Origin of the sequence: Rhodococcus artemisiae, assembly GCF_036327795.1 — a bacterium.
In the GTDB taxonomy this organism is placed as follows: Bacteria; Actinomycetota; Actinomycetes; order Mycobacteriales; family Mycobacteriaceae; genus Rhodococcus; species Rhodococcus artemisiae.
This window is the reverse complement of record NZ_JAUTXY010000010.1, coordinates 171,499-280,005: the sequence shown is the minus strand read 5'-3', so window position 1 is coordinate 280,005 and position 108,507 is coordinate 171,499. Positions and strand designations below refer to the sequence as shown.

Annotated in this window: 97 protein-coding genes, 1 tRNA gene and 1 pseudogene (1 of these 99 only partly in view); 32 read left to right on the top strand and 67 right to left on the bottom strand. The window is 66.1% G+C overall.

The genetic code is table 11. From position 1 onward, the window contains the following. Positions 1–380: 380 nt before the first annotated feature. From tyrS to infC, 19 genes are all read right to left on the bottom strand, one after another. Positions 381–1,658: a tyrosine--tRNA ligase gene (tyrS, locus tag Q7514_RS21350; protein WP_330135241.1), complete on the bottom strand. Its 1,278-nt coding sequence runs from the start codon at positions 1,656–1,658 to the stop codon at positions 381–383. A 22-nt stretch (positions 1,659–1,680) separates the two neighbouring features. After that, positions 1,681–2,298, bottom strand: a complete 618-nt coding sequence (locus tag Q7514_RS21345) for a DNA-3-methyladenine glycosylase (protein ID WP_330135240.1) — start codon at positions 2,296–2,298, stop codon at positions 1,681–1,683. After that, the gene (locus Q7514_RS21340; protein ID WP_330135239.1) at positions 2,283–2,504 is read right to left on the bottom strand and encodes a Trm112 family protein; all 222 of its coding nucleotides are present in this window, start codon (positions 2,502–2,504) and stop codon (positions 2,283–2,285) included. Before Q7514_RS21340 ends, Q7514_RS21345 begins: the two co-directional genes overlap by 16 nt. A gap of 39 nt (positions 2,505–2,543) precedes the next feature. Continuing rightward, the gene (locus tag Q7514_RS21335; protein WP_330135238.1) at positions 2,544–5,531 is read right to left on the bottom strand and encodes an alpha/beta fold hydrolase; all 2,988 of its coding nucleotides are present in this window, start codon (positions 5,529–5,531) and stop codon (positions 2,544–2,546) included. Positions 5,532–5,665: 134 nt separating this feature from the next. Beyond that, on the bottom strand, positions 5,666–7,090 hold the full coding sequence (gene argH, locus Q7514_RS21330) for an argininosuccinate lyase (RefSeq protein WP_330135237.1): 1,425 nt from the start codon (positions 7,088–7,090) through the stop codon (positions 5,666–5,668). Positions 7,091–7,093: 3 nt separating this feature from the next. Then, a complete protein-coding gene (locus Q7514_RS21325) occupies positions 7,094–8,293 on the bottom strand; it encodes an argininosuccinate synthase (RefSeq protein ID WP_054717188.1) in 1,200 nt (399 codons plus the stop codon). A 48-nt stretch (positions 8,294–8,341) separates the two neighbouring features. Continuing rightward, on the bottom strand, positions 8,342–8,851 hold the full coding sequence (locus Q7514_RS21320; protein WP_330135236.1) for an arginine repressor: 510 nt from the start codon (positions 8,849–8,851) through the stop codon (positions 8,342–8,344). A gap of 2 nt (positions 8,852–8,853) precedes the next feature. Further along, complete coding sequence (gene argF / locus Q7514_RS21315) at positions 8,854–9,783, bottom strand: ornithine carbamoyltransferase (protein ID WP_330135235.1); 930 nt, start codon at positions 9,781–9,783, stop codon at positions 8,854–8,856. Positions 9,784–9,785: 2 nt separating this feature from the next. Beyond that, positions 9,786–10,976, bottom strand: coding sequence for an acetylornithine transaminase (locus Q7514_RS21310; protein WP_330135234.1), 1,191 nt, complete (start codon positions 10,974–10,976; stop codon positions 9,786–9,788). Then, on the bottom strand, positions 10,973–11,884 hold the full coding sequence (argB, locus tag Q7514_RS21305; protein ID WP_330135233.1) for an acetylglutamate kinase: 912 nt from the start codon (positions 11,882–11,884) through the stop codon (positions 10,973–10,975). Before argB ends, Q7514_RS21310 begins: the two co-directional genes overlap by 4 nt. A gap of 40 nt (positions 11,885–11,924) precedes the next feature. After that, positions 11,925–13,181 carry a bifunctional glutamate N-acetyltransferase/amino-acid acetyltransferase ArgJ gene (argJ, locus tag Q7514_RS21300; RefSeq protein ID WP_330135232.1) on the bottom strand — a complete coding sequence of 419 codons (1,257 nt, stop codon included), beginning with the start codon at positions 13,179–13,181 and terminating at the stop codon, positions 11,925–11,927. Continuing rightward, complete coding sequence (gene argC, locus Q7514_RS21295; RefSeq protein ID WP_330135231.1) at positions 13,178–14,251, bottom strand: N-acetyl-gamma-glutamyl-phosphate reductase; 1,074 nt, start codon at positions 14,249–14,251, stop codon at positions 13,178–13,180. Before argC ends, argJ begins: the two co-directional genes overlap by 4 nt. A 55-nt stretch (positions 14,252–14,306) precedes the next feature. Beyond that, a complete protein-coding gene (locus Q7514_RS21290) occupies positions 14,307–14,723 on the bottom strand; it encodes a hypothetical protein (protein WP_330135230.1) in 417 nt (138 codons plus the stop codon). A 40-nt stretch (positions 14,724–14,763) separates the two neighbouring features. Next, on the bottom strand, positions 14,764–17,250 hold the full coding sequence (gene pheT, locus Q7514_RS21285) for a phenylalanine--tRNA ligase subunit beta (protein WP_330135229.1): 2,487 nt from the start codon (positions 17,248–17,250) through the stop codon (positions 14,764–14,766). 109 nt (positions 17,251–17,359) lie between these two features. Next, on the bottom strand, positions 17,360–18,430 hold the full coding sequence (gene pheS / locus Q7514_RS21280; RefSeq protein WP_330135228.1) for a phenylalanine--tRNA ligase subunit alpha: 1,071 nt from the start codon (positions 18,428–18,430) through the stop codon (positions 17,360–17,362). 81 nt (positions 18,431–18,511) lie between these two features. Continuing rightward, the gene (locus Q7514_RS21275) at positions 18,512–19,324 is read right to left on the bottom strand and encodes a TrmH family RNA methyltransferase (RefSeq protein WP_330135227.1); all 813 of its coding nucleotides are present in this window, start codon (positions 19,322–19,324) and stop codon (positions 18,512–18,514) included. A gap of 38 nt (positions 19,325–19,362) precedes the next feature. Next, positions 19,363–19,743, bottom strand: a complete 381-nt coding sequence (gene rplT / locus Q7514_RS21270) for a 50S ribosomal protein L20 (RefSeq protein WP_132474587.1) — start codon at positions 19,741–19,743, stop codon at positions 19,363–19,365. Positions 19,744–19,806: 63 nt separating this feature from the next. Next, positions 19,807–20,001, bottom strand: coding sequence for a 50S ribosomal protein L35 (gene rpmI / locus Q7514_RS21265; RefSeq protein WP_054807968.1), 195 nt, complete (start codon positions 19,999–20,001; stop codon positions 19,807–19,809). Positions 20,002–20,072: 71 nt separating this feature from the next. Beyond that, positions 20,073–20,771: a translation initiation factor IF-3 gene (infC, locus tag Q7514_RS21260; protein ID WP_330135226.1), complete on the bottom strand. Its 699-nt coding sequence runs from the start codon at positions 20,769–20,771 to the stop codon at positions 20,073–20,075. Between the two features lie 350 nt (positions 20,772–21,121). Between infC and Q7514_RS21255 the strand changes: the two genes are divergently transcribed. Beyond that, a complete protein-coding gene (locus Q7514_RS21255; protein WP_330135225.1) occupies positions 21,122–21,478 on the top strand; it encodes a DUF1844 domain-containing protein in 357 nt (118 codons plus the stop codon). Between the two features lie 27 nt (positions 21,479–21,505). On the opposite strand, the gene uvrA is transcribed toward Q7514_RS21255, so the two are convergent. Then, positions 21,506–24,439: an excinuclease ABC subunit UvrA gene (gene uvrA, locus Q7514_RS21250; protein WP_330135224.1), complete on the bottom strand. Its 2,934-nt coding sequence runs from the start codon at positions 24,437–24,439 to the stop codon at positions 21,506–21,508. Positions 24,440–24,565: 126 nt separating this feature from the next. Between uvrA and Q7514_RS21245 the strand changes: the two genes are divergently transcribed. From Q7514_RS21245 to Q7514_RS21215, 7 genes are all read left to right on the top strand, one after another. Beyond that, positions 24,566–25,255, top strand: a complete 690-nt coding sequence (locus Q7514_RS21245; protein ID WP_330135223.1) for an MBL fold metallo-hydrolase — start codon at positions 24,566–24,568, stop codon at positions 25,253–25,255. 101 nt (positions 25,256–25,356) lie between these two features. Next, positions 25,357–25,491: a hypothetical protein gene (locus tag Q7514_RS21240; protein WP_330135222.1), complete on the top strand. Its 135-nt coding sequence runs from the start codon at positions 25,357–25,359 to the stop codon at positions 25,489–25,491. 46 nt (positions 25,492–25,537) lie between these two features. Next, positions 25,538–26,713 (top strand): N(5)-(carboxyethyl)ornithine synthase, encoded by a 1,176-nt coding sequence (locus Q7514_RS21235; protein WP_330135221.1) that lies wholly within the window; start codon positions 25,538–25,540, stop codon positions 26,711–26,713. 78 nt (positions 26,714–26,791) lie between these two features. Further along, the gene (locus tag Q7514_RS21230; protein ID WP_330135220.1) at positions 26,792–27,208 is read left to right on the top strand and encodes a TIGR03667 family PPOX class F420-dependent oxidoreductase; all 417 of its coding nucleotides are present in this window, start codon (positions 26,792–26,794) and stop codon (positions 27,206–27,208) included. 168 nt (positions 27,209–27,376) lie between these two features. Next, positions 27,377–28,390 carry a DoxX family membrane protein gene (locus Q7514_RS21225; protein ID WP_330135219.1) on the top strand — a complete coding sequence of 338 codons (1,014 nt, stop codon included), beginning with the start codon at positions 27,377–27,379 and terminating at the stop codon, positions 28,388–28,390. 133 nt (positions 28,391–28,523) lie between these two features. Next, positions 28,524–30,947, top strand: coding sequence for a HelD family protein (locus Q7514_RS21220; protein ID WP_408016147.1), 2,424 nt, complete (start codon positions 28,524–28,526; stop codon positions 30,945–30,947). Beyond that, on the top strand, positions 30,941–31,375 hold the full coding sequence (locus Q7514_RS21215; protein ID WP_330135218.1) for a DUF732 domain-containing protein: 435 nt from the start codon (positions 30,941–30,943) through the stop codon (positions 31,373–31,375). The genes Q7514_RS21220 and Q7514_RS21215 overlap by 7 nt, the downstream gene beginning before the upstream one ends. Position 31,376: 1 nt before the next feature. Here the strand turns inward: Q7514_RS21215 and Q7514_RS21210 are convergent, their stop codons facing one another. The 3 genes from Q7514_RS21210 to uvrB form a co-directional block, all read right to left on the bottom strand. Next, positions 31,377–31,829 carry a universal stress protein gene (locus tag Q7514_RS21210; RefSeq protein WP_054715656.1) on the bottom strand — a complete coding sequence of 151 codons (453 nt, stop codon included), beginning with the start codon at positions 31,827–31,829 and terminating at the stop codon, positions 31,377–31,379. 158 nt (positions 31,830–31,987) lie between these two features. Next, a complete protein-coding gene (locus tag Q7514_RS21205; protein ID WP_330135217.1) occupies positions 31,988–32,860 on the bottom strand; it encodes an SCO6745 family protein in 873 nt (290 codons plus the stop codon). Between the two features lie 89 nt (positions 32,861–32,949). Further along, positions 32,950–35,109, bottom strand: coding sequence for an excinuclease ABC subunit UvrB (gene uvrB / locus Q7514_RS21200; protein WP_330135216.1), 2,160 nt, complete (start codon positions 35,107–35,109; stop codon positions 32,950–32,952). Positions 35,110–35,202: 93 nt separating this feature from the next. On the opposite strand from uvrB, the gene Q7514_RS21195 reads away from it, so the two are divergent. Next, positions 35,203–35,712 carry a DUF402 domain-containing protein gene (locus Q7514_RS21195; RefSeq protein WP_330135215.1) on the top strand — a complete coding sequence of 170 codons (510 nt, stop codon included), beginning with the start codon at positions 35,203–35,205 and terminating at the stop codon, positions 35,710–35,712. 493 nt (positions 35,713–36,205) lie between these two features. Further along, entirely contained in the window at positions 36,206–37,912 is a 1,707-nt protein-coding gene (locus Q7514_RS21190) for a sodium:solute symporter family protein (protein ID WP_330135214.1), read from the top strand. Positions 37,913–37,920: 8 nt separating this feature from the next. Here Q7514_RS21190 and Q7514_RS21185 read toward each other — a convergent pair whose 3' ends face one another. After that, positions 37,921–39,120: an IS110 family RNA-guided transposase gene (locus tag Q7514_RS21185; RefSeq protein ID WP_330135213.1), complete on the bottom strand. Its 1,200-nt coding sequence runs from the start codon at positions 39,118–39,120 to the stop codon at positions 37,921–37,923. Between the two features lie 236 nt (positions 39,121–39,356). On the opposite strand from Q7514_RS21185, the gene Q7514_RS21180 reads away from it, so the two are divergent. Further along, entirely contained in the window at positions 39,357–39,488 is a 132-nt protein-coding gene (locus Q7514_RS21180; protein ID WP_330135212.1) for a putative transporter small subunit, read from the top strand. 85 nt (positions 39,489–39,573) lie between these two features. Here Q7514_RS21180 and Q7514_RS21175 read toward each other — a convergent pair whose 3' ends face one another. The 3 genes from Q7514_RS21175 to coaE form a co-directional block, all read right to left on the bottom strand. Continuing rightward, entirely contained in the window at positions 39,574–40,254 is a 681-nt protein-coding gene (locus tag Q7514_RS21175; protein WP_330135211.1) for an FMN reductase, read from the bottom strand. Continuing rightward, positions 40,251–41,390: an LLM class flavin-dependent oxidoreductase gene (locus Q7514_RS21170; RefSeq protein ID WP_330135210.1), complete on the bottom strand. Its 1,140-nt coding sequence runs from the start codon at positions 41,388–41,390 to the stop codon at positions 40,251–40,253. The genes Q7514_RS21175 and Q7514_RS21170 overlap by 4 nt, the downstream gene beginning before the upstream one ends. A 126-nt stretch (positions 41,391–41,516) precedes the next feature. Then, the gene (gene coaE, locus Q7514_RS21165; protein WP_330135209.1) at positions 41,517–42,734 is read right to left on the bottom strand and encodes a dephospho-CoA kinase; all 1,218 of its coding nucleotides are present in this window, start codon (positions 42,732–42,734) and stop codon (positions 41,517–41,519) included. A 214-nt stretch (positions 42,735–42,948) separates the two neighbouring features. Here coaE and Q7514_RS21160 point away from each other — a divergent pair, with 214 nt between their 5' ends. Beyond that, complete coding sequence (locus Q7514_RS21160; RefSeq protein ID WP_330135208.1) at positions 42,949–43,161, top strand: hypothetical protein; 213 nt, start codon at positions 42,949–42,951, stop codon at positions 43,159–43,161. Positions 43,162–43,352: 191 nt separating this feature from the next. Here the strand turns inward: Q7514_RS21160 and rpsA are convergent, their stop codons facing one another. From rpsA to Q7514_RS21145, 3 genes are all read right to left on the bottom strand, one after another. Beyond that, positions 43,353–44,819, bottom strand: coding sequence for a 30S ribosomal protein S1 (gene rpsA / locus Q7514_RS21155; RefSeq protein WP_330135207.1), 1,467 nt, complete (start codon positions 44,817–44,819; stop codon positions 43,353–43,355). Positions 44,820–45,001: 182 nt separating this feature from the next. Next, on the bottom strand, positions 45,002–45,673 hold the full coding sequence (locus Q7514_RS21150) for a DUF305 domain-containing protein (RefSeq protein WP_330135206.1): 672 nt from the start codon (positions 45,671–45,673) through the stop codon (positions 45,002–45,004). Beyond that, positions 45,670–47,229, bottom strand: coding sequence for an LVIVD repeat-containing protein (locus Q7514_RS21145; RefSeq protein ID WP_330135205.1), 1,560 nt, complete (start codon positions 47,227–47,229; stop codon positions 45,670–45,672). The genes Q7514_RS21150 and Q7514_RS21145 overlap by 4 nt, the downstream gene beginning before the upstream one ends. A 136-nt stretch (positions 47,230–47,365) precedes the next feature. On the opposite strand from Q7514_RS21145, the gene Q7514_RS21140 reads away from it, so the two are divergent. Further along, a complete protein-coding gene (locus Q7514_RS21140) occupies positions 47,366–48,241 on the top strand; it encodes a class I SAM-dependent methyltransferase (protein ID WP_330135204.1) in 876 nt (291 codons plus the stop codon). A gap of 6 nt (positions 48,242–48,247) precedes the next feature. Here Q7514_RS21140 and Q7514_RS21135 read toward each other — a convergent pair whose 3' ends face one another. The 4 genes from Q7514_RS21135 to Q7514_RS21120 all read right to left on the bottom strand — a co-directional run bounded on the left by Q7514_RS21135 (position 48,248) and on the right by Q7514_RS21120 (position 52,137). Next, positions 48,248–49,000, bottom strand: coding sequence for an amino acid ABC transporter ATP-binding protein (locus Q7514_RS21135; protein ID WP_330135269.1), 753 nt, complete (start codon positions 48,998–49,000; stop codon positions 48,248–48,250). Positions 49,001–49,038: 38 nt separating this feature from the next. Then, positions 49,039–50,016, bottom strand: coding sequence for an amino acid ABC transporter permease (locus tag Q7514_RS21130; protein ID WP_330135203.1), 978 nt, complete (start codon positions 50,014–50,016; stop codon positions 49,039–49,041). A 12-nt stretch (positions 50,017–50,028) separates the two neighbouring features. Beyond that, complete coding sequence (locus Q7514_RS21125) at positions 50,029–50,862, bottom strand: ABC transporter substrate-binding protein (protein ID WP_330135202.1); 834 nt, start codon at positions 50,860–50,862, stop codon at positions 50,029–50,031. A 183-nt stretch (positions 50,863–51,045) separates the two neighbouring features. Then, entirely contained in the window at positions 51,046–52,137 is a 1,092-nt protein-coding gene (locus tag Q7514_RS21120) for an isocitrate/isopropylmalate dehydrogenase family protein (RefSeq protein ID WP_408016146.1), read from the bottom strand. Between the two features lie 19 nt (positions 52,138–52,156). Here Q7514_RS21120 and Q7514_RS21115 point away from each other — a divergent pair, with 19 nt between their 5' ends. The 3 genes from Q7514_RS21115 to trxA all read left to right on the top strand — a co-directional run bounded on the left by Q7514_RS21115 (position 52,157) and on the right by trxA (position 54,446). Continuing rightward, on the top strand, positions 52,157–52,696 hold the full coding sequence (locus Q7514_RS21115) for a 2'-5' RNA ligase family protein (RefSeq protein ID WP_330135201.1): 540 nt from the start codon (positions 52,157–52,159) through the stop codon (positions 52,694–52,696). A 244-nt stretch (positions 52,697–52,940) separates the two neighbouring features. Further along, positions 52,941–53,963, top strand: a complete 1,023-nt coding sequence (locus tag Q7514_RS21110; RefSeq protein WP_330135200.1) for a GlxA family transcriptional regulator — start codon at positions 52,941–52,943, stop codon at positions 53,961–53,963. Positions 53,964–54,074: 111 nt separating this feature from the next. Next, positions 54,075–54,446 carry a thioredoxin gene (gene trxA / locus Q7514_RS21105; protein WP_330135199.1) on the top strand — a complete coding sequence of 124 codons (372 nt, stop codon included), beginning with the start codon at positions 54,075–54,077 and terminating at the stop codon, positions 54,444–54,446. An 87-nt stretch (positions 54,447–54,533) separates the two neighbouring features. Here trxA and polA read toward each other — a convergent pair whose 3' ends face one another. Further along, positions 54,534–57,254 (bottom strand): DNA polymerase I, encoded by a 2,721-nt coding sequence (gene polA / locus Q7514_RS21100; protein ID WP_408016145.1) that lies wholly within the window; start codon positions 57,252–57,254, stop codon positions 54,534–54,536. A gap of 217 nt (positions 57,255–57,471) precedes the next feature. Here polA and Q7514_RS21095 point away from each other — a divergent pair, with 217 nt between their 5' ends. From Q7514_RS21095 to Q7514_RS21080, 4 genes are read left to right on the top strand one after another with little or no spacing between them, the layout of a single operon-like run. Further along, positions 57,472–58,860, top strand: coding sequence for an ABC transporter permease subunit (locus tag Q7514_RS21095; protein ID WP_408016144.1), 1,389 nt, complete (start codon positions 57,472–57,474; stop codon positions 58,858–58,860). 3 nt (positions 58,861–58,863) lie between these two features. Then, on the top strand, positions 58,864–59,853 hold the full coding sequence (locus Q7514_RS21090; RefSeq protein ID WP_330135198.1) for a branched-chain amino acid ABC transporter permease: 990 nt from the start codon (positions 58,864–58,866) through the stop codon (positions 59,851–59,853). Further along, positions 59,846–60,952: an ABC transporter ATP-binding protein gene (locus tag Q7514_RS21085; RefSeq protein WP_330135197.1), complete on the top strand. Its 1,107-nt coding sequence runs from the start codon at positions 59,846–59,848 to the stop codon at positions 60,950–60,952. The genes Q7514_RS21090 and Q7514_RS21085 overlap by 8 nt, the downstream gene beginning before the upstream one ends. Beyond that, complete coding sequence (locus tag Q7514_RS21080; RefSeq protein ID WP_330135196.1) at positions 60,949–61,752, top strand: ABC transporter ATP-binding protein; 804 nt, start codon at positions 60,949–60,951, stop codon at positions 61,750–61,752. Before Q7514_RS21085 ends, Q7514_RS21080 begins: the two co-directional genes overlap by 4 nt. A 103-nt stretch (positions 61,753–61,855) precedes the next feature. Here Q7514_RS21080 and Q7514_RS21075 read toward each other — a convergent pair whose 3' ends face one another. Further along, on the bottom strand, positions 61,856–63,181 hold the full coding sequence (locus Q7514_RS21075; protein WP_330135195.1) for an ABC transporter substrate-binding protein: 1,326 nt from the start codon (positions 63,179–63,181) through the stop codon (positions 61,856–61,858). A 155-nt stretch (positions 63,182–63,336) separates the two neighbouring features. Then, the gene (locus tag Q7514_RS21070) at positions 63,337–63,951 is read right to left on the bottom strand and encodes an ANTAR domain-containing response regulator (protein ID WP_330135194.1); all 615 of its coding nucleotides are present in this window, start codon (positions 63,949–63,951) and stop codon (positions 63,337–63,339) included. Between the two features lie 111 nt (positions 63,952–64,062). Between Q7514_RS21070 and Q7514_RS21065 the strand changes: the two genes are divergently transcribed. Continuing rightward, positions 64,063–64,136 (top strand) — tRNA-Leu (locus Q7514_RS21065). Positions 64,137–64,207: 71 nt separating this feature from the next. Here the strand turns inward: Q7514_RS21065 and Q7514_RS21060 are convergent. The 3 genes from Q7514_RS21060 to Q7514_RS21050 form a co-directional block, all read right to left on the bottom strand. Then, positions 64,208–65,494 (bottom strand): hypothetical protein, encoded by a 1,287-nt coding sequence (locus Q7514_RS21060; protein WP_330135193.1) that lies wholly within the window; start codon positions 65,492–65,494, stop codon positions 64,208–64,210. A gap of 63 nt (positions 65,495–65,557) precedes the next feature. After that, complete coding sequence (locus Q7514_RS21055) at positions 65,558–66,310, bottom strand: IclR family transcriptional regulator (protein WP_330135265.1); 753 nt, start codon at positions 66,308–66,310, stop codon at positions 65,558–65,560. Next, positions 66,310–67,872, bottom strand: a complete 1,563-nt coding sequence (locus tag Q7514_RS21050; protein ID WP_330135192.1) for an APC family permease — start codon at positions 67,870–67,872, stop codon at positions 66,310–66,312. Before Q7514_RS21050 ends, Q7514_RS21055 begins: the two co-directional genes overlap by 1 nt. A gap of 365 nt (positions 67,873–68,237) precedes the next feature. On the opposite strand from Q7514_RS21050, the gene Q7514_RS21045 reads away from it, so the two are divergent. From Q7514_RS21045 to Q7514_RS21010, 8 genes are all read left to right on the top strand, one after another. Further along, the gene (locus Q7514_RS21045) at positions 68,238–68,813 is read left to right on the top strand and encodes a MauE/DoxX family redox-associated membrane protein (protein ID WP_330135191.1); all 576 of its coding nucleotides are present in this window, start codon (positions 68,238–68,240) and stop codon (positions 68,811–68,813) included. Between the two features lie 43 nt (positions 68,814–68,856). Then, complete coding sequence (locus Q7514_RS21040) at positions 68,857–69,456, top strand: redoxin domain-containing protein (protein WP_330135190.1); 600 nt, start codon at positions 68,857–68,859, stop codon at positions 69,454–69,456. 104 nt (positions 69,457–69,560) lie between these two features. After that, a complete protein-coding gene (locus Q7514_RS21035; RefSeq protein ID WP_408016151.1) occupies positions 69,561–70,178 on the top strand; it encodes a methylamine dehydrogenase light chain in 618 nt (205 codons plus the stop codon). Further along, on the top strand, positions 70,175–71,479 hold the full coding sequence (locus tag Q7514_RS21030; protein ID WP_330135188.1) for a hypothetical protein: 1,305 nt from the start codon (positions 70,175–70,177) through the stop codon (positions 71,477–71,479). The genes Q7514_RS21035 and Q7514_RS21030 overlap by 4 nt, the downstream gene beginning before the upstream one ends. Next, a complete protein-coding gene (locus tag Q7514_RS21025; RefSeq protein WP_330135187.1) occupies positions 71,476–73,053 on the top strand; it encodes a multicopper oxidase family protein in 1,578 nt (525 codons plus the stop codon). The genes Q7514_RS21030 and Q7514_RS21025 overlap by 4 nt, the downstream gene beginning before the upstream one ends. A gap of 11 nt (positions 73,054–73,064) precedes the next feature. After that, on the top strand, positions 73,065–73,406 hold the full coding sequence (locus Q7514_RS21020; protein WP_330135186.1) for a cupredoxin domain-containing protein: 342 nt from the start codon (positions 73,065–73,067) through the stop codon (positions 73,404–73,406). A gap of 11 nt (positions 73,407–73,417) precedes the next feature. Then, positions 73,418–73,756, top strand: coding sequence for a plastocyanin/azurin family copper-binding protein (locus Q7514_RS21015; protein WP_330135185.1), 339 nt, complete (start codon positions 73,418–73,420; stop codon positions 73,754–73,756). 46 nt (positions 73,757–73,802) lie between these two features. Beyond that, positions 73,803–74,639: a methylamine utilization protein gene (locus tag Q7514_RS21010; RefSeq protein WP_330135184.1), complete on the top strand. Its 837-nt coding sequence runs from the start codon at positions 73,803–73,805 to the stop codon at positions 74,637–74,639. A gap of 259 nt (positions 74,640–74,898) precedes the next feature. Here the strand turns inward: Q7514_RS21010 and Q7514_RS21005 are convergent, their stop codons facing one another. After that, entirely contained in the window at positions 74,899–75,444 is a 546-nt protein-coding gene (locus Q7514_RS21005; RefSeq protein ID WP_330135183.1) for a hypothetical protein, read from the bottom strand. A 156-nt stretch (positions 75,445–75,600) separates the two neighbouring features. Here Q7514_RS21005 and Q7514_RS21000 point away from each other — a divergent pair, with 156 nt between their 5' ends. Then, entirely contained in the window at positions 75,601–76,272 is a 672-nt protein-coding gene (locus Q7514_RS21000; protein WP_330135182.1) for a hypothetical protein, read from the top strand. A 136-nt stretch (positions 76,273–76,408) separates the two neighbouring features. Here the strand turns inward: Q7514_RS21000 and nuoN are convergent, their stop codons facing one another. The 19 genes from nuoN to Q7514_RS20905 all read right to left on the bottom strand — a co-directional run bounded on the left by nuoN (position 76,409) and on the right by Q7514_RS20905 (position 101,436). Continuing rightward, positions 76,409–78,049, bottom strand: a complete 1,641-nt coding sequence (nuoN, locus tag Q7514_RS20995; RefSeq protein WP_330135181.1) for an NADH-quinone oxidoreductase subunit NuoN — start codon at positions 78,047–78,049, stop codon at positions 76,409–76,411. After that, on the bottom strand, positions 78,046–79,746 hold the full coding sequence (locus Q7514_RS20990) for an NADH-quinone oxidoreductase subunit M (RefSeq protein ID WP_330135180.1): 1,701 nt from the start codon (positions 79,744–79,746) through the stop codon (positions 78,046–78,048). The genes nuoN and Q7514_RS20990 overlap by 4 nt, the downstream gene beginning before the upstream one ends. Positions 79,747–79,762: 16 nt before the next feature. Beyond that, on the bottom strand, positions 79,763–81,655 hold the full coding sequence (nuoL, locus tag Q7514_RS20985) for an NADH-quinone oxidoreductase subunit L (protein ID WP_330135179.1): 1,893 nt from the start codon (positions 81,653–81,655) through the stop codon (positions 79,763–79,765). A 52-nt stretch (positions 81,656–81,707) separates the two neighbouring features. Then, positions 81,708–82,007 carry an NADH-quinone oxidoreductase subunit NuoK gene (nuoK, locus tag Q7514_RS20980; protein WP_054719375.1) on the bottom strand — a complete coding sequence of 100 codons (300 nt, stop codon included), beginning with the start codon at positions 82,005–82,007 and terminating at the stop codon, positions 81,708–81,710. Beyond that, positions 82,004–82,837: an NADH-quinone oxidoreductase subunit J gene (locus tag Q7514_RS20975; RefSeq protein WP_330135178.1), complete on the bottom strand. Its 834-nt coding sequence runs from the start codon at positions 82,835–82,837 to the stop codon at positions 82,004–82,006. The genes nuoK and Q7514_RS20975 overlap by 4 nt, the downstream gene beginning before the upstream one ends. After that, entirely contained in the window at positions 82,834–83,388 is a 555-nt protein-coding gene (nuoI, locus tag Q7514_RS20970) for an NADH-quinone oxidoreductase subunit NuoI (protein ID WP_330135264.1), read from the bottom strand. Before nuoI ends, Q7514_RS20975 begins: the two co-directional genes overlap by 4 nt. Beyond that, positions 83,381–84,691 (bottom strand): NADH-quinone oxidoreductase subunit NuoH, encoded by a 1,311-nt coding sequence (gene nuoH / locus Q7514_RS20965; protein ID WP_330135177.1) that lies wholly within the window; start codon positions 84,689–84,691, stop codon positions 83,381–83,383. Before nuoH ends, nuoI begins: the two co-directional genes overlap by 8 nt. After that, positions 84,688–87,138 (bottom strand): NADH-quinone oxidoreductase subunit G, encoded by a 2,451-nt coding sequence (locus Q7514_RS20960; protein ID WP_330135176.1) that lies wholly within the window; start codon positions 87,136–87,138, stop codon positions 84,688–84,690. The genes nuoH and Q7514_RS20960 overlap by 4 nt, the downstream gene beginning before the upstream one ends. Further along, a complete protein-coding gene (nuoF, locus tag Q7514_RS20955) occupies positions 87,135–89,264 on the bottom strand; it encodes an NADH-quinone oxidoreductase subunit NuoF (protein ID WP_330135175.1) in 2,130 nt (709 codons plus the stop codon). Before nuoF ends, Q7514_RS20960 begins: the two co-directional genes overlap by 4 nt. Continuing rightward, a complete protein-coding gene (gene nuoD / locus Q7514_RS20950) occupies positions 89,261–90,562 on the bottom strand; it encodes an NADH dehydrogenase (quinone) subunit D (protein WP_330135174.1) in 1,302 nt (433 codons plus the stop codon). The genes nuoF and nuoD overlap by 4 nt, the downstream gene beginning before the upstream one ends. A 14-nt stretch (positions 90,563–90,576) precedes the next feature. Beyond that, on the bottom strand, positions 90,577–91,272 hold the full coding sequence (locus tag Q7514_RS20945) for an NADH-quinone oxidoreductase subunit C (RefSeq protein WP_330135173.1): 696 nt from the start codon (positions 91,270–91,272) through the stop codon (positions 90,577–90,579). Then, positions 91,269–91,823 (bottom strand): NuoB/complex I 20 kDa subunit family protein, encoded by a 555-nt coding sequence (locus Q7514_RS20940; protein ID WP_169686654.1) that lies wholly within the window; start codon positions 91,821–91,823, stop codon positions 91,269–91,271. Before Q7514_RS20940 ends, Q7514_RS20945 begins: the two co-directional genes overlap by 4 nt. A gap of 85 nt (positions 91,824–91,908) precedes the next feature. After that, positions 91,909–92,268 (bottom strand): NADH-quinone oxidoreductase subunit A, encoded by a 360-nt coding sequence (locus tag Q7514_RS20935; protein ID WP_054720384.1) that lies wholly within the window; start codon positions 92,266–92,268, stop codon positions 91,909–91,911. A 201-nt stretch (positions 92,269–92,469) separates the two neighbouring features. Then, positions 92,470–92,895 (bottom strand): Rv3143 family two-component system response regulator, encoded by a 426-nt coding sequence (locus Q7514_RS20930; protein ID WP_330135172.1) that lies wholly within the window; start codon positions 92,893–92,895, stop codon positions 92,470–92,472. Positions 92,896–92,979: 84 nt separating this feature from the next. After that, positions 92,980–94,791, bottom strand: coding sequence for an Hsp70 family protein (locus Q7514_RS20925; protein WP_330135171.1), 1,812 nt, complete (start codon positions 94,789–94,791; stop codon positions 92,980–92,982). A 140-nt stretch (positions 94,792–94,931) separates the two neighbouring features. Then, entirely contained in the window at positions 94,932–97,298 is a 2,367-nt protein-coding gene (locus Q7514_RS20920) for an Hsp70 family protein (RefSeq protein WP_330135170.1), read from the bottom strand. Between the two features lie 115 nt (positions 97,299–97,413). After that, entirely contained in the window at positions 97,414–97,716 is a 303-nt protein-coding gene (locus Q7514_RS20915) for a hypothetical protein (protein ID WP_330135169.1), read from the bottom strand. A gap of 229 nt (positions 97,717–97,945) precedes the next feature. Beyond that, positions 97,946–99,757: an ABC transporter ATP-binding protein gene (locus tag Q7514_RS20910; RefSeq protein WP_330135168.1), complete on the bottom strand. Its 1,812-nt coding sequence runs from the start codon at positions 99,755–99,757 to the stop codon at positions 97,946–97,948. Next, on the bottom strand, positions 99,754–101,436 hold the full coding sequence (locus tag Q7514_RS20905) for an ABC transporter ATP-binding protein (RefSeq protein WP_330135263.1): 1,683 nt from the start codon (positions 101,434–101,436) through the stop codon (positions 99,754–99,756). Before Q7514_RS20905 ends, Q7514_RS20910 begins: the two co-directional genes overlap by 4 nt. Before the next feature lie 205 nt (positions 101,437–101,641). Between Q7514_RS20905 and Q7514_RS20900 the strand changes: the two genes are divergently transcribed. Then, on the top strand, positions 101,642–102,700 hold the full coding sequence (locus tag Q7514_RS20900) for an iron-siderophore ABC transporter substrate-binding protein (RefSeq protein ID WP_330135167.1): 1,059 nt from the start codon (positions 101,642–101,644) through the stop codon (positions 102,698–102,700). Positions 102,701–102,744: 44 nt separating this feature from the next. On the opposite strand, the gene Q7514_RS20895 is transcribed toward Q7514_RS20900, so the two are convergent. After that, positions 102,745–103,251: a GbsR/MarR family transcriptional regulator gene (locus Q7514_RS20895; RefSeq protein ID WP_408016143.1), complete on the bottom strand. Its 507-nt coding sequence runs from the start codon at positions 103,249–103,251 to the stop codon at positions 102,745–102,747. Positions 103,252–103,335: 84 nt separating this feature from the next. Between Q7514_RS20895 and Q7514_RS20890 the strand changes: the two genes are divergently transcribed. Beyond that, positions 103,336–103,878: a hypothetical protein gene (locus Q7514_RS20890; protein ID WP_330135165.1), complete on the top strand. Its 543-nt coding sequence runs from the start codon at positions 103,336–103,338 to the stop codon at positions 103,876–103,878. 62 nt (positions 103,879–103,940) lie between these two features. On the opposite strand, the gene Q7514_RS20885 is transcribed toward Q7514_RS20890, so the two are convergent. The 6 genes and pseudogenes from Q7514_RS20885 to Q7514_RS20860 all read right to left on the bottom strand — a co-directional run. Then, positions 103,941–104,432 carry an LGFP repeat-containing protein gene (locus Q7514_RS20885; protein ID WP_330135270.1) on the bottom strand — a complete coding sequence of 164 codons (492 nt, stop codon included), beginning with the start codon at positions 104,430–104,432 and terminating at the stop codon, positions 103,941–103,943. 266 nt (positions 104,433–104,698) lie between these two features. Beyond that, positions 104,699–105,412: pseudogene (locus Q7514_RS20880) on the bottom strand (serine/threonine-protein kinase); the annotation flags it as partial. Between the two features lie 106 nt (positions 105,413–105,518). After that, complete coding sequence (locus Q7514_RS20875; protein ID WP_330135262.1) at positions 105,519–106,307, bottom strand: 2-phosphosulfolactate phosphatase; 789 nt, start codon at positions 106,305–106,307, stop codon at positions 105,519–105,521. Positions 106,308–106,344: 37 nt separating this feature from the next. Beyond that, entirely contained in the window at positions 106,345–107,013 is a 669-nt protein-coding gene (locus Q7514_RS20870; RefSeq protein ID WP_054713532.1) for a methionine ABC transporter permease, read from the bottom strand. Next, complete coding sequence (locus tag Q7514_RS20865) at positions 107,010–108,029, bottom strand: methionine ABC transporter ATP-binding protein (protein WP_330135261.1); 1,020 nt, start codon at positions 108,027–108,029, stop codon at positions 107,010–107,012. The genes Q7514_RS20870 and Q7514_RS20865 overlap by 4 nt, the downstream gene beginning before the upstream one ends. Further along, on the bottom strand, positions 108,029–108,507 hold the 3' portion of the coding sequence (locus tag Q7514_RS20860) for a MetQ/NlpA family ABC transporter substrate-binding protein (RefSeq protein ID WP_330135164.1). The gene runs 358 nt beyond the window's last position; 479 of the gene's 837 nt are visible here — the last part of the coding sequence; the start codon falls outside the window, past its right edge; the stop codon is at positions 108,029–108,031. Before Q7514_RS20860 ends, Q7514_RS20865 begins: the two co-directional genes overlap by 1 nt.

Below are 108,507 nucleotides of genomic sequence, written 5' to 3'. Positions count from 1 at the left end.
CACCACAGACGGAAGAATGTGATGATCAGCAAAACAACCACCCACAAAAATGTGGGGGTCGCACCAAAACAATATTGGCACTGACATTCATCGGCACACTGTTGAGTTCTCAAAGAACACGCACACACCGTCGCTGTTCGAAAATACTTCCGAACCGCTCCGGGGCAACCGCTCCAACCTATCACAGACACTCTTGCAGGACAAAGCCCGCTTCGAATTCTCGCTGTGATCATCCTTGCAGACCTGAACACTACCATATACCCGACCCTTTCGGTTCGGGTTGGTGTCCCTGTCGCTCGAACGAGAACAAAGTTACGCCACCGCCAACGGAGCGTCAAATCGCCTGGTCAGACCCCTGCAGCGGTGGCGTCACCCTCGTGTCAGTCCTTCATGACGCGCACTCCGGCGAAGTTACGTTTACCGCGACGCACGACCATCCACTGGCCGTGGAGCAGATCATTCTCCGACGGCGTCCAATCCTCGCTCGAGACGCGGACATTGTTGACCGACGCACCACCCTCCTTGACTGTCCGCCGTGCCGCGCCCTTGCTCTCACACAGCTCCGTCGCGACGAGAAGGTCGACGATGGTGTTCGGATCGCCTGCCCGCACCTCCGCAACCGACGCCTCGGTCAACGCTGCAGCGAGCGTTCCTTCGTCGAGCTCCGCGAGTTCGCCGCGCCCGAACAACGCGAGGCTGGCGAGCTCGACGGCACGAGTATTCGCTTCACCGTGGACAAGGGTGGTCATCTCCGCTGCGAGACGCTTCTGTGCCTCGCGGGCGTGCGGACGTTCGGCAGTTGCGGTTTCGAGCTCCGCCAGCTCCTCTCGCGACAGGAACGTGAACCACCGCAGGTACTTGATCACGTCGGCGTCCGCCGCGTTGACGAAGTACTGGTACCACGCGTACGGGCTCGTCATCTCCGGGTCGAGCCACAGGCTTCCACCGCCGGTCGACTTCCCGAACTTCTTGCCGTCCGAGGACGTCACGAGCGGAACGGTCAGGGCATGTACCGAGGCTCCGTCTGTGCGTCGATTCAGTTCGACACCGGCGATGATGTTGCCCCACTGATCGGAGCCACCGACCTGGAGCGCACACCCGTACTTGCGGCGAAGTTCCACGTAGTCGTTGGCCTGCAGCAGCATGTAACTGAACTCGGTGTACGAGATACCGTCGCCCTCGAGTCTGCGTTTGACAGTGTCGCGCGCGAGCATGACGTTGACCGAGAAGTGCTTACCGATGTCCCGCAGGAAATCGACGACACTGAGCTGACCCGTCCAGTCGAGGTTGTTCACCACGACTGCGCCGGTGTCCGGGTCGCCGAAGTCGACGAATCGTTCGAGCTGGCCGCGAATGCGCTCTGACCAATCGGCAACAGTGTCGGCAGACTGCATGGTCCGCTCCCCCACGTCGCGCGGATCGCCGATCATGCCGGTCGCACCGCCGGCGAGCACGATCGGCCGGTGGCCTGCGCGCTGGAAACGCTCGAGCGCGAGCAGCGGAACGAGGTGACCTGCGTGCAGACTCGGCCCGGTCGGGTCGAATCCGGCATAGAGCGTGATCGGACCTGCATCGAGGTCCCGTCGGAGTGCGTCGAGATCGGTCGATTGGGCAATGAGCCCGCGCCAGGTCAGTTCGTCCAGAATTTGCTCAATCACCGTTCGATCATCCCATTACGGTTCAGGGCATCGGAGCGCGTGGGCTCCTTCGGTATACGGAGACACCGATTCCACCGGGGATCCACAACCGCCACGGCCGGTCGGCAGCGACACTGATCCCCACTCTCGGACCGGCCCCCACCTGTGATTTCGCATCGGAGAGGGTGACCGGTACCCGCGCGTCCGGCGCGAAGACGTCGAGACCGTTGTCGTCGAGAGTCAGACCCAGTGCTTCCGCAAGATTTCCGGGGCCGCGCGCGAGATTCTCCACGGGGGTCCCGGGTGTTCGCCGGGTCCGCACTGCCGATTCGCCGGTGATCACTTCGGCACCGCGCAACAGCACCGCGGAGGCTACGCCGGGGGGACCGACCGAGATATTCGCGCAGTGGTGGATGCCGTAGCTGCGATACACGTACAGGTGACCGGCCGGTCCGAACATGACCCGGTTGCGGCCGGTCGGACCACGGTACGAGTGTGCCGCCGGGTCCGGCCACGGGCCATCTTCAGGTCCGCCGTACGCCTCGACCTCGGTGATACGCAGCGTCACCTCACCGACGCTGATATGAGCAGCCAGCAAAGCGCGGGCCGCGGCAACCGGATCGAGTGCCGAGAGACGATCCGAGATCAGCTCGCGGCCCATCCGGCGACCCCGCGCGCGACGAAGTCCTCGTGCTCGGCGTCAGAGACGTCACGCGCGTCGTCGACGAGCAGAACCGGGATTCCGTTCTCGATGGGATAGGCGCGGCGCAGCCTGGGGTTGTACAGAACCGTGTCGTCGACGAGGAGAAGCGGCCCCTTGTCCTGTGGGCAGGCCAGGATGCTCAACAGTGTGGGATCGACGGCCACGGATGTCCTCTCGACGAGCTGATGGTGAACGCGCCCAGGCTACCGCGCCGCCGGACCGGTCCGGTCCGTGCCCGACTTCCACTTGGTCGCCACGGCCTTGGTGAACCGCCGGTACGTTCCCGTCGCCGGGTCTGCATACCAGGTCCGAACGCTGGGAGCAGGCAACCCTCGCGCACACAGAACCTCGGTGATCGGGCGATACGAAGGGCCGAGGGGGATCTCGGCGACCACATGTACCAGGTCCGGACGCTCACCGACCGGCAGAGCATCGAGCGCCACGGTGATCTCGGCGGCGGTCGGCGCACGATTCTCACGGAGCGTGACCGCCGCCACCGCGATGTGACGGTGACCGACGGTGACGCCGTACGACACGGCGAGGTCCACCCGGGGAAGGCTGCCGAGGACGTCGACGACCGGCTGCGCATAGACCGGACCATGTTGTGTCACGGTGACGGAACGCTTGTTGTCGAGGAGCCAGAAGTCGCCGTCGGTATCGCGGCGGAACAGATTCTCGGTGGGCACCCAGGCGTCGCCCGGTTCGAAAAGGCCGCGCATGACACCGGTGATCGCCTCGGCGGAGTGACCCCGTCGGCCGAGCAGCAGCCCGACCTCGTCAGGGTCACATTCCCGCACGAATCCACGATCGTCTTCGAGGAGTCGACCGGACACCGGATCGTAGGAAGCCAGTCGGACATCGGCGCTTCCCGGCAACGGGCGCCCCTTCGAGCCGATCTTCGCCCCAGAGACGTTCGCGAGCACGATGTCGCCCTCGGTCGAGGCGTAGAACTCGAGCACTCGGGCAGGTGCGAAGCGCTCCATGGTGCGTCGCCACAGACCGGGCGTCATGCCGGAGCCGAGGAACAGCCGGATGGGATGGATGTCGTCGGCATGCGATGAGGAGCTGTCGAGGATCGAACGCAGCATCGACCATGTATAGGTCACCACTGTCACGCCGTACCGATGAATCTCGTCGCGGAAGCGCGTGGGGTCCAGCTCCCGCGACAAGGCGATCCGCGCGCCACCCGCGAGCGCACCTCCGAGCCCGACGAGGAGTCCGGACGAATGATGTAGAGGTGCAAGGCAATACATTGTGTCGCCGCGGTCGAGCGACGCCGCGGTGGCGGTTCCGAAGGCCGACAGTGCCCACCTGTGGTTCGTGATCCGCTTCATCTCGAGCGTATCGCCACTGCCGGTGAACAACACGAATGCCAGCTCGCGGGCGAGGCCGGGATTCGGGACGTACCAGCCCGGTAACTCCACCGTCGACACGTCGACACGTTCGAGGTCGACCACCTCGGCTCCCGGAGGGAATTCGAGTTCACGAAGGTTTCCACCGCCCAGGACGAGCACAGGAAGACCGGTTGCGGTTGCGCGGTCGAGGTGCTCCGGGTCGGCGACGATCGTCTCCACAGCACCGAGCCTGATGGCTTCGGCGAGATCGGGACCCTCGGACAGCATCACCGACACGCCACCGAGCCGTGACACCGCCGCCACCGCGGCCATCGCGCTCGGGCGGGTTCCCATCAGGACACCGACGTGCATGGCAGGGCGGATGCCGCAGCCGATGAGTCCGAGGACAATGTTGTCGATCCTCGTGTCGACGACCTCGTACGTGTACACCCGGTCGTCGTAGATGAAGCAATCGCGATGCGACGCCTTGCGGGCCTGTTCCGCGAGGAGACTTCCCACGGAGACACGCGTATGCGATTGGAGCTGTCCCAACCGCGCGAGCCGCGGCAGGGCACGTACCGCCTCGCCCGACAGTTCACGGGCTCCACGCACCGCGCCGGCCGCGAGTCCGGCAAGACCCCCGACGACTTCGGTGCCGACCTCGGCGATGGTCGTCGCGGTATGGGTGATGCGATTGCCGATCGTCACACCGGTCTCACCTTCACCGTGCGGATCCGGCGTCTCCATCGGTGCCACGCCGACCGGCCGGTCCCCCTGACCGTCACGCCACTGCACCCATTCACTCACCGCGGGCCATGTCTGTTGTGCAGCAACGGATCCCACCACCAGCCCGAAGTGGCCCGCACGCAGTGAGTATTCGTACACCTCGGCACGTGGAGCAGCCTTGCGAATACCGCGCACGGCGAGTGGCTGGCCGATGTCGTCGACCTCGCCCACGAACGCGAGAACCGGGCAGGTGATCTCCGCGAGGCTGACGGCGCGGTCGTTGATCACGAACCCGCCGCTCATCATCCGGTTGTGTGCGATGAACTGTCGTAGTAGTTCGGCCACCGCCGGGCCGGACCACGCAACCCAGCCTTCGGTGTCCAGGAACCTGCGCTGAGGCTCTCGCGGCAGCAGTGCCTCACGATCGTGCAGTTGCAGGAGGAAGTCGATACGCGAGCGCACGGTCTTGACCGGATCGAGGAACTGGAAGCCCGCGCGCGCCATCCAGCCCGAGATCGCAAGGCGGTTGAACACGTGGTCTGCGAGGAAATCGGCCGATCGGACGGCAACTGCGTCAGGTATACCGAAGGGAAGCGCAGCCAGAGTGTCCACGGGGCTGCCGAACGTCACGAGGCTCGCGATGCCGCGGCTCCGTCGATATGCCGCCGCTTGGTAGCAGAACATGCCGCCCTGCGAGTAGCCCGACAGATGGACGGCACGGCCGGTGTAGTCGTGAACTCGATCGACGACCTCGTCGAGGGCGACGATGTGATCGGTGAGGGTCCGCCTCCACCCGCCCTCTTCCTGATCCGGGGACCCGAAGTCGACGACCCAGGGGTCGAGGCCCATCGAGTGCAGCAATCCGACAGCGCCCGCCTCCGGGGTGACGTCGTACACGTCGGCCGACATCATCATCGGCGGCACCAACACGATCGGGATTCCCGAGGCGGCGGTGTCGGATTCGGGGAAGTACCGCCGCAGTCGGTACATCGGAGTGCGGACGACGACCTGGAACGGGGACGGTGTCGCCCCTGATTCCAGGCCGCCGAATCGCACCACTTCGAGACCGTTCTGCGCCGTCGCGACCACACGACGCAGGGATCCGATCACAGCGTCACCGCTCAGCTCCACCTACCGCCCCCTCCATCCGGTGTTCCGGCACACCCGGTCGACGGCTCTCAGCCTGCCACACGGCGGGCAACTGTCGGTGTCGCGCCGGTGAGTGTCCCCGACAGCGCGTGTCGTGTCCCGAACTCGTCACTCTGTCAGGAACGCACCCATGAACGCAGGTCCTGCACTACCTCGCGTACTCCGTCGAGTTGCTCGACGACCCGGACCCCTGCCGTGCCACCACGCGCGTTCCGCGAGGCGACCGATCCTTGGACCGTGAGCACCTCGCGGACCCGGGACGTGAGCGCGGGATCGATCGCGACGAGTTCGTCGTCGGTCAGCTCGTCGAGCCCGACGCCGCGCCCTTCCGCGACTCGAACGCACGCCCCGGCCGCTTCGTGTGCGACACGAAACGGCACGCCCTGACGGACCATCCACTCGGCAATGTCGGTGGCGAGGGTGAATCCGGCCGGTGCGAGTTCTGCCATACGGTCGGTGTGGAACGTAAGTGTCGCGATGAGCCCGGCGATCGCGGGCAGCAACAACTCGAGCTGCGCAACCGAATCGAAGACCGGTTCCTTGTCTTCCTGCAGATCGCGGTTGTAGGCGAGCGGCTGCGCCTTGAGCGTGGCCAGCAGCCCGGTGAGGTTGCCGATCAGACGTCCGGCCTTGCCCCGGGTGAGTTCGGAGACGTCGGGGTTCTTCTTCTGCGGCATGATCGACGATCCGGTGGACCACGCATCGGCGAGCGTGACGTAACCGAATTCTGGGGTGCTCCAGAGGATCACCTCCTCTGCCATGCGCGACAGGTCGACAGCGATCTGCGCGAACACGAACGCAGCCTCGGCTGCGAAGTCGCGCGAACTGGTCGCATCGATCGAGTTGTTCGCGGCCGAGTCGAATCCGAGATCCGCTGCGATCGCATCCGGGTCGAGTCCGAGCGAGGACCCTGCGAGTGCGCCCGAGCCGTACGGCGACACGGCCGCACGCTTGTCGAAGTCGCGCAGGCGGTCGACGTCGCGCAACAGCGGATGCGCGTGCGCAAGCAGGTGATGCGCGAGGAGCACGGGCTGCGCCGCCTGCAGGTGCGTCTTACCGGGCATGATGGCGTCCGGATGGGCCGCAGCCTGGCCGGCGATGGCGTCGGCGACGTCGAGTACTCCGTCGGCGATGCGCCGTGCGGCATCGCGAAGCCACATGCGAAACAGTGTGGCGACCTGGTCGTTGCGCGACCGGCCCGCCCGCAACCGTCCTCCGACCTCGGGGCCGACCCGCTCGATGAGAGCGCGTTCGAGGGCACCGTGCACATCCTCGTCGGATTCGGCCGGGGCGAACGCGCCGGACGCGACGTCCGCGGCGAGTCGTTCGAGACCGTCGAGCATCGTCGCGAGATCGGCGTCGGTCAGCAGCCCCGCACCATGGAGGATCTTCGCGTGGGCCTGCGACGCGCGTACGTCGTACGGGGCGAGCACCCAGTCGAAGTGCGTGGACTTGCTCAGAGCCGCCATGGCGGCGGCAGGTCCGGATTCGAACCTGCCGCCCCACAGAGCACCTTCGTTGGTGCCGTGAGCTTCGGTCATCGCTTACAGTCCCAGGTCCCGCTTGGCCGCAACCTTCGAGGAGAGGCCGTGGATCTGCACGAAGCCCTTGGCATTCGACTGATCGAAACTGTCGCCCTCGTCGTAGGTGGCCAGGTTGAAGTCGTACAGCGACTCGGGGCTGCGGCGGCCGTTGACCGAGATGTGCCCGCCGTGCATGACCATGCGGATGTCGCCGGTGACCCGTTCCTGGGTCTTCTCGACGAAGGCGTCGAGCGCGTACTTGAGCGGAGAGAACCACAGGCCGTCGTAGACCAGCTCACTCCAGCGCTCTTCGACGCGACGCTTGTAGCGGCCGAGCTCACGTTCCAGGGTGACGTGCTCGAGTTCCTGGTGGGCGGTGATCAGCGCGATGGCTCCGGGAGCCTCGTAGATCTCGCGGCTCTTGATGCCGACGAGGCGGTCCTCGACCATGTCGAGGCGGCCCACGCCCTGAGCGCCGGCGCGCTTGTTGAGCTGCTGGATCGCTTCGAGCACGGTGACGTGCTTGCCGTCGATGGCGACGGGGCGTCCACCCTCGAAGCTGATGATGACTTCGTCGGGCGCCTGCCAGTTGAGAGTGGGGTCCTCGGTGTAGTCGTAGACGTCCTTGGTGGGAGCGTTCCACAGGTCCTCGAGGAAGCCGGTCTCGACGGCACGTCCCCACACGTTCTGATCGATGGAGAACGGCGACTTCTTCGTCACGTTGATCGGCAGGCCGTGCTCGCCGGCGAACGCGATGGCCTTCTCGCGGGTCCAGGCGTAGTCGCGGACGGGCGCGATGACCTGCAGATCGGGGGCGAGAGCGCCGAAGCCGACCTCGAAGCGGACCTGGTCGTTGCCCTTGCCGGTGCAGCCGTGGGAGACGATGGTGCCCCCGTGCTCGCGGGCAGCCTGCACGATGTGCTTCACGATCAGCGGGCGGCTGATCGCGGAGACCAGTGGATACCGGTCCATGTAGAGGGCGTTGGCCTGCACGGTGGGCAGGCAGTATTCGGTCGCGAACTCGTCCTTGGCGTCGACGACGACGGATTCGACAGCACCGCAGTCGAGGGCGCGCTGACGCACGACCTCCATGTCCTCGCCGCCCTGGCCGAGGTCGATGGCGACGGCGACGACCTCCTTGCCGGTCTCCTTGCCGATCCAGCTGATGGCAACGGAGGTGTCCAGCCCGCCCGAGTAGGCGAGTACGACGCGATCGGCCATGGTGATTGTGCTCCTTCTTGTTTTCGACGTACGTCTATCAGTGGTAGGTCAGGCGAGTGATTCGATTTTCGTAGCCAGGTCGGCTCCCGTAGTCGGTTCCCGAGCGATCACCGCGATGGTGTCGTCTCCCGCAATCGTCCCGACCACTTCCGGTAATGATGCACGATCGAGTGCACTGGCCAGATAGTGCGCTGCCCCGGGTGGCGTCCGCAACACCGCGATGTTGCCACTCGAGTCGGTCGAGACCAGAAGCTCACCGAGGAGTTTCGACAGGCGGTCGGTGCCTCCGGTGACCCCGCGTACCGGACTTCCGTCTTCTGGGACGACATACACGCCCGCTCCCCCGTCGGCCGCCCGGAGCTTGACGGCTCCGAGCTCCTCGAGGTCGCGGGACAACGTGGCGGTCGAGACTTCGATGCCCTCATCGGCGAGCAGGGTCGCGAGCTCGGTATGACTGCGCACCGCGCAGGTTGCCAGCAGCGCGATGATGCGTGCCTGCCGGGCCGCTCGAGTCGGGGCACTCACCGCAATGTCGTCTCGGCCGTGCACGGTGCTCATCGTCAGCTCCGACTCTGTTCGAGCAGCCACACGAGCAGAGCCTTCTGCGCGTGCAGACGGTTCTCGGCCTCGTCCCACACCACCGCACGGGGGCCGTCGATGACCTCGGCGGTGATCTCCTTGCCGCGGTAGGCAGGAAGGCAGTGCAGCACGATCGAATCGGATTCGGACAAGGCGACGATCTCGTCGTTCAGCTGGAACGGCCGGAACACCGCCTCGCGGTCGAGGCCGTCGTTCTCCTGTCCCATGGACACCCACGTGTCGGTGACGAGGACGTCGGCGCCCTCTGCAGCGGCCCGGGCGTCGCCGATGATGGTGATGCTTCCGCCGGTCTGCTCGGCGCGAGCGCGGGTGGCCTCGACGACCTCGGGGTCCGGTACGAACCCGTCCGGAGTCGCGATCGTGATGTGCATGCCGGCGGTGACGCCTCCGAGCATCAGCGAATGCGCCATGTTGTTGGCACCGTCACCGAAGTACGTCATCTTCAGGCCGGCGGTGCTGCCCTTGTTCTCGCGGATGGTCTGCAGGTCTGCGAGGACCTGACAGGGGTGGAACGTGTCGGTGAGCGCGTTGACCACGGGCACCTCGGAGTGGGCCGCGAGCGTCTCGACGCGGTCCTGTCCGTACGTGCGCCAGACCACCGCTTTGGTGAAGCGGGAGAACATGCGCGCGGTGTCGTCGAGGGTTTCGCCCTTGCCGATCTGGGTGGCGCCGGCATCGACGACGATCGCGTGCCCGCCGAGTTGTGCAATACCCGCATCGAACGAGAAGCGAGTCCGCGTGGACGTCTTGTCGAACAGGACAGCGACGCTGTACGGGCCTTCGAGGGGGCGACGCGAGAGCGGGTTCTTCTTCAGCTCTGCGGCGAGTTCGAGGACTTCGTTCTGTTCCGTCGGCGTGAGGTCGTCGTCGCGGAGGAAATGCCTGACCATGCTCACCGGTCTCCTTCTCGGGATGCGGCGTCGAGAATGTCCGGAAGCGCAGTGACGAACCCGTTCGCCTGCTCCTCGGTGAGGATGAGCGGAGGTGCGAGCCGGATCACGTCGGGTGCGGCGGCGTTGACCAGGAATCCTGCGTCGCGAGCGCAGGTTTCGACGGCAGCGGCCTTCGTGTCGGTGAGCACGACGCCGAGGAGCAGGCCCGAACCGCGCACGTGTTCCACGAGTGGGTGTCCGAGTTCTTCGATTCCGGCAGAGAGGGTCTTGCCCACCGAATCGACGTGGTCGAGTAGGTTCTGCTCGTCGATGGTGCGCAGCACGGCGAGCGCGGCCGCCGCGCACACAGGATTGCCACCGAAGGTTGTGCCGTGCTTGCCGGGGGTGAGCAGGTCTGCGGCGGGCCCGGTCGCGAGGACCGCACCGATGGGCAGGCCACCGCCGAGTCCCTTGGCGAGGGTCATCACGTCGGGAACGATGCCCGCTGCCTGGTGCGCGAAGTAGGTACCTGTGCGGGCGACGCCGGTCTGCACCTCGTCGAGCACGAGCAGGGCGCCGTGTTCGGAGGTGAGGCGACGTGCGCCGGCAAGGTAACCCTCGGGTGGCACGACGACGCCGGACTCGCCCATGATCGGTTCGAGGAACACGGCGGCGGTGGTGTCGTCGATCGCAGCGGTGAGCGCGTCGAGGTCGCCGTACGGGACGAATTCGACGCCGGCAGGCATCGGTTCGAACGGTGCGCGCTTGTCCGGTTGGCCCGTGAGCGCGAGGGCGCCCATGGTGCGGCCATGGAATGCCTTCTCGGCGGCGATGATCTTGGGGCGACCGGTGAGCCGCGCGATCTTGAACGCGGCTTCGTTGGCTTCGGTGCCGGAGTTACAGAAGAACGCGCGGCCCGGGTGCCCCCAGAGTCCGAGGAGTTGCTCGGCGAGGTCGAGCACCGGCTGCGACGCATATAGGTTCGACACATGACCGAGCTGGTTGAGCTGCCCGGTTACTGCCTCGATGATGGCCGGATGGCGGTGACCGAGGCTGTTGACCGCGATTCCGCCGAGCAGATCGAGATACTGCTTGCCGTCGGCGTCGGTGAGAACGGCACCGTCACCGGCGACCAGTGCAACCTTGGGTACGCCGTAGTTGTTCATCAATGAGCCTGACCAGCGCTGCTGGAGCTCGGACGTGCCGGTCATGCGGCGCCTTCCTTGTCGGGGGCAGGCACCACCATGGTGCCGATGCCTTCTTCGGTGAACAGTTCGAGCAGCACGGAATGCGGCTGGCGTCCGTCGATGACGTGCGCTGTGGGAACTCCGCCCTGCACGGCGCGCAGGCACGCCTCCATCTTGGGGACCATGCCGGAGTCGAGTGACGGCAGGAGAGTCCCGAGCGCGGCAGTGTCGATCGACGAGGTGAGCGAGCTGCGGTCGGGCCAGGCGGTGTAGAGACCTTCGACGTCGGTGAGGACGACGAGTTTCTCCGCGCCGAGCGCCTCGGCGAGGGCTGCGGCGGCAGTGTCGGCGTTGATGTTGTGCACGACGCCGTCGGCGTCGGGCGCGATCGTCGACACCACGGGGATGCGGCCCGCCGCGATGAGGTCGAGCACCGCGGCGGGGTCGACAGTGGTGACGTCACCGACGAGTCCGATGTCGGTGTCGCTTCCGTCGACGACGACGGTGCGACGGGTTGCGGTGAACAGTTGCGCGTCTTCACCGGAGATCCCGACCGCGAACGGCCCGTGGCTGTTGATCAGGCCGACGAGTTCGCGGCCGACCTGTCCGAACAGCACCATGCGTACGACATCCATGACCTCGGGTGTGGTCACGCGGAAGCCGCCACGGAACTCGCCTTCCATGCCGAGCCGCTTCAGCATGGCGTTGATCTGAGGGCCACCGCCGTGCACCACGACGGGGTGGATGCCGACCGTGCGCAGGAACGCCATGTCGGCGGCGAATGCAGCTTTGAGGATGTCGTCGGTCATGGCGTTGCCGCCGTACTTGACGACGACGATCTTGTCGCGGAACTTCTGCAGCCATGGCAGGGCTTCGGCGAGTACGAACGCCTTCTGGTGCGAGGTCAGGCTCGCGATGAGGTCGTCGGTCATGAGGTCTCCTGTATCGACCGGTGAGGGTGGGGCCGCCCGATCAGGACGAGTAGGCCGAGTTCTCTTCGACGTAGGCATGGGAGAGGTCCGTGGTCCGGATGGACACTTCGGCGTCGCCGACACCGAGGTCGATCTCCAATGCGATGTCGATACCGGACAGGTCCACCTCACGGGCGCCGGGTGCCCCGACACCGTCGATGCACACCGGGCGTCCGTTGAACGTCACCGAGATCTTGTCGGGGTCGAGCTCGATAGGGGCGATGCCGATCGCAGCGAGGACGCGACCCCAGTTGGGGTCGGAGCCGAACAGTGCGGTCTTGACGAGGCTGTCGCGGGCAACTGTGCGGGCACCGATCAGTGCGTGGGATTCGGAGGCGGCACCGCGCACCGTGACAGTGACGCGCTTGGTGACGCCCTCGGCGTCGGCCATCATCTGCGCTGCGAGATCGTCGCACACGGCGAGGACGGCGGCGTTGAGTTCGTCCTGGTTCGGGGTGACGCCGCTGGCGCCGGACGCGAGGAGCAGAACCGTGTCGTTGGTACTGGTGGCACCGTCGATGTCGAGCCGGTCGAACGTCATGCGGGTCGCGCCGCGTAACGCTTCGTCGAGTTGCTCGGCGGTCGCGACGGCGTCGGTGGTGAGGACGACGAGCATCGTGGCCAGGGCGGGGGCGAGCATGCCGGCTCCCTTGCCCATGCCGCCGACGTTCCACTTGTCGGCGTGGTGCAACGCGACCTGCTTGGGGACGGTGTCTGTAGTCATGATCGCGTAGGCGGCGTCGGTTCCGCCGGAGATTCCGCCGGCCAGTTCGTGGACGATCTCCTCGACACCGGCGAGGACCTTGTCCATGGGCAGGCGGTCACCGATCAGGCCGGTGGAACACACGGCGACCTCACCGGCGCCGGTGTCGGTGCCCCAGTTGCTGAGCGCGGCAGCGAGGGCCTCAGCGGTCGCGTGGGTGTCCTGGAAACCGCCGGGGCCGGTGCACGCGTTGGCGCCCCCCGAGTTGAGGACCACGGCACGCAGGGCGTTCGAAGCCAGCACCTGTTGTGACCACAGGACGGGTGCGGCCTTGACCTTGTTGGTGGTGAACACACCGGCGGCGGCGAGGTCGGGGCCTTCGTTGACGACGAGCGCGAGGTCAGGGTTGCCGCTGGCCTTGATACCGGCCCGGATCCCGGCGCCCCGGAATCCGGCGGGTGAGGTCACGCCCTGGGTGCGGATCAGCCGGCCCCCGGCGATCTCGACGGCGTCGGCGTAGACGTGCTCGGCGTGCTTGTCGGTGTTGTCGGTCACGGTGCCACTCCCACGGTGGGCAGGCCTGCGGTCTCGGCAAGACCGACGGCGAGGTTCATGGACTGGACGGCACCACCCGCAGTGCCCTTGGTGAGGTTGTCGATCGCGGCGATTGCGATCAGCAGTCCGGCGTCGGTGTCGACGGTGACGGCGATCTGCACGGCATTTGATCCGACTACGGCGCCGGTCGCAGGCAGCGCTCCCTCGGGAAGCAGATGCACGAACGGTTCGTCGGCGTAGGCCTTCTCGTAGACGGCGCGCACCTCTGCTGCCGACGCGGTGGTCGGTGCCGTGCACGTCGCCAGGATCCCGCGGGGCATCGGCGCCAGCACGGGGGTGAACGAGACGGTTACGGGTGTGCCTGCGAGCGCGGACAGGTTCTGCTTGATCTCGGGGGTGTGCCGATGTGCGCCTGCGACGCCGTAGGCGCGGGCCGAGCCCATCACTTCGGAACCGAGTAGGTCGACCCGCGGGGACTTGCCTGCGCCGGAGGTGCCGGAGACCGCGACGATCTGGACCGTGGGCTCGACGATCCCCGCTGCGACGGCCGGCGCCAGCGCGAGTGTCGCGGACGTCGGGTAGCAGCCGGGAACCGCGATGCGGGTGGCACCGGTGAGTTGCTCCCGCTTTCCGGTGAGTTCCGGTAGTCCGTACGGCCAGGTGCCGGCGTGGTCGGTGCCGTACCAGCGCTGCCAGTCGTCGGCGTCCTCGAGCCGGAAGTCCGCGCCGCAGTCGATCACGACGGTGGTGTCGGGGAGCTGTGCGGCGAGTGCAGCGGAGTGTCCGTGCGGCAGCCCGAGGAAGACCACGTCGTGACCGGCGAGGGAGTCGAGGTCGGTCGGCGCGAGCACTCGTTCCGCGAGTGGGTGCAGGTGCGGATGGAACTCGCGCAGGGTGGCGCCGGCGTTGCCGCCCGCAGTGAGCGCGCCGATGACAAGGGAGCCGTCCAGATAGGCGGGGTGTGCGAGGAGCAGGCGCAGGACCTCGCCGCCCGCGTAGCCGCTGGCGCCCGCGACCGCGACCCGGAGAGGCGACCGCGGTGTCGCTGTGAATGCCGGTGAGTTACCCATGCGGTTGATTATGCACCGTTGTGCAACTTATTTCATCACCGGGGTGGGGGCGGGCTCAGGTGTTCTTCAGTGACCGCCGGATCTCGTCGAGTTTGTCGGCCGCGGCCTTCTTCCGATCCTCGTACTTCTCGTCGAGGGTCCGACCGGTCGCACTCTCGTGGGCCAGTTCCTCCATGCCGATCGCTGTCCCCGCTCGGCGCTCGATCTTGTCGCGTACCGAGTCGAAGGTCGGCACCCCACCTTCGGTGTATCCGGTGATCTCCTCGATCGTGGGCGCCCGAGTCCCGGTCGGTGTGATGTCGGGATCGGGCGTCGGCTCCGGATCGATCGGTGGGACGTCGGGTATCGATGGGCCGGGCGGTACGTCGGGCACCGACGGCGTGTCAGGTCCGGCGGGGGTCACGTCCGGTACGGGTTCCTCCGGCTTGTCGGGATCCGGTACCCGCCCGGGAGGCGATTCATGCGTGCTCATCTTCCCAGGCTACGTCGCGCATCCACCTGCCGCTGCCGCGTCACGCCCGAAGTTCCGCTCCCACGGCGGCCGAGGCAGCAGCCACGGCGCTGTCGCGAGCAGCGCTCGCCTCGTCCTCGGTGAGGGTGCGGTCGTACGCACGGAACCGCAACGCGAATGCGAGCGACTTGCGCCCCTCGCCCACCTGGGAACCCGTGAAGACATCGAACAGACGGATGTCCTCGAGCAACTCGCCGCAACCGCTACGCAGGGCCGCTTCCACGCGTGCGGCAGGCACCTCGTCCGACACCACCACCGCGACATCCTGCAGGACCGCCGGGAACGGCGACACGACCGGGGCGGGCAGCAGCTCCACGATCGGCAACGCATCGAGGTTCAGTTCGAACGCGCATGTCCGCGCGGGCAGTCCGGCGCGTTCGACGACGGCCGGGTGGAGCTCACCGGCATGTCCGACGACGACACCGTCGACCAACAGCTCGGCGCAGCGGCCCGGGTGCCACGGCAGGTACTGCGCCGCGCGGCGCTCGAGCTGCACACCCGCGGCCCGGGCGATGGTCTCGGCTGCGGCGAACGCGTCGGCCGCTTCCCCGGCCCGGCCCGGCCCCCAGGGGCCGGCAGGTTCCCGCAGGCCCGACAGGACACCGCCGACGTGCACGGGCTGCTCGGGCAGAGACCGCTCGAGGAGGGCGATCTCATCGTCGGTGGGGCGCCGGTCGACGGGCAGCGCCGCGACCGAGGTGGTCTCGGAGCCGGGATGAACGACCTGTGCAATCGAGAAGAGCGCGACGTCACGCTGTCCGCGCGAAATGTTGCGGGAGAGTACTTCGAGCAGTCCCGGCAGCAGCGTCGTCGCCAACTCCGGTCGATCCGCCTCGAGCGGGTTGAGGACCTTGGTGGTGGTGCGGCGCGGGTCGTCGGCGTCGAGTGCCCACGTGTCGAACACGCCGGCGGGCAGGAACACCGGGGCGAGGACCTCGATGTAGCCGTCGGAGGCGAGCGCACGGCCCACCGAGCGCCGGCGACGCTGACTCGGGGTCAGTCCTCGTCCGGCCGGCGCAGCCGGGACGACCGAGGGGATCTGTTCCAGGCCCTCGAGACGGAGGACCTCCTCGACCAGATCTGCGGGCTGGCGCAGATCCGGACGCCACGACGGGGGTGTGACGACGAGCTGACCGTGCCCGTCGTCACCGACACCTACTTCGACCGCGCAGCCGATCTGTGTGAGGCGACGCGCGGCGGTGCCGTTCGCGTAAGTGACACCGGCGGTGCGGTCGGGCAGGTCGATGTCCATGTGGACCGAAACGGTCTCGGTGGGTACCGAGATGTCGGTCAGGGTCGGCTCGACGCGCCCGCCGGCGATCGATGTGAGCAGCGATGCCGCACGATCGAGCGCCGCGAGCGCAACCTCGGGATCGACGGTGCGCTCGAATCGCTTGCCGGCCTCGCTGCTGAGCTTGTGTCGGCGATTGCCGCGGAACACCGCGAGCGGATCCCAAGTGGCGGCCTCGAGGAGGATCTCGGTGGTGCCGTCGCCGACCTCGGTGGTGGCGCCGCCCATGATTCCGGCCAGGGAGATGACACCGCTGTCGTCGGTGATGACGACATCCTCGGGATCGAGGTCGCGTTCCACACCGTCGAGGGTGACGAGCTTCTCCCCCACTGTGGCGCGACGGATCACGATCTCACCCTGCAGGGTGGCGGCGTCGAACGCGTGCAGCGGCTGACCCAATTCGAGCATCACGTAGTTGGTGACGTCGACCGCCGGTGAGATCGGGCGGACCCCGGCCGTGTGCAGGCGACGCTGCATCCACCAGGGGGTGACCGCGGTCGGGTCGATACCCGTGACCTTCCGCGCCGCGAATCGCGTCGCGCCGGCCTCCGGTTCGAGGCGGATCGGGTAGCTCTCCCCGCCGTCGGACGGCAGGGACGGGACCTGCGCCGGGTCGATGAACTCGAGATCGAAACCACACGCCAGCTCGCGGGTCAGGCCGCGCAGCGAGAAGCAGTAGCCGCGGTCGGGGGTGATGTTGAGTTCGATGACGGTGTCGCCGAGCCCGAGCAGGTCGTTCGCGTCGTCGCCGGGCTCGCCGGAGCCGGGTTCGAGGATGAGGATGCCGGAATGGTCCTTGCCGATACCGAGTTCGGCGACCGAGCAGATCATGCCGTCGGAGACCTGCCCGTACGTCTTGCGCGCCGCGATGGCGAAGCCCCCGGGCAGCACTGCACCGGGCAGCGCCGCCACGATGAGGTCGCCTTCGGTGAAGTTGCGGGCACCGCACACGATGCCGCGGGGCGCGTCCTCTCCCACATCGACCTGGCAGAACCGGATGGGCTTCTTGAAGCCCTCGAGTTCGGTGATCTCCTCGACACGTCCGACGACGAGGTGGTCGACGCGCTCGAGGGTCTCGATGTCCTCGACCTCGAGTCCGACCCTCACGAAGCCCGCGTCGAGTTCCTCCGGGGTGACGTTCCACTCGGGGGTGGCGCGCTGCAGGATTTCCGCCAGCCAGGATTGCGCTACTCGCACTTGAGCTCAGCTTTCTCGTTCGATGTCGGTCTCGGGTCGGAGCGTCGGCGCCCGTCGGTCAACGGGTCAGGGCGTCAGCCCTGCACCCCGAAGGGCACGGGTCAGGGCGTCAGCCCTGCACCCCGAAGGGCAGGGTGAAGCGGATGTCGCCTTCGACGATGTCGCGCATGTCGGAGATGCCGTTGCGGAACTGCAGTGTGCGTTCGAGGCCCATGCCGAACGCGAATCCGCCGTACACGTCAGGATCGATGCCGCTCGCGCGGAGCACGTTGGGGTTGACCATGCCGCAGCCGCCCCATTCGACCCAGCCTGCGCCTCCCTTCTTGTTCGGGAACCACACGTCGACTTCGGCGGACGGTTCGGTGAACGGGAAGTAGTTCGGCCGCATCCGGGTCGTGGTCTCGGGGCCGAACAGGGCACGGGCGAACGCGTCGAGGGTGCCCTTGAGATGCGCCATGGTCAGGCCTTTGTCGACCGCGAGTCCCTCGATCTGCGAGAACACCGGGGTGTGCGTGGCATCGAGTTCGTCGGTGCGGAAGGTACGGCCGGGGCACACCACGTAGATCGGGATGTCGCGGCTGAGCATCGTGCGGACCTGCACCGGCGAGGTGTGCGTGCGCAGCACCTGTCGGGAGCCCTCGGGCGCGATATGGAAGGTGTCCTGCATCGTCCGGGCCGGGTGGTCGGGCAGGAAGTTCAGGGCATCGAAGTTGTAGTGCTCGGTTTCGACTTCCGGCCCCTCGGCGATCTCCCAGCCCATCGCGACGAACACGTCGGAGACCTGCTCGGAGATGATGGTGATGGGGTGCCGCGCGCCGAGCGCGCGGCGGGTCGCGGGGAGGGTCACGTCGATCGATTCGGCGACGAGGACGGCGGCGTCGCGCTGCGCCTGCAGTTCTTCGCGGCGCGCGTCGAAGGCGGCCTGCACTGCGGTGCGGTGTACGTTGACGCGTTTTCCGGCGTCGGCGCGTTCGGGGCCTGGTAGGGATCCGAGGGCACGCTTCGCAAGCGAGATGGGTGCCTTGTCCCCGAGGTGAGCGATCTTCGCCTGGGCGAGTTCGTCGAGGTCGCGGGCCGCGCCGAATCCTTCGAGGGCTGCCTTCTCTGCCGCAGCGAGTGCGTCCTCGGTCAGCGCTTGGGGATCGACTTCCGGCGGGGTGCCGCCCTCTTTCTTGGCCACGACCGGTGCAACTCCTTCTTCGGGCGAACGGTTCTTCGTCGGTGGGTGAAGCCGGTGCAGCGAGGCCGCACCGTAGAAATCCTAGGTTAGGCGCGTAGCGGACCGGTGCTGCACCCGGGCACTCGCGTACATGCAGATCGCGGCGGCGGTCGCCAGGTTGAGGGATTCGGCACGACCGCGGATCGGGATCCGTATCCGGTGGTCGGCACGGGCGGCCACTTCGGGGGGGAGTCCGTGGGCCTCGCTGCCGAACAGCCAGGCGGTGGGTCCGGCGAGCAGTTCGTCGGCCTCGTCGAGGTCGACCTCACCGTCGGCCGCGGTTGCGAGGATGCGGATGCCTCCGGCGGTCACGGCGTCGAGAACGCGAGTGGTGTCGCGCTCCCGCACGACGGGCAGGTGGAACACGCTGCCGGCGGATGAACGCACGCATTTCCCGTTGTGGGGGTCGACGCTGCGGCCCGCGAGGATCACCGCGTCGGCCCCGACCGCGTCGGCGACACGGATGAGGGTTCCTGCGTTGCCGGGCTCCCCCATCTCGACCGGGATTGCGAGTAGCCGTGCCCCGGAGCCGAGTGCCGAGCCGAGAGGCACGTCGAGGGTGTTGCACACCGCGACGATTCCGGGCGGGGAGACGGTGTCGGACAATCGCTCGGCGGCACGGTCGGTGACGGTGCCGACGCGGATGCCGCGGCCCTGCGCGGTGGTGACGAGGTCTCGGTAGCGCTCGGCAGCGGCTTCGGTCACGAACACGTCGTGGACGACTCCGGACTCGAGTGCCTCGGTGACCGAGTTCTCACCTTCCGCGAGGAAGCGTCCGGTTTTGCGCCGTTCGGCGGCACGGAGCAGTTTGACAGCAGAAACGACCCGTGGGGTGCGCTCGGTGAGCGGGTCCACGGGCCGTTCCGGTGCTGGATACTCGTTCAGCGTCGCGCTCAGGCAGCAGGAGCGTTGACGTCGGCCGGCAGCGCAGCCTTCGCGACGGCAACCAGGCCGGCGAATGCCTCGGCGTCGGAGACGGCGATTTCCGCGAGGTTCTTGCGGTCGACCTCGACACCTGCAGCCTTGAGGCCCTGGATGAACCGGTTGTAGGTGATGTCGTTCGCGCGGGCCGCAGCGTTGATGCGCGTGATCCACAGCTTGCGGAAGTCGCCCTTGCGTGCGCGACGGTCGCGGTAGGCGTAGGTCAGCGAGTGAAGCTGCTGTTCCTTGGCCTTGCGGTACAGACGCGAGCGCTGCCCGCGGTAGCCCTTGGAGGCCTCGAGAATCGAACGGCGCTTCTTCTGGGCGTTGACGGCCCTCTTCACGCGTGCCACTGATATGTCCTGTCAGGTTCGGGGGGCTGGTACTCGGCCCCCGGGATGGTCGGTCGGGAGGGCTCAGATGTCGAGCAGGCGCTTGATGCGCGGTGCGTCGGCGGGCGCGACGACGGCGGTGCCGTCGAGGCGGCGCGTCACGCGCGAGGACTTGTGCTCGAGCAGGTGGCGGCGACCGGCCTTCTGGCGAAGGATCTTTCCGCTACCGGACACCTTGAAACGCTTCGCGGTGCCGCTGTGGGTCTTCGACTTGGGCATGGAGTCCTCAGTTCTTGTCGTGGGTACATCGGTGCGGTGCTCGCGCAGCACCGGATGTGCTGCCGGAGCGGCTAGCTGGTCTGTGCCTCTCCCGACTGCTCCTGCTGCTCCGGCGCCGCAGGCGCGGCGGGTTCTGCAGGTGCTGCGGGGGCTGGCCGGGAAGACTTGGCCGGAGCGGCGTGCGCGGCTTCCTGAGCCTTGGCGCGGGTCTTCGCGCCCTTGTGCGGGGCCAGGACCATCGTCATGTTGCGGCCGTCCTGCTTCGCGGACGTCTCGATGAATCCCAGGTCGGCGACATCGGCGCCGAGACGCTGCAACAGACGGAATCCGAGTTCGGGCCGCGACTGCTCACGACCACGGAACATGATGGTCACTTTGACCTTCGAGCCGGCCTCGAGGAAGCGAACGACGTTCTTCTTCTTGGTCTCGTAGTCGTGGTCGTCGATCTTGGGACGGAGCTTCTGCTCCTTGATCACGGTCAGCTGCTGGTTCTTGCGCGATTCGCGCGCCTTCTGCGCGGCTTCGTACTTGAACTTGCCGTAGTCCATGATCTTGCAGACCGGCGGGCGGGCGTCGGGGGCCACCTCGACGAGGTCGAGGTCGGCTTCGATGGCCAGGCGGAGTGCATCTTCGACACGCACGATTCCGACCTGTTCACCACCCGGTCCGACGAGTCGGACCTCGGGAACACGGATGCGTTCGTTGATGCGGGTCTCAGCGCTGATGGGGCCTCCTAGGTAGAAATGCGGTGTGGTCTCTGCTGACCGCACCGCAGCACGCGGGGCCCGGCGATTCCTCGACGAAAAAACCCCGCTGCGGTGCTGTTACACCTCGCGGGGTCCGTACCGACCGGTCGACGCGCCACGGCATTACCGCGACCACGTTCCACACCCTCATGGGCGTGAACTCTTCGAGCGCCGGAGCGTTCGAAGGACCGGACCACTGCGCCGTTGAACTACCCGGCCAGAGGTGGGAGGCGGACTCCACTTGCTGCCCACGTGAGTACACGAGGGCGGTCGTGAAAACCAGTTTAGCAAGAGATGCTCGTCGGCGCCGAATCGGACGTCGGAGCGCACACCCGGGAACCGAGCACCGCGCCATTGGTGGGATCCTCGAGGACATGACCGATACCCCCGACCACACCGACCAGCCCGCGGACGTCCGCGACCTCGCCGACATCCCTGCAGTCGAGGTGATCAGCCGCGCTGCGGTGATGCTGATGAGTTCCGCTGCGGAGAAGCTGGGCCTGGCCGACGACGAACCCGACGCGAGCGACCGTCTCGACCTCGACGAGGCGCGCCGAGTGATCACCGCGCTCGCCGGGCTGGTCACCGCCTCGGTGGAATACCTCGGCCCGCACGCCGGGCCGATCCGTGAGGGCCTGCAGGCGCTTCAGAAGGCATTCCGCGAAGCGTCCTCGGTGCCCGACTCACCCGGTCAGGGCCCCGGCGAAAAATACACCGGTCCTGTCTACTGACGTTCGGCGCGTGCTCGTCCCGCCTCCTCAGCCGGCGGCGGCCTTCTTCCGGGACGCACGCTTGCGGGCGGGACGAGCCGACTTCTTCTGCGGGGCCGGAGCGGACTCGGCGAGAGATTCCGCGAGGAATCGACCGGTGTAACTGCGCTCGACTGCCGCGACGTCCTCGGGAGTGCCTTCCGCAACCACGGTGCCGCCGCCCGATCCACCTTCCGGGCCCATGTCGATGATCCAGTCCGATGTCTTGATCACATCGAGATTGTGTTCGATGACGATGACCGTGTTGCCCTTGTCGACGAGCCCGTTGATGACCCCGAGCAACTTCCGGATGTCGTCGAAGTGCAGTCCGGTCGTCGGTTCGTCGAGGATGTAGGCGGTACGTCCGTTGGAACGTTTCTGCAGTTCGGCGGCGAGCTTGACGCGCTGCGCCTCGCCGCCGGACAGCGTCGTCGCGGGCTGGCCCAGGCGGACGTAACCCAGACCCACCTCGACGAGCGTCGCGAGGTAGCGGTGGATCGAGGTGACCGGCTCGAAGAACTCTGCGGCCTCTTCGATCGACATGTCGAGCACCTCGGCGATCGTTTTGCCCTTGTAATGAACCTCGAGTGTCTCCCGGTTGTACCGGGCGCCGTGGCACACCTCGCACGGCACGTACACGTCGGGCAGGAAGTTCATCTCGATCTTGAGGGTGCCGTCGCCCGAGCACGCTTCGCAGCGGCCGCCCTTGACATTGAACGAGAAACGTCCCGGCTGGTAACCGCGGACTTTGGCCTCGGTGGTCGCGGCGAAGAGGGTGCGGATCTTGTCGAACACCCCGGTGTAGGTCGCGGGGTTCGACCGCGGTGTCCGTCCGATGGGCGACTGATCGACCTGCACAAGCTTGTCGAGCTGATCGAGGCCGTTGATGCGGGTGTGCCGGCCGGGCACCTGCCGCGCGCGGTTGAGCTTGTTGGCCATCACGGTCGCGAGGATCTCGTTGACGAGCGTCGACTTGCCGGAGCCCGACACACCGGTCACGCAGGTGAGCACCCCGAGGGGGAATGCGACGTCGATTTCACGGAGGTTGTTCTCCCTGGCACCGATCACGGTGACCTGACGTTTCGGATCGACGGGTCGGCGCACGAGTGGAACCGGGATCGTCTCGCGACCCGACAGGAACGCGCCGGTGATCGATTCGGAATTGTCGAGAAGCCCTTTGTAGGTGCCGCTGTGTACGACGTGCCCGCCGTGCTCTCCGGCGCGGGGGCCGATGTCGACCACCCAGTCCGATGCACGGATGGTGTCCTCGTCGTGTTCGACGACGATCAGCGTGTTCCCGAGATCGCGCAGCCGGGTGAGGGTGTCGATCAACCGGCGGTTGTCGCGCTGGTGCAGCCCGATCGACGGCTCGTCGAGCACGTAGAGGACACCGACGAGACCGGAGCCGATCTGGGTGGCGAGACGGATACGTTGGGCTTCACCACCGGACAGGGTGGCGGCGGCGCGGGCGAGGGTGAGGTAATCCAGGCCCACGTCGAGCAGGAAGCCGAGCCGTGCCTGTACTTCCTTGAGGACCTGACCGGCGATCGCCGCTTCGCGGGGGCCGAGAGTGAGGCTGTTCAGGAAGTCGGCGCACTCGGCGATCGACAACTCGCACACCTCGGCGATCGACTTTGCGCCGCGGTCGCAGGCGGTGATCGTGACAGCCAGGATCTCGGGGCGCAGTCGGGTGCCATTGCACGTCGGGCACGGAATGTCGCGCATGTACCCGTCGTATCGTTCCTTCATCTGCTCCGACTCGGTCTGTTCCATGCGGCGATGCAGAAACGGCATGACGCCCTCGAACTCCGCGTAATAGGAGCGGACCCGACCGTAACGGTTCTTGTAGCGGACGTGCACCTGTTCGGTGCTGCCCTCGAGCACGGCCTTACGGACCTTCGCAGGCAGCTTCTTCCACGGGGTGTCGATGTCGAAGCCCATGACGTCGGCCAACCCGGTCAGCAGCCGGGTGAAGTATTCGGAGCTCTGCCCCATCGACCACGGCGCGATTGCCCCCTCGGCCAGGCTTCGGTCGGGGTCGGGTACCACCAAGTCGGTGTCGACCTCTTTGCGCACGCCGAGGCCGGCACAGTCGGGGCACGCGCCGTACGGCGAGTTGAAGGAGAACGAGCGCGGCTCGAGGTCGTCGATCGCGAGGGGGTGCGCGTTCGGGCAGGCCAGGGTTTCGGAGAACCGGCGTTCGCGATCGGGGGCATTCTCGTCGCGGTCGACGAAGTCGAGGACGACGATGCCTTCGGCGAGGCGCAGCGCGGTCTCGACGGAATCGGTGAGGCGCTGCTTGGCGGAGGGCTTCACGGCGAGGCGGTCGACCACCACCTCGATGTCGTGCTTCTCCTGCTTCTTGAGCTTCGGCGGCTCGGAGAGCGGGTACACCACCCCGTCCACTCGGACGCGGGAGTACCCCTGCACGGTGAGGTGCTCGAACAGGTCGACGAACTCGCCTTTCCTGGTCCGCACCACGGGGGCGAGGATCTGGAAGCGGAGGCCCTCGTCCATTTCGAGGACCTGGTCGACGATCTGCTGTGGTGACTGCCGTGCGATCTTCTCGCCGCAGACCGGGCAGTGCGGTGTGCCGGCGCGCGCGTACAGCAGCCGGAGATAGTCGTAGACCTCGGTGATGGTGCCGACGGTAGAGCGCGGGTTCCGGTTCGTCGATTTCTGGTCGATCGAGACCGCAGGTGACAGGCCCTCGATGAAGTCGACATCGGGCTTGTCCATCTGGCCGAGGAACTGCCGTGCGTAGGCGGACAGTGACTCGACGTAGCGGCGCTGGCCTTCTGCGAAGATCGTGTCGAACGCGAGGCTCGACTTGCCGGACCCGGAGAGGCCGGTGAACACGATCAGACTGTCGCGCGGCAAATCCAGGTCGACACCGCGCAAGTTGTGCTCGCGTGCCCCTCGTACGATCAGGCGATCCGCCACGCCAGTTCCTTCCTAGTCGACAAGGCCGCATTCGGGCCCTGGCCCATCGTAGGCGCGCCCACCGACACGTTCCGGTCTGCGACCACTCCACCTCGGACGATGCGTCACAGCGGTAACGTGCGGCACATGACGCAGCAGCCCCTCATCATCGACGACCACTACACCGGCGCGGTCTCCCCCGGCGGTCCCGCGCAGCGCCGTACGATTCCCGGCGCCACCATCGTCAAGCTCTCGGTCGGGCAGATGGACAACAACACCTACCTCGTCACCGACACGGCGACCGGGAGATCACTGTTCATCGACGCGGCCAACGAACCGGACCTGCTCGTGCCCTACCTCGCCGAGCACGCGCCGGACCTCGAGCTCATCGTCACCACGCACCAGCACTGGGACCACTGGCAGGGACTCGAGCAGGTCGCTGCCGCGACCGAGGCACCGACCGCCGCGCATCCGCTCGACGCCGAACCGTTGCCCGTGACCCCGCAACGTCTGATCGAGGAAGGCGACACCGTCCGGATCGGCGAGCTGTGCCTCGAGGTCCTGCACCTGTCCGGACACACCCCCGGTTCGATCGCGCTCGCGCTCGAGGAGGACGGCACCGGACGTCACCACGTCTTCACTGGTGACTGCCTGTTTCCCGGCGGCATCGGAAAGACCGCGGACAACGAGAAGTTCACATCGTTGCTCGACGACGTCGAGATGAAGCTCTTCGGACGATTCGGTGACGACACGGTGATCTACCCCGGCCACGGCAAGGACACCACGCTCGGAGCCGAGCGTCCACATCTCCGGGAGTGGCGCGAGCGTGGCTGGTGACGCCGAGAGGCCCCGTCTGCGAGGTGAGGCGTGAATCACGCCGAGGATGCCGTACTGTCAGGACATCAGGACCGTTCAGGTCCTCAATTGAGGGTGGCAGCATGGCCGACAAATCTCCTCGTAGTTCCATGTCCGAGAAGTCCGGCAAGTCGCTGAAGGAAAAGCGCGCGGACAAGAAGTCCCGAACAGGCACCAACGCGGACCCCGAGATCGTCGCCCACGTCAAGAAGCGCTGACGCGACCCGCCCACTGTCCCCCAATCCTGCAGGAGCACAACTACATATGCTTGATCTCGGTGTCTTGGCGCATTCCCGGAAGAGGAACGAGCGCCGTCTGCCGATCCATCCGCGTCACTTCCATCGGATCGACGACGACCTGCGCAGGCACATCTTCCTCGAGCCCGGGTACGGCGAGCCGTTCGGCGTGTCCGATTCCGAGCTGGAGCCGTTCATCGCGGGTTTCCGCTCCCGAGATCGACTGGTCGCCGAGTGCGATGTGATCGCTCTCCCCAAGCTCCAGGCGAGTGACCTCGAGGAGTTCCGCGAGGGGCACACGGTATGGGGGTGGCCACACTGTGTCCAGGACACCGAAGTGACGCAACTGGCGATCGATCGCCGCCTGACCCTCATCGCGTTCGAAGCGATGAACCACTGGCGCAGCGACGGAAGTTTCGGGCTGCACGTGTTTCACAAGAACAATGAGCTCGCCGGTTACAGCTCGGTGATACACGGCCTGCAGACGATCGGCACCACCGGCGACTACGGACGTCGGCTGCGCGCGGTGGTGATCGGGTTCGGTGCGACGGCGCGTGGCGCGATCACCGCACTGAACGCGCACGGCGTCGACGACGTCCGGGTGCTCACCAACCGCGATGTGGCCGCAGTCGGATCTCCGATCCACTCGGCGCGAATCGTCCGATTCGAGCACGACGCGACCGATCCGCATCGGAGTTACGCGCTCACCGACGACGGTAGGGTACCCGTGGCCCCGTACCTTGCAGAGAACGACATCGTCGTGAACTGTGTGTTGCAGGACACCGCCGACCCACTGATGTTCCTGGTCGAGGACGATCTGCCGGCCTTCAGGTCGGGCAGCTTGATCGTCGATGTTTCCTGTGATGCCGGCATGGGTTTCAGCTGGGCGCGACCCACGTCTTTCACCGAACCGACATTCGTGGTCGGCAATGACGTTCACTACTACGCTGTCGACCACAGTCCGTCGTATCTGTGGAATTCCGCGACCTGGGAAATCAGTGAAGCGCTACTCCCCCACATACGGACCGTCCTCTCCGGCCCGGACGCCTGGCTCGACGATCGGACCATCGCGCGTGCGATCGAGATCCGCGACGGGGTGATCCGGAATCCGAGTATCACCGCATTCCAGCACCGCTCGGCCGAGTATCCCCACGAGGTAGCCGCACACACGACGAGTTCGTCGAGTCCGGCCGGGCTGCGGTAGAGGAAACCGCATCCCGGAAGATCGGGGCCGTCGCCGGTGTTGCACCTCACTGCACTGCCTCGACGAAAGGACAGAACGATGCCCCGGACTGCGACACCGTCTATTCCCACGTCCGTCACCGACCGCCTCGACGAGGAGCGAGTGCTCTGGCTCACTACCGTCGATCAGCACGGGTCCCCCGTACCGACGCCGGTCTGGTTCCTCTGGTCCGACGACACCGTCCTGATGTTCTCCCAGCCCGGCACAGCCAAGCTGCGCAACATCGCTGGGCAACCGCGGGTGAGCTTGAACCTCAACAGCGACACCCACGGTGGCCGGGTGGCGGTCATCACCGCCAGTGCTGTAGCCGATACCGCCGTCGATGATGCCGAGTGGGCCCGCTTCGTCGCCAAGTACGACCACGACATCGAGTCCCTCGGCATGACCCCGGAACGCTTCCGCGCCGACTACGCGGTGCCGATCCGGTTCACGCCCGAGCGATTCAGGGGCTGGTAGCTGTTCACGCTCGATGCACGGACAATTCTTCGGCATATCAATCATTTCCGTCTCTTCCGAATTCATCCCGCGAACAATTGTGCGCGAGGATCTCGCATATTTCGGGTCCGATTCGGGTACACGTGACAGGGTCTGAACACACAGCGACAGCGGAGAAAGAGGCTGCACATGATCGTCCGAAGGATTGCTCGTCCGATGCTCGCGTCCATCTTCATCGCAGGGGGAATCGATGCCCTGCGAAATCCCGCGCCCAAGGCCGCCGCGGCCCAGACCGGGTTGGACCAGATGATCGGCGTCGCACCCGATTCGGTCACCGACCGGCTACCCAGCAATCCGGAGACGCTGGTGCAGATCAACGCCGCGGTCCAGGTCGGTGCCGGTGCGCTTCTTGCGATCGGCAAATGGCCGCGGATCTCGGCCCTCGCACTGGCCGGGACGGTGGTACCGACGACCGTGGCCGGCCACGACTTCTGGAACTACGACGATCCCGCCGAGCGGGCCCAGCACCGCACACAGTTCCTCAAGAATGTCGGACTGCTCGGCGGATTGCTGCTCGCATCCGTCGATACCGAAGGCAAGCCGTCCCTCGGATGGCGAGGCCGACGCGCGGCACGCCACGCGCAGGAGGCCGTGGTGGCGGCCCTGCCCGGATCGACATCGGATCACGCGACCGGCGACGCCCTGCACACCGTCTCCGAACGAGTGAAATCCCTCACCGAGGAGGCAAGCCAGCAGGGAAGCACCCTTCTCGAGAAGGCCAAGGAACGTGCACCCGAATTAGCCGAGGTCGCACGCGACCGCGGCACGGAGATCCTCGAGGTCGCCCGTGAGCGCGGACCCGAACTGGCCGCAGTCGCACGCGACCGCGGTACCGAGCTGCTCGACGCAGCCAAGGAGCACGCCCCCGAACTCACGGACACCGCAAAGGAACGCAGCACCGAACTCCTCGAACGTGCCCGGAACCGCGCCCCCGAGTACGCCGAGGTTGCGCGTCGACGCGGCTCGAAGTGGTGGGAGACCACCCTCGATCGAGGGACCGAGCTGGCGCACCTGGCCGAAGAACGGTCCTCGGAACTGAATGCGAAGGCACTCGAGAACGCGCAGCAAGCCCGGGCACGCGCGGAGAAAGCTGGGAAGAAGGCGGCGAAGGCCGAGAAGGCACTCGAGAAGAAGCTCCGGTAGGAGCCTCGGGTCCCATCGGACACCTCGGCGGACGCGCCGGATTTCTGCACATCGGCCCCGGCCGAACTAGACTCCTTGGACACTTTCCTCGACGTGCCTGCGCGTTCGAATCGTTCCAACCCGAGGAGTTCATGTGCCGGATGATGGCGCGCCCCATCCCGACCTCGAGCACGAGCAGCGCTACCTGTCGACGCTGTATACGCACCTCGACGAACTGCGTGAGTACACCAAGACGCGCTTGAAGCGGGTGCTGCTCGAAACTGGCGGCACGCCCCAGGCACGCAGCGAACGCGAATCGTTCACCCAGATGTACACCGAGGATCTCGCCAAGTACGACGCGGCCGAACACGGACTGTGCTTCGGCCGCGTCGATGTCCGTGAAGTCGATGTCCGCGACACCGAACAGAACGACGACCCGGACACCGGCAGCGGCCGCACCGAGGCCCGATACATCGGACGCATCGGCATCCTCGACGAGGACAACGACTACGAATCGCTGCTGCTCGACTGGCGCGCTCCCCTCGCCCGGCCGTTCTATCTGGCCACACCCGCAGCACCCGACGGGGTGGTCCTGCGCCGCCATATCCGGAGCCGCAACCGCACCGTGACGGCCCTCAACGACGAGTATCTCGACCTCGACACGGCACGGGAGCACGCGAACGTCGGCTCCGCAGGGGGCGTCGCCGGCGAGTCGGCACTCCTCGACGCCCTCAATGCAGCCCGCACCGGGCAGATGCACGACATCGTCGCGACGATCCAGTCGGAGCAGGACGCAATCATCCGCTCCGAGCACAAGAGCGTGCTCGTGGTACAGGGCGGCCCCGGCACCGGCAAGACCGCGGTCGCTCTGCACCGGGCCGCATATCTGCTCTACACCTATCGCAGACAACTGGCGAAGAGCGGCGTGCTCATCGTCGGACCCAACTCGACGTTCCTCGACTACATCGGCCAGGTGCTGCCGTCGCTGGGTGAAACGGGAGTGCTGCTGTCCACTGTCGGCGACCTCTACCCCGGAGTGACAGCCACTCTCGACGACGACTTCGAGGCCGGCGAGATCAAGGGGTCCCTCGACATGGTGGACATCCTGAAGAAGGCGGTGCGCGACCGCCAGGAGGTGCCGTCGAAGCCGATGCCCATCGCCTTCGACACCTACCGGCTCACACTCGATCGCAAGATGGTCACCCGTGCCCGCGGCCGCGCGCGGTCGTCGCGTCGCCCGCACAACCTGGCCCGGCCGATCTTCGTGTCCGGTGTCATCGAAGCGCTTGCCGATCAGATGGCGGAGATCATCGGCGCGGATCTCGTGAACGGCGGAAATCTCCTGAGCCGCGACGACATCGACGACATCCGCTCGGAAATGCGGGCGGATGCCGACATCGTGGCCGCGATCGACTCACTGTGGCCCACACTGTCACCGCAGCGGGTGCTCTCGGATCTGCTGGCGTCGAAAGAGCGTCTCGCAACCGCAGCCCCGAACCTCACCGACGGCCAGATCGACACTCTGCATCGACCAGGCCCGCACGCCGGTTTCAGTGCCGCGGATGCACCATTGCTCGACGAGCTCGCCGAGCTGCTGGGCATCGACGACGCGGCAGAACGCGAAGGTGCCGCCAAGCGGTGGCGCAAGCAGATCGCCGATGCCCAGGGCGCCCTGGACATCCTCACCGGTTCCGCACCGCAGGATCTGGAGGACGAACTCGATCCCGAGCTGTTGATGGCGTACGACCTGATCGATGCGTCGCAACTGGCCGAACGTCAGGACTTGAAACAGTACCGGACCACGGCCGAACGAGCTGCAGGTGACCGTACCTGGACGTACGGGCACATGATCGTCGATGAGGCGCAGGAGTTGTCGGACATGGCGTGGCGCATGCTGATGCGCCGCATCCCGAACCGGTGGATGACCTTGGTGGGCGACACTGCACAAACGGGTGACCCAGCGGGAACCTCCTCGTGGCAACGGATCCTCGAGCCGTATGTGAAGAATCGATGGCGCAAGGCCGAGCTGACGGTCAACTATCGGACGCCCGCCGAGATCATGCGGATCGCGCACGACGTGCTCGCCGAGATCGATCCCGAGCAGGTACCGCCCCGCTCGGTGCGCGACTCCGGATTCGAGCCGTGGGCGCGACAGATCGATCAGGACCAGCTCGTCGATGCGGCCCGTGAGGTCGTCGATGCCGAGGTCGGTCCAGGCCTCACCGCGGTAATCGTACCGCCGCGCCTGGCGCAGGAGTGGGCGCACCTGGCCTCGGAATCGGTGCGGGTGGCGACCGTCAAGGACGTGAAGGGACTCGAGTTCGATTCTGTGGTCCTCGTCGAACCGGAGGAGATCCGGGCGGCGTCGCCGCGCGGACTCAACGACCTGTACGTGGCGTTGACGCGCGCGACACAGCGCCTCTGCGTCATCCACACCGCACCGCTTCCGCGGGTCCTCAGGGGACTTGCGACCCCACTCGAAGCGAGCGAAGCGACGGGGAATCCAGGCCGGGCGAGCGAAGCGACGGGGAATCCAGGCAGGGCGAGCGAAGCGACGGGGAATCGGGCGCCGTGCTGACCCTCGGATGGTTGCCCGGCCGGAGGTCCGGTCGTCGCGCAGCGCGAACGTTGGTGCTGGTCGGGGCCGGTGCCGCGGCGGTGTCGTGTGCCACCGGCACCGCCACCGTGGAACAGTCGACGACCGCGGCGACGACCTCGACGACGAGTGCTCGCCCGGAGCAGAAGGCACCGTTGCTCGATTCGCACGCGATGCGATTCAAGAACGCGTTGGCCGACTCGGGGTTGGCTGCGGGGGTGCCCGACGAGACCCTGCTCGCGGTAGGCCGGGGCCTGTGCAGCCGACTGGCGGACGGTGCTCCGGAGGATGAGGTGGTCGACGTCGTTCGGCCGATCGCGGCGTACGCCACGACGGTCTCGGACACGATGATGCCGGGCGACGATGCCGCCCGGCTTTTCATCGTGGTCGCGCGCGAGGAGTTCTGCTGACTCACCGCACCGTGTGCACGATCAGCACGTCGGAGGTGGATTTGCGGGCCACGTCCGACGGCACGGACCCGAGGAGCCGGCCGGTCAGAGTGTTGAGTCCGCGATTGCCGATGACGACGAGGTCTGCCTCGACCTCGCCGATGAGGGTCAGCAGGGAATCGACGGGCGCACCCACGATGGGGCGCTCGACAATGTCCTTCGCGCCCGCCACGGTCGCTTTCTCCCGGGCGGTACGGAGGATGTCGTAGGTCGGTGCAGACCCTGTGACCTGGTATGCCTCGTCGCGGAGGACGTCGGCCGCCTGGGCGGTGTCGCGGGCATCCGCCGGGTAGTACGCGCACGCGATCACCAGTTTGGCACCGGCGTCCGAGGCGAGTGCAGCAGCTTTCTCCACTGCGCGGTACGACGACTCCGAGCCGTCGGTGCCGACGACAATGGTCCGGTAAGCGGTCATTCAGTCCTCCATCGATGATGTGTCGGCGCGGTGGCCGATCGGTGGCGACGGATCGAACAGGCGATCCCCCACACCTGATGCTGGCAAAGACACTAGCGGTCGCGGCGGTACTGATGGGACGTTTGGGGTGGACACCTCATCGACCACTACTGTGTGTGTTACCTCGCGTCACCGAAACGTGGTCCGAACATCCGGCCGGGGAGCGGTCCGCTGTCGGCAATCGTGTCGCGCCACGGCACCGCGAGGTCGAGCAGCCTCTCGACCGCCCTCTCCCCCACCGCAGCCCACGGGCCGACTGCGAGATCGTCGGTGAGATCCTCGACGAGTTCGCGCACTTCGAATCCGTCGCCCGTCAGTTCACCGGCACGGTTGATCAACCCTCCCGAGCGCAATGCCGTCTCGGTCTCATCCCATTCATCGGTGGTCCAGCCCCTGTTCGCCTTCGCGAATTCCGCACTGAACCCGATCCCGCTCGCGGTGTGCGTGACGAGCGCATCGAGCCCCGAGAGCCCGGCACCCTGCAGCGCTGCGACGTGCCCGTCCCCGCGGTATTCGCGGAGAAGGGTCAATGCGTGCCAGAAAACCAGGTGTGGCGCCTCGGGCCACGGCTGATCGGCGTATCCCGCGAAGAGTGCCCGACCGTCGACACCGGGAATCGACCGTGCGACGGTCGCAGCCAGTTCCGCGGCCTCCGTCATCTCCTGCGAAGCAATGACGTCTGCTCCGAGCCACCGACTCATCGCCGCATCGACTCCACGGACGCGCGCCTCATACACTTCTGACGGTGCGGCGATCTCCCATGCGGCAGGTAAGGCCACCTCGATCAGACGCGGCGCGAAGTTGTAGAACGTCGCGGTCGCAACGCCTGGTCCGACCTTGCCCATCGGGGCGACCCGCGACGCGACGTACTTCATTGCAGCGCCCTCGAGACCGAGTTCCCCCAGTTCCGAATGCACTTCCGGAGCGAAATACGTGAAGGAATGAAGGAGCTCGAGGGCGCGGGCGGCGCGACCGGCGGCAGCGGAATCCATATAGAGGGACAGTACGGCAACCGCACGGCGACATCATGGCGTGTGTATGCGGATATGACCCAGACCTGCGGCACCCGATCCTGGACCCACTACTGGAGCCCGGCGGCATCCATACCGCGCAGCTCCTTCTTGAGATCCGAGATCTCGTCGCGCAGGCGCGCCGCGAGTTCGAACTGCAGGTCGCGGGCGGCCTGCATCATCTGATCGGTCAACTGCTGCACGAGATCGGCGAGTTCCGCGCGGGGCATCGATTTCGGGTCGCGTCCCTCGACGACACCTGCACTACCGCCCCGACCCGATTCACCTTGTGCTCGACGCCCGCGACTTGCGTTGCGACCCGAACCGCCCACCTCGATCTTCTCCGAGTCCTCGGCCTCCTCGTAGACCTGGTCGAGGATGTCCGCGATCTTCTTGCGCAGCGGCTGCGGGTCGATACCACGCTCGACGTTGTACGCGATCTGCTTCTCACGGCGACGCTCGGTCTCCTCGATGGCTCGTGCCATCGAGTCGGTGATCTTGTCGGCGTACATGTGGACTTCGCCGGAGACGTTGCGGGCCGCACGACCGATCGTCTGGATCAGCGACCGGGTCGAGCGCAGGAATCCTTCCTTGTCGGCATCGAGAATCGCCACGAGCGACACCTCGGGGAGGTCGAGTCCCTCCCGCAGGAGGTTGATGCCGATGAGTACGTCGTACTCCCCGAGACGAAGCTGACGGAGCAGTTCGACACGGCGCAGGGTGTCGATATCGGAGTGCAGGTACCGCACACGGACCCCGAGTTCGAGAAGGTAGTCGGTGAGATCCTCGGCCATCTTCTTCGTCAGAGTGGTCACGAGAACGCGTTCGTCGCGCTCGACCCGCCCGCGGATCTCGTGTAGCAGATCGTCGATCTGGCCCTTCGTGGGTTTGACGACAACCTTCGGGTCGACAAGCCCAGTGGGCCGGATGACCTGTTCGACGAACTCGCCGCCGGCCTGCCCGAGTTCGTAGTCGCCGGGGGTCGCCGACAGATATACGGTCTGACCGATCCGGTCGGAGAACTCCTCCCAGGTCAGGGGACGGTTGTCGACGGCAGACGGCAGCCGGAAGCCGAATTCGACGAGGTTCCGCTTGCGCGACATGTCGCCCTCGTACATCGCGCCGATCTGCGGCACTGTCACGTGGGACTCGTCGATGACGAGCAGGAAGTCTTCCGGGAAGTAGTCGATGAGGGTAGCGGGCGCCGATCCGGCCCCGCGCCCGTCGATATGCCGCGAATAGTTCTCGATGCCCGAGCAGAAGCCCACCTGACGGATCATCTCGAGATCGTATTGGGTGCGCATCCGAAGCCGTTGCGCCTCGAGGAGCTTGCCACGATTCTCGAGATCGGCGAGGCGTTCCTCGAGTTCCGATTCGATCGAGTTCACGGCGCGTTCCATACGTTCGGGACCCGCCACGTAGTGCGTTGCCGGGAAGATGCGCAGCGAGTCGACCTTGCGAATCACGTCGCCGGTGAGCGGATGCAGGTAGTAGAGGGCGTCGATCTCGTCGCCGAAGAACTCGATGCGGACGGCGAGTTCCTCGTACGCAGGGATGATGTCGACGGTGTCGCCCTTCACGCGGAAGGAGCCACGTGTGAACGCCATGTCGTTGCGGGTGTACTGCACGTCGACCAACAGGCGTAGAAGGGCGTCTCGTGGCACTTCGACGCCGACCTCGAGCTGCACCGATCGGTCGAGATAGGACTGCGGCGTGCCGAGACCGTAGATGCACGAGACGGATGCGACGACCACGACGTCGCGACGGGAGAGCAGCGCAGAGGTGGCGGAGTGCCGCAGTCTCTCGACATCGTCGTTGATCGACGAGTCCTTCTCGATGTAGGTGTCGGTCTGCGCGATGTACGCCTCGGGTTGGTAATAGTCGTAGTAGGAGACGAAGTACTCGACAGCGTTGTGGGGGAGCATCTCGCGCAACTCGTTGGCAAGCTGCGCGGCGAGGGTCTTGTTGGGCGCCATCACCAGCGTGGGTCGCTGGACTCGCTCGATCAGCCACGCGGTGGTCGCGGACTTACCGGTGCCGGTGGCACCGAGCAGGACGACGTCCTTCTCCCCCGACCTCAGGCGGCGCTCCAGTTCGTCGATGGCGGCGGGCTGATCGCCCGCGGGCTCGAACTCGCTGACGACTTCGAAGCGTGCGTCGGTGCGCTCGATCTCACCGACCGGGCGGAACTCGGAATGGGCAACAACCGGATGCTCGCTTGCGAACGCCATGCGATCCAGGGTAGGCGCTGCCACCGACATCCCCCGCTCCACCGAGCCGACCGTCTCGGTACTCGCGGCACTGGATCACGGTAGCGTGCCCTCATGCCGCACCGTCTTCATCCGATCAAGGTGGAACGATTCGACGTGACCGCCCGGACCAACACGGACCCGAAAGGCACGGTGCGACCGGTCGAGCACTTCCGAGTACGCCCGTGGGGTCTGTACATGGGCCGGCCCGCAGATCATCCCCAGTTCGACTACCTCGAATCCTGGCTGCTGCCGTCCCTTCATCTGCGCGCATCGATCTTCCATTTCCGGCCGGGACACGAACGCGACCAGGACCGCTACGTCGATGTCGGGATCTTCTGGCGCGACGGCGACGTATGGCACTCTCGCGATCACTACCTCGACCTGGTGGTCTCGACGGGCCGCGGCACCCGAGTCGAGGACATCGACGAGCTGTTCGCAGCGGTGGCTGCCGGGGTGCTCGATACCGACGACGCGGAGCGGGCGGTGGCCACCGCCCTGACTGCGGTCGACGGAATCGCCTCCCATGGTCACGACCTCGACGCATGGCTCGCATCCCAGGGTTCTCCCGTCGAATGGCGTTGAGACAATTCGGGACGGACCACGAACGATTCACTCGCATTTCCTGCGGAGATATCGGGTGGATCACGTAGAAACATCCCGGAAATCGCATAATGCGACTCCTCCGACGAGACCCATGTAATTACCCGTACTCACGGCATGTTACTGTTTCGCGGTCGACGAGCATTTGCATTACACAGCAGAACAACTCCGGACCAGCGTCCGGAGGGTAGTGAATATCGGCAGGACGAGGAAACCCCTCCCTGCCGACATGCCTGGCGCCCGAATACCGTCGTGAGCGCGCAGCAGCGCCGCTGCTGCCCCGTCGACGTGCGCCCATAAAGGGGCGTTCACCAGCAGGATACGTGTAGCCACGTGTCCGGAACGACCGGCTGCAGCGTCGCAGTGCCGAGTCGCTCGGGTTTACCCGCCCGCCCACCGGTCGTCACAGCCGAAACCGTATTCGTATCGCGCTGCGCCCGGCGCCGGGCGACCCACGAATACGAAGGAGGTTGCATTGGACAGCACCGAGCTCGTTCAGTTCAGTGCCGTGACAGTTGTTCTGTTGCTTGTTTTATTCTATGGTGGAACATTTCTCATTTCGACCCGGATCGGCAAGAAGAACGAAAATGCCGACGGGTACATGACCGCCGGAAACAAAATCGGATTCGGCGTCTCAGCAGCAAGTATGACTGCAACGTGGATCTGGGCGTCCTCGCTCTATGCGTCCGCAACCTCGGGATATACCTACGGTATTTCCGGCCCCATCCACTACGGACTCTGGGGTGCGTTGATGATTCTGTTCATCTACCCATTCGGCAAGCGGATTCGCGCGGTTGCACCCAAGGCGCACACCCTCGCCGAGGTCATGTACGCGCGTCACGGTGCCTCGAGCCAGTTGATGCTCGCCGGATCGAACGTGGTCGGCAGCCTCATCAGCCTGATGTCGAACTTCATCGCAGGCGGCGTACTCATCTCGATGCTCTCACCGTTCTCCTTCGTGCAAGGCGTGGTGTTCGTCGCCGCCGGCGTCCTCCTGTACACGCTGTGGTCGGGATTCAGGGCGTCAGTGCTCACCGACTTCGTCCAGGTGGTCGCCATGCTCGGAGCGGTCGTCGTGATCATTCCGGCAGTTTTCTTCATCACCGGCTTCCCCGACGCCTTCGACGTCGGCGCGAGCAACCTCACCGAACAGCAGAGCAACTTCTTCTCGAGCGACGCGTTCCTCAATCAGGGCGCGCCGTACATCGCGGCGGTCCTGGCCTATGCGATCGGCAACCAGACGATTGCCCAGCGCCTCTTCGCGGTGCGCGAGGATCTGATCAAGCCGACTTTCATCACGGCGACCGTCGGATACGGCGCGACGGTCATCGGCGTCGGTATGTTCGGTGTGCTCGCGCTGTACCTCGGAATCGACCCGATGGACGGGGACGTCAACAACATCATTCCGCAGATGGTGGCGTCATACCTCCCGGCGGTCCTGGTGGTCCTGTTCTTCGTCATGATCATCGGCGCCCTGTCGTCCACCGCGGACTCCGATCTCGCTGCCCTGTCGTCGATCGTGATGGCCGACATCTACGGCCAGAACATCGCAGGCGGCAAGGAGCACGCAGATCCCAAGCGAATGCTGTTCGTGGGCCGAGCCACCATGGTGCTCGCTACCGCTGCGGCAGTCGGATTCGCGAGCATGCGCTTGAACATCCTCGATCTGCTGGTTTTCGTCGGCGCGCTGTGGGGTGCCCTGGTCTTCCCCGTGATCGCCAGCTTCTACTGGAGCAAGGTCACCAACAAGGCGTTCACCACGTCGGTGCTGCTCGCACTCGCACTGTTCCTGCCGGTGCGATTCGGTTGGTTCTCGATGGACGGTGTGGTCGGCTACCTCGTCGATGTCGTCTCGGTGGTCGGTGTCGGTGTGATCGCCGGGTTGATGGCGTTCGGGTTCTTCGGACTGCGTGTCGCGCGGATCGTCGCGGTCGCGACGGCATTGATCGCCGCCCCGTTTGCGATCGGCTTCCTGCACGACTATGCGGTGCTGAGCGCGTCGCTGGTGGCGTATGCGGTGAGCACGGTGGTGTGCTGGGCGATGTCGGCGAACAGCAAGGAAGAGTTCGACTTCGACGTGATCGCGCAGCGCGTCGGTGATTTCGACCCGGTCGAGAGCGACCCGGACGGAGATTCCGACAACGACCAGACTCTGACGAAGGACCGCGCATGGGATTCCTGAGTCAACCTCTACGCTGCGAGCGGTTGGTTTCGGGTACTGCGATGTTCGGGATCGTAGGGGGTTTCGGTGCGCCAACAGGCCCAGATGATGCGGAGCCAGGACCGTCCGAGAGTTCGCAGTGCGTGAGGGTGTCGCTGTCCGCGAGCGCGGGCGTCGGCGTAACGTTGCCGAGCCCAGGGGTCCGCGTGGCGAGTGTTGTCGAACCAGGTGTGCAGGGCTTGTCGGGCGCGGCGGTTGGTGGCGTGGCGGAAGCAGACGACGTGACTCTTGCCGGACGCGCGGGTGATCGGTGCCACGCCGGTCTCGGCGGCGAGCTGGTCGAAGCTGGTGACTCGTTCGAGGATCGGTCCGACCTCGCCGATGATCTGCGCGAGGTTGAGCACACCGATCCTCGGAAGGTGGGCCAGCAGTGGGGCGTAGGGATGGGCGGCGACCTTCTCGGAGATGATCTTGTCGAGTGCGTCGATCCCGCTCTGCAGCGCACGTACGATCGCCACCTGCGATCTGATCAACTGTGCAACAACAGGTTCCGAGAGTCGTGCGGCCGACTGAGGCGCGCTGCCCATGCGTTCGGTGAGGGCGACACCCGATCGGCGACCGCTGTAGCTGTGCTTGCGGCAGAAGGCCTCCATCCGCTTGGGTGTCAGTGCCGCGGCGGCTTGCGGGGTCGGATAGCGGTCGAGGAACGCCAGTGCGATCACAGAGTGCAGTGCAGCGAAGACGGTCTTGCCGCCGGGCCAGTAGGTGTCGAGAAGTGCCGCGAGCTGGTTGACTGCCGCGGTCCGCAACTCGAGTTGATCGCCACGCTGGCGGGTCAACGCCTGCAACTCGAGGGTTTCGACCCCGGTTCCGGTCAGACGCCGCAGGCGGTGCCCGTCGGTGCGGGCGTAGTCGGCGAGCGTGAACGAGTCGCCCGGGTCGCTCTTGGCGCGAGCCGCACCCCATCGCGGCCTGGCAGCGTGAAAGGCATTGGGATGTATCGGAATAACAGGATGTCCGGCGGCGAGGAGGCGGTCCACGACGAGGCCGCGGGTCGTCTCGATGGCTACCGGCAGATCGGTCGCATGACCGTGGTCGGCGAGTGCGGTGATCGCACGGCCGATGCCATCCTCGGTGTGCGGGACCGTCATGCGGTACACGCGCTCGCCCTCAGCGTTGATGACGGTCATGTCGTGGGCGGTGTTGCCCCGGTCCCAGCCTACGAACATAGGTGTTCTCCTCACAGGTCGTCACGCGATCTGCTCGGAGTGGGGAGCCGCTGCCGGAAGCTCACTGATCGGCCCTCGTTGGGGCATGTTCCTGACGCCGGTCGACGGCTCCCGGCCCGGCGGGGCCGGCAGTACTCATGCTGGCCCTCGAAGGGCGTGCACACAGGGCCGTGCACCCACCGGTACCGAGAGATCACAACCCTAACCGATAGGGCTGCAGAAAGGATGGTGCCCTAGTGAGCACCCTTGCCCTGACCCTCTACGTTCTGATCTGGCCTGCACTGGTGGCACTCGTGTTGTTCGTCCTCGGCCGCGGCTTCATCAAGGAGTGGCTCGAAGCCCGCCGAAATGGTGAAGATCTCATCTGACCCGCACTCGCGGCATGCGAATCGGCCCGCAGGAGCGACACATTCGTCGCCCTACGGGCCGATCTGCACCGAGCACTCCATGCCGTCACTTCAGGTGGGGCTGCAGCAGCACCTCGAACGCGGAGCCACCGGTTCCCATCGATACACCGGGCACGGTGTTGCCGGATCTCCGTGGCCGGGTCGTACTCGTGGGGACGAAACCGTCGACGCCTCCTGTGTCGGCCACGATGAGCGCCGCGAGTTCGTCCGCGGCGCGGCGGATACGTCCGGACAGTCCTTCCTCGCCCGTGCTCTCCCCACTCCCGAAATCTTCGGTGGCAGCGAAGATTCCCGTAGGCACGACGACCGCTCCCAGGAACGCGAACAACGGCCGCATCGCGTGGTCGAGTACGAGTGAGTGGCGTGCTGACCCCGCGGTGGCAGCGATGATCGTCGGCATGCCGCGCACGGCGTCGGCATCGAGGGCGTCGAAGAACATCTTGAACAACCCGCTGTAGCTCGCCGTGAACACGGGTGTCACTGCGACCAACCCGTCCGCCCGCGACACTCGTTCACGGACCTCCGCCAGCGCGGGCGTCGGAATCTGCGTGGTCATCATGGTCGCGAGATCACCTGCGAGATCACGCAGTTCCACGACTTCGACGTCGACCGCCTCACCGCGCGCTCCGATCGCAGCGATCACCGCATCGGCGATCCTGTCGGACAGCAGTCGCGTGGACGACGGTTGCGACAGTCCTGCGGTGACGACGATCAGGCGGCGGGTCATTTCGACGCCCCCACGGCCTCCGTGTCGATCGTGGCCGGCACGACGAGTCGATGCGGCGAGTCCGGTCCCGCCGCCGCCAGCGAAGTGTGGGTCGGCGGATCCGATGGTACGTGCGCGGGGCGACGACGCTCGAACTCGGCGCGAAGCACCGGCACGACCTCACGACCGAGAATCTCGATCTGTTCGAGAACGACGTCGAGCGGCAGACCCGCGTGATCCATGAGGAAGAGCTGACGCTGGTAGTCCCCGGCGTAGTCCGCGAATCCGAGGGTGCGCTCGATGACCTGCTCGGGAGTGCCCACCGTCAACGGGGTCATCGCCCCGAACTCCTCGAGCGACGGTCCGTGGCCGTACACGGGTGCGTTGTCGAAGTACGGCCGGAACCGGCGCTTGGCCTCGGCTTCCGTGTCGGCCATGAAGACCTGCCCACCGAGCCCGACGATGGCCTGATCCGCGGCGCCGTGCCCGTACGCCTCGAACCGGTTGCGGTAGAGCGTGATCATCTGCTGGATGTGTTCCCTGTTCCAGAAGATGTTGTTGTGGAAGAATCCGTCACCGTAGAAGGCGGCCTGCTCGGCGATCTCGGGAGAGCGGATCGACCCGTGCCAGACGAACGGCGGGGTGTCGTCCAAGGGCATCGGGGTGGAGGTGTATCCGTGCAGCGGGGTGCGGAACTTCCCTTCCCAGTCCACGACCTTCTCGCGCCACAGGCGACGCAGCAGGTGATAGTTCTCGATTGCCAGCGGGATGCCCTGACGGATGTCCTTGCCGAACCACGGGTAGACCGGTCCGGTATTGCCACGGCCCATCATCAGATCGACGCGCCCTCCGGAGAGGTGCTGCAGCATCGCGAAGTCTTCGGCGATCTTGACCGGATCGTTGGTCGTGATCAGTGTCGTCGCTGTAGAGAGGATGAGGTTCTCGGTCTTGGCGGCGATCCAACCGAGCATCGTCGTCGGCGACGACGGCACGAACGGCGGATTGTGGTGCTCTCCCGTAGCGAAGACGTCGAGCCCGACCTCTTCGGCAGCGAGGGCGATCTTCGTCATGGCGACGATGCGGTCGTGTTCCGTGGGAATGCGCCCTGTCGTGGGATCGCGGGTCACATCTCCGATGGTGAAAATACCGAATTGCACGTCCGGACCTCCGTCATGTTGTTGAATAGTCAACTACTTTAACGGACTGCCACACCGAGGTATTCCCCGGTCTCGCGACAGAGCTCACCCAGGGCACCAACCGGCATGGTCACCGGGCAGGAGAGCCTAGATCGACCGGCCGGTCGCTTCCGCCCAGTCCCACGCTCGACGGTAGGCCCGGTCGAACCACGGGGCCTTGGCCTCTCGGTAGACCGACGCAGCACGCAGCGGATCGGCTTCATCGGCCGCCGACCGAGCAGCTGCGCGCTTGACCTCCACGTATTCTTGAACCGCGTCCGCGTCGGCCCGCAACCAGTCGCGCAGGAGCAGGGAGAACTGCTGCCCGGGCCACCCATCGACCCGCAGCGCCACCCGCGCGGGACGACCGGGGTCGGCACTGCCGTGCAGCCTCATCGACCACACCGCAGGGTCGGTCTCGCCTCCCACGCCGTAGGACGGCTTCGGGATGTCGTGGTCGACCTGCTCGATCCGGGGGAACCCCGCCGCGACCAGCGGCTCGAGGAGCGCATCGGCGGCCGCGAGATCAGGGACGGTGACTTGGAGATCGAGCATGTCCACCGCGTCGAGTCCGGGCACGGCCGTCGATCCCACATGATCGATGCGCACCGCATGTCCGCCGCATGCGAGCGCCAGCCGCGCCACGAGACGCTGAGCCTGCTCGACCCATCGAGGCTGGGCCGGTCCGAGAACCGGGTCGGCGTGCACCGCAGTGCGAGTACGGATGTTCTGCTCGAACGGCACCAGTCGCTGTTCCCACAACCGCCGGACGGTCTCGACGACGGCGTCGGGCTCACCGGTGTTGTCGAGCCACACGTCGGCAACTTCACGACGCTGGTCCTCGGTGGCCTGCGCACGGATCCGGGCCTTTGCGTCGGATTCGGGCATCCCCCGCAGCTCCACGAGTCGGCGCAGGCGTTCGTCTTCGCCGGCGTGCACGACCGCCACGAGATGGAACGCCGGGGCCATGGAGCCTTCGACGAGCAGCGGAATGTCCTGCACGAGGATGGCATCGTCTGCGGCTGCCTCGACGAGTTCGGCGGTGCGCCGGCCGACCCGGGGATGAGTGATCGCATTGAGCACGCCACGCGCTTCGTCGGTCACGAACGCCTTCTCGGCAAGCACCGGACGATCAAGTGAGCCGTCGGGAAGCAGAATATCGTCGCCGAACGCGTCGACCAGTTCCGCGAGCCCCTCCGATCCCGGCGCCACGATCTCCCGCGCAATGACGTCGGCGTCGACGAGAACCGCCCCGAGTTCGACAAGCTCTTTCGCCACGGTCGACTTCCCCGCGCCGATGCCTCCGGTCAACCCCATTCGCAACACGCCGCCCAGTCTTGCATCATCGACCCCGGTCTCGAAACTCGGGCCGCGGCAGTCACATCGCGGTCACGAGCGGGTCACAGGCCGATCGCAAGTTTCCGGCCACGAGTGAAACACGCCTCCCACCTGGGTCAAATGCGGCATTCGAGTCTCTCGGTCGGATATCGTCGTTCAGAAGCGTCCGACCACGGAGTCCAGTCCACTCGAGAAGGCAAGAATGCGATCCTCCCAATCATCACCAGGTCGGCATCGCCTCGGCATGGAAAACGGTGTTCACTGCATCCTCATCCCCGAGGTGGCCGCCGCACTCTCGGAGCACCGACGCAATTGGTTCACGATGCTCCTGAGTAACGCACGCCACAGCCAGGCCGCAATTCGTAAGCGCGCAGCCGGACTGCCGACGCAGTGGGCGACGCCGGCCGTGGGCTGACACCGCGGAAAGCGTCCGTACCGACACGGATTCCGAGCACGACACGCCCGACGGCCCCTCCCATGTGGGAGGGGCCGTCGGGCGTTCGACCGGATCATCCTCCACAGCCCTACGGCACCGCCCCGAACGATCCTCGAAACGCGGAAGACCCCGCACCGGACGCGGTGCGGGGTCTTCCGTGAAACGCTCTATCAGGCGTTGCCCGACAGCTTCTCGCGCAGTGCAGCGAGCTGAGCATCGCTGGCGAGCGAGCCGCCACCGGTGGTCTCGACCTCGCTGGCCTCGGGAGCCGAGTCCGAAGAGTAGTTGCTGCTGGACACGCCGGCAGCAGCCTCGGCAGCCTCGTCGGCAGCCATCTTCTCGATCTGAGCGGTGTGCATCTTGTGACGACGCTCGGCCTCCGCGTAGCGGGACTCCCACTCCTCACGCTGCTTCTCGAAGCCCTCGAGCCATTCGTTGGTCTCGGGATCGAAGCCCTCGGGGAAGATGTAGTTGCCCTGCTCGTCGTAGCTGTCGGCCATGCCGTACTTCGACGGATCGAACTCCGCAGTGTAGTCCTCGTTCGCCTGCTTCAGCGACAGCGAGATACGACGACGCTCGAGGTCGATGTCGATGACCTTGACCATCGCGTCGTCGCCGACTGCGACAACCTGGTCCGGAACCTCGACGTGGCGCTCGGCCAGCTCGGAGATGTGGACGAGGCCCTCGATGCCCTCTTCGACGCGCACGAACGCACCGAACGGAACCAGCTTGGTGACCTTGCCCGGAACGATCTGACCGATCGCGTGGGTGCGGGCGAACTGACGCCACGGATCTTCCTGCGTCGCCTTGAGCGAGAGGGACACGCGCTCGCGGTCGAGATCGACGTCGAGAACCTCGACGGTGACCTCGGTGCCGACCTCGACAACCTCGGACGGGTGGTCGATGTGCTTCCAGGACAGCTCGGAGACGTGCACGAGTCCGTCGACACCGCCGAGATCGACGAACGCGCCGAAGTTGACGATGGAGGACACGACGCCCTTGCGGACCTGGCCCTTCTGGAGCTGGTGCAGGAACTCGCTGCGGACCTCGGACTGGGTCTGCTCGAGCCATGCGCGGCGCGACAGGACCACGTTGTTGCGGTTCTTGTCGAGCTCGATGATCTTGGCCTCGATCTCCTTGCCGACGTACGGCTGGAGGTCGCGGACGCGACGCATCTCGACGAGCGACGCGGGCAGGAAGCCACGCAGGCCGATGTCGAGGATCAGGCCGCCCTTGACGACCTCGATGACGGTGCCCTTGACGGCCTCGTCCTTCTCCTTGAGCTCCTCGATCGTGCCCCAGGCGCGCTCGTATTGCGCACGCTTCTTGGACAGGATCAGGCGGCCTTCCTTGTCCTCCTTGGTGAGGACCAGGGCCTCGACCTCGTCGCCCACCGACACGACCTCATTGGGGTCGACATCGTGCTTGATCGAGAGCTCGCGGGACGGGATGACGCCTTCGGTCTTGTAACCGATGTCGAGCAGCACCTCATCGCGATCGACCTTGACGATGGTGCCTTCGACGATGTCGCCATCGTTGAAGTACTTGATCGTGGCGTCGATGGCGGCGAGGAAATCCTCGGCGGAGCCGATGTCGTTGACGGCTACCTGCGGCGAGGTGACGGTGGTGGAGGCCATGTGTTTGAGTTGCTCCGGACGGGTTGATAGTCGGTTGATTAACGCTTTCGGGCAGGCGGGCCGGCGCTGACGTGCACATCGCGCGCGTTCCACCACGAGGACCCTCGCGCAGACCGGTGAAGGGCAGAACTCGGGACACTCGCGTGCCCTAGGCTACGCGGTCCGGTATGGCCCCGGCAAACTCACCCGGCAGGAACCACCTCACGTTCGGCGAGCATCATCGTCATCAGACCCGATTCCTTGCTCTGCTCCTGCATCATCGCGCGCGCCGACCGCTTCACCGGCCCGTCGTCGAGCAGAAGATCCGCCGCCCGTGCCATCGCCACTCCACCGTCGTGATGCCGCTTCATCAACTGCAGGAACAGCACCTCGGCGTCGGGTCCCCGCGCTGTCGAGAGAGCATCGAGCTCGGCGACTGTGGCCATCCCCCGCATAGGCACCTCCACATCTCGGCCGAGCGCGACTCCGTGCTCGTGCGCGTGCTCGTGCGCGGGGCGGTGCCACCACATCGGGTCGGGATTGGTCGGAGCCGCTCCCGCCAGGGTCAGCCAACCGAGCAGAGTCCCGAGTTCGATCCGCTGCGCGGCATCGATCCGATCGGCGAACGCGAGGACAGCGGGATCGAGCTCCGGAGACAGACGCGCCGTCATCTGCAGCGCCTGCTGATGATGGGCCGCCATGTCCTGGACGAACCCGACCTCGACGTCGGTCAACACCGGGCGAGTCGCCGTCGGCGGATCCACCAGCGGCCGCAACGCCGCACCGACCACCAACAGCAGCACCGACAGCGACGCCAAGGCCAGCACCCGGATCATGATGTTCGGCGCCCCGGTGGTGCCGGCCGCTCCGCTCATGATCCGATCGTCGACCGCTGGTCGGCCGGTGGGGTGTAGACGTCCTCGCTCAGACGCAGTGTCATGAAACCGTTGTCCGAACAACTGACCCACAGGTCGTTGCCACGCCATTCCGGCGGCGAGAAGCACCAGTCGCTGGACAGGTCGCCGGCGACCACCATGCCGCTGCGGGACGATCCTGCCTCGTCGAGGTCGAACTGCCCGCCGATCACGGCCTGCAACACCGCGGGCGCACTGAGAATCGGAACGCCGATCACGGACGCCAGTGCGTGCGGCGAGTTCGGCAACTCGAGGTTGCGGGAGGTCTGGGCCGGCGGGTTGTAATAGGCGATTTCCTTCACGTCGAACGGGTCACTGACATCGAAGACCCGGACCCCGGAGGACACCCACCCGCAGGCCAGGGCTGTGGGATCCACCGGCCGGTCCGCCGAGCAGTAGTGCGATTCGTAGGCGAAGGCCGATCCTCCCATTCCCGACGCGACCTGACTGTCGATGTTCTCCGGCAGATTGATCTCGAGTTTGATCGAATTCACGATCGCCGGATTCGTCTCGTCCGCGACGTCGATGAGCTTGATCCCACCCGACCCGCCTTCGTCGACCGTGAACAGGTAGGGATGCCCGTCGTACGCGACGGGGACGCTGTGCTGGGTAGCCCAGCCGTCCGTCCACGACATCGAGGCGACCTGCCGCACCTGTGCGCCTACGTCACGATCTTGCACGGCGCTGGTGTCGAGAACCGTCAGGCCGCCGAAATTGTTGGACAGGTACAGCCGGTTGCCGTCGGGTGAGATCCCGAACCCGTGGGCGGACATCCCCATCCACCCTTGCCAGATGACCGTCGGTTGCGCCGGGTCGGTCAGGTCGACAGCGCTGAGCACCCCTTCGGTACCGGACGACCAGTAGGTGAGGCCATCCGGCGAGAATCCGCCTTCGTGCGCGGTGACCGGAAGCGGCATACGCGGGTCGGTGCCCGCACCGGGGTTGAGCAATCGCGGGTGGGCACAGTCGGAGATGTCGTACACCGAGAGCAGTCCCGCACCGAACAGCGCCGGAACACCGGTTCCCACCAACAGCTTTCGGCCGGAATGTACCTTCAGACTCTCCCAGGTGCCGGCGAGCATCGCCGGTTCGGTCAGCGTCACGGTCGGCGTCGGATGGGCTGGATCCGAAGCATCGACCACCTGGACGCCCGTTTCCGGTCCGACGAGACTGCCCGGGAACAGGCTTCCCATATAGGCGCAATGGTCGTGGCTCGCCGAGACGATGCCCGCGCCGTCGCCCGCGAACCCGCCGAGCCGGGTCATATTGCATTCGTAGCCCTCGGCGCTGCGCCCGCTGTCGCGGTCGGCTGCCGGCACGTCGCCCTGCAGCCCGGACTCGGGCCGCGAACCGGGCCCGCACTCGGCGCGCGACGCCGCATGCCACCCGACCTCACCGGCTTCGTGGACCACACCGGACGAGTCCTGCGGCGGCGGACCCGCCGCGGCGACCCCCGCCGGCACCAGAAGCGCCGCCGCCGCGACGACGGCCGCGTAGCGACCACGATTCCCCCACATGGCATCCCCCTCCACACCGGGCATCGATGCCCGGACCCCGCGGTGAGTATGTGTGCAATCACACATTCACGTCAACGCCTTCCAGATGTGAATCCCAATGGAGCACCGTCTGCATCGCACGTCCTACGCTGTTTCCATGTCCGACGCGTCCCTGCCGCCCGATCCTCGTCACGCCACCGCCAACGCACTGCTCGGCACGTCGAAGGCCGGCCGAGCACGCGTGGGCAGCCGCGACAGCGAACACGCCAGCCGCACGTGGTGGGATGCCGACGCCGGCGACTACCACCGCACCCACGGTGAATTCCTCGGAGTGGATTCGGTCGCGGGCGAGTTCGTCTGGTGTCCGGAAGGCCTGCACGAAGGAGACGTCCGCCTTCTCGGCGACGTCCGCGGCAAGGACGTCCTCGAACTCGGTTGTGGGTCGGCACCGTGCGCGCGCTGGCTCGCCGGTGAGGGTGCCCGCGCCGTCGGGCTCGACCTGTCGATGGGGATGCTGTCTCGCGGCGTCGATGCGATGGATCGGGGTGGACCGCGCGTGCCGCTCGTGCAGGCAGGCGCCGAGAATCTGCCGTTCGCCGACAACAGTTTCGACCTCGTCTGCTCGGCATTCGGCGGCGTCCCGTTCGTCGCGGATTCGGCGCAGGTGATGCGTGAGGTCGCGCGGGTGCTGCGTCCCGGTGGACGGTGGGTGTTCTCGGTCAACCACCCGATGCGGTGGATCTTCCCCGACGATCCGGGCGAGCGCGGACTGGTCGCGATGTTCCCCTATTTCGACCGAACACCGTATGTCGAGGTCGACGACGACGGGGTGGCCACCTACGTCGAGCATCACCGCACCATCGGCGACCGCGTCCGGGAGCTCGTCGCGGCGGGCTTCGAGGTCTACGACATCGTCGAACCGGAGTGGCCCGAGCATCTCGACCGGGAGTGGGGTCAGTGGAGCCCGCTGCGCGGCGAGATCTTTCCCGGAACCGCGATCTTCTGCAGCCGCGCGCCCGGCGCCGCACACTGACCCGGATCAGAGCAGACGGGCGAGGAACTCGCGAGTGCGGTCCTGCCGCGGATTACCGAGCACGTCCTCGGGCGCACCCGCTTCGACGACGACCCCGCCGTCCATGAATACCAGCTGATCGGCGACCTCCCGCGCGAATCCCATCTCGTGGGTGACGACCACCATGGTCATGCCACCGTCGGCGAGGTCGCGCATCACGGAGAGCACCTCCCCCACGAGTTCGGGGTCGAGCGCTGAGGTGGGCTCGTCGAACAGCATGAGTTTCGGTTCCATCGCCAGCGCCCGTGCGATGGCCACGCGCTGCTGCTGCCCGCCCGACAGCTGTGCGGGATACGCGTCGGCCTTGTTGCCCAATCCCACCTTCGCCAAGAGGTCCCGGGCCATCTCGGTGGCCTCGCTGCGACGCATCTTCTTCACCAGGATCGGCGCTTCGACGACGTTGGCGACCACCGTCCGGTGTGGGAACAGGTTGAAGTGCTGGAAGACCATCCCGATCTCGCGGCGCTGTTTCGCTGCGGTGCGCGGATGCAGTTCGTGGAGTTTGCCGCCGCGTTCGGCGTAGCCGACGAGTGTCCCGTCGACGTAGAGACGACCCGCGTCGACGCGTTCGAGGTGGTTGATACACCGAAGAAACGTCGACTTGCCGGAGCCTGACGGGCCGATCAGGCACGCGACGTGCCCGCGCTGTACCTCGAGTGAGATGCCCTTGAGCACTTTGACGGCGCCGTAGTTCTTGCATACCCGATCGGCCCGCACCATGGGCGCGTCGTCGTGCTCGGTCGGCCGGCCTGGCGCGGTCATTTACGCTCACCTCCGGGGATGGTGGGGTCTGTCGGCGGTGTCGGTCGGATGACGACGGCCTTGCCTTCGGCGTCGGCGAGCGCCTGCAACTGGCGTGCCGTCAAGTGCCTGGTCATGCCCTTCGAATAGTGCTTCTCGACGAAGTACTGGCCCACCATCAGGACGCTCGTGATCGCCAGGTACCAGGTCGCGGCGACGAGGAACAGTGGGATCGGCTGGAAGTTCGAGCCGGCGATGTCGCGTGCACGGGCGTACAGCTCAGCGGTGTACGGCACGGCCGCAACCAGGGAAGTGGTCTTGAGCATGCTGATCAGTTCGTTCCCGGTCGGCGGGATGATCACGCGCATGGCCTGCGGGAGCACGGTCCGCCGGATCGTCTGCGCCCACGACATTCCCAGCGCGGTGGAGGCTTCGATCTGGCCTTCGGGCACCGATCCGATTCCGGCGCGGACGATCTCGGCCATGTACGCGGCCTCGTTGAGTGCCAGTCCGATCACTGCGAACAGGAACGCCGCATTGAGCGACTGCAGGTCGATGTGGAAGAACTGGTGCACGAACGGAATTCCGATGTCGAGCTGCTTGTAGATCGACGGGAACAATCCCCACAGCACGAGTTGCACGTACACGGGTGTGCCGCGGAAGACCCACAGGTACACCCACGCCACGGATTTGAGCACCGGATTCGGCGACAGGCGCATCACCGCGAGGACCACTCCGAGCACGACAGCAATGAGCATGGCGAGCACGGTCAACTGCACCGTGTTCCATGCTGCCTCGCTGATACGCCGATCGAACAGGTACTGGCCGTAGATGTCCCAGCGATAGGCCTCATTGGTGGCTGCGCCCCACACGATCAGCACCAACGCGATCACCACGATGGCCCCCGCGATCCACCGGCCTGGACGACGCAGCGGGACGGCTTGGATCGGTTCCGGTTCGGTCTCGGCTGCGCCGGAGTGCGTGTACTCGCTCATCGGGGCCCTTCCTCAGCTCGTCGCCGCATTGATCTGCGACTCGGTGATCGTTCCCTCCGTCACACCCCAGCGGTCGGCGATCTGCTGGTATGTTCCCGAGTCGATCAGGTGCTGCATCGCCTGCTGCAGGACCGGACCGATGGGAGCGCCCTTCCCGACGACGAAACCGTACGGTGCGGCGTCGAACAGCGGGCCGGCAGATTCGAGGCGACCTTCGCTGCGTTCGATCACGTAGGCGGTGACCGGGGAGTCTGCGGACAGCGCGTCGACCCGGCCGAGGATCAACGCGTTGGCGGCTTCGTCCTGGCTGTCGTATTTGATCTTCTCGATCGGGGGAAGTCCCGCATCCACGCACGCCTGACTTTTCGCCGGAACCTCTTCGATGTCCTCGATGGTCGTGGTCTGCACCGCCACTCGCAGTCCGCATGCGTTGTCGGGGTCGACCGGTTCGCCGACGCGCTGCGCCCATTGGATTCCCGCGCTGAAGTAGGTGACGAAGTCGACGGACTGTTCGCGCTCCAGCGTGTCGGTGAACGAGGACGAGCCGAGATCGAAAGTGCCGGACTGGACGGCGGGGATGATCCGGTCGAAGTCGGCCTCGTAGAACACCGCGTCGATGCCGAGCACATCGCCGAGCGCTTGCACGAGTTCGACGGCGAATCCGACGATCGTGCCGTCATCGTCCTTGAATTCATTGGGGGCGTAAGGCACATTCGTGCCGACCTTCAACAGGCCTGCCGACGCCGCTGCCGGCGGGAGTTGGGCAGCGAGCGCCTCGACGCGCTCCGCGCGTACCCGGTCGCCAGGGGGCACGGTGGATTCGGTGTTGACCACGCAGCCTGTCACCGTCGCGAGGACGAGCCAGCATCGCGGCTACAGCACCCACGAGCCGAGGCCGCAGCGCACGGGAGTGAGCTGGTCCATCCACAGTCGAACCTTAGACCGGAGGTGCCTGTCTGTCTGCAGATCTGTGCTGTCCGCTGCTCTGGACCGAACCCGGATGATGGCGCTCTCGCCACAGCTGTGTGGTCACGCTGCGGTGATCCGGTCGACCACCGCAGCGGTGAACTCGCTCGTCGATGCACTCCCACCGAGATCTGCGGTGGCGATACCGTCGCCGATCGTCTCGGCGACTGCCCGCTCGAGAGCTCGCGCCGCACCGCCGAGGAACGGGTTCCCTGTGACGGAGAGGCGGTCGAGGAGCATCGCCGAGGACAGAACGAGGGCAGTCGGGTTGGCACGGCCGAGTCCGGCGATGTCGGGTGCGGCGCCGTGGACAGCCTGCGCCATCGTCTTCCGAGCGGACGCATTGATCGATGGCGCGCTTCCGAGCGAGCCGGAGAGCTCACCGGCGAGATCCGACAGGATGTCTCCGAACAGGTTTTCGGTCACGATGACGTCGAAATCACCGCCGCGGCGGACGAGCAGGGCGGCCATCGCGTCGACGTGCTCGTCGTCGACGTCCACGCTCGGATACATGGTTCCGATCTCGCGGCACACGTCCCGGAACAAGCCGGTCGTCTTCGACAGCACATTCGCCTTGTGCACGATGGTGACGCGTTTGCGGCGGCGTGAGGCGAGGTCGAAGGCGGTGTGTGCGATGCGTTCACACGCGGCCCGGGTGATGACCCCGACAGCGAGGGCAACGTCGGGAGTCGGCATGAATTCACCGCTGCCGACCGCCATGTTGCGGTCGGCATAGAACCCTTCCGTGTTCTCACGGACGACGACCAGATCCATGTCGGGAACCATCGCGTGCGTGCCCGGCAGTGCCCGTGCGGGGCGGATGTTCGCGTACAGGTCGAAATGCTTGCGGATCTGTCCGCCCGGTGTCAGCGCCGCACGGAACGGCTCCGGGTAGGACGCGCTGTCATGCGGTCCGAGGATCCAGCCGTCCAGATCCGTGAGCGCCTCGAGCGTCGACCTCGGTACAGGCGTGCCATGGCTGCCGATGGCGTCGGCGCCGAGCGGCAGAGGCACCCACTCGAGTTCCGGCCCACCCGTCGCCGCGATCGCCGCGTCGACGACGCGGCGAGTTGCGGGAACGATTTCGTGGCCGATGCCGTCGCCCTCGATCACACCGATACGTAGCGGTTCCGGCATTGCGGTCTCGTTGGTCACCGGGCAATCATGACCCATCATGGTCCAGTCAGTTGAGTTACTCCTCGACCCTCACCTCGACGCACAGGTCCGCGCCCAGTGGGCGGCGCTGCTCGCCGCGGGAGTCGACAGTCAGGGACGGATCCGAAGCGAGACGAATCGTCCGCACGTGACGCTGTTCGTGGCCGGGTCGATTCCCGCCGATCTCGACGCCGCCGTGCGGGACGCATGCTTCGACTCCGTGCGGGACGCATGCTTCGAATCCGTGCCGGTGACACTGGGCGGTTTGGTGGTGTTCGGGGGTCGGCACGCGACGTTGGCACGGCTGGTGGTTCCCTCGACGGCTCTGCTCGCGGTGCACGCGCGGGTGTTCGGCGCGCTCGGTCAGTGCCCCGGGATCCCCGAACACATCCGCCCGCACGGATGGACACCGCACGTGACCCTGGCACGGCGGGTGCCCGCCGGCTCGATGGGCACTGCCGTGGTTGCCGCTCATCGTTCCGAGGGAGACTCGATCGGTAGCGCAACGGGGATGCGTCGGTGGGATGGCACGGCCAAGCGGGAGTGGCGGCTGGTGTGAGCCGCCGCGGGCCGTCGTGAGGCGGTCGATCAGACCCGGTAGTCACCGAACTGTGTGGTTTCGGCGTGGGTGTCGGGTGTACGGCCGGTGAGGGCCAGGACGTCGAGCACGAGAAGTACCAGGAGAAGAAGCACTGTCAGGGCGATCATGTGCTCCAGCGTCGCCGGGACAAGAAGCGGGCAACAGTGGCAGAAATGACAGCATTGGTCGATTTTCTGCCATCGCCGGTGGCACACTGGACGACATGGCCGGAAGAATCGAGAAGGTGGTCGTTCCGCTGCTTCCCCGCATCGAAGTCTTCGAGCTCGGGGTCGCATGCGAGGTCTTCGGAAGTGACCGCTCGGGCGAGGGGCTGCCCACCTACGATTTCTCGCTCGTCGCGGGTAGTGCCGAGCCGGTGTCCACCAGTTTCGGCTACTCCATCGACGTGCCGTACGATCTCGCACGACTCGACGACGCCGATCTGATCATCGTGCCCCCGGGCGGGACTACGTCGGGCTCGCTCACCGATCCCGAGTTCGTACGGAATGGCGGCGCCGATGCTGCGTACCTCGAGCCCCTGTTCGAGAGGCTTCGTGCCGCCGTCGACCGCGGGGCGTCGGTCGCGAGCCTGTGTACCGGTGCGTTCGTTCTCGGCGCGGCCGGAATACTGAACGGTCGCCGCTGTACGACTCATTGGCGTTACGCCGACCGCCTCGCCGAGATGTACCCGTCGGCACGAGTCGACCGCGATGTCCTGTACGTCGACGACGAGCCGGTGCTGACGAGCGCGGGCACCGCCGCCAGCGTCGACCTGTCCCTCCACATCGTGCGGACCGCACAAGGTGCGCAGGTCGCCAACACGATCGCGCGAGGCATGGTCGTTCCACCCCACCGCGACGGCGGGCAGGCGCAGTACGTGGCCACACCCCTTCCCGAGTGCACCGACGATTCGATCGCCCCGCTACTCGACTGGATCACCGAGAATCTGCACCGCGACCTGTCGGTGACCGTCCTCGCAGAGCACGCTCACATGTCGTCGCGGACCTTCGCGCGACGATTCACCGACGAGGCCGGCACCACGCCGGCACGCTGGATCCGCGACCAACGGGTGCTCGCCGCCCAGCAGCTCCTCGAGAACACCGATCTGCCGATCGACGTGGTCGCGGACCGTGTCGGATTCGGGACCGCGCCGGTGCTCAGACAGCATTTTCTGCGGCTGCGGCGAACCACTCCCCAGGCGTACCGTCGGACGTTCCGGTCTGCTGAGTCGGCCCCCGTCGAGTGACGCCTTAGCAGAAGCCGCCCCTCGACACTGCAGCCCTCGCGTAGCGTGGCGGAAGAAATGGGGGCGGCTCGCTGTTGCACCCGTCGACACGACCGAACCGAAAGGACCACCGTGGCAACCCAAGCTCTCACCCAGCAGAACTTCGACGAGGTCGTCACCAACAACGACATCGTGCTCGTCGACTTCTGGGCCGATTGGTGCGGCCCCTGCAAGCAGTTCGCGCCGACATTCGAGTCGTCGTCCGAGCAGCATCCCGACGTGGTGCATGCGAAGGTCGACACCGAGGCCGAGCAGTCGATCGCGGCAGCCGCGAACATTCGCTCGATCCCGACGATCATGGCGTTCCGCGAAGGGATCCTGGTCTACAACCAGGCAGGTGCCCTGCCGCCGGCCGCGCTCGAAGACCTCGTCTCGCAGGTCAAGGCGCTCGACATGGACGACGTCCGCAAGCAGATCGACGAAGCGTCGAACGCTCAGAGCTGACTCGCACGCCGAACCGGACCGCCGCGGCCCGATCCCCTCAGCGGGGGATCGGGCCGTGGTGCGTCACGGCCGTCGGTGAACGGAGTCTCAGTGGGCAGCGGCGTCCCAGCTGCGGCCGTATCCGACCGACACCTCGAGCGGCACCGACAGTTCGATCACCGAATCCATCTTGTCGCGGACGAGTTCCTCGACACGCTCACGCTCGTCGGTGGTGACCTCGAGGACGAGTTCGTCGTGGACCTGCAGCAACATCCGCGACCGCAGGCCGGCGTCGCCGAGCGCCTTCTGCACGTCGATCATCGCAACCTTGATGATGTCGGCCGCCGTGCCCTGGATCGGCGCATTGAGCGCGGCGCGCTCGGCGACCTCACGACGCTGCCGATTGTCGCTCGTCAGGTCCGGCAGGTAACGCCGACGCCCGTAGAGCGTGGAGGTGTAGCCGACCTTGCGTGCCTCCTCGACGACGTTGTGCAGGTAGTCGCGCACGCCACCGAAGCGGGTGAAGTACGCCTCCATCTGCTCGCGCGCCTCGTCCGTGGAGATCTTCAGCTGCTGCGCGAGTCCGTAGGCGCTCAGACCGTACGCCAGACCGTACGACATCGCCTTGACCCGTCGACGCAGCTCGGGGGTGACCTCTTCGATGGGCACGCCGAATGCGCGGGCACCGACGAAACTGTGCAGGTCCTCACCCGTGTTGAACGCCTCGATCAGACCTTCGTCGCCGGACAGGTGCGCCATGATGCGCATCTCGATCTGGCTGTAGTCGGCGGTCAGGAGCAGGTCGTATCCGGTGCCGACGACGAAGCCGTTGCGGATCTGACGGCCGGCATCGGTGCGCACCGGGATGTTCTGCAGGTTCGGTTCGGTCGACGACAGTCGTCCGGTCGCCGCGACCGTCTGGTTGAACGTGGTGTGAATGCGACCGTCGTCGGCCACCGACTTGATGAGACCGTCGACGGTGGTCTTCATCTTGGTGGATTCGCGGTGTGCCAGCAGATGTTCGAGGAACGGGTGTCCGGTCTTCTCGAACAGGTTCTGCAGAGCGTCGGCGTCGGTGGTGTAGCCGGTCTTCGTCTTCTTGGTCTTCGGCATATCGAGTTCGTCGAACAGCACCACCTGCAGCTGCTTCGGTGAGCCGAGGTTGATCTGCTTACCGATCACCTCGTACGCGGCGTTCGCTGCGGCAGCGACGTCGGCGGCGAAGCCCGCCTGCAGGTCGTGCAGGTGCTCGGAATCGACCGCGATACCGGTGGATTCGAGTGCGGCGAGCACCTCGAGCAGTGGCAGTTCCATGTCGGTGAGGAGTTGCGCCGACTCGATGTCGGCGAGTTCGGAGTCGAGAGCCGCGGCGAGGTCGACGACGGCGCTGGCGCGTAGGATCTCGCCTTCGGCGGCCTGCTTGTCGGTGGCGTCCTCGTCGTCGAGCAACGACAGTTGCTGGGCGCCGGTGTCTTCGACCCGCAGTTCGCGCTTGAGGTAACGCAGCGACAGGTCGTCGAGTTTGAAACTGCGCTGCCCGGGACGCACGAGATAGGCGGCGAGCGCCGTGTCGCTGGTGACTCCGGCGAGGCTCCAACCACGACCGCGCAGCGCATGCATCGCCGACTTCGCCTCGTGCAGGGCTTTTTCCACGGTGGTGTCGGCGAGCCACGCGGCAAGCGCGGTGTCGTCCTCGGGTGTCAGCGACACCGTCGCCACATACGCGCCCTCGCCGTCGGCAGCCGCGATCGCGACAGCGGTGGCCTCGCCGCCGTACGGAGCGCCGGGGCCGGCGACGGACAGGCCGTGCCGCCGCCCGGCCACCGCGTGCTCGGCCAACCAGGCAGTGAGCCCGCCCGGTTCCACGATGCCGCCGCGTACCTCGAATCCTTCGTCGGCTTCGGGTTCCGCGGATGCGAGGGTCTCGAAGAGTCGATCGCGCAAGACCTTGAATTCGAGGTCGTCGAAGAGCTGGTGGATCTTGTCGCGATCCCACGGTGCGAGCGCAAGCGCATCCGGTGCGTAGGGCAGCGGCACTTCCCGCACCATCTCGGTGAGCTGGCGGTTCATCAGCACGTTCGACAGGTTCTCGCGCAGCGCGTCGCCGGTCTTGCCGCGCACTTCGTCGACTCGATCGACCAGATCGGTGAGGCTGCCGAATTCGCGGATCCACTTGGTGGCGGTCTTCTCGCCGACGCCCGGGATGCCCGGGAGATTGTCGCTCGGGTCTCCGCGGAGCGCCGCGAAGTCCGGGTACTGCGCGGGGGTGAGTCCGTACTTCTCCTCGACCGCCTCGGGGGTGAAACGCGTCAGTTCGGAGACGCCGCGCTTCGGGTAGAGCACGGTGACGTCGTCGGTGACCAACTGCAATGCATCACGGTCGCCGGTGACGACGAGTACTTTGTAGCCGAGCGCCGTGGCCTGCGTGGTGAGGGTCGCGATGATGTCGTCGGCCTCGTACCCTTCCTCCGCCATGACTGGGATGCCCATGGCGCCGAGCACCTCTTTGGTGACGTCGATCTGGCCCTTGAACTCGTCGGGTGCAGCGCTGCGCTGAGCCTTGTACGGGGCGTACATCTCGGCACGGAAGGTCTTACGGCTCACGTCGAACGCCGCCGCGACATGGGTGGGCTTCTCGTCGCGCAGCAGGTTGATGAGCATCGAGGTGAACCCGTACACCGCGTTGGTGGTCTGTCCACTGGTGGTTCTGAAATTCTCCGCGGGCAGCGCGTAGAACGCGCGGAAGGCGAGGGAATGCCCGTCGAGGAGCAGCAGGGTCGGGCGTTCGTCGGCGGAAGTGGTCGGTGTCAGAGCGGATGCACGGGTCACGGGTGCCAGTCTAGGGATCGCGCACGACAGCCACGACCACCCTGGGGAAGCGGTGTCGGCTGCGCCGGAAACACAGTCTTTTCCCCAGATACACACTCGAAACGCACCGGAAATCCGAGAGACGGCTGTGATGGACGCCTCACGCGCTAAAGTCCGTTTCCACGGCGCCGTCCCCGGCGTCGAGCTCGAATACAGCCGACCCACACGGAGGACCCCCGTGGCCTCGACCGTGAGACTTCGACGAAGAGGAGCGTTCGGGCGTCGATGGCTCGCGCGCACGATGTTGTTTCTTCTCGCGACACTGTTCGCGTTGATGTCAGGCATGGGTGCCGCGGCGGCGCAGGATCCCAGCCCTCCACCGCAACCCACCATGCCGTCGGCACCGCCGGTTACCCCCTCGGCACCGCCGACGACGACAGACACGACCGACGGCGAGCGGGTCGGCGGGACGCTCAACAATGGCGGCGATCGGCTCGCGGGTGTGACCGTACGCGCGCTCGACCGGTCCGGTGAGGTGGTCGCCGAAACGGTATCCGGAGAACGGGGCGGGTGGGAGCTGACGGTGCCGCCCGGAACGTACACGTTCGCAGTGGATACCGACACGTTGCCCGAGGACGTGAGTGTGCAGGACTCCGTGACGCGCGATGTCGTCGCCGGGCGCGCCAACTCCGTCATCTTCTCGTTCGGCGAGGCACGCACCGGTTCAGCGGTCCCCGCAGCGGAGACAGTGCTGCGCACCGTGATAGACGGGCTTCGTTTCGGTCTGATCATCGCGATCGCCGGCGTCGGGCTGAGCCTGATCTTCGGTACCACCGGGCTGACCAACTTCGCACACGGCGAACTCGTCACGCTCGGGGCCGTCGCCGCCTGGATATTCAACGTGTCGTTCGGGATGCAGCTGATAGCTGCCACGGTGTCGGCGGTTGTGGTGGGGGTGATCATCGGTCTGCTCAACAACGCGTTGATCTGGGCGCCGCTGCGGCGACGCCACACCGGGTTGATATCGCAACTCGTGGTGTCGATCGGTGTGGCCATCTCGTTGCGTTATCTCATCCTGGCGTTCTATTCGGATCGCACGCAGGCGTTCGACGACTATCAGGCGCAGCGGCAACTCGTGTGGGGTCCGTTCGCGATCACTCCGGTGAACCTGGCCTGCATCGTGATCAGCCTCGTGGTCTTGGTCGGTGTGGCGTTACTGCTGCAGCGCACCAGGATCGGCAAGGCGATGCGCGCGGTCTCCGACAATCGCGACCTGGCCGCTTCCTCGGGTATCGACGTCGAGAAGGTCGTGCGGTTCGTGTGGGGTCTGGGCGGGGGGCTTGCCGCGCTCGGCGGTGTGTTGTTCGGGTTGTCCGAACTCGGTGGCCGTGTCCAATGGGAGATGGGTTTCAAACTATTGCTGCTGATGTTTGCGGGGATCATCCTCGGCGGCCTGGGTACGGCCTACGGTGCATTGCTGGGCTGCGTCATCGTGGGTCTGCTCGTGCAGTTGTCGACGTTGGTCATCAATCCCGACCTCAAGTACATCGGCGGATTGCTGGTGCTCATCGTCATTCTGGTGATCCGCCCGCAGGGCATCCTCGGCAGCAGAGCAAGGATCGGGTGATCCATGGACCTCGTATCGGTGTTCCAAGTGTCGTTCGCGCAGATGATCGGCCCCTCGGCGATCTTTTATGCGCTACTCGCGATCGGCCTGAATCTGCATTACGGGTATGCCGGACTGCTCAACTTCGGGCAGATCGGATTCGCGTTGCTCGGCGGCTACGGCGTCGGCATCATGACCGTCACCTACGAGCAGCCGCTCTGGGTCGGTGTCCTCGTCGGTCTTGCTCTTTCGGGCCTGCTGGCGCTGGTCCTCGGAATCCCCACGCTGCGTCTGCGCGCCGACTATCTCGCGATCGCGACGATCGCCGCGGCCGAGATCCTGCGGTTGATGTTCCGCTCCACCGCGTCCGATTCGGTCACCGGCTCGACCCGGGGCCTGTGGGGTTTCGCGGAGCCGTTCACGGCGTGGAGTCCGTTCGATTCGAGTCGGCAGTATTCGCTGCTCGGGATGCGGTTCTACGGGGACGACCTGTGGGCGATGGTCGTGGGTTGGACGGTCGTGCTGCTGTTGTGCGGGCTGGTGTATCTGCTGAGCCACAGCCCGTGGGGACGCGTGCTGCGCGCGGTGCGAGAAGACGAGGATGCGGCTCGTGCGCTCGGGAAGAACGTGTTCGTCTACAAGATGCAGGCGCTCGTGCTGGGCGGCATGATCGGCGGCCTGGGAGGGGTCTTCAACGCGCTGCAGACCAAGTCGATCAATCCGGACTTCTATTCGACCGCGCAGACGTTCTTCGCATTCGGTGCGTTGATCCTCGGCGGCGCTGCGACGGTGTTCGGACCGGTTCTCGGCGCGATGGTGTTCTGGTTCCTGCTCACTCTGCCGGACGCGTTTCTGCGGCAGGCGATCTCGGGTCCTGATCCGCTCCTGCCGCTCACCGAGCAGCAGGTCGGTGCGATGCGATTCGTGCTGCTCGGCATCATGATCGCGGTGATGATGGTCTTCCGGCCACAGGGGATACTCGGAAACAAGAGGGAGGTGCAACTCGATGCCTGAGACCGCTTCGGCTCGGACCCCACTCGACGCTGCCGGCCGGGCCGCATTGTTCGCCGCGGTCTCACAGGATCCGGGTTCGGCCAAGCCGGATCCGATCCTCGTGGTGGACGACGTCTCCCGCTCGTTCGGCGGACTCAAGGCCGTCGACGTGACACACCTCGAAATCCAGCGTGGCTGCATCACCGGCTTGATCGGACCGAACGGTGCCGGGAAGACCACCCTGTTCAACCTGCTCACCGGCTTCGACCGCGCCGACACCGGATCGTGGACGATGGACGGGGAACAACTCGGTCGGCTCCATCCCCACCGGGTCGCCCGTCGCGGCGTCGTACGCACCTTCCAGTTGACCAAGGCCCTGTCCAAGATGACGGTCCTCGACAACGTCCGGCTGGGGGCCCGTCACCAGCGTGGTGAACGGATCGCGGCGGCACTGCTGCCGTGGACGTGGCGGGCACAAGAACGTGAGATCACCGAGCGCGCCCACGAACTACTCGCGCGTTTCGATCTGGATTCCAAAGCCGGTGATCCAGCGGGGTCGTTGTCCGGTGGGCAACGCAAACTGCTCGAAATGGCGCGGGCGCTGATGACCGACCCGATCGTGGTGATGCTCGACGAGCCGATGGCCGGGGTCAATCCGGTCCTGACCCAGAACCTCCTCGGTCACATCAAATCGTTGCGCGACGACGGGATGACGGTGGTGTTCGTCGAGCACGACATGGACGTCATCCGCGACATCTCCGACTGGGTCGTCGTGATGGCGCAGGGCGCCGTCATCGCCGAAGCCGCGCCCGACCGGTTGTCGGGGAATTCCGCGGTGGTCGATGCGTATCTCGGCAGCCACCACGATCAAGCACTCGAGTTCGACGAGGACGGCAACCCGATCGGGGCGACAGCCGAACTGTCCGAGGCACTCCAGGAGGCCGAAGTACAGACCCTGGAAGCCGGAGGCGATCTGTCCGATCCCGCAGCCGGAGGCGATCTGTCCGATCCCGCAGCCGGAGGCGATCTGTCCGATCCCGCAGCCGGAGGCGATCTGTCCGATCCCGCAGAGGCCGACACTTCCTCGACACCGGCGAGCGGAACACAGGAGACGTCATGAGCGACGCGATGACCCCGGCCGAACTGGCGGCAACTCCGGAGGAACACGTGCGTCTGGCCGAAGGAGCGTTGCTACGCGCCGACGATCTCGTCGCCGGGTACATCCCGGGCGTCGACATCCTGCGAGGATGCAATTTCTTTCTGCGCGACGGCGAGATCGTCGGCATCATCGGCCCCAACGGCGCCGGGAAGTCGACGCTGCTCAAGACCCTGTTCGGCCTGATTCCGGTGCGCCACGGCGACATCCACCTCCGCGGTGAGCCCATCACTGCGGCTCCGGCACACGTTCTCGTGCGTAAGGGGGTCGGTTACGTGCCGCAGACCCGGAACGTGTTTCCCTCGATGACCATCGAGGAGAACCTCGAGATGGGTAGCTATCTGCGCCCCAAGATGTTCGCGGAACAGTTCGACCGTGTGGCATCGCTCTTCCCGCTCCTCGGGGAGAGACGGAGGATCAAGGCCGGGGCGCTGTCCGGCGGGGAACGTCAGATGGTGGCGATGGGTCGCGCACTCATGATGGAACCGTCGGTGCTGTTGCTCGACGAGCCTTCGGCAGGGCTGTCACCGATGTTCCAGGACGAGGTCTTCATCCGCTGCAAGAAGATCAATGCGGCGGGAGTGTCGATCATCATGGTCGAGCAGAACGCGCGCCGCTGCCTGCAGATCTGTGATCGCGGCTACGTGCTCGATCAGGGACGCAATGCGTACACCGACACGGGAGCGCATCTGATGAACGATCCGAAGGTGGTCGAGCTGTATCTGGGCACACTCGCCGGAAGCCAAGAGAAGAAGCGACTCTGACCCGCGAGCCGATCTCGGCGAGTCGGCCTGCGACACAATTCATTGCGGACACGTGTGATGCGGGGGGCCGGGACGTTCTCCCGGCCCCTCGCACTCTGCGGCCTCAGCCACCGACAACGATGTAATCCTCTGTGGTCAGCGTGTTGTCCGCACCGTAGACCATGTGCCCGTACGATCCGACACCCGGCTCACCTGCATCGACGAACGCCAGTTCGCCGGTGGCCCCGTCGTAGTCGATGTCCTCGCCCTCACGCACCAGATCCGCGCACTCTTGATAGGTCGTGCACTTGGTGCCGTCCTTGGTGATGCTGTTGATGTTCGCGGCGATGTCGACACCTGCGGTCGAGCCGGCCTGCAACGCAGCAAGCGCCGAGATGATGACCGCGTCGTATGCCTCGCCGGAGTAATTGAAGTCGATCAGGGAAGGATCGACCTCGAGCAGTCGACTGCGGAACTCCTCGCCCGTGTCCGTCAGTGGCGTGGTCCCCGACATACCCTCGAGCAATCCGTCGGCAACGTTCGCGCCGAGCGCGTTGCCCATGTTGCCGTCGACGCCGAAGACCGCCATACCGTCGGACGGGCCGATACCCACCTCGTGCATGCGCGTGATGATCTTCGCGGATTCTTCGAATCCGATGAGCGCCACCGCGTCCGGATCGAAATTCGCGATGCTATCGACCTCGGCGTTGAACGACTGTGCGTTCGGGTCGTAGATGACCTTTTCGATCTGGTCCTCGGGGATACCGGCCTCGACGAGATTGGCGACCGTATTGTCGGCGAGACCTGTGCCGTATGGGTCGTTGAGCGCGAGCACGAACACGCGCTGAGCGCCGTCCGCAGCGATCAACTCCGCCAACGCCTGCGATTGGAGCACATCGGTGGGCGCGGTCCGGAAGTACATGCCGCCGTCGGAGTAGCAGATGAACTGATCCGACGTGTTGGCCGGTGAGAACATCACTACACCGGCGCTGGTGATCTTGTCGATCACTTTCAACGACACCGAGGACGACGCTGCACCCACGATGACCTGCGTCCCGGCAGCCAACTCCCGGTCGACCGTCGAACTCGCGGTGTCGGTGGTGGTGTCGCCCGAGTCGCCGGGGATCAATTCCACCGGCTGGTCGAGTACCCCACCGGCCGCGTTGACCTCGTCGACGGCCAGGCGCACGCCGGCAACCTCCGGCGGGCCGAGAAACGCGAGACTTCCTGTCTCGGGCAGGAGGGTACCGATCTTCAGCGCACCGGTGAACGGGGTCTCGCCGGCGGTTGCCTGTTCGGGCTCACAGTCGGTCTCGACGGTCGTCGCTGTCCCGGTGTCTCCGTCGCCGGCCGTCGTGGTCGAATCGTCGCTGTCCGAACTACAACCGGCCAGCGCCATTGTTACTGCGCCGAGAACTGCAACAGCGCGGACCAAAGTCCGTTTAGCCATTCCACACCCCTTCGATCGCGTGAACTCCACACCCGGCGTTTACCGGAGGTGGTCGAAACATAGCGACAGAAAGGCGCCCGTGAACCAGCCCGAAATCCTTGTGACGCGACCGTTACATTCGCGTCCCAGATGTGATGTCGCGGTGACTGGGCAAGTCAGCCGGGCACACCTTCCCCCAGGGAATCGATGATCACCTCGGCGACCTGTTTCATGGTGGTGCGACGGTCCATCGCCGCCCGCTGGATCCACCGGAACGCTTCGGGTTCGGTCATCGCATGCTTGTCCATGAGCAACGACTTGGCGCGGTCGACGAGCTTGCGAGCCTCGAACCTCTCGGACAGCCCGGCCACTTCACGCTCGAGTTCACGCAACTCGGAGAAGCGACTCACAGCGACCTCGATGGCCGGTACCAGATCGCTCTTCGAGAACGGCTTGACGAGATACGCCATGGCCCCCGCATCACGCGCGCGTTCGACGAGTTCGCGCTGGCTGAACGCTGTGAGAATAACCACAGGGGCGATGCGCTTCTGCGCGATCTCGGATGCGGCGTCGATTCCGTCTCGGCGCGGCATCTTCACATCCATGATCACGAGATCCGGATTCAGTTCCTCGGCGAGCTCCACCGCGCGTTGCCCATCGCCGGCCTCGCCTACCACGTCGTACCCCTCTTCGCGCAGCATTTCGACCAGATCGAGCCTGATCAACGCCTCGTCTTCGGCGACGACGACTCGCGTTGCCCCGGCGTTGTCGTTCTGCGGCACGGCTGTCATGGCGGGCCCTTCCCATCTCGCTGCGGATGCCCTCGTGAGGGAATCGAACGTTAGAAGGGTACCGGTGTTCACCCTCCGTCCATCCATCCCTTACAGTGGTCTCCGCACCACGCCCCCGTATCCCAATTGGCAGAGGAAACGGATTCAAAACCCGTCCAGTGTGAGTTCGAGTCTCACCGGGGGCACCGTGGCACTGCCGACCTCCGGCCGGGGCCGAACAGTCGCAGCCTCGGTCAGTGTCCTGAGGATCATCCCGTCATGTTCTCCGACGCACATCGGTCGGCCTGCGGTACTGAATCCACGCCATCGCACCCCCGAGTGCCACCACCGCGGCCACCGATACGGCCGAGGACATCCATGTCCAGGAGTTCGACAACCACTCGACCGGCTCGCTCGTGAGCGGGGTGTACGCGGTCCACCCGTACTGCGCGACAAGAGGTAACGCCAGCGCTGCGGGCAGCGTCATCGACGTTGCCACCACCGGCGGGGTGGACGGCAGAGATGCGGCGATCGTGTAGGCAGCCGCGAGTGGCACAACGAACAGATTCGCCGCAATACGCATGTCGTCCCACGGAAGACCGTCAGCGACCCCCGATGCTGCGACCAGCGCCAGTACACCGATACCTACCAGTGCTCGTGGGAATCGGTGGCCGAGCCAGGCACCGACTCCGGCGAGGACGACCGGAACCAGGAGCAGCGGCCACACCGTGGGGGACCACGAGACCGCCTCGCGCCCCACCACAGCCAGTGCCATCGCCGCCAGAAGGACCGTTCCCGTGTGCTCGCACAACCACAACGCCGCGGCGATCACGACCACCACCGCCACAACCCCGAGGAGCCACCTGCCCGCCTCCGGTGCTTCCGCACTCGACGACATCACGGCACGCTCGAACGACCAGTGCAGCCCGGTCCCGACCACCGGAATGCCGATGCCGACCAGTAACTCTCGCCGACTCCCCCGCCGTTCACCGAACAGAGCCGCATCGCCACGGCCGATCACCCACATCGATGCACCCGCCACCAAGGTGACAACCCCCGGAATCAACCACACCGCGTTGACGGGAACAGGTTGGAAGCTCACTTCCAGGTAGTCGGCATACCGTCTCGGGGTCGAGGCGAAGTCCCGGAACTCCGCGATCGGCGCCGCAGTCAGCAGGCCCGCAACAACGGCAGCGGCCAGCACCGCCTGCAACCGAGCTCGTCGCGGGTCGATGCACATCACCGCGAGGCCGCCGAGCAGCGATCCCGCACCTATCACCGAGATGTACATGTCGAAGCGCCACGCGCCCGGCAAGGCAACGACAACCACCAGAAGCGCACCCGCCAGAACCGCCGCGGCCACACGAGTCCGCTGACGGATCCCCGCTGCGACGAGGACTGCCACGACCGCCCCGGTTGCCGAGGCAGCGATCGCGGACGCCATCACGGGCGCGGGGCCGAATCCTGTCGCCATCGGATAGGTGTCGACGGTAGGCGCTCCGAGGACCACCGCTGCTGTGTAGCCGCCGAAAACGAGCAGTACGACCTTGATCCACGCTGCCACACCTCACCTTCTCCGAGCATCGCGCACACACGTCGCCGACACGCCGGAACTCCCCGGTCGCGCCTACAGCAGGCCGGTGAGCCGACGGGACCCCTCGTAGAGAAACCGCAACTGCTCGAAATCCGACGGCGATACCCGAAGCGGCGAGCCCTGCAGACACAGGCCACCGACCACCTCGGCACCGTGGTTCCGGATCGGGACGGCCAACGCCGACCGGCCGGTGCGACATTCCTGATTTTCGAAGGCGTGCCCGTCGAGTTGAATACGGGACAGTTCGTCGCCGAGCACGTCCGGGTCGCACACGGTCGCGCCGGTCAGTCGTCGCAGTTGAATTCCTGCTCGCAGCGCGGGATGGTGCGCGAGCATCACTTTTCCGAGTGCGTTCGCATGCAGGTTCTTGGACAGCAGTGCGATGCCGACGATCTCATGGTCGGGGTCCTGATCGACGAAGCGGAGTCTTCCACCGGCGAACGACGCTACATGCAGCCCGAACCGGGTGTGCGAACGGAGTTCTTCGACCGTCTCGTGCAGCGTCGGTGACGTGTCGGTGGCAGCTGCGGCTCGGGACAGTTCGGCTGTTCGGCGTCCGAGCGCGAAACCCGACAGGTCGGGAACCCGCACCAGGAATCCCTCTGCGACAAGTAGGTTGAGCATCCGATAGGCGGTAGTGGGTGCGACACCCGCGAAACGGGCGATCTCCTTGGCTGTAGCACCGGGACCGAGATGCGCGACCGCCTCGAGCATGCAGAGGGCCTTCTGCACCGCTCTCGGCTGCTGCCCACTGAACCCGGTCTCGGCGACCACGTGAGCGGTCATCATGAGGCCTCCGGCCGCGGATGCGCGGACACCAACTGCGGTCTTCCCACGTCGTCGAGAACGAGAACACCGGAGCCCGGAAGCAGGTCGGCCGTCTCGACACTGTCGAAGGCGCCCATCGTCGCGAGTGATCCGGGTCTGAGCCGCTCGAGCACGGCCACCCACACCCCACCGGATGCCGCAACCACAAGCACCGCGATCGGGATTCCCCACTGCCCGCGTACCGCACCGTCGACCACCAAGTAGCCGAGCAGACCAGCACCGGTACTCGCGACCGCGAGCGCGACAGCCGTGGTCCACGGTGCGTCCTCCCCGATCCTACGGAGGAACCGCAGGCACGACACCGCAAACAGGGTGTATGCGATGACGATCGCGACCTCGACGAACCCGTCGTACAGGCCGGAGTCGGCGACGAACAACTGCAGATACACCGCTGCGCCCACGAAGCTCAGCACGGTGAACCACGCGACCGCTACCGAAGGAGTGCGCCGACGCGCATGGACACGCGACAACGCCCTCGGCGCGGTTCCTTCGATGCCCATCGCCAGCAACAACCGCGACCCGGCCTGAGCACAGCCGAGAGTGGACGCGAACCACGAGAAACTCACACCTATCTGCACCGCGACCACCATCGCCGGACTCGCGCCGGAGGCGGTGCCATCGAAGTATGCGGCGACGACGACGTCGGCGCGCCCGGTCGACGCGGCCCAGCCGGCGAACACGAAGAGCGAGCCGCACACCACCGGGGTGACGAGCACCGCCCGGGACACGGTGGTCAGTGGCCGCCGCGCTTCGGCGCCGAAAAACGCCGCGCTTTCGAAACCCGCCATTCCGAATACGACGACCAACGCCAGGAACGGCAGGGAAGCCGACATGCTCGCGGTTCCCGATACGACGGTCGTTCCGGAACCGGTGACCATCAAGACGCATATGAGAACGAGCGAGCAGATCTCGACCACGAGGATCGCACGGGTCGCGACACGTACACCACTCACCGCGATCACCGCGACCACCGCGGTGACGATCGCGGCGGTAATCAGCGGGAGGTGGCTCCCCGACCATGACGCACCCAATGCGGTCGCTACTCCCAGCACACTCTCGGCGGAGTTGGCCAGCACCGAGATCGAGATGCCCAGATAGCCGAGGAGCAACGCCGCCCCCACCGTCAACGTCGCACGGCGCGGCAATCCGTGGAATGCGAAGCTGTACAGCGACCCCGCAGCAGCGAGCCGCCGGGTGAACTGGGTGACGCAGTAGGCAACTGCGACAACGCATGCGGTCGTACCGAGGATCGCTGCCAGACCACCGACGCCTGGTTGGGCCCCGATGATCCACGACGCGATGAAGATCATCCCTGTCGCCGGTGCGACAGTCGACAGGGATTGTCCGACCAGGTCCACTTGCGAGAGTCTGCGACGACCCAGCCCCCTCAAGGGCGAGTACACCGGTGCGGTCACCGGCTCGCTGTTACGGGACTCCGAGATTGCGGCACCGAGCGCTCCACCGATCCATGAACCTCTACCACCACGTCTGCCGCTACTCACTCGGCGCCTCTCTTCCATTGCGGGCCCGCCATCCGAGCCGGGCCACCGTTGGGGAACCTTAGGATTGTCGTGTTTCCGATCGGTGTTCCGAATCCCGCCGGACAGCCCGTGGGGTAACGGGAATGTTTCCGTCGTGTCAGCGGCGTGATCCCGAGTGGAAATCGTGTCGGGCTGTGCACTGAGCAGACCGTGCCGGGCGTCACATCCGCAGAGCCGCAGGCGCCGGGCTCGACCGCGTCACCTGCGGGGACGTGCATCCTTCCCGGCGCATGCGCATTCCCACTCGCCGACACGATGGTTGTTTCACCGACGACGCATCAACGCCCCATCGCGCCAGCACGATTGGTCCGACGACAGAGAGGGCGTGATCCATGTTGTGGGTGATGGTCGCATCGATCATCGGTGGGACGCTCCTGATCGCGGGAATTCCGAAGCTCCGCGACCGGGATGGACTGCTGACGGTGGTCAAGGGATACCGGCTCCTGCCGGACCGAGCGGAACGTACGGTCTCAGCGACGCTGCCGATCGCCGAGACGCTGGTGGGCGTCGCATTGATCATCGGTGTCGGGGGCCGCTGGCCGGCTGTCGCCGCCGCGCTGCTGTTCGTGGCGTTCACGATCGGGCTCACCGTGAATCTGGCGCGCGGGCGGCGCGATCTCGACTGCGGCTGCTTCGCCTTCGGCGCGCACGAGATCCCACGGATCGGCTGGTTCCACGCCGTCCGTGCCGCGACGTTCGCGGCGACGGCGGCGGCACTCGCAGTGGCCGGTTCGCCGGACGTCACAGCGCCGGAACGCCTGGCCTGCGTCGCAGTCGGCGTGCTGATCGTGCTGGCCGTCGTCGCGATCGCGTCGATCCGATCGGTGGTGTATTTCGGCCGGCGTCCGGTCGACGACTACCTGTCCAACGCCTCGATCAAGCTCCGGGCCGTGAGCACCACGTCTCGATTCGACTCGTGATCACTTCTTCATCAACAACTTTCGTACAGACAGGACGGGTTCGATGACAACATTCCTGGTAGTGGCCGTTGTGGTTCTGGCGATCGCGGTCGCGCTGCTGCTCCTCATGACGCTTGCGCTCGCCCGGGAGATCGGGCGCGTCCAGGTGCGCCTGGGCCCGCTCGGCGCACGGATGATGGACACGGGTCCGAAGGTCGAGCAGGCCGGCCCCTCGTTCGCCGGGCTCGTCGATCACGTCGGACGCTCCGTTCGCGTCGGTGGACATCGTGAGAAGGCACAGCTGCTCATGTTCACGGCTCCGAGCTGCAGTACATGCAAGAGCCTGCTGCCCGGTTTGCGTGCGATGGCGCGTGCGGAGACCGACCTCGAGGTCGTGATCGTGTCCGACGGCACCCCCGAGGAGCACAAGGAGTTCCTGTCGGGCAGCAACATCGGCACCGAACTGAGCTACATCGATGCCCGCGACGTCGGCATCGCATACCAGGTCGGCACCACGCCGTACGGGGTGATTCTCGACGAGCACGGCAAGATCCGCGGCAAGGGCCTGTGCAACCACATGGCGCAGGTCGAGAGCCTGCTCAATGCTCTCGAATCCGGCACTCCGTCCCTTCAGCACCTGCACGCGCAGGCGAAATCCGCCTGATCCATCCACCCGAGACAAAGGAGGCGTATGCCGTGGAAGAACACCATACGACCGAGAATCGGTATCCGGTCGACGAAGACACCGTCCGCGAGCAAGCAGAGTGGATGGCCGGGAAGGGTGGTTCCCTCGCGAGCCGCGCGGGACGCACACTGTCCGAGCGCACGTCGCGCCGGTCGATGCTCGGCAGGATCGGCCGCTGGACGATGGGCGTATCGGGTGTCGCGCTGATCAGTTCGCTCCCGGTCACCCGCAGCGCGATGGCGCAGGATCTGCCGCCGGCGCCTCCGGCCCCCGACGCACCGGATCCGCAGTTCATCGCTTTCGACGGCAAGGATCCTGCGGAGTGCGAGTACTGGCGCTGGTGCAACATGGACGGCACCTCGTGCGCAGCATGTAACGGTGGCGGCGTCACCACCTGCGCCCCCGGTAGCAAGCCGGGCGCCGAGTTCTGGGTCGGCTGCTGCACCAACCCCGACACCGGAAAGACCTACCTGATCGCCTATTACGACTGCTGTGGGGCACCGTCGTGCTCCAATGCATTCTGCGGGGAACCCGACATGCAGGCGATCATGTACAACCCGGTCTCCGGCAGCTACGACCAGGAAATCATCTGGTGTGTCTCCGACGAGTCGCAGTCGTACACCTGCACCATGGCGCCGATCATCGGCGAGGACTGCCAGACCCGACCGGCTGCACGCCCGAAGGTCGGTGCGGGAGCATGAATTCTGCACTCACCAAGCGTCTTTCTCGCTCCGCCGCGGTAGCGATCCCGCTTGCCGCCGCACTCGTACTCACCGGGTGCAGTTCGAACGACGACGCCGTCGACGGCGAGGTCACCTACCCCACCGTTCCCGTCATTCCGCCGGGTGAGGGTATCTCGCTCGGCCACGACGACCAGGAGATCGGCGACACGATCCCCGAACCGGTACACGTCGGCGAAATCGAGCCGATCAAGGCGACCGACCTTCTCGCTGTCGTCAATACCGGTCTCGAGGTCGAGCTCAACGCCATCGACCCGGTGGCAGGCGTGGCCGGCGACAGGTTCGTCGTCGGGCCGGGCATCTGGTCGCCCGTGATCCACGGATTCGTCGGCGAGACATCCAGCGATCCCGCGGTGCTCGCGGCCGAGGTGTGGCGACCGCGAGGCTCTCGCGGCACCGCTGAATACACAGTCAGCACCTACTCGGGCAACCTGCTCGAACCATCCGAGATTCTGCTCCCCGACTACGCCCGCGCCCATTCGCGGGAGGGCTCGAGTGCGGTGACCTCGGACGGCAGATTCTTCGTGACCTGGGACGACGGGCTGTACGGAGTCCGCGTCATCGACCTCGAGGCAAAGAAGGAAAGCGGCTCCCTCCAGATCATCGGCTGCGGGCCGTTCACCTGGCTCGACGGGCACGAGCTCTACAGCGTCTGCGAAGACACGCGCGAGCTGATCCAGATCTCGATCGACGACACCGGCGTCCCGATCGAGACGAGCCGCTCGAAGGTCCTTCCCGAGGACTTCGTCAGCACCCGCACCGTGACGTGGGCCGCGGGGGCGAAGAAGTCCCTGTTGGTCGGCGCGAACGGCGACGTCTACGTATTCGACTTCTCGGAGGGTCTGCCGGCCACGGAAGTCACACCGATCGGCAATGCCGGACAGGACGGGGGCCGGTTCGCCGACAACGAGATCGACAACACCGGTTCCCGAATCGCGATCGAGTACACGGATTCGGTGGTCCACCCACACTCCGCCCGCGGCGGTGACGTGGTGAAGGTCGAACTATTCGACGCGGCGACCTTCACCCCGATCAAGACGCTCGATCTGCCTGCCCTCGGTCTCACCGGGATCTCGAGCAGTGCGTTCTCGGTCGACGGCAGAGTCCTGTACGTGGTCGGAGACGGTCCCGAAGTCGACGGCGAGACCACTCAGATGATCGTCGGAATCGATTCCGCCACAGGCGATCAGGTCAGCTCCGCCGAGGTCACCGGCACCATCGACGACATCGGGTCGCTCATCACACCCCAGGTGTTGGAATGACCCGGTTCGGACCGACCCTCGACCGTCGTCGGTTCCTCCGCATCGGCTCCCTCGGAGCCGGTGCGGTGGGGCTCGGCGCACTCGGTCTCGGTACGGCATCGTGCAGTTCGGCCGACGCGACCGGCGGCACTCCACCCGAGTACATCTCCCCTACCGATCCGGAGATCCTGGCGGCGGAGGCCGCACGCGGATGGAACGGGCGGAAAGTGCCCGTCGCGCTGACCGCTGCGGTGACCACCGTCGACCTCGGTGGCCGGTTCGTCGACACGTGGTCGTACGGCGGCCGGGCTGTTGCGCCGGAACTGCGGGCGAGCGTCCGCGACAAACTGCTCGTGTCGGTGCGCAACGACCTGGCGGTGGATACGACTCTGCACTGGCACGGGATCCGCATCCGCAACGACATGGACGGTGCGGCACCGGTGACGCAGGATCCGATCGGCCCGGGTGGTGATTTCCTGTATGACTTCGTCGTCCCGGACCCGGGCACGCACTGGTACCACTCGCACAGCGGCCTGCAGGCCGACCGTGGACTGTTCGGTGCCCTCGTCGTCGAGGATCCGGAGGACACCTCCGGCGCCGACGTCGACGCCGTGCTGGTCCTCGACGATTGGGTCGACGGCCTCGGAACCACCCCCGAGGCAGTGCTGACGGCGCTCAACCCCGCGATATCCGGTGGTCACGCAGGGCATGGCGGAGGGGGTGCACCGGCCGAACACACCGCCGAGGACCAGTCGGTCGCGCGCGCACTCGTGTCGGGAGGCCACGGTTCGTCGGTGCCGCTCGGTGGCATGACCCAGCACATCGGCTACCCCTTGCACCTGATCAACGGGCGGCCGCCCAACGACCCCGAGGTGGTGACCGCGGCTCCCGGGAACCGGGTGCGGCTACGGATCGTCAACGCAGCTGCCGAAACGCCGTACCGCTTCGCCGTCGCGGGCCACGAACTGACGGTGGTCGCGGCAGACGGCTTCGATTGTGAGCCGACCGCCACCGACACGCTGATCATCGGCATGGCCCAGCGGTACGACGTGCTGCTCACCCTGAAGTCGGGTGCGTGGCCGATCGTGGCGACGGTGGAGGGCCGGGACGGCTACGCGTCGACGGTGATTCGCTCGCACGACGCAGCACCCCTGCCGAATCCGGACATCGGCGGAGCCGTACCGGAATTGACGGGTCGGTTGCTCGCCGAAAGCGAACTGCGACCGGTCGACACGGTCCGGTTGAATTCGCGCACCGCAGACCGCGATTACCGAGTGGAGCTGATCCAGGCCGGCGATCGATACGTGTGGGGCATGGCCGGGCCCGACGCCGGAAAACTGGTGATGCGCCAAGGAGAGCGGATCCGCATCACCATGGTGAACAACACCACGATGTGGCACCCGATGCACACCCACGGGCACACGTTCGCGGTCCCCGACTACGGCGGGCTCCGGCGCGACACCGTCAACGTGCTGCCCGGCACCGAACTCGCCATCGAGTTCGACGCCGACAACCCTGGTGAGTGGATGTTCCACTGCCACAATGCCTATCACTTCGAGGCCGGGATGACCGCGAACCTGCGATACATCCGATGAGAGGACACCCTGTGAAGAAACTGCTCCCACTCGCTGCCACGCTGATCGCCACCGTGGGAGTGACCGCGTGCGGTTCGTCGTCGGCGGACACCGAACCCGCCGCGGTGATCGACGTGACGAACATGTCGTATTCACCCGCCTCGGTCACGATCGAGCAGGGCCAGACGGTCCGATGGAAGTTCGACGACAACGGACTCCCCCATGACGTCGCCGGCGACGGACCCCTCGAAGGCCTGTTGCAGAGTGAACTGCTCACCGAGGGCACCTACGAGTTCACCTTCGACGACGCCGGCACGTACACCTATCACTGCACGCCGCACGCATCGATGGTCGGCACCGTGATCGTCCAGTAGTGCGGCCGTCCATGATGCAGGGTCCCGGGCGGGCCTGGAGTTGGTGGGCACTCACAATCGGCGTCGCGGCACTCGCATCGACCGGGTGTTCCGCCGCCGAGCGGCCCGACACGGTGATCGAGATCAGCAATGTGCAGTACAACCCGATGGATGCCACGGTGTCCGTCGGCGACACCGTCGAATGGCGATTCGACGACGGCGGCGTCCTCCACCGCGTGGAGTCACCCGGTGAGTTCGACAGCGGCATCACCGGCGAAGGCACCTTTTCCCACACGTTCGACCGTCCGGGCGTCTACAGCTACATCTGCTCGATCCACCCGTACATGACCGGAACGGTCACCGTCCACTGAGACCCGAGCAGAAACTCCCACACAGCAACGATTCTGGAGGTTACCGATGACCACTGTCCTCACCCATGAACCGATCGACACCGATCTACCCGACATCCGTCCGACGCTCGCCGGTGCCGTGTCGGTGCAGACCCGCATCGGCCTCGCGGCCGGTGCCGCAGTGGCAGGGGCGGGGTCCGCCGCCCTGGCCTCACCGACGGCGGCAACGGCCCTGACAGCCGCCGTCGTCGGAGCCGGGCTCGTCACGTCCCTCGCTGCCAACTGGTCCACCTGCGGCATGTCCGTGGCGGGTGTCGTCGCCGCTCCGAAACAGCCGGGCCGGAAAGGATCGTCCACACCGGTGCGGCGCCTGGCCTGGCATGCCCTCGGTTCTGTCGGTACGGGTGCCGTGACCGGTGCTCTCCTCGGCGCGATCGGCTCGGTGACCGCCGCCGCTCTGTCGCCGTTGTGGCTGCTCGCAGGGTGGGCAGTGTTCGCGCTCGCCTACGGACTCCACGAAATCGGTGTTCTGTCGATGCCGGCGCCGATGCGACGGCAGCAGCTGCCGCGCCACCTTCGCCGGACGATGGCTCCGTGGAAAGTGTCGCTGATATTCGGCGCGATCATCGGCCCCGGTTTCCTGATCTTCATCCGGTCCAGCGCGTACTACCTGCTGGTGCTCGGTGTGCTCGCGGCCGGGGCGCCGGCTTTCGGCGCCGCGATGTTCATCGTTGTTTCGCTCGGCAGGTGCATGCCGAGCATCGCGGCCATCGCCCATACCCGCCGCGGCGGATCGATGCCCGGCTTCCTGTCGGTGATGTGCGTCGTCGATCGCCGGGTGCAGGCCGTGACCGGCGCTGCGCTGGTGGGCCTCGCCGTATTCGCCGGGGTGGCGTTGATCTGATCGACACGGACGTCGAAACCGTGTGCCCCGAGCTTCATGGGCTCGGGGCACACCGGTCTTTTCTGATGCACCCACGAGCTGATCTCCTCGCGGTCGCCGGCGCGGAACGGGTCCCCGTAATCCGGTCGAGGTTGCGATCTTTGCCGCATACAGCGTGGCGAGCTGCGAACATCAGGAAATTGGCGCTGCACTGGCGGCACATGCGTAGCGCCGATCGCCGACGGCAATGCGTATGAATGACTACCGACGACTCCCGCACTCACTGGGTGCGCGAAGCGTTGATGAGGCCTGGGCCGAATGCGGCGAATGCGGCTGTTCCCCCCGCAAGCGCTATGCCTACGAGTGCGGCTTTTCGAGGCAGTCCGCGACGGGCTGCGTCCGCAACCACAACTGCGTCGATCAGGTCCATTGCGATCCCAGCACGCAAGTTCGCCCGACGCACCGTGGCATCCGGATGCAGCGCAGCTGCACCCAAGACAATGTCACGCACACCGAATGCCTTGATCCACACGCCCAAATCGCTACTGGGATAAGAAATACCCAAAGCGTTGTAGACCCGCCGCGACGCGATCGCAGTGGTCGCACCCCACAGAATCCGTCCCACGCCTATCGTGTGGGAAACCACACGCTCGACCGAATTATCCTGCTGCCACATCTCGAATGTCGTCACCGCAGTCAGCTTGCCAGACCGCGCCTGCCTCCAGCGGAGATGGACTGCACAGCGCGTTGTCTTCGGCCGTGTATGGGCCTGGCGGAAACCGACAGTCACCGCGACCACAAAGGTGTCGAGATGCCGATCAGCCACGCGATCACGACACCGGTGGTCCCGCGCCGACAGCGCCAGCGGGGACCACAACAGTCGAGTTGGACCCGCCCAAAGCTGAGTGTCGGTGGGTGCCGTTAACCTGACTGCGGTATCGAACACAGATTCGGACATCGCCGACATGGAACGGACCACGACATGGCGCATCCCGTCATCCCGCCCACGCATCGAAGCTGTTCAAACGCGGTTCGGTCGCATTCCGGCCGGCCCCGCGCCGACAACGCCCGGATCAACATGGTGTGCCGCTCACAGGATCGGGCGGACAGTCTCGTCATCCCCTTCGGGCGCGACGGCGAGGGCAATACCGTGGCGTGGACAGTAGCTGCCGGACGAAACCTCCTCGTGCACCAACGCGACACGGAGAACTTCCCCAATCTGCCGCTCACCCTCATGGCAACGGGCGTCCTGTCCAGACGCACCCACGAGTTGTTCGTCGCCGATCCGCATCATCGCCACCACTGGCTCGCCGGGTATCGCGACGCAGGAGACGGGGTCTCGTCCTGGGCAGCTACCCCGGATGAGATCGGTCGGATGCTCGCCGAGTTGGACTCAGTAGGCGCCGAGCCACGACGACTACTGCTCCTCGCAGGACTCTCCACGACGATCGCGAAGTTGGATCTCCCCGACCGTGAGCGTCTGACCAGGCTGGTGACCACGGCACGAACCCGCAACCTCACTGTCGTCGCGACCAGCAGCGATCATGGCGCGCGATGGTTCCCGGACGGCCTGATCGCTGCATTCGACGATGTTCTCGTACGCGAGAGCGGCTGCTCCACCGTGTATCGAAATCCACTCGGCCGCGACGAATGATGTCTGCAGCGTGACCGGCTGCGCCACACCTGGTCTCACTCCGCCCTGCCCACCGAGCCCCGATCTCGCGTGTGTCGAGCGGCTGACGCAGGGCCGCGAGGAGTCCTCGAACCGACCTGTCACGTGGCCGGACCGCTCAGGACAGGAAGACGGCTGCCTGCCCGGCAAGATCGAGCAGCGGCTGCGGCACGATACCGAGCAGCAACGTGATCACGGCGGTCACCGCGACGGTGACCGTCGTGAGCACGCTCGGCATCACGATCGCTGGCGCATCGGACGGTGGGTCACGGAAGAACATGAGCACGATCACCCGCACATAGAAGTAGGCGGCAATCGCGCTCGCGACCACACCGACGATCACCAGCGGCACCGCACCGCCCGAGATCGCAGCGCTGAACACGCTCAGCTTTGCGATGAAACCGCCGGTGAGTGGGATCCCTGCCATCGACAACAGGAACAGGGCGAACACGCCGCCGAGCACCGGTGAACGACGTCCCACTCCCTCCCAGCGCGACAGGTCCCAGGCTTCGCCGTCGGGGTCGCGGATCAGGGTGACCACCGCGAACACGCCGATGGTGCCGATCCCGTAGACGACCAGATAGAACAGCGTCGACGAGATGCCCTGCTCGTTCGCGGCGACGACACCGGTGAGCACGAAACCGGTATGGCTGATCGCCGAATACGCCAGCATCCGTTTGACATCGGTCTGTGTCACCGCGAGAACGGCGCCGACCAGCATGGTGGCGATGGCCACGGCCCACAGGATCGGGCGCCACTCGTCGCTCAGTCCCGGCACCGCTACGTAGAGCACGCGGAGCAGCGCCCCGAACGCCGCGATCTTCGTCGCCGCGGCCATGAACGCGGTCACCGCGGTGGGTGCGCCTTGATAGACGTCCGGTGTCCACGAATGGAACGGCACCGCACCGATTTTGAACAGCAGGCCCACCGACAGCAGACCCACACCGATCAGGGCTGTGTTGTCGCTGCCATCACCGGACTCCACGGTGTCGGCAATTCCCGCCAGCGAGATCGTTCCCGCGTAGCCATAGAGCAACGCGACACCGTAGAGGAAGAACGCCGACGAAAACGCGCCGAGGAGGAAGTATTTGAGTGCCGCCTCCTGCGACAACAAACGACGTCGACGTGACAGCCCACACAGCAGATACAGAGGCAGTGAGAGCACTTCGAGTGCGATGAACATCGTCAACAGGTCGTCCGATGCGGGGAAGAGCATCATGCCACCGACTGCGAACAACGCCAGCGGGAACACTTCGGTGCGTGCGATACCCGCATCGGTGGCTTCACGTTCGGCGGCGCTGCCGGGTACCGCTGCAGCCTGCGGAGCGAACGCGTCTGTTCTCGTCCGGGTCGATCCCGGACCGACCGCGGCTCCCGCGGTATCCAGGGCCACCGCGGCATCCACCGTCGTTCGTGCACCCTCGACACCACGCTCGGCGATGAGCGCGACCGCGAGAATCGATACGATCAGGATCGCGCCCTGCAGGTACAGGGCCGGGCCGTCGATCACGACCGCGCCGGCGGCGGTGGTGGTCTCGGTTCCCGCAAGCAGGACGACCGCAACGAGCGCCGCCGACAGTCCCGCGAAGGCCAATACGAGGTGGCCTGCGTAGCGGGCGCGGGCGGGTGCGAACGCCTCGACGATCACACCCACCACCGCGACCCCGAACACGATGAGCATCGGGCTGAGCACGCCGTAGTCGATGTCGGGTGCGGGAAGCGCCTGCGCAAGAACGACACTGCTGTCCAGATTCTTCACCTGTGAGCACCTCCTCCGGAGCCGACGGCGGTGTCGCCGTCGGCCACCGGTGTCTCGGGTGGGACGAGCGGTACAGGATCCTGCTCACCGACGGTCACGAGGGTGTGGTCCACAGCGGGAGTGATCACGTCCAGCACCGGTCTCGGATAGACCCCGAGGACGATCAGCAGGGCGATCAAGGGTGCGACCACGAGGATTTCGCGGGGTACGAGATCGGTGATCGAGGTTCCGTGTCCCTCGCCCGAACCCTCGTCCGGAGGATCGCCCGGCGCCGGTCCGGGGTCGGCGAGCACCGGTCCACCCATCATGCGCTGGTAAAGCCACAGCACGTAGAGCGCGGACAGGACAAGCGCGATGGTCGCGATGATCGCTGCGACCTGATACCGCGGATAGGTGCCGACGAAGACGAGGAATTCGCTGACGAACGGCGCGAGGCCCGGTAGCGAGAGCGTGGCGAGCCCCGCGATGAGGAACGTGCCGGCGAGGATCGGTGCGATCTTCTGGACTCCACCGTACGCGGCGATCGCGCGGGATCCACGCCGCGACACCAGGAACCCGGCAATCAGGAACAGCGCGGCAGTGGAAATGCCGTGATTGACCATGTACAGCGTCGACCCGGCCTGGCCCTGACTGGTCATAGCGAAGATTCCCAGAATGATGAACCCGAAGTGCGAGATGGAGGTGTACGCGATCAGTCGCATCACGTCGGTCTGCCCGATCGCGAGCATTGCGCCGTAGACGATGCCGATCACCGACAACGTCACGACAAGCGGCGCGAAGTAGACCGAGGCGTCGGGGAACAGTTGCAGGCAGTACCGCAGCATCCCGAACGTGCCGACCTTGTCGACCACCGCCATCATCAGCACCGCGGACACGGGAGTGGTCTGCACCGCCGCGTCAGGAAGCCAGCTGTGCAGCGGCCACAGCGGGGCCTTGACGGCGAACGCGAACATGAAACCGAGGAACAACGCGTTCAGGACGGCGGGGGTCGCGCCGAGCTCACCCGACGATGCTGCTTCGACGATGCGTCGGAAGTCGAACGTGCCGACGGTGCCGGACTCCCCCAGCCCGGCCTGCGCGGTGACCACATACAGCCCGATGACCGCGGCCAGCATGACCAGACCGCCGAACAGGTTGTAGATCAGGAACTTCACCGCGGCTCTGGAGCGTTGGGCCCGCTCGCTGCCGCGACCACCGAACCCGCCGATGAGGAAGTACATCGGGATGAGCATCGCTTCGAAGAAGACGTAGAACAACAGGATGTCCAGGGAGACGAAGGAGATGAGCACCATCGCCTCGACGAGCAGGATCAACGCTGTGTAGGTGTGCGCGGCGCGGGGGCGGGAAGCGGGGGCGGCCTCCACGATGGCATGGCGGTCGTCGTTCCATCCGGCGACGAGGAGCAGCGGTACCAGCACCGCGGTCAACAGCACGAGTACCAACGCGATACCGTCGACGCCGAGCGTGTAGCCGGCGCCGAACGCGGGGATCCACGTGTGCGATTCGACGAACTGGAACTGCTCGCCACCGGGTTCGAACAACGCCGCGAGCACCACCGCAACCGCGAGGGTCAGCAGCCCGGCGACGACGGCGACGCTCTTGGCGAGGGTCCGCATCCGCGCCGGCAACACGAGAACGACGACGGCACCGACAACCGGGAGCACCCACAGGATTGTCAACCACGGAAATTCGTTCATGCTCGGCTCACCCCCCTCACAACCGCACCAGCATCAGCGCTGCGACCACAATGGCCGCACCGGCGAACATGTACAGGGCATACGACCGGACGAAGCCGGTCTGCAGGCGTCGCAGCGAACTCGACAGTGCCCCGACAACACCCGAAACTCCGGAGACGACGCCGTTCACGCCGGAGTTCTCGACTGCGACAAGCGTGCGCACCATCCCCTGACCGGGACGCATGAACACGGCCTCGTCGAACGCGTCGCCGTAGAGATCGTTGCGTGCGGCGACGGTCAGCGCCGCCACATCAGCGGGAGCCGTGTCGGGGATCTCCCGGGTCGCGTACTCGCGATAGGCGAGTGCAACGCCCGCAAGCACCACCGAGAGCGTCATGAGCGTGATCAGCCACACCGGGAGGCCACCCTCGTGATGGACGGATCCGACGACCGGCTCGAGCCAATGCTGCAGCGACCCACCGAGAACGAGCAGACCACCGGCGGCGACGGAACCCACCGCGAGCAGGATCATCGGCCACACCATGATGCCCGGGGATTCGTGGGGATCGGCATCGCCGCGCCAGCGGCGTTCCCCGAAGAACGTCATGATCATCACGCGGCTCATGTAGAAGGCGGTCAGGCCGGCGCCGAGCAGTGTGGCGACACCGAGTACCACCCCCTTGGCACCGGGCTCGGCGAACGCCACTTCGATGATCTTGTCCTTGGAGAAGAATCCGGCGAACGGTGGGATACCGATGATCGCGAGGTATCCGAGTCCGAACGTGATGAAGGTGAGGGGCATGAGTGTGCGCAGACCGCCGTAGCGTCGCATGTCGGTTTCGTCGTTCATCCCGTGCATCACCGATCCGGCTCCGAGGAAGAGCCCGGCCTTGAAGAATCCGTGGGTGAGCAGGTGCAGGATCGCGAAGGCGTAGCCCGCCGGACCGAGGCCGGCCGCGAGCACCATGTATCCGATCTGGCTCATCGTCGACGCGGCGAGTGCTTTCTTGATGTCGTCCTTCGCGCAGCCGATGATCGCACCGAACAGGAGGGTCGCGGTGCCCACGATGACGACGGCGAGTTGTGCCACGGGCGCCGAGTCGAAGATCGCGTGGGCCCGGGTGATGAGGTAGACCCCCGCGGTGACCATCGTCGCGGCGTGGATGAGCGCCGACACCGGTGTGGGGCCTTCCATCGCGTCGCCGAGCCACGACTGCAGCGGCAGCTGCGCGGATTTCGCGCATGCGGCGAGCAGCAACGCCAAGCCCAGTGCAGTGATCGTGCCTTCGCTCGCCGCGGGCACTGCAGCGAACACCTCGTCGTACGACAGCGTGCCGAAAGTCGTGAACATGATCATGAGGGCGACGAGCAGACCGATGTCGCCTACGCGGTTGACGACGAACGCCTTCTTCGCGGCGGTCGCGGCGGTCGGTTTGTGCTGCCAGAACCCGATCAGCAGGTACGACGCCAATCCGACACCCTCCCAGCCGAGATAGAGGCCGAGGAAGTTGTCGGCGAGCACGAGCATCAGCATCGCGGCGAGGAAGAGGTTCAGATAGGCGAAGAAGCGGCGACGGGCATCGTCGTGCGCCATGTAGCCGATCGAGTAGAGGTGGATCAGCGAGCCCACCCCTGTGATCAGAAGGACGAAGCACATCGACAGCTGATCGAGTTGCAGCCCGAAGTCGACCTGCAGGCTTTCGACGGGTACCCATACGAACAGCGTCTTCTGCACCGTTCTTTCGGCGGTGGCGGCGCCGAGCATATGGGCGAAGGCGACAAGTCCGAGTACGAACGAAGCGATCGCCGTGGCGCATCCGAGCAGATGCCCCCACGGGTCACTGCGGCGCCCGGCCAGCAGCAGTACGACTGCGCCGACGAGCGGCAGAGCCGGAATCAGCCAGATGATCGTGGCGATCGACGAGCTCATGACGCACGCCCTCTCGTCGCTTCATGTGGAGTCACACTCACCGTCCTGACGGTCAGTACTTGAGGAGGTTGGCGTTGTCGACGGACGCCGAACGGCGGCTCCGGAAGATCGTGACGATGATCGCAAGTCCCACCACCACTTCTGCGGCAGCGACGACCATCGTGAAGAACGCAAAGACCTGGCCGTGCAGGTTCCCGTGCATCCGGGCGAACGTGACGAATGCCAGATTGGCGGCGTTGAGCATCAACTCGATGCTCATGAACACGACGATCGCGTTGCGCCTCAGCAACACTCCGGATGCACCGATTGTGAACAGCAGTGCCGACAGATACAGGTAATTCTCCGGGTTCACACCCGATCCTCCTTTCCTGTGGTCGTCGGCGCTGGGCCGTCCGCCTTCGCGTCTGCGGCGTCACGAGGTTCCGCCGGCCCGGGAACTCCCAGATCCGACGGTCCCCAGTCGCGGCCGATCCGTTGCAGCAGTGGGCCGACGGACTCGTCGGAGAAGGAACCGTCGGGCAACAGGGCCGGGACGTCGGCCGAGTTGTGCCGCGCATATACGCCGGGCGAGGGCAGCGGGGTGACCCGACCGCCCTCTCGGAACCGGCGCTCCGCGAGTTCCCGTTGCGTTTCCCGAGGCCGGACGCGTTCGCGGTGTGCGAGCACCATCGCGCCGACCGTTGCGGTGATCAGGAGGGCGCCGGTGAGTTCGAATGCCCACACGTAGTCGAGGAAGAGCAGTTCGGCGAGCGCCTCGACATTGCCCGCCGCGTTCGCGTCGTCGAGACCGACCACTGCTGTGGTCGCAGCGTTACCGAGACCGCCGATGAGCAGGATCCCGAATCCGAGTCCGACCACGATGGCGAGTACACGTTGCGCCCGCAGAGTTTCCACGAGTGAGTCGGACGAGTCGATGCCGACCAGCATGAGCACGAACAGGAACAGCATCATGACGGCACCCGTGTAGACGACCACCTGGACGACGCCGAGGAACAGCGCACCCTGCGCGATGTAGAAGATGGCGAGCACGATCATGGTCATGGCGAGGAAAATCGCGGAATAGACCGCTTTCGCTGCTCCCACGACGCCGAGCGCCCCGATCACCGCAACGGTGCCGAGAATCCAGAACTGCACCGCCTCACCGGTCGACGTCGCGTCGGCCGCGAGCACGGCGGCGGTCACGACGCCTGCTCCTCGCCACCGTCGGCTCTGCTTCGGGGACCATCGGACCCCGGCACGGTACCGCGGTAGTAGTCGTCGTCGGTCGCTCCCGGCGCCATCGGATGCGGTGGGGCCTCCATTCCGGGTTCGAGTGGTGCGAGCAACCGGTCTTTCGTGTAAATCAGGTCGGTGCGGTTGTCGTCGACCATCTCGTAATCGTTGATCATGGTCAGCGCGCGGGTCGGGCACGCTTCGATACACAGGCCGCACCCGATGCAGCGAAGATAGTTGATCTGGTAGTCCTGGCCGTACCTTTCGCCCGGCGAGTAGCGTTCGGTCTCGGTGTTGTCGGCGCCCTCGACGAAGATCGCATCGGCGGGGCATGCCCAGGCACACAACTCACAGCCGATGCATTTTTCGAGTCCATCGGCATAGCGGTTGAGTTGATGCCGGCCGTGATAGCGGGGCGCGGTGGGTGTTTTCACCTCGGGATAGAACTCAGTGTTCGGCTTCTTGAACATCGTCGACAGGGTGACACCGAAACCTGCCAGCGGACCCAGCAGTTCAGACATCGATTTTTCGGGCATCGCTCGCCTCCTTGGATGTTGCTTGCGCGGATGGGACCGGCATCGGCGGAACCGGGAATCCTCCGGCCATCGGATCGAAGCCGGTCGCAGCGGGTGGCGGCGGCGCGAGGCGATCTCGATCACGGCGGCGGGAACTGATCATCAGGTAGGCGAACACCACCGCGGTGAGGGCCACGCCGCCGACGACGAGGGTCGCCGATTGCGGGAGCACCTCGTCGCCGGCGAGCTGCCTCACGACGGCAACGACCATCACCCAGACCACGGCAATCGGGATGAGCAGTTTCCATCCCAACGCCATGAACTGGTCGTATCGGAGGCGGGGAAGCGTACTGCGCAGCCACACGAAGACGAACAGCACCCCCCACACCTTGAGGACGAACCACACCACCGGCCACCAACCGGAGTTCGCCCAGCTGCCCATGTTGAACGGCCACGGCGCGTGCCAGCCGCCCAGGAACATCGTGGTCAACAGCGCGGAGACGGTGATCATGTTCACGTACTCGGCGAGCATGAACATCGCAAAACGCAGCGACGAGTACTCGGTGTGGAAACCACCGACGAGTTCGCCTTCGGCTTCGGGGAGATCGAATGGTGCACGGTTGGTTTCACCGACCATCGACACCGAATAGATCAGGAACGAAGGAATCAGCAGCACGACGAACCACAGACCGTCCTGGGCGGCGACGATGCCCGAGGTCGACATCGTGCCGGACAGCAGGAACACTGCTGCGAAGGTCAGGCCCATCGCGATCTCGTAAGAGATCACCTGCGCCGTCGAACGCAGCCCACCGAGGAGCGGATAGGTGGATCCGGACGCCCACCCTGCGAGGACGATGCCGTAGACCCCCACGGAGGTGACCGCGAGGATGTAGAGCACGGCGACGGGAAGATCGGTCAACTGCAGTGGGGTGGGGTGCCCGAACACCGACACCACGGGTCCGAACGGGATCACGGCGAAGGCCATGAATGCGGGTGCGGTCGCAATGACGGGTGCCAGCAGGTAGATCGGCTTGTCTACTCCGGTGGGTGTGATGCCTTCCTTGAGACCGAGTTTGATTCCGTCTGCGACGGTCTGGAGCAGGCCTTTCGGGCCGACCCGGTCGGGTCCGACACGCATCTGCATCCACGCCATGACCTTGCGTTCGGCGAGGATCAACACGAGCGTGGTGAGGACGAGGAACGCGAAGATCACGATGGCCTTCGCGATCACGAGCCACCACGGATCGGTGCCGAACATCGACAGATCGACGTTGCGCGCGCTGACGGCGGTGGGGGTCCCGACGGTCATGGCTGCGCCTCCTCACCGACGGTCGCGGCGGCGCGGATACGCACGATCGCTCCCGCGTCGACGGCGAGGTGTTCGTGCACTTCCGCTCCCGCAGAGTCGAGGGGAATCCACACGACGCGGTCCGGGAGTGTGTCGATCACCAACGGAAGGGTGATCTCGCCGCGCCCCGTCGACACCGTCAGCGGATCGCCCTCGCGCACACTGATCTCGTCAGCGGTCGCGGCGGACAGGCGTGCGACGGGCGCCCGCGCGGTCCCGGCGAGGTGCGGTTCTCCATCCTGCATGCGTCCGGCGTCGAGGAGCATCCGCCACGTCGACAGAACCGACTCACCCAGACCCGGTTCCGGCATCGCTCCCGGCGACTCCGCGCGGAACTCGAGGCCGGTACCGCGCTGTTGGCCCAATTCGACGAGTTCCGCTCGGGCCGCTGCCACATCGGGAATGCGGAGCGGGATATCCATGCTCTCGGCAAGTGCGTCGAGGATGCGCAGATCGGACAACGCCCCGGTGTCGGGCAGCGCGACGGGGAACGGCCGCTCACGTCCTTCCCAGTCGAGGAAGGTCCCGGATTTCTCGACGACGGGGGCGACGGGGAAGACGACGTCGGCCCGGTCGGTGATGTCGCTGCGCCGGATCTCGAGGCTCACCACGAACGCTGCGGAGTCGAGCGCGTCGCGAGCGGAGTGCGGGTCGGGTAGGTCGGCGAGGTCGACGCCGGCGATCACCAGCGCGGAGAGGTCACCGGATGCCGCGGCGGCGAGGATTCCCGCGGTATCGCGACCAGGCGTCTCCGGTATCGATCGTGTGCCGGAATCTGTGCCCCACAAGGATTCGACCTCACGCCGGGCCTCGGGATCGGTGACCGCGCGGCCTCCCGGGAGGAGCGTCGGGAAGGCACCGGCTTCGAGCGCACCACGGTCGCCCGCACGGCGGGGCACCCACGCGAGGCGCGCGCCGGTCTCGTCGGCGAGACGTGCGACGGCGGCCAGTGCGCCGGGCGCTGTCGCGAGCCTCTCCCCCACCAGGATGAGCGCGCCGTCCCCCTGCAACTGCCGGTTCAGTTCCGGATATCCACCGGTGCGCAGGTCGTCGAGCACTTCGGTTTCGCCGCCGGGAACACACCCGAGGAGCGTGCCGGACATCTTCCGCAGCCCCCGGCTCGCGTGCGACGCCACCGTGAGCACCGCTGTGCCTCGTGTGCGGACGGCCTTGCGCAGCCGCAGGAAGATCAGGGGCGATTCCTCTTCAGGTTCGAGACCGGCGAGGAGTACGACCGGCGCCTTCTCGAGGTCGGCGTAGGTCACGGACATCCGTGTTCCTGCGATCCGGCGACCTAGGAACCCGGTCTCCTCCGAAGTGTGTGCACGGGCACGGAAATCGATGTCGTTGGTGCCGAGCGCAGTTCGTGCGAATTTTGCGTACGCGTAGGACTCCTCCCAGGTGAGGCGCCCGCCGGTCAGCACACCTGTGCGGCCACGGGCGGCAGCAAGAGCGCGTGCGGCAACGGTGAGTGCCGCCGGCCACGACGCCGGAATCAGCACCCCTGCGGAGTCGCGGATCATCGGACCGGTGAGACGGTCCGGTTCGGTGGCGTAGGTGAACGCCCATCGACCCTTGTCGCAGTTCCATTCCTCGTTCACCTCGGGGTCGTCGCCCGCGAGACGGCGCATCACGGATCCACGACGGTGGTCGGTGCGTTGCGCGCAGCCCCCGGCGCAGTGTTCGCACACGCTCGGGGTGGAGACCAGATCGAACGGCCGGGCCCGGAATCGGTACGCACTGCTGGTGAGCGCTCCGACGGGGCACACCTGCACGGTGTTGCCGGAGAAGTACGATTCGAACGGTTCCTCGGTGTAGATACCGACCTGTTGCAGAGCACCGCGGTCGAGCATGTCGATGAAAGGGTCGCCGGCGATCTGGTCGGAGAAGCGGGTGCAGCGGGCGCACAGCACGCATCGTTCCCGGTCGAGGAGAACCTGCGCCGAGATGGCGATCGGCTTGGGGTAGGTGCGTTTGACGTCGTCGAAGCGGGTCTGGGGTCGGCCGTTGGACATCGCCTGGTTCTGCAGCGGGCATTCGCCGCCCTTGTCGCACACCGGGCAGTCGAGGGGGTGGTTGATCAGCAGGAGCTCCATCACGCCCTGCTGTGCCTTGTCGGCGACGGGTGACGTGGCCTGCGTACGCACGACCATCCCGTCGGTGACGACCGTGGTGCACGAGGCGAGCGGCTTGCGTTGCCCCTCGACGTCGACGAGGCACTGCCGGCATGCCCCGACCGGGTCGAGGAGCGGGTGGTCGCAGAACCGGGGGATCTGGATGCCGATGAGCTCGGCGGCCCTGATCACCAATGTCCCCTTGGGGACGGACACGTCGGTGTCGTCGATGGTCGCGGTGACCAGGTCGACGGGGGCCGTGTCTCCGGACCCTGCCTGTGCTGCGGCGGTCATGCGTACTCCCCTCCGGTCGCGCGCACATCGGACAGGGCTGCCAGGCGCGGGTCGAACGGGCACCCCCCGTGCTCGAAGTGTGCGATGTACTCGTCGCGGAAGTAGGCGAGTGACGACGTGATCGGGCTCGTGGCACCGTCGCCGAGTGCACAGAAGGCGCGGCCGAGGATGTTGTCGGCGATGTCGAGCAGCTTCTCGAGATCTGCCTCGGTGCCGTCTCCGCGCTCGAGTCGGTGCAGGATCTGCTCGAGCCAGAACGTGCCCTCGCGGCACGGGGTGCATTTGCCGCACGATTCGTGCGCGTAGAATTCGGTCCACCGCAGCACGGTGCGGACGACGCACGTGGTGTCGTCGAAGATCTGCAGTGCGCGGGTGCCGAGCATCGACCCGGCGGCCCCTACGTTCTCGTAATCGAGTGGGACATCGAGGTGTTCATCGGTGAAGATCGGCGTGGACGATCCCCCGGGTGTCCAGAATTTGAGGTGGTGCCCCGGACGCACACCGCCGGCGAGGTCGAGTAGTTCGCGCAGGGTGATGCCGAGCGGGGCCTCGTACTGGCCGGGGTTGTTCACATGCCCCGACAAGGAGAACAACGCGTAGCCGGGGGATTTCTCGGTGCCCATCGAGCGATACCACTCGACGCCGTTGCGGATGATCGACGGCACGTTCGCAATGGATTCGACGTTGTTGACCACGGTCGGGCACGCATACAGACCGGCGACGGCGGGGAACGGTGGCCGCAGGCGTGGCTGCCCGCGGCGGCCTTCGAGGGAATCGAGCAGGGCCGTCTCCTCTCCGCAGATGTACGCACCGGCACCGGCATGCACCACGAGTTCGAGGTCGAATCCGGATCCGAGGATGTCGCGGCCGAGATATCCCGCGTCATAGGCTTCGGCGACGGCGGCCTGCAGTCGGCGCAGCACCGGCACAGCCTCACCACGCAGATAGATGAAGGCGTGCTGTGCGCGGATCGCGTACGACGAGATGATGGCCCCTTCGACGAGCGTGTGAGGGGTCGCGAACATCAGCGGTATGTCCTTGCAGGTACCCGGTTCCGATTCGTCGGCATTGACGACGAGGTAGTGCGGTTTGCCGTCGTCCTGTGGAATGAACGACCATTTGGTGCCGGTGGAGAATCCGGCCCCACCGCGTCCGCGCAGGCCGGATTGTTTGACATCGTCGATGATCTCATCGGGATCCTTGCGCAGCGCGACCTGCAGTGCGTCGTATCCGCGGTGGCGCCGATACGCCTCGAGAGTCCAGGACCGGTCTTCGTCCCAGTGCTCGGTGAGCACGGGTGTCAGGGTGGAGTCGAGTGGTTCGTCGTGCATGACGGGGCCGTCGGTCACGGGAGGCGCCTGCATGTGCTTGTCGCGAGCGAGGTGCAGGCCGACGAGCGACGCCGGGCCGGCGCTCCCCCCGGCGTCGAGTACCCCGGGACGGTTGTCGGGGAAGCCGGCAAGGAGGCGCGCGGTGTCGCGGAAGGTGCGCAGCCGTGCACCGCGCGTGGGTTCCGGTGGTGACCCGGCCAGCAGATCGTCGACGAGGGAGATCGCGGAGTCGATGGTGCGGTTGTCGAACAGTTCCCAATTGACGGTCATCACCGGCGCGTAGTCGCACGCGGCGTTGCATTCGATGTGTTCGATCGTGAGTGCGCCGTCGGGTGTGGTGCCGCCGTTGTCCACACCGAGTCGGCTGCAGAGCGTGGCATAGATGTCGTCGCCGCCCATGGTCGCGCACAGGGCGTTGGTGCACACACCGACGTGGTAGGTGCCTGTCGGGGATCGACGGTACATCGTGTAGAACGTGGAGACCGCGGCGACCTCCGCCCCGGTCAGCCCGAGGTGGCCGGCGCAGAATTCGATACCGGCCGGGGTGATGTAGCTGTCCTCGGCCTGGACGAGATGCAGCAGCGGCAACAGCGCCGACCTGCTCTGCGGATACCGGGCGATGATCTGGGCGGCGTCGGCGTCGAGGCGGGCACGGACATCGTCGGGGTAGCTGCGGCGATCGCCGGGCCGCACGAGCCGGGTGTCTTCCTCCGGCCGCGGTCCGAGCGGAACGAACACCGGCTCGGCCGGCGCCTGCCCGGGTACCACCGGCACGATGTGTTCAGTGCTGCTCATCTGTCCACTCCTCCCATCACCGGGTCGATGCTGGCGACCGCGGCGATCACGTCGGAGATCATGCCGCCCTCGCACATCGCGGCGACTGCCTGCAGATTCGTGAACGACGGGTCGCGGTAGTGCACCCGATAGGGGCGGGTACCGCCGTCGCTGACCATGTGCACTCCGAGTTCGCCACGGGGCGACTCGACCGCGACGTACACCTGACCGGCGGGCACCCGGATGCCTTCGGTGACGAGTTTGAAATGATGGATGAGATCTTCCATCGAGGTGCCCATGATGGTGCGGATGTGCTCGAGCGAGTTGCCGAGACCGTCGGAGCCGAGCGCCAATTGCGCCGGCCACGCGATCTTCCTGTCCTGCACCATCACCGGGCCGGGTTGCAGCCGGTCGAGGCATTGTTCGACGATTTTCAGCGACTCCCACATCTCGTTCACCCGGATCAGGTAGCGGCCGTAGCAGTCGTTTCCGGTGTGGGTGACGACGTCGAATTCGTAGTTCTCGTATCCGCAGTACGGTTGTGCCCGGCGCAGATCGTGCGGCAGCCCGGTGGCGCGCAGAATCGGGCCGGTGACGCCGAGCGCCATGCACCCGGTGAGGTCGAGGTATCCGATTCCCTCGGTCCGCGCCTTCCAGATCGGGTTGTCGTTGAGCAGCAGCTCCATGTCGCGCAGGCGGCCGGGCATGAGCTTCAGCAGGTCGCGGATCTTGGGCACGGCCTCGGGAGGGAGATCCTGCACGAGGCCACCGGGCCTGATGTAGGCGTGGTTCATGCGCAGACCGGTGACGATCTCGAACACCTCGAGCACGAGTTCGCGTTCACGGAAACCGAACAGCATCGGTGTGGTGGCGCCGAGTTCCATACCGCCGGTCGCGAGGGCCACCAGGTGAGACGAGATGCGGTTGAGCTCCATGAGCATCACTCGGATGATCGACGCGCGTTCGGGTACCAGATCGGTGATACCGAGGAGTCTCTCGACGCCCAGGCAGTACGCGGTCTCGTTGAAGAACGGCGCCAGGTAGTCCATTCGGGTCACAAACGTGACGCCCTGCGTCCAGTTACGGTATTCGAGATTCTTCTCGATTCCGGTGTGTAGATAGCCGATTCCGCACCGGGCTTCGGTCACCATCTCGCCGTCGATCTCGAGTATCAGGCGCAGCACGCCGTGGGTGGACGGGTGCTGCGGGCCCATGTTGACCACGATGTGGTCTTCGCCGGCGGCACGTGCCGCAGCGCTGATCTCGTCCCAGTCCTGGCCCACCGCGTCGTAGACGGTCGTGCCTGTATCCGACTCCATCGCAGCCTCGTTCGTCAACTGTAGGACCTCCGCTCGTCCGGTGGCGGAATCTGTGCGCCCTTGTACCCGACGGGGATTCCACCGAGCGGGTAGTCCTTGCGTTGCGGGTGCCCGTTCCAGTCGTCGGGCATCTGGATCCGGGTGAGGGACGGATGCCCGTCGAAGACGAGACCGAAGAAGTCGTAGGTCTCGCGTTCGTGCCAGTCCGTTGTCGGGTAGACGGTGTGGAGCGACGGTATGTGAGGATCGGCGTCGGGCGCGGTGACCTCGACGAGGATGCGACGGTTGTGGGTGATCGACATCAGCGGATATACCGCATGCAGTTCGCGGCCGGTGTCCTCGGGGTAGTGCACGCCGCTGACGCCGAGGCACAGTTCGAATCGCAATGCGAGATGGTCGCGCAGAGCGCGGGCGATCGAAGGGAGATGCTCGCGGCGCACGTGCACCGACATCTCTCCCCGGAACACGACGATCTTCTCCACAGCGGCCTCGAATCCGTCGGGCCCCACGTCGTTCAGGACATCCTCGAGGAGGTCTGCGAGGTCATCGAGGTAACCACCGAACGGTCTCGGACTGCTGCCCGGCAGGGCGATCCGGCGCACGAACCGGCCGTAGCCGCTGGTGTCCCCGCTGCCGCGGATGCCGAACATCCCGCGGCGCTGGGCGATGACTTCCGCGGGGACCGAATCGGGTGTGGGAGCGTCGGTCATCGGCGCGGCACCTTCAGCTCGATGAGCGGGCGCTGAGCGAGGGCAGCCTGCTCGGCTGCGCGGACCGCTTCCTCACGGTTGGCCCCGAGCGGCATGTGCTGGATCTTGTCGTGCAGCGCGAGGATCGCGTTGATCAGCATCTCCGGACGCGGTGGACATCCCGGCAGGTAGATGTCTACCGGCACCACGTGATCGACGCCCTGCACGATCGCGTAGTTGTTGAACATTCCCCCGGACGATGCGCATACCCCCATCGACAGGACCCATTTCGGTTCGACCATCTGGTCGTAGACCTGACGGAGGGCCGGCGCCATCTTCTGGCTGACCCGTCCGGCAACGATCATCACGTCCGCTTGACGCGGCGAGGCTCGGAAGGCCTCCATACCGAATCGGGCGATGTCGAAGCGTCCCCCCGCAGTCGACATCATCTCGATGGCGCAACACGCGAGACCGAACGAGGCGGGCCACAGCGACCCTTTACGTGCGAAGCCGGCGAGCACTTCGACCGTGCTGAGCAGAAATCCGCTCGGGACCTTCTCTTCGAGACCCATATCCGACTCTTACCACCTTCGACAGGATTGTGGATCTTATTCGGGCGCAATCTATTTGATGAGGGACATTGAGGAGCCCATCCGGTCAATCCCATGTCAGGCCACCCCGCCTCCATTCATAGGCGTAGGCGACGAACACATTGAACATGAACAGGCCCATGGCGAGCAGACCGAACACCCCGAGTGCATCGAAATGGATCGCCCACGGGTACAGGAAGACGATTTCGATGTCGAAGATGATGAACAGCATCGCCGTCAGGTAGTACTTGACCGGAAATCTGCCGCCACCGGTGGGCTGCGGCGTCGGGTCGATGCCGCACTCGTAGGCGTCGAGCTTCGCCCGGTTGTAGCGACTCGGACCGGCGATGCTCGCCACCACCACGGAGAAGAGCGCGAACGCGAGCGCAACAGCGCCGAGCACCAGAATCGGCACGTAGACGTTCATCGGCACCTCCGGTTCCGAACGTCGATCCCCGGTCGTGTGACTGACGGACAATCGGACATCCTGTGAGCCACGGCACACACACTAGTGCCGATGACGCCGGACTTGTCCAGGATTCGACACGCATTCTTCGGCGCGGCGTGTCCGCCTGTTCAGGCTCCCCGTGTGGAGTAGTCTTCGCGCCCCGACAAACGGCGGATCGGATCAGCGTGCGGGTGCCGGATCGGTGCCGGGCAGCAGGAGCCGGACGACCTCGCGGCCGAGCTTCATCGGGTCGATCGGGTGCGACACGACGGCCTCGGCCCGCGACCAGGATGCGAGCCACCTGTCGTCGGGACGCCCGATGATGACGACGACGGGCGGGCACGGGTCTATTTCGTCCTTGAGCTGCTTGGCAATTCCCAGCCCGCCGGCGGGTGCGGTTTCGCCGTCCAGGATCACCAGATCGATCCCGCCGGCGTCGAGGTGCGAGAGGACTACGGCTGCTGTGGCCACCTCGACGTACTCGATCGGCGGGAGGTCCGGGTGCAGCGTCGTGCCCAGTGCGGCCTGCACACGGTCGCGCACAGTGACGTCGTCGCTGTACACCAGGACCTTCAGAGTTGCGGGACGGCTCGCAGCATCACTCACGCGCCCGATGCTAGATCCTCACGGACGTCACCGGACCGTTCGGACGGACTCGCGCGGCGTGTCGCACCGAACCGGTCGGTCTGCTCAGTTGTATACCGACCAGAATTCGAGCATGGGTTCTCGCGCCAGTTCCGTTCCGCCTTCGGTGATGAGCAGGGCACTGTCATCGAACCGATAGGTCACTCCGGCGTTGGTGACCTGGAATCCGTCCGCGACCACGATCGGGTCGTCGATCTCGATGCCGGATCCGTCCTCGACCCTGACCCCCTTGTAGTAGAGGCGGTCGACGCCGGTCCTGCACACGACGATGAGAGAGTCCGTGGTGCGTGCGATACCGAGCGCCTCGTTGTCCGCGTTGCACCGCGGACCCACCTCGTCGACGAATCCCTGCGCGTCCGCGTTGGCCACCGTGACGACTCCCCGCGGCGATCTCGCGCTGGTGGTCCGCGCCGTGGTGACGTATGCGGTCGTGGGTGCGGTGCTGGTGGTCACAGGTGTCGTCGTGGGGGCGCGCGCGGTCGTGGGTTCCTGGGCGACCGTCACTGTGCTGACGCCCGTCGATGGACCGGCGAGCGTCTGCGGATCGACCGAATTGCCTCGCGTACCGACCCACGCGATCACGACACCGACGGCGACGAGCGCAGCGACCGCGCCCGCGATCAGTCCCCGACGAGTGTTGCGCGTGGAAGCACTGGACGACGGCTCGGGAACGTTCGGACCCGCCCCGGGGTTGGTGGACTGTCGGGCGGCGACACGGCTCGGGGCTGCACCCTGGTTCTGATCCGTTGCAGCGTCACGGTCCGACGCGAACATGTGCCGCGCAGCGATCAGCGCACCCTGCGCCACCACGGTCTTGGGATCGTCGAGGGTCGCGACCCGAGCCATCCGCGACAATTCCTGGTGCACAAGCGGAATCCGCGACGATCCGCCGGTCAGGTAGAGGGCGTGCAGGGAACCGGGCGTGATACCGGCATCGGCGAGCGTGTCTCGGACGAGGTCCACCGCCGACTCGACCTGCGGGGTGATCAGCGAATCGAATTCCGGCCGGGTCAGCGACAGAGTCGTCCGGGATCTGGATCCGATGACCGCGATCGTTGCCGAGGGTGTCTCGGAGAGCACTTCCTTGGCGCCGCGGGCGGCCTCGTCGAGGGCACGGATCGCCTCGATGCTTCCGGGCGCCCCGTCGGCGAATTCGGCGCGTGAGGTGGAGTCGCGGTCGGCCACGTGGTCGAGGGCCCAGCGTCGGATGAGTGCGTCGAAGTTCTTGCCTCCGAGAGCGTTGTCGCCTCGCGCGGCCACGACGTCGAACACCCCGGAGGCTGCGATCCGCAGTACCGCGACGTCGGCGGTTCCCCCGCCGAAGTCGAACACGGCGAGCGCCGTACCGGGCGGCAGGTGGGCGGTGCGGGTGTAGTAGTAGGCCGCCGCGCGGGGTTCCGACACGGTGGCGATCGTGGACGGATCGATTCCCGCACGCGAGGCCGCGTCGACGAGCACCGCGACGGTGGCACGCGACCACGCTTCGGGGTGGGTGAGCACGACACGCTCAGGGGGCACGTCGTTGTGCAGTACCGCCGCCCGGCGTATCACAGTGCGCAACACGGCCGCGATCATCCGTGGCGGTGTCAGGTCCACGTGGCCGGTCCGGATGAACGGCTGCGAGATCAGGCGTTTGGGCGCAGGTACGAAGCCCTCCGGGTGGTGAGCTGCCGCATTCTGGGCGGCGTCGCCGGTGAGAGTATCGCCGTCCGCGCGTACGAACACCGCCGAGGGCAACAGGTTCGACCGATGGGTGAGCGACACCGGATGGATCGAACCGTCGCCTGTCCGGGTGTGTGCGGCGGCTGTGTTCGACGTCCCGAAATCGATCGCGAGCCACCATCGTTCATCACTCATGGTTCAGGAGACTAGTACCACACCCGCACGGAACTTCCCTCCCGTTGCCCGGGTTGCCGTGGGTCGTGAGGCAACGGAAACTCGCGCGATCGAGGGAAAGCCCCGAAGCGGCGGTAGCAGTGACCCGGTGCTTCACGTCGTCAGACAGGAACCCGCACCGGTACCGCACTCGCCGTCGTCGATTCGTTGCCCAGTTCCCCGTTTCCGTTCTCTCCCCAGCAGAACACCTGGTCGTCGACCGTGGTCGCGCAGGTATGGACGGCACCGGTCGTGATGGTCGTAGCCGCCGAAGGCAGTGTCACCCGGGCCGGCGCTGTCGAGATGGCGCCGGGGGCGCTCGTGTTCTGCCCCCAGTCCGCCGTACCCCAGCAGGAGACGGCGCCGTCTTCGGTCAGCGCGCAGGTGTGCCGCAGCGAGGCGGACAGAGCGACGGCCCGACCCTGCAGCGAGGTCTGCACCGGTTCGGTGTGCGAGTCGCCGGTGCCGTCCCCGAGTTGACCCCAGCCGTTGTCACCCCAGCAGTATGTCCGGGCATCTTCGAGGGCGGCGCAGGTGTGTCCGCGCCCCGCAGCGACGAACGCGGCGGGGCCGGGGAGTTCCACTTGCAGCGGGTCAGCGATCGCGACGTCGGAGTCGTTGGTGTATCCGCGGCCGAGTTGGCCGGACGGATTCGCGCCCCAGCAGAAGACATCGCCGACGACGGTGGAGGCACACGTGTGGTTGCCGCCCGCTGCCAGCGACGTCATGGTGGGCAGGTCGATGCGGTAGGGCAACTCGATCAGGTCGCTCCCCTCTTCTCCGATCTGGCCGTTCGTGTTGCGGCCCCAGCAGTAGCCTTCGCCGCTCTCCGTAAGGGCGCACGTGTGGTCTTCCCCTGCGCTCAGTGCCGAGACGGGAGCGGGCATGTCGATCCGCACCGGTTCCGCGCTCGGGTCGGTGGTGCCGGTGCCGAGCTGACCGAATGTGTTGTATCCCCAGCAGTAGGTCTCGCCGTCGTCGAGTGCCGCGCAGGTGTGCTCGCGACCCGCGCCGAGCGCAGAGGCGGGCGCGGGAAGTTCGACGGAGACGGGTGAGTATCGGGAATCTGTGGTTCCGTCGCCGAGTTGCCCGGAGGCATTGAGCCCCCAGCAGCTGACATCACCGAGAGAATCAGCGCACGTGAACCACCCGCCGGCAGCGACGGTGAACACGTCGCTCTCCGTCGGCGACGAGGTCGGCCCTCCACTCGCCGTGGCACCCTCGCCGCCCCTGGAATCAGGCCAGTACACCACGACACCGATGGCGGCAGCGATCACCGCCACTACTGCACCGAGCACGGTGAGAGTTCGGCCGGAGACGCGGACTCGGTTCGACGTATCGGCCGGCCGAGGTGCACGCACCGGCACGGTGGGTGCGGCCGCGGGCCGTCCGGAGCGAGCGGTGGCGATGAGCGCACCTCGCACGACGACCGTCTTGGGATCGTCGAGAGTAGCGACGGGGCCGACCCGCCCGAGCACGCTGTGCACCATCGGGATCCGTGACGATCCGCCGGTGAGATAGATCGCCTGCAGCCGATCGTGCGGGACGTGGCCCTGGGTCAGTGCGGTACGGACCAGGGCTGCTGCCTGCTCGATCTGCGGTGCGATGAGATCTTCGAACTCGTCGCGGGTCAGGAGCAGGTTCTCGCGCCACGGACCACCGGCGGCCGTGACCGTTGCGGAGGGCGCATCGGACAGCACTTCCTTGGCGCGCCGTGCGGACTCCTCGAGCGCCCGACGCGCCTGCAACTGATCGGGGCCGGATCCGCGCAGGTACTCGGCGAGTTCGGGGTTGAGATCGGCGAGCTGGGTTTCTGCCCAGCCTCGGACGAGCGCGTCGAAGTTCTTACCGCCGAGTCCGTTGTCGCCGACAGCGGTGACGACTTCGAATTCGTCGTCGGGGGTGCTGCGCAGGATCGCTACGTCGACGGTGCCGCCGCCGAAGTCGAACACGGCAATAGCCGATCCTGACGGGACGGGGGTGCCGTGAGAGTAGAAGTGCGCGGCGGCGCGCGGTTCGGACACTGTCACGACTGTGGACGGATCGATGCCGACCTCCGCGGCTGCGTCGGTCAGTACAGCGACCAGATCCGCCGACCATCCTTCGGGGTGGGTGAGCACCACGCGGGACGGCGGCACGTTGTTGTTGTGACGCAGTGCGCGGCGGTAGACGGAGCCGATCACCGCCGCGAACAGGGCTGTGCGGGGCACGGGTGTGCCGTGGACCGACACGGCGGGCATGCTCACGAGCCGTTTCGGTGACGGAACGAAGGCGCCCGGATCCGAATCGGCAGCATTGACCGCGGCATCACCGACAAGGATGTCGTCGAGCGACCGAACCGGTACCGACCGGACGAAGACCGACGACGACATGAGATTGCCGTGATGCGTCAACGACAGGGTGTGGATGCCCGTCCGTGGATCGGTCACTGCCGCAGCGGTGTTCGACGTACCGAAATCGATCGCCAGCGACCGGTCCCCATTGCTCATGGCTCAAGAGCGTAAGCGAGGCCATGCGGTCACACCGAGCCAGCAGGAACCCGGCGTCGATCGACCACCGAATGGTGCTGCGTTGCCGTGGCTCTCCTGCGTCGCTGCGGTTCTGCTAGGCGACGGAGTGTTTGCCGCCGTCCGGGACGCCGGCCGCTCCCCGCGGATGCGCTCGGCGCAGACTCCGGACTCGTTCGCCTGCGGTGTGAAACCGGCCTGCTGCCGGCCCCGGCGTGATCATCAGGTGCGCCACGATGACGCATACACCGGTGAGCGCGCCGTAGAGCACTCCCGACACGACTGACCCTGTGACCATGACCACCGTGGTTCCGATGATGAGTGCTGCTGACAGAACGAGGATTGCCAACGCTCTGCCCTGTGACGACCGGTCCCCCGACTCGGCGTGATGTTCGCCCATGATTCCCTCCCGTTCCCTCCCCGGAGCGGACTCGACCGCGCTTCGTCGAGAGATCGAAATCATCGAGATGCACGATCGCGGTATCCGAATGGACCGAAAGTTCCGCTCTTCACCCGCCACGCCCGGGCCGGCAGCGTAGCGGATAACGAAACACTACCAAATGTGATGAATATCTCGCAACCGAGCTGTGGTGCGTCACCAAGCTGTTGCATCTCGGGGCCGGCCCGCCCTATTCAGCGCCGTTCTCGCCCTCGCCCTCACGAATACTGTCCCCGACCGCGCTGTCACCCGACCAGGTGGCCCACAGCCTGGCGTACCGCCCTCCCGCAGCAACCAACTCCTCGTGGGTTCCCGACTCGCAGACCAGACCGTGCTCGAGTACGACGATCCTGTCCGCGGTGGCCGCCTGGGTGAGACGGTGCGCCACCACCAACGACGTCCGGGCGGCCACTGCGGCGGCCGCCGCACTCTCGAGATCCCTGGCCCCGGCACTTCCGGCTTCTGCGGTCGCCTCGTCGAGCACCACGACCGCGGGGTCTACGAGCAGGACGCGCGCGAGCGCGAGTTGCTGCGCTTGTGCAGCGGTGAGCCGATGACCGCCCTCGCCCACCACCGTGTCGACACCGGCGGGCAGCGCACGGACCCAGCCGGTCGCACCCACCGACGCAAGCGCGAGCTCGACCGCCCGGTCGTCGGCGTGCGGCGCGGCAAGTCGCAGGTCGTCGCGCAGTGTGCCCGCGAAGGTGTGCACCTCCTGGGTCACGATCACGAGGTGGTCGCGGATCGTGCCCGCGAGTTCGGCGAGCGGAACGCCGCCCAGGAGCACCTCGCCGGAATCCGGAGTGATGCTGCCGGCCGCGATCGACGCCAGTGTGCTCTTGCCCGACCCGGTAGGGCCGACGAGGGCAATCCGCTCGCCGGGGGCGATCGTCAGGTCGATGCCGTGGAGCACCTCGTGCCCGTCGTAACCGTGGCGGATACCGTTCATCCGCAGGCCGGCAGCTGTGGGCGTGCGCACCTCCGCCGGCGGAGGTGCGTCCCGAATCGACACGACGCCGACCAGGCGCGCCAAGCTCGCGCCCGCCGATTGCACTTCGTCGAAGGTGAAGAGGATAGCGGCAATGGGATTGAACAACTGGTGGAACAACAGTGCTGCGGCGGTGACCTGACCGACCGAGACCGACCCGTTGTCGACGAGGACGAATCCCGCGGCCAGGATGCAGGCCAGACTCACGTACTCGGCGCGGTTCCCGCGGCTCGCGAACCGCGCGAAGATCCCGAACACGTCGATGCCCAGCAGCCGTGCGCGGTCGGATGCCTGGTCCACGAGGCCGCGATGTACCGCTTCGGTTCCGTAGGCCCGCACGGTGCGCTGCCCCTGGATGCTGCTGATCAGGGCCTGGGATCGCGCACCCATCGCGACGCGCTGCGCCGCGTATCGGGGCGCGGACCGAGGCAGGTACCAGCGCAGCGCCAGGGTGTACATGGGGACGGCGATCGCACCGGCCAGGCCCAGGCGCCAGTCGATTCCGACCATCGTGGTCAGGCTCACCGCGACGAGGAACAACGCGGAGATCACCGGTGGGACGGCCTCGGAGACCGCCTTGTCGATCACGGCGACGTCATCGCCGACCCGGGCGAGCACGTCGCCCTTACCTGCCTGCTCGACCGTGCGCATCGGTAGCCGCAGGGTCCGCACGACAGCCGCCTCACGGAGACGGGCGAGCACCGTGGATCCCAGCACCGCGACAAAATATCCGGCAAGGCCGGTGAACACGCCCGCCGCGATCGCGGAGACGGCGATGATCACGACGATCCCGCCGAGTGCGGAGATCGGTGCGGACTCACGGACGCGGTCGATGAGGACCCCGAACATATAGACGGGCAGCACGGTGGCCGCGGCGCCCAGCGCTGCCGTGACGACCCCTGCTGCTGCGACGGCCGATCTCGTGCGGACCGCCCGGCCGAGCCAGGCCCATGATTCGCGGGCTGTGGCGACCGGCAGCAACTGGCGCTCGGTGGCCGGGTTCAGGTCGGTCATCGCACGACCACTGTCTGGTACACCGCGTCGATCTCGGCGAGCCGATGGTGGGTCTCGGTGGCGACGACGCGACCGTCGTCGATCACGATGACGCGGTCGGCGGCGGCAAGAAGTGCGGGGCTCGAGGTGAGCACGATCGTCGTGCGCGGGTCGGTTCCGTGCCGGAGTTCGAGGAGCCCCTCCGCGATGTTCAGTTCGGTGACCGAGTCGACCGCAGTGGTGGGATCGTGCAGGACGAGCACCGGCGGATCCGCCACGAGGGCGCGCGCCAACGCGATGCGCTGCCGCTGACCACCGGACAATGTGGTGCCGTCGTCGCCGACCGGGTGATCGAGCCCCGCAGGATGCAGGTCTACGACATCGCGGGCGGCGGACGCCTCGAGCGCACGTTCGAGGTCGATCGACGCGGTGGGGCCACGGCCCGCGGTGATGTTGGACCCCAGGGTGCCCGCAAACAGGAAGTTGTCGTGTGGTTCGGCGAGGATCAGGGTGCGCGCCAGCTCGATCGGAAGGTCGCGGGCGAGCACCGATCCGACAGTGAACGAGCCGGTGTAGTCGTCGGCAGGAACCTGCGACGACAGTAGCGCGAACACCGCATCTGCGTCCTCCGGTCGGTATGCCACGATTCCGACGAATTCGCCGCGCGCGACGGCGAAGTCGAGGCCGTCGAGTGTCCGGTACCGCAGATCGGCCAGTTCGAGGACCGGACCCTGATCGTGGTGACTCACGTCATCTCGTCCGGGATCCAGCAGCGGAGAGCTGTCGAGGACGCGCGCCACCCGATCCGCCGATCCTCGTGACGCCGCAACGACGGCGGGGACCCGCGCCAGAGTGGTGAGTGGTTCGATCAGGAATTGGGCAAGACCCACCACCGTGATGACCTCGGCGAGGCCGATTCGGCCGCTGAGTGCGAGCCACCCCGCCCAGCCGGCGATCGCCACCGCGAGCAACGCGCTCGAGGTGGTCGAGACACCCGCGAACAGTGAGCGGACCTTCGCGGCGCTGAGCGTTGCGGTCAGGGCGTCGGCGCTGACAGCGCGGAACCGCTCCCCTGCTGCGGCCTCGCCACCGATACCGCGCAGTGGCCGCAGCCCGGTGACGAGATCTGTCGCGACGGCCGACGCGGTCCCGATGCGAGCCTGTTGCTCCGAGGTGCGGTGCGCGATGACGGGGGCTGCGAAGTGCAGTGCTGCCAACAGCGCTACCGTTCCGACGAGAACGCCGAGACCGAGCGGAACATCGATCACGAACAGGATCACCGCCGTCGCGATCACCGCGACCGCGCTCGCGACGGCCCGCGCGACGAGGTCGAGGATCCAGGTAGTGCGATCGGCGTCGGAGGTGGCGACGGAAAGCAGTTCCCCCGAGCGCATGTCGGTGCGGACGCCACGTGGACGCAGGAGGGTGTCGGTGACCTCGACGCGGAGCTTGTGTCCTTCGCCTTCCATCGCCGCGACGACGAGGCGTGCACCGAGGCGCCAGGAATAGGTCAGGGCGACGAACAGCAATGCGAGGGCGGCGAGCCAGATCACCATCTCGGTGCGATCGCCCGGGGCGATGGCGTTCGCGACGATCGCTCCGATCGCGACCGGGACGAGGGCTTCGAACAACTGGTGCAGACCGCACAGCACCACGGCGACGGTCATGCTTCCGCGGTGTCGCCGCAGTGTCCGCCACATCAGCGCGCTTCCGCGCGACGCCTGCTTCTGCGTGTCCACCGGCACCTCCCGTTTCCGCCGGGGTTCACCCTAGGTGACGGCGATACCGAGGATTCTTCCACCGTCAGAAGTTTCAGAATTTTTGAAACCAGCGCCTAGGTAAGGCTAGGCTGACCCAACAGTTCGGTTGGGACGTCCCCTCGCCCCGCCCCGTCGAAAGGCATCCATGCACAACAGACTCGGCCGTGCCCTGCGCCGGCCCCAGCTCATCGCGATGGTCGCGGCCGGTGCGCTCCTGCTCGGGGCATGCTCCAGTAGTGACAGCGGATCCGACACCGCCGCGTCCGGCGAATCCGACACCGCCGCGTCCGGCGACTTCGAGCCGGTAACCATCGAGCATGCCTTGGGCACCGCCGAGATCACCGAGGAACCCGAACGCATCGTCACACTCGGAATGGGATCCGCGGAGACCGTGATCGCACTCGGCACGGTTCCGGTGGGTATCGAAGAGTACTCGTGGGGCAGCGACGAGACCGGTTATCTGCCGTGGATCCACGAAGAACTCACCGAGCGCGGCGCAGATCTACCCGCCCAGTTCACCGGCGGAACCGAGGTCGACATCGAAGCGATCGCAACGCTGGAACCCGATCTGATCCTCGCTCCGTGGTCCGGAGTCACCCAAGAGCAGTACGACATGCTCGAGGGCATCGCACCGACCGTCGCCTACCCGGAACTGCCCTGGACCATCACCTGGCAGGAGCAGATCGAGACGATCGGCACCGCGATGGGCAAACACGACGAGGCCCTCGACCTCATCACCGAGATCGACGACACGTTCGCAAATGCAGCCGCCGAACATCCTGAATACCAGGACGTGAGCTTCTCCTACATCTACAACACCGGCCCCGCGACCCTCGGCGTGTTCCTCGCGAACGAGCAGCGTGTCGCGATGGTCCGCGGACTCGGACTCACCGTCGACCCGGTCGTCGACACCCTCGAGGAGACCGAGGGCACCGACTCGTCGGTCATCGGACTCGAGAACGCGCATCTGCTCGCCGACTCCGACCTGATCTTCACCTTCTACAGCGATCCCGCCAATCGCGCCGAGATCGAGGCACAGCCGGTCTACCAGCAGATCCCGGCGATCTCGCGGGGTTCGATCGTTGCTCCCGAAGAGCAGCCGTTCGTCACCGGGTCGTCGATCATCAACCCGCTCACGGTGCCGTGGGCCCTCGACCGTTACGTCCCGCTGATCGACGAGGCGATTGCGAAGCTCGACCGGTAACCGGCGGGCGCACCGAGAGGGTGAGGGCGGACGATGGTCCGCCCTCACCCTCCTTCGTCGTCGCGTGCCGCCTTGAACCGCTTCCACTCGGCGCCGAGTCTCCGGTTGTCCAGCAGCCAGCCCATGTAGTCGCGCATGTTCTCGACCCGGACATGCGCCGCCGATTCCGGGCTCACCCGCGCGAGCGCTTCCTCCGCGAGGGCCCGTTGGCTACGCAAGTACTCCTCCTCGATGTCGAGGAAGCCGCCCCACACGTCGTCGGCCATGACGAAATAGTGGGCACGCTCCCCCGCACGCCGGACCCGCTGCACGAACCCGCGGGCGACGAGTCGGCGGGTGTAGGTCGAGACCGAACCCCGGCTCGCGCCCAGCACGCGGGCGAGCTCGTCGGCGCTGACCCCACCCGATTCGTCGACAAGCAGATAACCCGCGATGCGCCCTTCGATCCTCGATGCTCCACCCGTCTGCCAGTAGTCGGCGAATCGTTCGACGAACCACGACCGGACATCATCGGCGTCCTCCACCCCGCGAGAGCTGCTCATGCCGGACATTGTCGCAACACGCGCCTCGTCGACCACACGGCTGTCGCCGTGCCCGTTCGAGTACCCGAAGACCGCGCACGATATCGTGCGGACATGGCAGGCACTATGGCCGCTCGACTCTCACGGCTGCACGCTCTGATCGACCACCCTCGTACCGGTGACGCCGAAGGCGCGGCGGCGCAGCGCATGCTCGATCGGATCCTCGCCAGGTCACGGCCCCCGCAGAACGCCGGAGACCGCACCTACGGTCAGCGGCACCATCGTGTCGGGCGGCATGCGGATCTCACGCGTATCGCCGAGATGGTCCGCGAGGAGATCGCGTTGGCGCGGCTCGTCTTCTCGACGCCGGGACAACCTGGCCTGCCCGCGGAATCCGACCCGATCGCCGATGCTCCGGCAGGCATCGTCTACACCGTGTCGACGCCCCACGATTCCGAGGTCGTCATCACCCTCGAGAACGTCCCGCAAGCATGGGGGTGGGTGTCGGAATACGGAGTCGAGACCGCGAGTTCGGCGCTTCGAGCACTCGTCGACGAACTCGCCGACCTCCTGAACGGATACAATCGCGACGGCGTCGAGATCGGAAAGCGTTTCTTCGGCAGAGTGCGCGTGGGCGACCGTACCCTCGTGTGGTGATCAGCAGACTGTCACGATGCCGTCTTCGAAAGTGATCGAACGGTTCTCGAACGTACTCACCTTCACCCCATCGATATCGATCTCATCGCTGGTCGGGTAACCCATTGAACCTTGACTACCACCGAGCACCTTCCACTTGTTGCGTATCTCGCCCACACGATATACGGAGGTTGTCCGGTCTTCTGAATGATGACACCGCCGACGAACCACTGGTACTTGCCGTCAGGATTGGTCTTCTCGGCACCCAATGGCTGTCCGAGGTCCGCCTTCTGAGGCGCGGTCGCTTGGGAATACTTCTCCAGAAGACTCCCCGACACGGTGTACTCGACTCCGTCGGCACCCAGCATCGTTGTGGAATAGGTGGCCGACGCGGACGACTCATTCGAATCGAACGGCGAGAACTGGCTTGCCACGAGAACAGCCGCGACCAACACGACGAGAACTCCCATGGCCGCCAACAACTTCCAGCTCCGGGCGAACCCACCACGTCGCCGATCGACCACTGGAGCAACCGGCGGCGGCGCGGATGCGACCGCGAGTTCCGACGGCGCCACCGATGCGACCGCGGGTTCCGGCGGACTCGCCGACTCTGACATATGCGTGGGCGCCGGCATGCCGGCATATGCGTGGGCTCCTGAACATACGCGGTCTCGAGACGCTTGGTGGGTTCGAGCCGCCTGTGGGATGTTGCAATGGCTGCGGCTGCCGCGTCAGCGAACGCCACACAATCGGGGTAACGATCTGCGCGGTCCTTGGCCATGGCCTTGGCCTTGGCAAGTACTCGATCGAGTTCGACGGGTACATCCGCAACAATCCAACTCGGTGCAGGTATCCGCCGGCCCCGATGCGCGTGCATCAATTGGGGCAGGGAATCACCGGGATACGGCGGTTCACCGGTCAGCAGGTGAAAGAGACTGCATCCCAGAGAATAGACGTCCGCACGGCCATCGAGCGTAGTTCCCTCGAATTGCTCGGGTGACGCGTACTGCACACTCGCGACCAAAGTTCCCGATTTGGTGCGGTACGCCGTCTCGACGAGAGCCTTGGCGATTCCGAAGTCCGCGAGCAGCACACGCCCGGGCCGACCCGGCCCGGTCTCCTCCAGAAGCATGTTCGCCGGCTTCACATCGCGGTGCAGGACACCGTTCGCGTGCGCGTAGTCGAGTGCCTTCGCAATCTCTCCGACGATATGCACGGCCCGGGAAGGGTCGAATGCCGCCCGTGCCACTGCCTCAGAGGCGTTCGGTCCGGCGACGTACTGCATCGCAATCCACAACTGATCGCCTTCACGCCCACGATCCAGAATCGAAACGATGTTCGGATGATCGAGTCGCGCAGCATGGTCCGACTCACGCTCGAACAGCACGCTCGCGTGCTGATCATGGGTCAGAGACGTGTGCAACAGCTTCAGCGCGATCTTCCTGGGGATTCGAGGATGAGCGGCAAGATAGTCCGACCCCATACCACCGGCGCCCAAGAGCCGTTCGATCGTGAATCCAGCAAAGACCGTGCCGGGGGTCAGTTCAGCCACCATCATCTCCCCACAGTCGGTTGTCGCTGAGCGCATGCGGTAGAGAGCTTGACCGGAGCGTCCGAAAGAGATTCGATCGAGCCGTTGCCGCGCGGGCGCCGCGCCGCACTCAGCGATCTGCCAACGCCTGGACGGGGAGCGTGCCGGAGGCATCGACGAATCGGTGATCGCGAAGTATCGGAACGCAGTTGCTGCGTCGCACCTCCGATGCGATGGCAATGTCGTCGGCGAAACCGATCAGTGCGAGCTCGCGACCCGAAGCACAGTCCTGCAGGGCACTCGTGACTCGACCGGCGACAGCATTCCACGCAGCGCGGGCCTGCTCAGCTTCGGGCGACAACGACCCGAAACCGTGTGTGTCCACCAACCCGGCGATCACCGCACCCGTGCCCCACAGATCTTCCACTGCCGGCCGCAAGGACCCGTCCGGCCACCTCTCCCCCGCCGCGACGACGGAGACCACTGCGGTCGGATGATGCCGGGCGATCCACTCGGCCACGGCATGGAAGTTCCGCAGCGACGCACCGAGACACGTCGAGGCCCGCGAATCCAGGTCATACGCGATCGACGATCCGTTCGGTGACGGCAGCACCAGCCGCTCGACAGTACGCGCGGACCGGATCGTGCCGGGTGACCGGCTCACTGCGCCCGGCGTCATCTCCTGCCGCCCCACCGCGAGCACCGCGTCGTGTGCGGCCGCGTGCGCCGCTGCAGTCTCGTCGCGCCACCGATAGGGCAAGACGTCGATGCCGGCGTCGAGCGCGACAGAAAGTGTGGTGGTGAACGACAGGACATCCACTACGACCGCTACATCCGCGCCCTCCGCGATCGCCGCGGCGCCTCGCAATCCCCAGTCGAATCGGATCCGGGAATCACGCTGACGGTGTGCAGTGTTCATCCGACTGTCGTTCATCCGGCTATCGTGCATCGGACTGTCAACGCCGGTGCGCCATCCGCTTGATGATCGTGTCGCCGATCGACTGCATGATCTGAACCATCACGATCAGCACGACCACGGCAACGAGCAGTACGGGCGTGTTGAAGCGCTGATAGCCGTAGACGAGCGCGAAGTCGCCGAGGCCACCGGCCCCGATCACGCCGGCCATGGCAGAGTAACCGACGAGAAGCACGAGCGTCAGCGTCGCACCGGCCACGAGTGCGGTCGTCGCTTCGGGCAGCAGCACCTTACGCACGATCTGGATGTTCGTCGCGCCCATTGCCTCCGCGGCTTCCACACGTCCGCGTGGCACTTCCCGTAGCGCGGATTCGACGATGCGTGCGAAGAACGGGATCGCGCCGATGGTGAGCGGCACGATTGCGGCGGTGGGGCCGATTGCCGTGCCGACGATGAACCGCGTCACGCCGATCAGCGCGATGAGCAGGATGAGGAAAGGCAGCGAACGGAACAGGTTGACGATCACGCCGAGCACACCGTTGATCAGACGCTGGGGCCACAGGCCGCTCGGCCCGGTGATCTGCAGGATGATCCCGACGAGTATTCCGCCGATCACGGTGAGCACGAACGAGACCCCGACCATGTAGAGGGTCTCGAGTGTCGCGACCCAGACTTCGGGAAAGACCTCGTACCAGGCAGTCTTGTTCATTCGGACAACCCCTCGAGGTCGGTGTCGGTCCCCCACGACAGGGTCAGGTGTTCACGCTCGTCGACGAACCGAGCGATGCGGTCACGATCGGCTCCGACGTCGAAGCGCAGACGGAGACGGCCGACCGTCACATCGCCGACCTTCTCCACACGACCACCGACGACTGCAATATCGGCGTCGAGCTCGCGGATCATCTCCGAGAGCCACGGCCCGTGTGCGTAGTCGCCGATCGCGGTGACGAGCGCGGTGTCGCTGATCGCCCCGGCCGACGGGTCGTCGCCCACCGGCACGATCGCCGCGCCGAGCGCCGAACCGGGGTGTGCGACGAGGTCCGTGATGCGACCCGTTTCGACGATGCGACCGGCCTCCAGCCGGGCCGCAGACGTACAGACACGCCTCAGCACACCGAGTTCGTGGGTGATGATCACGACGGTGACACCGAGGCGTCGGTTGACCTCCGCGACGAGATCGAGGATCTGGTCGGTGGTGTCGGGATCGAGGGCGCTGGTCGCTTCGTCGCACAACAACACATCTGGTTCGGCGGCAAGGGCGCGGGCGATGCCGACGCGTTGCTGCTGTCCCCCGGACAGTTGAGACGGGTAGGACTTCTCCTTGCCCGTGAGCCCGACGAGATCGATCAGCGCCTTCGCGCGTGACCGTCGTTCGGCCTTGCCGACTCCCGCGACCTCGAGCGGAAACTCGATGTTGCCGACCACGGTGCGCGAGTGCAGCAGATTGAATTGCTGGAAGACCGTCCCGATGCGGCGCCTCGCCGACCGGAGCTCGGAGCCCGACAACTTCGACAGGTCGTCGCCGCCGAGCAGAATCCGGCCGGACGTGGGTTCTTCGAGGAGGTTGAGGCAGCGCAGCAGAGTGGACTTCCCTGAGCCGGAAGGGCCGACGATCCCGAAGATCTCCCCGTCCGCGATCTCGAGATCGATGCCCTGGAGTGCCATGACTTCCCCGGCACCACCGGCGCCGGGGAAGGTCTTGACGAGAGTGTCGACGACGATCATCAGTTCGCCGGGTGCACCGGAACCACGGAGCCCGAGTAGGTCTCCTCGATCCATGCGGCAGTCTCGGGGGACTCGAGTGCCTCCGCGAGCGCGACCACGATCGGATCGTTCTCGTTCTCCGCGCGCACCACGAGGAGGTTGGAGAACGGGTTGTTCTCCACTTCTTCGGTGTAGATGGAATCGTCCGCCGGAGTGAGCCCGGCCTCGAGTGCGTAGTTGGAGTTGATCACTGCGGCGGTGACCTGGGGGTCGTCGAGCTGACGCGCGAGCTGCGGGCGTTCGATCTGGATGAACTCGAGGTTCTTCGGGTTCTCCGTGATGTTCGCTTCGGTGACCACCGACAGATCGGCTTCGGTGAACGGCACGTCCATCGTGATCAGGCCCGCGGATTCGAGGAGGTACAGGGCACGCGCGTAGTTCGTGGTGTCGCGCGGGACCGCGATCGAGTCGCCGTCGGCGATCTCGTCGAGCGAGTCGA

Coding starts and splice junctions, on each gene's coding strand:
- Q7514_RS20960 (WP_330135176.1), bottom strand. CDS start 87,138: ATGACCGCCGCAGCACAGGCAGGGTCCGGAGACACGGCCCCCGTCGAC.
- Q7514_RS21245 (WP_330135223.1), top strand. CDS start 24,566: ATGACGCAGCAGCCCCTCATCATCGACGACCACTACACCGGCGCGGTC.
- Q7514_RS20890 (WP_330135165.1), top strand. CDS start 103,336: ATGGCAGGCACTATGGCCGCTCGACTCTCACGGCTGCACGCTCTGATC.
- Q7514_RS20905 (WP_330135263.1), bottom strand. CDS start 101,436: ATGTGGCGGACACTGCGGCGACACCGCGGAAGCATGACCGTCGCCGTG.
- Q7514_RS21075 (WP_330135195.1), bottom strand. CDS start 63,181: ATGGCTAAACGGACTTTGGTCCGCGCTGTTGCAGTTCTCGGCGCAGTA.
- Q7514_RS20865 (WP_330135261.1), bottom strand. CDS start 108,029: ATGATCGTCGTCGACACTCTCGTCAAGACCTTCCCCGGCGCCGGTGGT.
- Q7514_RS21015 (WP_330135185.1), top strand. CDS start 73,418: ATGATGCAGGGTCCCGGGCGGGCCTGGAGTTGGTGGGCACTCACAATC.
- Q7514_RS20925 (WP_330135171.1), bottom strand. CDS start 94,791: ATGAGTGATGAACGATGGTGGCTCGCGATCGATTTCGGGACGTCGAAC.
- argH (WP_330135237.1), bottom strand. CDS start 7,090: ATGACCGAAGCTCACGGCACCAACGAAGGTGCTCTGTGGGGCGGCAGG.
- Q7514_RS20945 (WP_330135173.1), bottom strand. CDS start 91,272: ATGACCGACGCTCCCACACCCGATTCGGTCCCCGCGGAAGTCATCGCC.
- Q7514_RS21025 (WP_330135187.1), top strand. CDS start 71,476: ATGACCCGGTTCGGACCGACCCTCGACCGTCGTCGGTTCCTCCGCATC.
- Q7514_RS20875 (WP_330135262.1), bottom strand. CDS start 106,307: ATGAACACTGCACACCGTCAGCGTGATTCCCGGATCCGATTCGACTGG.
- Q7514_RS21085 (WP_330135197.1), top strand. CDS start 59,846: ATGCCTGAGACCGCTTCGGCTCGGACCCCACTCGACGCTGCCGGCCGG.
- Q7514_RS21150 (WP_330135206.1), bottom strand. CDS start 45,673: ATGAGCGGAGCGGCCGGCACCACCGGGGCGCCGAACATCATGATCCGG.
- Q7514_RS20920 (WP_330135170.1), bottom strand. CDS start 97,298: ATGAGCAATGGGGACCGGTCGCTGGCGATCGATTTCGGTACGTCGAAC.
- Q7514_RS21135 (WP_330135269.1), bottom strand. CDS start 49,000: ATGGTGCGGGCCGATCGGGTATGCAAGAACTACGGCGCCGTCAAAGTG.
- Q7514_RS21185 (WP_330135213.1), bottom strand. CDS start 39,120: ATGTTCGTAGGCTGGGACCGGGGCAACACCGCCCACGACATGACCGTC.
- Q7514_RS21145 (WP_330135205.1), bottom strand. CDS start 47,229: ATGTGGGGGAATCGTGGTCGCTACGCGGCCGTCGTCGCGGCGGCGGCG.
- nuoI (WP_330135264.1), bottom strand. CDS start 83,388: ATGTCTGAACTGCTGGGTCCGCTGGCAGGTTTCGGTGTCACCCTGTCG.
- Q7514_RS21140 (WP_330135204.1), top strand. CDS start 47,366: ATGTCCGACGCGTCCCTGCCGCCCGATCCTCGTCACGCCACCGCCAAC.
- Q7514_RS21040 (WP_330135190.1), top strand. CDS start 68,857: ATGACAACATTCCTGGTAGTGGCCGTTGTGGTTCTGGCGATCGCGGTC.
- Q7514_RS21110 (WP_330135200.1), top strand. CDS start 52,941: ATGGCCGGAAGAATCGAGAAGGTGGTCGTTCCGCTGCTTCCCCGCATC.
- nuoD (WP_330135174.1), bottom strand. CDS start 90,562: ATGGAGTCGGATACAGGCACGACCGTCTACGACGCGGTGGGCCAGGAC.
- Q7514_RS21115 (WP_330135201.1), top strand. CDS start 52,157: ATGGTCCAGTCAGTTGAGTTACTCCTCGACCCTCACCTCGACGCACAG.
- Q7514_RS21090 (WP_330135198.1), top strand. CDS start 58,864: ATGGACCTCGTATCGGTGTTCCAAGTGTCGTTCGCGCAGATGATCGGC.
- Q7514_RS21205 (WP_330135217.1), bottom strand. CDS start 32,860: ATGGATTCCGCTGCCGCCGGTCGCGCCGCCCGCGCCCTCGAGCTCCTT.
- rpmI (WP_054807968.1), bottom strand. CDS start 20,001: ATGCCCAAGTCGAAGACCCACAGCGGCACCGCGAAGCGTTTCAAGGTG.
- Q7514_RS21000 (WP_330135182.1), top strand. CDS start 75,601: ATGGCGCATCCCGTCATCCCGCCCACGCATCGAAGCTGTTCAAACGCG.
- Q7514_RS21130 (WP_330135203.1), bottom strand. CDS start 50,016: ATGAGCGAGTACACGCACTCCGGCGCAGCCGAGACCGAACCGGAACCG.
- nuoL (WP_330135179.1), bottom strand. CDS start 81,655: ATGAGCTCGTCGATCGCCACGATCATCTGGCTGATTCCGGCTCTGCCG.
- Q7514_RS20915 (WP_330135169.1), bottom strand. CDS start 97,716: ATGGGCGAACATCACGCCGAGTCGGGGGACCGGTCGTCACAGGGCAGA.
- Q7514_RS20910 (WP_330135168.1), bottom strand. CDS start 99,757: ATGACCGACCTGAACCCGGCCACCGAGCGCCAGTTGCTGCCGGTCGCC.
- uvrB (WP_330135216.1), bottom strand. CDS start 35,109: ATGGCGTTCGCAAGCGAGCATCCGGTTGTTGCCCATTCCGAGTTCCGC.
- nuoF (WP_330135175.1), bottom strand. CDS start 89,264: ATGAGCAGCACTGAACACATCGTGCCGGTGGTACCCGGGCAGGCGCCG.
- argF (WP_330135235.1), bottom strand. CDS start 9,783: ATGGTCAGGCATTTCCTCCGCGACGACGACCTCACGCCGACGGAACAG.
- Q7514_RS21160 (WP_330135208.1), top strand. CDS start 42,949: ATGCGATCCTCCCAATCATCACCAGGTCGGCATCGCCTCGGCATGGAA.
- Q7514_RS21290 (WP_330135230.1), bottom strand. CDS start 14,723: ATGAGCACGCATGAATCGCCTCCCGGGCGGGTACCGGATCCCGACAAG.
- Q7514_RS21050 (WP_330135192.1), bottom strand. CDS start 67,872: ATGGAAGAGAGGCGCCGAGTGAGTAGCGGCAGACGTGGTGGTAGAGGT.
- Q7514_RS21345 (WP_330135240.1), bottom strand. CDS start 2,298: ATGGGCCGCGAGCTGATCTCGGATCGTCTCTCGGCACTCGATCCGGTT.
- rpsA (WP_330135207.1), bottom strand. CDS start 44,819: ATGGCCTCCACCACCGTCACCTCGCCGCAGGTAGCCGTCAACGACATC.
- Q7514_RS20895 (WP_408016143.1), bottom strand. CDS start 103,251: ATGTCCGGCATGAGCAGCTCTCGCGGGGTGGAGGACGCCGATGATGTC.
- argB (WP_330135233.1), bottom strand. CDS start 11,884: ATGACCGACGACCTCATCGCGAGCCTGACCTCGCACCAGAAGGCGTTC.
- Q7514_RS21230 (WP_330135220.1), top strand. CDS start 26,792: ATGCCCCGGACTGCGACACCGTCTATTCCCACGTCCGTCACCGACCGC.
- Q7514_RS21080 (WP_330135196.1), top strand. CDS start 60,949: ATGAGCGACGCGATGACCCCGGCCGAACTGGCGGCAACTCCGGAGGAA.
- Q7514_RS21255 (WP_330135225.1), top strand. CDS start 21,122: ATGACCGATACCCCCGACCACACCGACCAGCCCGCGGACGTCCGCGAC.
- Q7514_RS21325 (WP_054717188.1), bottom strand. CDS start 8,293: ATGGCCGATCGCGTCGTACTCGCCTACTCGGGCGGGCTGGACACCTCC.
- argC (WP_330135231.1), bottom strand. CDS start 14,251: ATGGGTAACTCACCGGCATTCACAGCGACACCGCGGTCGCCTCTCCGG.
- Q7514_RS21310 (WP_330135234.1), bottom strand. CDS start 10,976: ATGACCGGCACGTCCGAGCTCCAGCAGCGCTGGTCAGGCTCATTGATG.
- Q7514_RS21225 (WP_330135219.1), top strand. CDS start 27,377: ATGATCGTCCGAAGGATTGCTCGTCCGATGCTCGCGTCCATCTTCATC.
- Q7514_RS21240 (WP_330135222.1), top strand. CDS start 25,357: ATGGCCGACAAATCTCCTCGTAGTTCCATGTCCGAGAAGTCCGGCAAG.
- Q7514_RS20940 (WP_169686654.1), bottom strand. CDS start 91,823: ATGGGTCTCGAAGAGAAGGTCCCGAGCGGATTTCTGCTCAGCACGGTC.
- Q7514_RS21210 (WP_054715656.1), bottom strand. CDS start 31,829: ATGACCGCTTACCGGACCATTGTCGTCGGCACCGACGGCTCGGAGTCG.
- Q7514_RS20870 (WP_054713532.1), bottom strand. CDS start 107,013: ATGAACAAGACTGCCTGGTACGAGGTCTTTCCCGAAGTCTGGGTCGCG.
- Q7514_RS21070 (WP_330135194.1), bottom strand. CDS start 63,951: ATGACAGCCGTGCCGCAGAACGACAACGCCGGGGCAACGCGAGTCGTC.
- Q7514_RS21195 (WP_330135215.1), top strand. CDS start 35,203: ATGCCGCACCGTCTTCATCCGATCAAGGTGGAACGATTCGACGTGACC.
- Q7514_RS21045 (WP_330135191.1), top strand. CDS start 68,238: ATGGTCGCATCGATCATCGGTGGGACGCTCCTGATCGCGGGAATTCCG.
- Q7514_RS21030 (WP_330135188.1), top strand. CDS start 70,175: ATGAATTCTGCACTCACCAAGCGTCTTTCTCGCTCCGCCGCGGTAGCG.
- Q7514_RS21010 (WP_330135184.1), top strand. CDS start 73,803: ATGACCACTGTCCTCACCCATGAACCGATCGACACCGATCTACCCGAC.
- Q7514_RS21035 (WP_408016151.1), top strand. CDS start 69,561: ATGGCCGGGAAGGGTGGTTCCCTCGCGAGCCGCGCGGGACGCACACTG.
- Q7514_RS20990 (WP_330135180.1), bottom strand. CDS start 79,746: ATGAACGAATTTCCGTGGTTGACAATCCTGTGGGTGCTCCCGGTTGTC.
- nuoH (WP_330135177.1), bottom strand. CDS start 84,691: ATGACCGTCGGGACCCCCACCGCCGTCAGCGCGCGCAACGTCGATCTG.
- Q7514_RS20900 (WP_330135167.1), top strand. CDS start 101,642: ATGCACAACAGACTCGGCCGTGCCCTGCGCCGGCCCCAGCTCATCGCG.
- Q7514_RS21320 (WP_330135236.1), bottom strand. CDS start 8,851: ATGAGCACCGTGCACGGCCGAGACGACATTGCGGTGAGTGCCCCGACT.
- Q7514_RS21235 (WP_330135221.1), top strand. CDS start 25,538: ATGCTTGATCTCGGTGTCTTGGCGCATTCCCGGAAGAGGAACGAGCGC.
- Q7514_RS21055 (WP_330135265.1), bottom strand. CDS start 66,310: ATGACCGCTCACGTGGTCGCCGAGACCGGGTTCAGTGGGCAGCAGCCG.
- Q7514_RS21175 (WP_330135211.1), bottom strand. CDS start 40,254: ATGACCCGCCGCCTGATCGTCGTCACCGCAGGACTGTCGCAACCGTCG.
- Q7514_RS20935 (WP_054720384.1), bottom strand. CDS start 92,268: ATGAACGTCTACGTGCCGATTCTGGTGCTCGGCGCTGTTGCGCTCGCG.